This window comes from Brevibacterium sp. CCUG 69071 (assembly GCF_021023135.1).
Lineage (GTDB): Bacteria > Actinomycetota > Actinomycetes > Actinomycetales > Brevibacteriaceae > Brevibacterium.
On sequence record NZ_PGFV01000001.1, the window covers coordinates 172217 to 287559 of the forward strand.

Annotated in this window: 96 protein-coding genes, 1 pseudogene and 1 riboswitch (1 of these 98 cut by a window edge); of the genes and pseudogenes, 54 read left to right on the forward strand and 43 right to left on the reverse strand. The window is 66.0% G+C overall.

What is annotated here, in order from left to right:
* Positions 1-176 precede the first annotated feature (176 nt).
* On the forward strand, positions 177-833 hold the full coding sequence (locus CV023_RS00785; RefSeq protein WP_230743567.1) for a TetR/AcrR family transcriptional regulator: 657 nt from the start codon (positions 177-179) through the stop codon (positions 831-833).
* A gap of 67 nt (positions 834-900) precedes the next feature.
* On the opposite strand, the gene CV023_RS00790 is transcribed toward CV023_RS00785, so the two are convergent.
* Together CV023_RS00790 and CV023_RS00795 are read right to left on the reverse strand one after the other, a co-directional pair.
* Positions 901-1635, reverse strand: coding sequence for a DsbA family oxidoreductase (locus CV023_RS00790; protein ID WP_230743568.1), 735 nt, complete (start codon positions 1633-1635; stop codon positions 901-903).
* A gap of 70 nt (positions 1636-1705) precedes the next feature.
* Positions 1706-2737 carry an ABC transporter substrate-binding protein gene (locus CV023_RS00795; RefSeq protein WP_230743569.1) on the reverse strand — a complete coding sequence of 344 codons (1032 nt, stop codon included), beginning with the start codon at positions 2735-2737 and terminating at the stop codon, positions 1706-1708.
* A 199-nt stretch (positions 2738-2936) separates the two neighbouring features.
* On the opposite strand from CV023_RS00795, the gene CV023_RS00800 reads away from it, so the two are divergent.
* Positions 2937-3695 (forward strand): helix-turn-helix domain-containing protein, encoded by a 759-nt coding sequence (locus CV023_RS00800; RefSeq protein WP_230743570.1) that lies wholly within the window; start codon positions 2937-2939, stop codon positions 3693-3695.
* Positions 3696-3762: 67 nt separating this feature from the next.
* On the opposite strand, the gene CV023_RS00805 is transcribed toward CV023_RS00800, so the two are convergent.
* Together CV023_RS00805 and CV023_RS00810 are read right to left on the reverse strand one after the other, a co-directional pair.
* Positions 3763-4815 carry an Rv2578c family radical SAM protein gene (locus CV023_RS00805; protein WP_230743571.1) on the reverse strand — a complete coding sequence of 351 codons (1053 nt, stop codon included), beginning with the start codon at positions 4813-4815 and terminating at the stop codon, positions 3763-3765.
* An 84-nt stretch (positions 4816-4899) separates the two neighbouring features.
* On the reverse strand, positions 4900-5394 hold the full coding sequence (locus CV023_RS00810) for a flavin reductase family protein (protein WP_230743572.1): 495 nt from the start codon (positions 5392-5394) through the stop codon (positions 4900-4902).
* Positions 5395-5629: 235 nt separating this feature from the next.
* Between CV023_RS00810 and CV023_RS00815 the strand changes: the two genes are divergently transcribed.
* The 6 genes from CV023_RS00815 to CV023_RS00840 all read left to right on the forward strand — a co-directional run bounded on the left by CV023_RS00815 (position 5630) and on the right by CV023_RS00840 (position 13992).
* A complete protein-coding gene (locus CV023_RS00815; protein WP_230743573.1) occupies positions 5630-6970 on the forward strand; it encodes an MFS transporter in 1341 nt (446 codons plus the stop codon).
* A gap of 40 nt (positions 6971-7010) precedes the next feature.
* On the forward strand, positions 7011-8390 hold the full coding sequence (locus tag CV023_RS00820; RefSeq protein ID WP_230743574.1) for an LLM class flavin-dependent oxidoreductase: 1380 nt from the start codon (positions 7011-7013) through the stop codon (positions 8388-8390).
* A 58-nt stretch (positions 8391-8448) separates the two neighbouring features.
* Entirely contained in the window at positions 8449-9762 is a 1314-nt protein-coding gene (locus tag CV023_RS00825) for an MFS transporter (RefSeq protein ID WP_230743575.1), read from the forward strand.
* A gap of 100 nt (positions 9763-9862) precedes the next feature.
* A complete protein-coding gene (locus tag CV023_RS00830) occupies positions 9863-11314 on the forward strand; it encodes an MFS transporter (RefSeq protein ID WP_230743576.1) in 1452 nt (483 codons plus the stop codon).
* Positions 11315-11568: 254 nt separating this feature from the next.
* Positions 11569-13086, forward strand: a complete 1518-nt coding sequence (locus CV023_RS00835) for an NCS1 family nucleobase:cation symporter-1 (protein WP_230743577.1) — start codon at positions 11569-11571, stop codon at positions 13084-13086.
* Positions 13087-13239: 153 nt separating this feature from the next.
* Complete coding sequence (locus tag CV023_RS00840) at positions 13240-13992, forward strand: aspartate/glutamate racemase family protein (RefSeq protein WP_230743578.1); 753 nt, start codon at positions 13240-13242, stop codon at positions 13990-13992.
* A gap of 45 nt (positions 13993-14037) precedes the next feature.
* On the opposite strand, the gene CV023_RS00845 is transcribed toward CV023_RS00840, so the two are convergent.
* Positions 14038-14730: a GntR family transcriptional regulator gene (locus tag CV023_RS00845; protein WP_230743579.1), complete on the reverse strand. Its 693-nt coding sequence runs from the start codon at positions 14728-14730 to the stop codon at positions 14038-14040.
* A 116-nt stretch (positions 14731-14846) separates the two neighbouring features.
* Positions 14847-14943: riboswitch (TPP riboswitch) on the forward strand.
* Between the two features lie 87 nt (positions 14944-15030).
* On the opposite strand from CV023_RS00845, the gene CV023_RS00850 reads away from it, so the two are divergent.
* Together CV023_RS00850 and CV023_RS00855 are read left to right on the forward strand one after the other, a co-directional pair.
* Positions 15031-15825 (forward strand): 3-oxoacyl-ACP reductase, encoded by a 795-nt coding sequence (locus CV023_RS00850; RefSeq protein WP_230743580.1) that lies wholly within the window; start codon positions 15031-15033, stop codon positions 15823-15825.
* Positions 15825-17148 (forward strand): annotated as a pseudogene (locus CV023_RS00855) (LLM class flavin-dependent oxidoreductase). Before CV023_RS00850 ends, CV023_RS00855 begins: the two are co-directional and overlap by 1 nt.
* A 78-nt stretch (positions 17149-17226) precedes the next feature.
* On the opposite strand, the gene CV023_RS00860 reads toward CV023_RS00855, so the two are convergent.
* Positions 17227-18897, reverse strand: coding sequence for a DUF885 domain-containing protein (locus CV023_RS00860; RefSeq protein WP_230743581.1), 1671 nt, complete (start codon positions 18895-18897; stop codon positions 17227-17229).
* A gap of 118 nt (positions 18898-19015) precedes the next feature.
* On the opposite strand from CV023_RS00860, the gene CV023_RS00865 reads away from it, so the two are divergent.
* The 4 genes from CV023_RS00865 to CV023_RS00880 all read left to right on the forward strand — a co-directional run bounded on the left by CV023_RS00865 (position 19016) and on the right by CV023_RS00880 (position 23789).
* Entirely contained in the window at positions 19016-20212 is a 1197-nt protein-coding gene (locus tag CV023_RS00865; RefSeq protein ID WP_230743582.1) for an MFS transporter, read from the forward strand.
* A gap of 41 nt (positions 20213-20253) precedes the next feature.
* Positions 20254-21051, forward strand: coding sequence for a nitrilase-related carbon-nitrogen hydrolase (locus CV023_RS00870; RefSeq protein WP_230743583.1), 798 nt, complete (start codon positions 20254-20256; stop codon positions 21049-21051).
* A gap of 123 nt (positions 21052-21174) precedes the next feature.
* A complete protein-coding gene (locus CV023_RS00875) occupies positions 21175-21948 on the forward strand; it encodes a TetR/AcrR family transcriptional regulator (protein WP_230743584.1) in 774 nt (257 codons plus the stop codon).
* A complete protein-coding gene (locus CV023_RS00880) occupies positions 21945-23789 on the forward strand; it encodes an MDR family MFS transporter (RefSeq protein ID WP_230743585.1) in 1845 nt (614 codons plus the stop codon). Before CV023_RS00875 ends, CV023_RS00880 begins: the two co-directional genes overlap by 4 nt.
* A gap of 301 nt (positions 23790-24090) precedes the next feature.
* On the opposite strand, the gene CV023_RS00885 is transcribed toward CV023_RS00880, so the two are convergent.
* Entirely contained in the window at positions 24091-24498 is a 408-nt protein-coding gene (locus tag CV023_RS00885) for a hypothetical protein (protein WP_230743586.1), read from the reverse strand.
* Positions 24495-26075 carry an acyl-CoA carboxylase subunit beta gene (locus tag CV023_RS00890; RefSeq protein WP_230743587.1) on the reverse strand — a complete coding sequence of 527 codons (1581 nt, stop codon included), beginning with the start codon at positions 26073-26075 and terminating at the stop codon, positions 24495-24497. The genes CV023_RS00885 and CV023_RS00890 overlap by 4 nt, the downstream gene beginning before the upstream one ends.
* A 67-nt stretch (positions 26076-26142) precedes the next feature.
* Between CV023_RS00890 and CV023_RS00895 the strand changes: the two genes are divergently transcribed.
* A complete protein-coding gene (locus CV023_RS00895; RefSeq protein ID WP_230743588.1) occupies positions 26143-27030 on the forward strand; it encodes a biotin--[acetyl-CoA-carboxylase] ligase in 888 nt (295 codons plus the stop codon).
* The gene (locus CV023_RS00900) at positions 27027-28847 is read left to right on the forward strand and encodes an adenylate/guanylate cyclase domain-containing protein (protein ID WP_230743589.1); all 1821 of its coding nucleotides are present in this window, start codon (positions 27027-27029) and stop codon (positions 28845-28847) included. The genes CV023_RS00895 and CV023_RS00900 overlap by 4 nt, the downstream gene beginning before the upstream one ends.
* An 86-nt stretch (positions 28848-28933) precedes the next feature.
* On the opposite strand, the gene CV023_RS00905 is transcribed toward CV023_RS00900, so the two are convergent.
* The 3 genes from CV023_RS00905 to CV023_RS00915 all read right to left on the reverse strand — a co-directional run bounded on the left by CV023_RS00905 (position 28934) and on the right by CV023_RS00915 (position 35435).
* Positions 28934-31708 (reverse strand): DNA gyrase/topoisomerase IV subunit A, encoded by a 2775-nt coding sequence (locus CV023_RS00905; RefSeq protein ID WP_230743590.1) that lies wholly within the window; start codon positions 31706-31708, stop codon positions 28934-28936.
* Positions 31709-31879: 171 nt separating this feature from the next.
* Positions 31880-32434 (reverse strand): TetR/AcrR family transcriptional regulator, encoded by a 555-nt coding sequence (locus tag CV023_RS00910; protein WP_230743591.1) that lies wholly within the window; start codon positions 32432-32434, stop codon positions 31880-31882.
* A gap of 328 nt (positions 32435-32762) precedes the next feature.
* Positions 32763-35435, reverse strand: a complete 2673-nt coding sequence (locus CV023_RS00915) for a bifunctional acetate--CoA ligase family protein/GNAT family N-acetyltransferase (RefSeq protein WP_230743592.1) — start codon at positions 35433-35435, stop codon at positions 32763-32765.
* A 100-nt stretch (positions 35436-35535) separates the two neighbouring features.
* Here CV023_RS00915 and CV023_RS00920 point away from each other — a divergent pair, with 100 nt between their 5' ends.
* From CV023_RS00920 to manA, 8 genes are all read left to right on the forward strand, one after another.
* Entirely contained in the window at positions 35536-36123 is a 588-nt protein-coding gene (locus CV023_RS00920; protein WP_230743593.1) for a DUF5998 family protein, read from the forward strand.
* Entirely contained in the window at positions 36123-37310 is a 1188-nt protein-coding gene (locus tag CV023_RS00925) for an alkaline phosphatase family protein (RefSeq protein ID WP_230743594.1), read from the forward strand. The genes CV023_RS00920 and CV023_RS00925 overlap by 1 nt, the downstream gene beginning before the upstream one ends.
* A gap of 44 nt (positions 37311-37354) precedes the next feature.
* Positions 37355-38587, forward strand: a complete 1233-nt coding sequence (locus tag CV023_RS00930; RefSeq protein WP_442859905.1) for a 5-(carboxyamino)imidazole ribonucleotide synthase — start codon at positions 37355-37357, stop codon at positions 38585-38587.
* Between the two features lies 1 nt (position 38588).
* The gene (purE, locus tag CV023_RS00935; protein ID WP_230743596.1) at positions 38589-39116 is read left to right on the forward strand and encodes a 5-(carboxyamino)imidazole ribonucleotide mutase; all 528 of its coding nucleotides are present in this window, start codon (positions 38589-38591) and stop codon (positions 39114-39116) included.
* 37 nt (positions 39117-39153) lie between these two features.
* Entirely contained in the window at positions 39154-40302 is a 1149-nt protein-coding gene (locus tag CV023_RS00940; protein ID WP_284934790.1) for an acyl-CoA dehydrogenase family protein, read from the forward strand.
* Positions 40303-40665: 363 nt separating this feature from the next.
* Positions 40666-42186, forward strand: a complete 1521-nt coding sequence (locus tag CV023_RS18940; protein WP_230743598.1) for an LCP family protein — start codon at positions 40666-40668, stop codon at positions 42184-42186.
* Between the two features lie 263 nt (positions 42187-42449).
* Positions 42450-45266: an NlpC/P60 family protein gene (locus CV023_RS00950; RefSeq protein WP_230743599.1), complete on the forward strand. Its 2817-nt coding sequence runs from the start codon at positions 42450-42452 to the stop codon at positions 45264-45266.
* Positions 45267-45574: 308 nt separating this feature from the next.
* The gene (gene manA / locus CV023_RS00955) at positions 45575-46894 is read left to right on the forward strand and encodes a mannose-6-phosphate isomerase, class I (protein WP_230743600.1); all 1320 of its coding nucleotides are present in this window, start codon (positions 45575-45577) and stop codon (positions 46892-46894) included.
* Positions 46895-47118: 224 nt separating this feature from the next.
* Here the strand turns inward: manA and CV023_RS00960 are convergent, their stop codons facing one another.
* From CV023_RS00960 to CV023_RS00975, 4 genes are all read right to left on the reverse strand, one after another.
* Entirely contained in the window at positions 47119-47781 is a 663-nt protein-coding gene (locus CV023_RS00960; protein ID WP_230743601.1) for a CoA transferase subunit B, read from the reverse strand.
* A gap of 12 nt (positions 47782-47793) precedes the next feature.
* Positions 47794-48573, reverse strand: a complete 780-nt coding sequence (locus tag CV023_RS00965; RefSeq protein ID WP_230743602.1) for a CoA transferase subunit A — start codon at positions 48571-48573, stop codon at positions 47794-47796.
* Positions 48561-49259: a hypothetical protein gene (locus tag CV023_RS00970; RefSeq protein ID WP_230743603.1), complete on the reverse strand. Its 699-nt coding sequence runs from the start codon at positions 49257-49259 to the stop codon at positions 48561-48563. The genes CV023_RS00965 and CV023_RS00970 overlap by 13 nt, the downstream gene beginning before the upstream one ends.
* 95 nt (positions 49260-49354) lie before the next feature.
* On the reverse strand, positions 49355-50482 hold the full coding sequence (locus CV023_RS00975; protein WP_230743604.1) for a coenzyme F420-0:L-glutamate ligase: 1128 nt from the start codon (positions 50480-50482) through the stop codon (positions 49355-49357).
* Between the two features lie 404 nt (positions 50483-50886).
* On the opposite strand from CV023_RS00975, the gene CV023_RS19080 reads away from it, so the two are divergent.
* The 3 genes from CV023_RS19080 to CV023_RS00990 are packed head-to-tail and all read left to right on the forward strand — an operon-like array spanning position 50887 to position 55768.
* The gene (locus CV023_RS19080; RefSeq protein WP_284934678.1) at positions 50887-51270 is read left to right on the forward strand and encodes a WhiB family transcriptional regulator; all 384 of its coding nucleotides are present in this window, start codon (positions 50887-50889) and stop codon (positions 51268-51270) included.
* Complete coding sequence (locus tag CV023_RS00985; protein WP_230743605.1) at positions 51267-54314, forward strand: glycosyl transferase; 3048 nt, start codon at positions 51267-51269, stop codon at positions 54312-54314. Before CV023_RS19080 ends, CV023_RS00985 begins: the two co-directional genes overlap by 4 nt.
* Entirely contained in the window at positions 54311-55768 is a 1458-nt protein-coding gene (locus CV023_RS00990) for a DUF5719 family protein (RefSeq protein WP_230743606.1), read from the forward strand. Before CV023_RS00985 ends, CV023_RS00990 begins: the two co-directional genes overlap by 4 nt.
* Positions 55769-55784: 16 nt before the next feature.
* Here the strand turns inward: CV023_RS00990 and CV023_RS00995 are convergent, their stop codons facing one another.
* Positions 55785-56147 carry a metallopeptidase family protein gene (locus CV023_RS00995; protein ID WP_230743607.1) on the reverse strand — a complete coding sequence of 121 codons (363 nt, stop codon included), beginning with the start codon at positions 56145-56147 and terminating at the stop codon, positions 55785-55787.
* Between the two features lie 88 nt (positions 56148-56235).
* On the opposite strand from CV023_RS00995, the gene CV023_RS01000 reads away from it, so the two are divergent.
* From CV023_RS01000 to ahcY, 3 genes are read left to right on the forward strand one after another with little or no spacing between them, the layout of a single operon-like run.
* Entirely contained in the window at positions 56236-56625 is a 390-nt protein-coding gene (locus CV023_RS01000; RefSeq protein ID WP_269067011.1) for a DUF3499 domain-containing protein, read from the forward strand.
* The gene (gene manB / locus CV023_RS01005) at positions 56622-58082 is read left to right on the forward strand and encodes a phosphomannomutase/phosphoglucomutase (RefSeq protein WP_230743609.1); all 1461 of its coding nucleotides are present in this window, start codon (positions 56622-56624) and stop codon (positions 58080-58082) included. The genes CV023_RS01000 and manB overlap by 4 nt, the downstream gene beginning before the upstream one ends.
* 42 nt (positions 58083-58124) lie before the next feature.
* The gene (ahcY, locus tag CV023_RS01010; protein ID WP_230743610.1) at positions 58125-59585 is read left to right on the forward strand and encodes an adenosylhomocysteinase; all 1461 of its coding nucleotides are present in this window, start codon (positions 58125-58127) and stop codon (positions 59583-59585) included.
* Positions 59586-59611: 26 nt separating this feature from the next.
* Here the strand turns inward: ahcY and CV023_RS01015 are convergent, their stop codons facing one another.
* Positions 59612-60433 carry an RDD family protein gene (locus CV023_RS01015; protein WP_230743611.1) on the reverse strand — a complete coding sequence of 274 codons (822 nt, stop codon included), beginning with the start codon at positions 60431-60433 and terminating at the stop codon, positions 59612-59614.
* An 84-nt stretch (positions 60434-60517) separates the two neighbouring features.
* Between CV023_RS01015 and CV023_RS01020 the strand changes: the two genes are divergently transcribed.
* Positions 60518-61516: a stage II sporulation protein M gene (locus tag CV023_RS01020; protein WP_230743612.1), complete on the forward strand. Its 999-nt coding sequence runs from the start codon at positions 60518-60520 to the stop codon at positions 61514-61516.
* A 42-nt stretch (positions 61517-61558) separates the two neighbouring features.
* On the opposite strand, the gene CV023_RS01025 is transcribed toward CV023_RS01020, so the two are convergent.
* The 5 genes from CV023_RS01025 to CV023_RS01045 are packed head-to-tail and all read right to left on the reverse strand — an operon-like array spanning position 61559 to position 67000.
* Positions 61559-62845 (reverse strand): DUF58 domain-containing protein, encoded by a 1287-nt coding sequence (locus CV023_RS01025; RefSeq protein WP_230743613.1) that lies wholly within the window; start codon positions 62843-62845, stop codon positions 61559-61561.
* On the reverse strand, positions 62846-63943 hold the full coding sequence (locus CV023_RS01030; protein ID WP_230743614.1) for an AAA family ATPase: 1098 nt from the start codon (positions 63941-63943) through the stop codon (positions 62846-62848).
* Positions 63940-65193 (reverse strand): DUF4350 domain-containing protein, encoded by a 1254-nt coding sequence (locus CV023_RS01035; RefSeq protein WP_230743615.1) that lies wholly within the window; start codon positions 65191-65193, stop codon positions 63940-63942. Before CV023_RS01035 ends, CV023_RS01030 begins: the two co-directional genes overlap by 4 nt.
* Positions 65190-65951, reverse strand: coding sequence for a hypothetical protein (locus CV023_RS01040; RefSeq protein WP_230743616.1), 762 nt, complete (start codon positions 65949-65951; stop codon positions 65190-65192). Before CV023_RS01040 ends, CV023_RS01035 begins: the two co-directional genes overlap by 4 nt.
* Positions 65948-67000, reverse strand: a complete 1053-nt coding sequence (locus tag CV023_RS01045; RefSeq protein ID WP_230743617.1) for a hypothetical protein — start codon at positions 66998-67000, stop codon at positions 65948-65950. Before CV023_RS01045 ends, CV023_RS01040 begins: the two co-directional genes overlap by 4 nt.
* 135 nt (positions 67001-67135) lie before the next feature.
* Here CV023_RS01045 and mtrA point away from each other — a divergent pair, with 135 nt between their 5' ends.
* The 5 genes from mtrA (at position 67136) to hpf (ending at position 72885) form a co-directional block, all read left to right on the forward strand.
* Positions 67136-67816 (forward strand): MtrAB system response regulator MtrA, encoded by a 681-nt coding sequence (gene mtrA, locus CV023_RS01050; protein ID WP_230743618.1) that lies wholly within the window; start codon positions 67136-67138, stop codon positions 67814-67816.
* Entirely contained in the window at positions 67813-69681 is a 1869-nt protein-coding gene (gene mtrB, locus CV023_RS01055; RefSeq protein WP_230743619.1) for an MtrAB system histidine kinase MtrB, read from the forward strand. Before mtrA ends, mtrB begins: the two co-directional genes overlap by 4 nt.
* Positions 69678-71399: an LpqB family beta-propeller domain-containing protein gene (locus tag CV023_RS01060; protein ID WP_230743620.1), complete on the forward strand. Its 1722-nt coding sequence runs from the start codon at positions 69678-69680 to the stop codon at positions 71397-71399. Before mtrB ends, CV023_RS01060 begins: the two co-directional genes overlap by 4 nt.
* Before the next feature lie 40 nt (positions 71400-71439).
* Positions 71440-72162, forward strand: coding sequence for a ComF family protein (locus CV023_RS01065; RefSeq protein WP_230743621.1), 723 nt, complete (start codon positions 71440-71442; stop codon positions 72160-72162).
* A gap of 66 nt (positions 72163-72228) precedes the next feature.
* Positions 72229-72885 carry a ribosome hibernation-promoting factor, HPF/YfiA family gene (hpf, locus tag CV023_RS01070; protein ID WP_230743622.1) on the forward strand — a complete coding sequence of 219 codons (657 nt, stop codon included), beginning with the start codon at positions 72229-72231 and terminating at the stop codon, positions 72883-72885.
* Between the two features lie 183 nt (positions 72886-73068).
* Here the strand turns inward: hpf and CV023_RS01075 are convergent, their stop codons facing one another.
* The 4 genes from CV023_RS01075 to CV023_RS01090 form a co-directional block, all read right to left on the reverse strand.
* Positions 73069-74115, reverse strand: a complete 1047-nt coding sequence (locus tag CV023_RS01075; protein WP_230743623.1) for a DUF418 domain-containing protein — start codon at positions 74113-74115, stop codon at positions 73069-73071.
* Between the two features lie 68 nt (positions 74116-74183).
* The gene (locus CV023_RS01080) at positions 74184-74816 is read right to left on the reverse strand and encodes a response regulator (RefSeq protein ID WP_230744369.1); all 633 of its coding nucleotides are present in this window, start codon (positions 74814-74816) and stop codon (positions 74184-74186) included.
* A 56-nt stretch (positions 74817-74872) separates the two neighbouring features.
* Positions 74873-75997 (reverse strand): sensor histidine kinase, encoded by a 1125-nt coding sequence (locus CV023_RS01085; protein ID WP_230743624.1) that lies wholly within the window; start codon positions 75995-75997, stop codon positions 74873-74875.
* Between the two features lie 48 nt (positions 75998-76045).
* Entirely contained in the window at positions 76046-76639 is a 594-nt protein-coding gene (locus CV023_RS01090) for a hypothetical protein (RefSeq protein ID WP_230743625.1), read from the reverse strand.
* Between the two features lie 140 nt (positions 76640-76779).
* Between CV023_RS01090 and CV023_RS01095 the strand changes: the two genes are divergently transcribed.
* Positions 76780-78021, forward strand: a complete 1242-nt coding sequence (locus CV023_RS01095; protein WP_230743626.1) for a winged helix-turn-helix domain-containing protein — start codon at positions 76780-76782, stop codon at positions 78019-78021.
* Between the two features lie 54 nt (positions 78022-78075).
* Positions 78076-80775, forward strand: a complete 2700-nt coding sequence (secA, locus tag CV023_RS01100; RefSeq protein ID WP_230743627.1) for a preprotein translocase subunit SecA — start codon at positions 78076-78078, stop codon at positions 80773-80775.
* A gap of 55 nt (positions 80776-80830) precedes the next feature.
* Here secA and CV023_RS01105 read toward each other — a convergent pair whose 3' ends face one another.
* Both CV023_RS01105 and CV023_RS01110 read right to left on the reverse strand, forming a co-directional pair.
* The gene (locus CV023_RS01105; RefSeq protein WP_230743628.1) at positions 80831-81313 is read right to left on the reverse strand and encodes an Rv3235 family protein; all 483 of its coding nucleotides are present in this window, start codon (positions 81311-81313) and stop codon (positions 80831-80833) included.
* Entirely contained in the window at positions 81310-82200 is an 891-nt protein-coding gene (locus tag CV023_RS01110; RefSeq protein WP_230743629.1) for a LysM peptidoglycan-binding domain-containing protein, read from the reverse strand. Before CV023_RS01110 ends, CV023_RS01105 begins: the two co-directional genes overlap by 4 nt.
* Before the next feature lie 149 nt (positions 82201-82349).
* On the opposite strand from CV023_RS01110, the gene CV023_RS01115 reads away from it, so the two are divergent.
* The gene (locus CV023_RS01115; RefSeq protein WP_230743630.1) at positions 82350-82865 is read left to right on the forward strand and encodes a hypothetical protein; all 516 of its coding nucleotides are present in this window, start codon (positions 82350-82352) and stop codon (positions 82863-82865) included.
* A gap of 47 nt (positions 82866-82912) precedes the next feature.
* On the opposite strand, the gene CV023_RS01120 is transcribed toward CV023_RS01115, so the two are convergent.
* Complete coding sequence (locus tag CV023_RS01120; protein ID WP_230743631.1) at positions 82913-83134, reverse strand: helix-turn-helix domain-containing protein; 222 nt, start codon at positions 83132-83134, stop codon at positions 82913-82915.
* Between the two features lie 138 nt (positions 83135-83272).
* On the opposite strand from CV023_RS01120, the gene CV023_RS01125 reads away from it, so the two are divergent.
* The 3 genes from CV023_RS01125 (at position 83273) to CV023_RS01135 (ending at position 85695) form a co-directional block, all read left to right on the forward strand.
* Positions 83273-83923 carry an SAF domain-containing protein gene (locus CV023_RS01125; RefSeq protein ID WP_230743632.1) on the forward strand — a complete coding sequence of 217 codons (651 nt, stop codon included), beginning with the start codon at positions 83273-83275 and terminating at the stop codon, positions 83921-83923.
* Complete coding sequence (locus tag CV023_RS01130) at positions 83920-85140, forward strand: DNA-binding response regulator (protein ID WP_230743633.1); 1221 nt, start codon at positions 83920-83922, stop codon at positions 85138-85140. Before CV023_RS01125 ends, CV023_RS01130 begins: the two co-directional genes overlap by 4 nt.
* Positions 85141-85215: 75 nt before the next feature.
* Positions 85216-85695, forward strand: coding sequence for a DUF6912 family protein (locus CV023_RS01135; protein ID WP_230743634.1), 480 nt, complete (start codon positions 85216-85218; stop codon positions 85693-85695).
* Between the two features lie 108 nt (positions 85696-85803).
* Here CV023_RS01135 and CV023_RS01140 read toward each other — a convergent pair whose 3' ends face one another.
* Positions 85804-86268, reverse strand: coding sequence for a DUF2505 domain-containing protein (locus CV023_RS01140; RefSeq protein WP_230743635.1), 465 nt, complete (start codon positions 86266-86268; stop codon positions 85804-85806).
* Positions 86269-86406: 138 nt separating this feature from the next.
* On the opposite strand from CV023_RS01140, the gene CV023_RS01145 reads away from it, so the two are divergent.
* Positions 86407-91296: an NAD-glutamate dehydrogenase gene (locus CV023_RS01145; RefSeq protein ID WP_230743636.1), complete on the forward strand. Its 4890-nt coding sequence runs from the start codon at positions 86407-86409 to the stop codon at positions 91294-91296.
* Between the two features lie 103 nt (positions 91297-91399).
* On the forward strand, positions 91400-92914 hold the full coding sequence (locus CV023_RS01150) for a sensor histidine kinase (RefSeq protein ID WP_230743637.1): 1515 nt from the start codon (positions 91400-91402) through the stop codon (positions 92912-92914).
* Positions 92915-93038: 124 nt separating this feature from the next.
* Here the strand turns inward: CV023_RS01150 and CV023_RS01155 are convergent, their stop codons facing one another.
* Positions 93039-93287 carry a WhiB family transcriptional regulator gene (locus tag CV023_RS01155; protein WP_009374875.1) on the reverse strand — a complete coding sequence of 83 codons (249 nt, stop codon included), beginning with the start codon at positions 93285-93287 and terminating at the stop codon, positions 93039-93041.
* Between the two features lie 263 nt (positions 93288-93550).
* Here CV023_RS01155 and CV023_RS01160 point away from each other — a divergent pair, with 263 nt between their 5' ends.
* The 4 genes from CV023_RS01160 (at position 93551) to CV023_RS01175 (ending at position 97341) form a co-directional block, all read left to right on the forward strand.
* A complete protein-coding gene (locus tag CV023_RS01160; protein ID WP_230743638.1) occupies positions 93551-94117 on the forward strand; it encodes a gamma carbonic anhydrase family protein in 567 nt (188 codons plus the stop codon).
* 53 nt (positions 94118-94170) lie between these two features.
* Positions 94171-95589: an NAD(P)H-quinone dehydrogenase gene (locus CV023_RS01165; protein WP_230743639.1), complete on the forward strand. Its 1419-nt coding sequence runs from the start codon at positions 94171-94173 to the stop codon at positions 95587-95589.
* A 133-nt stretch (positions 95590-95722) separates the two neighbouring features.
* Positions 95723-96064 (forward strand): YciI family protein, encoded by a 342-nt coding sequence (locus CV023_RS01170; RefSeq protein WP_230743640.1) that lies wholly within the window; start codon positions 95723-95725, stop codon positions 96062-96064.
* Positions 96064-97341 carry an RNA polymerase sigma factor gene (locus CV023_RS01175; RefSeq protein WP_230744370.1) on the forward strand — a complete coding sequence of 426 codons (1278 nt, stop codon included), beginning with the start codon at positions 96064-96066 and terminating at the stop codon, positions 97339-97341. The genes CV023_RS01170 and CV023_RS01175 overlap by 1 nt, the downstream gene beginning before the upstream one ends.
* A 145-nt stretch (positions 97342-97486) precedes the next feature.
* Here the strand turns inward: CV023_RS01175 and CV023_RS01180 are convergent, their stop codons facing one another.
* From CV023_RS01180 to CV023_RS01190, 3 genes are all read right to left on the reverse strand, one after another.
* Positions 97487-99295 carry an acetyl/propionyl/methylcrotonyl-CoA carboxylase subunit alpha gene (locus CV023_RS01180; RefSeq protein WP_230743641.1) on the reverse strand — a complete coding sequence of 603 codons (1809 nt, stop codon included), beginning with the start codon at positions 99293-99295 and terminating at the stop codon, positions 97487-97489.
* Positions 99296-99418: 123 nt separating this feature from the next.
* Positions 99419-100102: a Maf family protein gene (locus tag CV023_RS01185; protein WP_230743642.1), complete on the reverse strand. Its 684-nt coding sequence runs from the start codon at positions 100100-100102 to the stop codon at positions 99419-99421.
* The gene (locus tag CV023_RS01190) at positions 100099-101184 is read right to left on the reverse strand and encodes an SGNH/GDSL hydrolase family protein (RefSeq protein ID WP_230743643.1); all 1086 of its coding nucleotides are present in this window, start codon (positions 101182-101184) and stop codon (positions 100099-100101) included. The genes CV023_RS01185 and CV023_RS01190 overlap by 4 nt, the downstream gene beginning before the upstream one ends.
* Before the next feature lie 64 nt (positions 101185-101248).
* Between CV023_RS01190 and CV023_RS01195 the strand changes: the two genes are divergently transcribed.
* Positions 101249-102748 (forward strand): AI-2E family transporter, encoded by a 1500-nt coding sequence (locus CV023_RS01195; RefSeq protein ID WP_230743644.1) that lies wholly within the window; start codon positions 101249-101251, stop codon positions 102746-102748.
* A 159-nt stretch (positions 102749-102907) separates the two neighbouring features.
* Here the strand turns inward: CV023_RS01195 and greA are convergent, their stop codons facing one another.
* Complete coding sequence (gene greA, locus CV023_RS01200; protein WP_230743645.1) at positions 102908-103402, reverse strand: transcription elongation factor GreA; 495 nt, start codon at positions 103400-103402, stop codon at positions 102908-102910.
* A gap of 193 nt (positions 103403-103595) precedes the next feature.
* Positions 103596-104021 (reverse strand): DUF4307 domain-containing protein, encoded by a 426-nt coding sequence (locus tag CV023_RS01205; protein ID WP_230743646.1) that lies wholly within the window; start codon positions 104019-104021, stop codon positions 103596-103598.
* A gap of 123 nt (positions 104022-104144) precedes the next feature.
* Here CV023_RS01205 and mca point away from each other — a divergent pair, with 123 nt between their 5' ends.
* Together mca and CV023_RS01215 are read left to right on the forward strand one after the other, a co-directional pair.
* Positions 104145-105188, forward strand: coding sequence for a mycothiol conjugate amidase Mca (gene mca, locus CV023_RS01210; protein ID WP_230743647.1), 1044 nt, complete (start codon positions 104145-104147; stop codon positions 105186-105188).
* Positions 105185-105526 carry a hypothetical protein gene (locus CV023_RS01215; protein ID WP_230743648.1) on the forward strand — a complete coding sequence of 114 codons (342 nt, stop codon included), beginning with the start codon at positions 105185-105187 and terminating at the stop codon, positions 105524-105526. The genes mca and CV023_RS01215 overlap by 4 nt, the downstream gene beginning before the upstream one ends.
* A gap of 33 nt (positions 105527-105559) precedes the next feature.
* Here the strand turns inward: CV023_RS01215 and trhA are convergent, their stop codons facing one another.
* The gene (gene trhA, locus CV023_RS01220) at positions 105560-106348 is read right to left on the reverse strand and encodes a PAQR family membrane homeostasis protein TrhA (RefSeq protein ID WP_230743649.1); all 789 of its coding nucleotides are present in this window, start codon (positions 106346-106348) and stop codon (positions 105560-105562) included.
* A gap of 59 nt (positions 106349-106407) precedes the next feature.
* Between trhA and CV023_RS01225 the strand changes: the two genes are divergently transcribed.
* Complete coding sequence (locus CV023_RS01225) at positions 106408-107214, forward strand: isoprenyl transferase (RefSeq protein ID WP_269067014.1); 807 nt, start codon at positions 106408-106410, stop codon at positions 107212-107214.
* A gap of 98 nt (positions 107215-107312) precedes the next feature.
* Here the strand turns inward: CV023_RS01225 and CV023_RS01230 are convergent, their stop codons facing one another.
* Entirely contained in the window at positions 107313-108065 is a 753-nt protein-coding gene (locus tag CV023_RS01230) for a class I SAM-dependent methyltransferase (protein WP_230743650.1), read from the reverse strand.
* Positions 108066-108249: 184 nt separating this feature from the next.
* On the opposite strand from CV023_RS01230, the gene CV023_RS01235 reads away from it, so the two are divergent.
* The gene (locus CV023_RS01235) at positions 108250-109557 is read left to right on the forward strand and encodes a PhoH family protein (RefSeq protein WP_230743651.1); all 1308 of its coding nucleotides are present in this window, start codon (positions 108250-108252) and stop codon (positions 109555-109557) included.
* Positions 109558-109770: 213 nt separating this feature from the next.
* Here CV023_RS01235 and CV023_RS01240 read toward each other — a convergent pair whose 3' ends face one another.
* The 3 genes from CV023_RS01240 to glpX all read right to left on the reverse strand — a co-directional run bounded on the left by CV023_RS01240 (position 109771) and on the right by glpX (position 113143).
* Positions 109771-111174, reverse strand: coding sequence for a class II fumarate hydratase (locus CV023_RS01240; protein WP_230743652.1), 1404 nt, complete (start codon positions 111172-111174; stop codon positions 109771-109773).
* 114 nt (positions 111175-111288) lie between these two features.
* Positions 111289-111915: a carbonic anhydrase gene (locus CV023_RS01245; protein ID WP_230743653.1), complete on the reverse strand. Its 627-nt coding sequence runs from the start codon at positions 111913-111915 to the stop codon at positions 111289-111291.
* A 103-nt stretch (positions 111916-112018) separates the two neighbouring features.
* On the reverse strand, positions 112019-113143 hold the full coding sequence (gene glpX, locus CV023_RS01250; protein WP_230743654.1) for a class II fructose-bisphosphatase: 1125 nt from the start codon (positions 113141-113143) through the stop codon (positions 112019-112021).
* A 118-nt stretch (positions 113144-113261) separates the two neighbouring features.
* Here glpX and CV023_RS01255 point away from each other — a divergent pair, with 118 nt between their 5' ends.
* Positions 113262-113912 (forward strand): DUF4245 family protein, encoded by a 651-nt coding sequence (locus CV023_RS01255; RefSeq protein ID WP_230743655.1) that lies wholly within the window; start codon positions 113262-113264, stop codon positions 113910-113912.
* A 49-nt stretch (positions 113913-113961) separates the two neighbouring features.
* Here CV023_RS01255 and CV023_RS01260 read toward each other — a convergent pair whose 3' ends face one another.
* Together CV023_RS01260 and xseA are read right to left on the reverse strand one after the other, a co-directional pair.
* Positions 113962-114201 (reverse strand): exodeoxyribonuclease VII small subunit, encoded by a 240-nt coding sequence (locus CV023_RS01260; RefSeq protein ID WP_230743656.1) that lies wholly within the window; start codon positions 114199-114201, stop codon positions 113962-113964.
* Positions 114202-114252: 51 nt separating this feature from the next.
* Positions 114253-115343, reverse strand: partial view of an exodeoxyribonuclease VII large subunit gene (gene xseA, locus CV023_RS01265; RefSeq protein WP_230743657.1) — the 3' portion only. Its footprint extends 199 nt past the window's final position; 1091 of the gene's 1290 nt are visible here — the last part of the coding sequence; its start codon lies beyond the right edge, outside the window; its stop codon occupies positions 114253-114255.

Genomic DNA, 115343 nt, shown 5'->3' on the forward strand with positions numbered 1-115343 from the left:
CTCGACCACTTTAAGACATGTGACTTAGAATTGTGAAATCGTCACGGATTTGCCATCGTGATGTCAGTACTCGCCGAGGCGGTCCATCCGAGGGCTCTTCGGGTGGTGAGGCCGGAGCGCCGAGGCCGTTCGACCGCCGTGTTCGCGGTGGTCCGGCGATGACGGAAGATGAGGATATGGGACTGCAGAGCGACCGGGCCCGGGAAACGCTGCTCAACGCCGCGGAGGAGCTGTTCGCCGTCCACGGCATCGACGCCGTCTCGAACCGCCGCATCGTCGAGCACGCCGGTGCGGCCAATCATTCGGCCGTGACCTACCATTTCGGCGGTCGTGACGGTCTTCTGCGTGCGCTTGTCGAGCGGCATGTCGCCGAGGTGGCCGTGCACAGGCAGGAGGTCATCGCCGGGCTGGGGAGCGCCCCGAGCATCCACGACTTCGTCCGTGCCCGGCTCGGTCCGCTGTTCGCCGTCTTCGCCGGGCTGCCGTCGCCGAGTTGGCGTGCTCAGTTCCTTTCGCAGGTGGGAACCGTGCCTTCGGCCGTTGAGATCATGAGGTCCGTGGTGGCGGAGTCCGGTCTGCCCGAGGATCTCCGATTCTTCGGCGGCGATGTCGAGGGTATCCCGACCAGTGTGCTTCGCGGCCGGGCCTATCTGCTCGCGCACATGGTCATCGGTGTCAGCGCCGACCAGGAGGCGAAGATGAACGACGGCGAACACAAAGGCACATGGGAGCAGGTCGGACGGTTCCTCATCGACGCCGCCGCGGGAATGCTCGCAGGCCCCGTGACCGCGCCCGATGGGGCGATCCGCTACCCGGCAGTGCCCTACCTCTGAGTCGCCCCGTACCCAGGCGCATCATGGTCAGTGTTCCCAGCTGCGCCGGACGGGCGAAGTCTCGGGGTCAGTTGCAGCCTTCGGGACCGCAGACCGCTCCATCGGGATACGTCTCGCCTGACGGGGAGTCCTTCTCCGAGCCGTTGCCGGTCAGCACGGTGAGCTTCTGACTCTCACCCCAGGCGGTCTCGAGCGCATGGGCGAAGGCATCCGGCGACTGAGCGCCGGAGATTCCGTATCTGCGGTCGATGACGAAGAAGGGGACTCCGTTCGCGCCGAGAGCCTGAGCCTCGGCGATATCGGCCTTCACCTCGGCGCTGTAATCGTCCCCGGACAAGGTGCGACGGGTCTCCTCGGCGTCGATGCCGAGGGATTGCCCCACCTCGGCGAGGTAGTCGACGTCCCCGATGTTCCGGCCCTGTTCGAAGTGACCCGACAGCAGCGTCTCTTTGGCCTCGGCCATCAGCCCGTGGGTCTTGGCGAGGTGGAGGAATCGGTGGGCGGTGAAGCTGTTTGCCACGACGATCGAGCCGAAATCGTAGTCGAGGCCTTCGCCGGCGGCCTCCTTCGCCACATGGGCGAACATCTGCTCGACCTGCTCGGCCGGCATGCCCTTGGACCGGCTGAGGTAGTCGGTCTCGGTGCCCTCATAGTGGGCGGGCAGCGTCGGGTCGAGCTGAAAGCTGCGCCACTCGACTTCGACGCCGTCCCTGTGCTCGAACCCGTTCAGAGCGGTCTCGAAACGACGTTTGCCGATGTAGCACCACGGACATGCGATGTCCGACCAGATCTCGATCTTCATGACACAGACAACCCCATCTGAGGCGAGGCTATTCCCGGCCCGCGCCCTGGGCCGCGAGAGGGCGCGGGGCCTACTTCAGCGTGCGGCTGATCTGCGGCACCATCTCGTCGAGTGCGTAGTCGAGGCTGAGAATCGTTCCCCAGCTGAACGCGCCGGAGACGACCTCGTCTTCGACCCAGAGGACGTCATCACCGCGCACCACCGGCAGATCCCGATAGAGTCCGAGATCCTCGACGGTCTTCTTCGCCTCGGGACTGAAGCCCGCGTTCCAGACCAGCAGGTCCTTCGAGAGCTCATCGATGCGCTCGTCGGGGACATAGACCTCCCCGGCATCGTTCGGCTTGAACTCCGCAATCGCCTCGGGCACGGTGAATCCGAGCTGAGAGAAGAACTGGGCGCGCACGTCATTGCCGGTCCGCACGACGGACTCGCCGGCTTCGAATCTCTCGGCCACGATCGCCTCCTTGCCGGCGAATTCGGGATGCTCCTTCGCGATATCGGCGAATGATCCCTCGAGTTCGTCGACGAGCTCGAGAGCCTCCTCCTCTCGCCCCAGGGCCTCTCCGGTTGCTCGGGTCGCCTCCTGCCAGGTGATCGAGAAGTTCGTGTACTCCTCGTCCGGGGCGACCACCGGAGCGATCTCGGAGAGCTGTTCGTACTGTTCCTTCGTAGTGCCGTTGTACAGGGAGATGATGAGGTCGGGTTCGAGTTCGGCGATCTCCTCGATCGGCGGATTGGAATCATCGCGGACGCCGCCGTTGAGAACCGTCGGCTGTGCATCGCCGAGTTCGTCCTGCGCCCATGGCCAGGTCGCGTACTCGTAGTCGCCCCACCAGGGCGCGACGGCCGTCGGTGCGACACCGAGTGCCAGCAGAGGATCCTGGTCGGAGAGGCCGAGTGTGACGATCGACTTCGGTTCGGCCTCGATCGTGGTCGAGCCATAGGCGTGGTCGACGGTCACAGGGAAGGATCCGCCCGCAGAGTCGGAAGCGCTCGGATCCGACTGGGGGTCCGATGGGGACGAGGAGCACGCCGTCACCAGCAGTGCGGTCGCGATGGCGACGAGCGGCGCGGCGGGTCTGATCCTGTGACGCAGGGACATGGAGGCTCTCTTCCGGGAATGCTGGTCGCTGGGAGTATCGGCCGGCCAGCGCGGTCCGATCTGCAGGTAAGGCTATCCTCAACCGCCACGGGACTCCACTCGGTCGATCGGACAGTGATGAAGGTGAGATGACACGGTACTGTCATCTGTGACGAAGAGAGGGGCTGAAATGTCAGCAGGAAACGGAGAAGACGGGAGCATGGCAGCCCAGGATGCCGCTGAAGTGACAGATGCGACTTTTTCCGGCGCCGAACATTCCGCCGAGTCATTCGCGCCGCACAGCCACGACCAGGATCAGCTCTATTGGTTTCCCGACGGCGGGATGGAAGTCGTCGTCGGGGGCCATCGGTGGCTCGTGCACAGCGACACCATGGTGTGGATTCCGGCCGGAACCCTCCATTCGAGCCGGCTGTTGGGCCCCGGAGCGACCGTGAGCATCTACCTCAACCCGAGGCTCCGCCCCACCGGAGAGAAATGGGCGCGGACCCGGGCGCTCCGCCGTGATCCGCTCATCGCAGAGATCATGCGGCATATTCCCGGCCGAGCGCTGAGTCCGACTCGGCGGGAGGCGTGCGCCCGTCTGCTCCTCGATCTGCTCGGCGATGCCGATGACAGGGAGACGACGCTGCCGCTGCCCGTTCACCCCGCGGCCCGCGCCGTCGCCGAGGCGATCGTTGCGGATCCGGGAGGGCAGAGATCGCTGAGCGATTGGGCCGCCCTCCAGGGAGTGAGCTCACGGACGCTGGCGCGAGCGTTCGAGTCCCAGACCGGACACGGATTCGCGCGCTGGCGGACACGGACGCGGCTGCTGTCCTCCCTGTCCTCGCTGATGGCCGGAACTCCCGTACATCTGGTCGGCTCCACGGTCGGATTCGCGACGGCCGGCGGCTACATCGAGGCGTTCGCCAAGGAATTCGGTGTCACTCCGGGCGAATACGTCCGCCTCCATCGCCACTGAGTCATCGTGCCGGTCTGTCCTGGACGCCGCGGCGAGCCGTCTGCGGTCGCGGGGCTCTGCTCGCCGATCAGAACAGTGCGTGCTGCAGGGGAGGCTGGAGTTCGACGGCGGGTGCCTGAACGTGGCCGGCCGAGTTCGGGCGCCGAGCGGTTCGTGCCGTCTTCGGATAGTCGTCATCGCCCGATCCGCGCAGGCCGTAGCGATCGATGAGCGGATTGATCCTCGCCGCCAGCCAGGACCGGTACTCCTTCGAAGCATAGGGAGATCGCGCATACATGCGGCGGTAGCGGGGGAGGAGCTCGGGATGTTCGCGCTCGAGCCACGAGAAGAACCACTCACGTGCTCCGGGCCGCAGATGCAGCGCGCCGTAGACGACGCGGGAAGCCCCGGCTTCCCTGATGGCCGACAATGCGGCATCGAGGTGTTCGAAGGAGTCGGTGAGCTTGGGCAGCACGGGCATGAGGAAGACCGTGACCTCGAAACCGAGGTCCGCCGCGGCGCGGACGGTCGCCAGCCTCGCCGAGGTGGTCGGGGTGCCCGGTTCGAGTGCCTGCTGCAGCTCGTCGTCATGGACGGCGATGGACATGCTGATCTCGACCGGCACGTCCTCGGCGGCCCGGGCGAGCTGCGGCAGATCGCGGCGAAGAAGGGTCCCCTTGGTCAGGATCGACATCGGAGTGCCGTGCTCGGCCAGCGCGGCGATGATGCCCGGCATCAGCCGATAACGACCTTCCGCTCGCTGATAGGGATCGGTGTTCGTCCCCAGGGCGACGAGCTCGCGCGTCCACTTCGGCTTGGTCACCTCGGCGGCGAGCACCTCCGGGGTGTTGATCTTGACGATGACCTGCCGATCGAAGTCCTCGCCGGAATCGAGGTCGAGGTATCGGTGGGTGCTGCGGGCGAAGCAGTACACGCAGGCATGCGAGCAGCCGCGGTAGGGATTCACCGTCCAGGTGAAGGGCATCGAGCTCGCCGGCGGAACCCGATTGAGGGCCGATTTCGCGAGCACCTCATGAAAGGCCATGCCCGCGAACTCCGGGGCGCGCACCGTGCGCAGCAGCCCGTTGACTCCGAAGAGTCCGGCCACCTGCTCGGTCTGATTCTGACGGTTCCACCGCATGCTCTCATTCGAACACGTGTTCGAGTGAGAGTCAATGGCAGGGGGCGATGCCGTCAGGGCACGCCGTCAGAGCGGGCGCTGTTGTCAGGACACGCGCAGTCCCTTGAACTCGCTGCGGTGGAACACGAGCGCCTCGGTGCCGGCGGCGTCATCGGCCTCGAGGACTTCGAGCAGCGCCACGGTGTGGTCGCCGGCTTCGAGCTCGCTGTGCAGGCGCGTCCACAGGCGGGCCGGGCTGCCGGGAATCGTCAGCGCCCCATCGGAGGCGATATCGGGGTCGATGCCGTCGAAGCGGTGGTCGCGGTCCTTCGATGCCAGCTGACGAGCCAAGGCAGACTGATGCATGCCGAGCAGCGAGATGCCCAAGGATGGGGCCGTGCGCAACGTGGGCCAGGTCGCCGAGCTGTTCTGGACGGCGACACTGACCAGGGGAGGGTCGAGGGAGACGCCCACGGTCAGCGTCGAGGCGACGAGCCCCAGCGGTGCACCGTCGATCTCCGCAGACAGCAGTGCCACACCCTGCGGAAAGTGCGAGAAGGTCTCACGCAGGTTCGTCGGCGTCACCGTGTGGGTAGTCATTCCTCTGCCTCCGCATTTCCGTTCACCATGAATTTCGCTCAGCGCATCTGTGTTCGTCTTTCTGATCATGGCAAAGTTTCGGGACAAAAGCACCGGCATTCCGTCATGGGAAATGACATGTGTCCCCGTATGACACTCAAAGTCTCGTGATGACGAAAATCGACCGCGCCTCGACTCGCAGTCCCTAGATTGCTCAACGACCTGTCGTGAACCCCGACCGCGAGGAGAACCCGTCGTGACATCATCGTCAGCCGCGACCATCACCGAAGACCCGCCTCGGCGGGTGTTCGACGGGAAGAAGCGGGTGCTGGCTTCGGCCTTCGCCGGAACCACGATCGAATGGTACGACTTCTACCTCTACGGCACCGCCGCCGCCCTGATCTTCAACGTCCAGTTCTTCCCCAGCGACAGCGAACTCGGCAGCCGCCTCGCCGCCTTCGCCAGCCTGGCCGTCGGATTCTTCGCCCGCCCTCTCGGGGGAATCATCGCCGGACATCTGGGAGACCGGGTGGGGCGCAAGGCCCTTCTCGTCGTCTCCCTGCTGTCCATGGGAATCGCCTCGACGTTCATCGGCCTGGTGCCGAACTTCGAGTCCATCGGTTGGTGGGCCGCCGTCGCCCTCGTCGTCCTGCGCATCGTGCAAGGCCTCTCCGCGGGCGCCGAATGGGGCGGATCGGCACTGCTCTCGGTCGAACACGCACCCGTGCGCAAACGCGGGTTCTTCGGCTCCTTCACCCAGATCGGCTCGGCTGCGGGCATGCTCCTGGCCACCAGCGCCTTCTTCCTCGTGCAGAATCTGCTCACCCCGGAGCAGTTCGCCTCCTTCGGCTGGCGCATCCCGTTCCTCGCCTCCGCCCTGCTCGTCGGGCTCGGACTCTGGATCCGTCTCGGCGTCGCCGATGCACCGGAGTTCCAGGAACTCAAGGACTCGGGCAAGGTCGCCAAGGCGCCCCTGCGCGATGTCATCACCCAGCACCCCCGCGTTCTGCTGGTGACGATCGGACTCCGCCTGGCCCAGAACAGCGTCTTCTACCTCATCACCGTCTACATGCTCAGCTATCTGGCAGAGAACCGAGACGATTCCACCTCGGGAGTGACCGCGGTGATGATCGCCTCCGCCATCGGACTCTTCACCGGGCCTCTGTGGGGTTGGGTCTCCGACCGGGTCGGACGCCGACAGGTGACGATCGGCGGCATCATCGGCGTGGCCGTGTTCGGGTGGATCTTCTTCGCCTTCCTCGACGCGGGTCCGCTGGCCTTCCTGCCCATCGTCGTCATCCTCGGCATGAACCTCGCCCACGACGCCATCTACGGCCCCCAGGCGGCCTGGTTCGCCGAGCAGTTCCCCATCGAGGTCCGCTATTCCGGAGTGAACATGGGCTACCAGCTCGGCACTGTCATCGGCGGCGGAATCATGCCGATGGTCGCAGCCCTGCTCTACGTCGCCGGCGGGAAGTCACCCTGGCTGATCTGCGGCTACCTCACCCTGCTGTGTCTGCTCTCACTCATCGCCGCCCTCGGCGCCAAAGACCCGGCACGCGACCAGGCCCGGAACCGGGCCCCCGCCGAGGCGTGACACCCCGGACCGTCCTGACTCACCACGAAAGAGGAATACGATGACGAAACCGATCACTCTCAACGCCTTCGACATGATGACCCCCGTCCACCAGTCGCCGGGACTGTGGCGGCACCCGGAGTCCCGCGTCGAAGACTTCACCCAGCTGTCCTTCTGGACCGACCTGGCCGCAACCCTCGAAGAGGGCGGCTTCTCCTCGCTCTTCCTCGCCGACATCCTCGGCGTCTACGACGTCTACGGCGGCAACGCAGATGTCACCAACCGCGGGGGAGTGCAGTTCCCGCTGCTCGACCCGCTCGTCGCCGTGCCCGCCATGGCAGCGGCGACCAAGACGCTGGGCTTCGGGGTCACCGCCTCGGTGACCTATGAGCAGCCCTACCTGCTGGCGCGGACCCTGACGACCCTCGACCACTTCACCGGCGGTCGCGTGGCCTGGAACATCGTCACCAGCTACGTCGACTCCGCGGCCCGCAACCTCGGGCTCGAGGGGCAGATCCCGCATGACGAGCGCTATGACCGGGCCGATGAGTACATGGACATCATGTACAAGCTCTTCGAGGGTTCGATCGCCCCCGACGCCCTCCGCGCCGACGCCGAGGCGAACGTCTTCGTCGACCCCGAGAACGTCCACGACATCAACCACGACGGCACGTTCTTCTCCGTCCCCGGTCAGGCGCTCGCCCTCCCCGGACCGCAGGTCACGCCGCTGCTGTTCCAGGCTGGAGCGTCGAAGCGCGGTCAGGAGTTCGCCCTCGACCACGCCGAGGCGATCTTCTTCTCCGGACCGACACCGCAGATCCTGCGCACTTGGGTCGACAAGGTCCGCGACGGCCTCGAGGAGCGCGGCCGTGACCGTGACAGCGTGAAGATCTTCGCGCTCGCCACCGTCATCGTCGACGACACCGATGAGGCCGCCGAGGCGCGACTGGCCGACTACACGCGCTACGTCGACACCGAATCCGCGCTCTCCCTCTTCGGCGGCTGGACCGGTGTGGACCTGTCCGGAGCCGCACCCGAGGATCCGCTCGAATACGTCACCACCGATGCGAACCAGTCGGCGCTCGCCTCCTTTACCACGATGGCCGGAGACAAGACCTGGACGATTCGCGACCTCGCCGAATTCGTCGCCATCGGCGGCCGCGGACCCGTCATCACCGGATCCCCGGCGACGATCGTCGACGAATTCGAACGGTGGATGACCGAGGCCGACATCGACGGGTTCAACATCGCGGCGGCAGTCCGGCCCGCCGACGCCGAGCGGTTCACGAAGTACGTCTCACCCGAACTGCGCCGTCGCGGACTGCTGCCCGAACCGGTCGCCGGAGCCACGGTGCGCGAGCAGCTCACCGGGCAGGGACCACGGCTGCCCGAGGACCACAAGGGCGCCGGATTCCGACTGGGACAGGGCGCCGCGGTCTAGGCACCACACTGTCGCGACCGGCCGGTGACAGCGCGAGTTCACCGGCCGGTCGTGTCTGGTGGATAATGGTCTGCGGCCATTTTCCGATCCGCCGAACCTCACAAGGATCCCGCATGCGCGCAGCGACGTCCCAGCCCAACTCGTGACCACCTCGGCGCCGAGGTACCAGCGCAAGGCCCTCTTCGCAGCGGCCATCGGCTACGGACTCGACGGCTTCGACCTCCTCATCCTCAGCTTCGCCCTCTCGGGAATCATCGCCTCCTTCGGACTCAGCGACGTCCGGGCAGGCTCCCTGTCGACGATCACCCTCCTCGGAGCGGTCCTCGGCGGCATCGTCTTCGGCGCCCTCGCCGACCGCCTCGGACGCGTCAAGGTCCTCACTTGGACCGTCATCATCTTCGCCGTGTTCACGGGACTCTCCTCCCTTGCCCAGGGGTACTGGGACCTCGCCGTCTACCGGTTCATCGCCGGAATCGGCATCGGAGGCGAGTTCGGCATCGGCATGGCACTGGCCGCCGAGGCGGTCAAGGCCGACCAGCGTGCGCGGGCCACCTCATGGGTGGGCGTGGGCTTCCAACTCGGAGTCTTCGCCGCCGCCGTGGTCTCGGGCCCGGTCATCGCCGCCTGGGGGTGGCGGGCGCTCTTCGTCATCGGGCTCTTCCGCGCACTCTTCGCCTTCGTCATCCGCCGCGGAGTCGAAGAGCCCGAGACGTTCGTGCGCTCACAGCAGGACGAGGGCGGCGGAGCTGAGGCGAAAGATCATGAGTCCTTCGCCGCCAAACTTCGCGCACTCGTCAAGGACCGTGCGACGGTCAAGATCACGGTGGCGCTGACGATCCTCACCACGGTGCAGAACTTCGGATACTTCGGCATCATCACCTGGCTGCCGAACTACCTCTCGGAGCAGATGGACCTCGGCGTGACCAAGGGGTCGCTGTGGACCGCGGTCACCGTGATCGGCATGCTCGCCGGCATCCTCATCTTCGGCCAGGTCGCCGACCGACTCGGCAGACGACCCGCCTTCAGGATCTTCCAGGGCGGGGCCATCGTCTCGATCCTCGTCTACAGCCAGCTGCGCGACCCGAGCGCACTTCTCGCCGGCGGCTTCTTCATGGGAGCCTTCGCCAACGGCATGCTCGGCGGCCACGGCGCACTGCTGGCGGAGATGTACCCGACCGCGATCCGCGCCACCGCGCAGAACGTCATCTTCAACATCGGACGCGCCCTCGGCGGACTCGCCCCGATGGTCATCGCGCTGCTGGCCGGATCCCTGGGCTTCGGCTTCGCTCTCGCGCTGCTGCCGCTGATCTACGTCATCCAGTTCCTCGCGATGTTCCTGCTCCCGGAGAAGCGCGGAGCCGAACTGGAGTGAGCGGCGCGTGTGAATCGCACCTGTGAGGCTGCGCACATGAGTGACGCCGTGTGACGCATGACTGCGGCGGCGTCGACTCGAAGCGTCATAATCGTCGCTTGTGAGCAATCCAGACATCGCCGCCGGTGCGGTGAACACCCGCACCGTCCGCAGCGCCTCCGACATCCATGCGATCCTCGCCGAGTTCGGCTCCCAAGGCACGAAGACGAAGGCCGTGATCATCCTCGCCCTCGGCGGGATCTTCATGGACGCCTACGACTTCTCCTCGCTGGCCTTCGGCATCACCGCGATCCAAGAGCAGTTCGGCCTCTCCGGGTTCATGACCGGGCTGGTCAACGCCTCGATCATGATCGGGGCCGTCATCGGCGCCCTCTTCGGCGGGTACCTCGTGGACCGCTTCGGACGCTACAAGCTGTTCATGGCCGATATGGTCTTCTTCGTCGTCGCCGCCATCGGCTGCGCACTCGCACCGAACGAATGGGTGCTCATCGCCTTCCGATTCGTCATGGGCATCGGGGTCGGCCTCGACCTGCCGGTGGCCATGGCCTTCCTCGCCGAGTTCTCCAAACTCAAGGGCAAGGGCAACCGCTCACAGCGCGTCAACGCCTGGTCACCGGCCTGGTACACAGCCACCGGCATCGGCTACCTCGTCGTGCTCATCATCTTCATCAGCCTGCCCTACGAACAGCACGCCATCCTCTGGCGCATCGTCGTCGGATTCGGAGCCGTCCCCGCGCTCATCGTGCTCCTGGTGCGCCGCCGCTACCTCGCGGAATCACCGGAATGGCTGGCGAACCAGGGTGATCTGCGTGCGGCCGTCGACGTCATGCGCACCCATCACAACCTCGAAGTCGAACTCGCCCCCGACGCCCTCGGCGGCTCATCCGCGACCGGAGGAGCTCAGACCAAGCCTGCGGGAGGACAGTGGAGCGGCTTCGCCGAACTCTTCGCTCCCCGCTACCGGGTGCGCACGATCGTCGCACTCTGCGTCTCCGTGTTCTCGACCTTCGGCTACAACGCCGTCGCCTACGGCACCCCGCTCATCATCACCACCCTGTTCCACCAGACCCCGCTGATCACGATCGTGTCCTCGCTCATCATCAACCTCGGCTTCGGCGCGATCGGCGGACTGCTGGGCATGACCATCGTCAACCGCTTCGGCACCCGCCGAATCACGCTGGTCGGCTTCGTGATCCAGGCGATCGCCCTGGCCCTGCTCGCCGTCGTCGGCATCCCCAGCGGGGCGCTCGTCCTCGTCTCGGTGGCGATGCTCGCCGCCTTCGTCTTCGCCCAGGCGGGCGGACCCGGCGCGAACCTGATGAACTACGCCACGCTGTCCTACCCGACACGGCTGCGCGGCATCGGCATCGGATTCAACCAGTCCGTGCTGCGGGCCTTCTCGATCGTCTCGCTCATCATGTTCCCGATCCTCGCGGCCTCACTGGGCACCGGAGTGTTCTGGATCGTCGCCTGCGCGCCGCTGGCCGGAGCCATCGCCGTGGGAATCGTGAAATGGGATCCGACCGCCAAGGACGTCGAAGACGAAGCATAGACTGGAACGATTCAAATAATGGTATGCCAAATGAGGGATGCCGTCATGAGGCGGTGATACGGGCCCTATTCGATCTGCGTGATCTGCTCGAGCCGTCCTGAGGCGGTGCGGCCCGTGGGATGCGGAGAAACTCGCTCTTGCGAACCCGATGTGAGCCAGGTTACGCTGACTCGGACAGCAATCAGCGTCGCAGAGCCGCGAGCGATAATTTGGTATCCCAGCGGTCTGCCCTTCGGATGTGAGCAGTGAGCCGTATGAGGAAAGCCGAAATCACGAACGAGTCCGTGCCGCAGCGCCTGGGACCGAGCCAAGAGCAGCTGGCTGCTCATCGCATCAGCCCCCGGTTCTACAATTCCGACCTCGCCCCGAGTCAGAAGGAAGGACGCAGCTGGACCGCCTACAGCGTCTTCACCCTGTGGGCCAACGACGTCCATTCGCTGGGCAACTACGGGTTCGCACTCGGACTCTTCGCACTCGGGCTCGGTGCGTGGCAGATTCTCGTCGCACTCCTCGTCGGTGCGGCACTCCTCTTCTTCCTGCTCACCCTCTCCGGGTTCATGGGGCACAAGACCGGCGTGCCCTATCCGGTGATGAGCCGGATCGCCTTCGGCATCCACGGTGCCCAGCTGGCCGCCTCGGTGAGGGGAATCGTCGCCATCGCCTGGTTCGGCATCCAGACATACCTCGCCTCGAGCGTGCTCAACGTTCTGCTCATCTCACTGGTGCCCGGCCTGCAGACCTGGGCCGACACCGAATTCCTCGGACTCTCCGGCCTCGGCTGGTTCTCCTTCACCCTGCTCTGGATCGTCCAGGTCATCATCGTCAGCTACGGCATGGAGATGATCCGCAAGTACGAGGCCATCGCCGGGCCCATCATTCTCGTCACCTTCCTCGCCCTGGCGATCTGGATGCTCGCCCGCGTGGACTTCTCCATCGCCTGGTCGAGAGACGATGCACTGAGCGGATGGCCGATGTGGATGCACATCCTCGGCGGCGGCTCCCTGTGGGTGGCGATCTACGGCACCTTCGTGCTCAACTTCTCCGACTTCACCCGCGCTGCGAAGAAGAAGGGCTCGATCGTCGTCGGAAACTTCTGGGGAATCCCCATCAACATGCTCGTCTTCGGCCTCGTCGTCATCTCCCTGGCCGGGGCCCAGTACGAGATCGACGGCACCGTCATCTCCTCGCCGGCCGACATCGTCCAGGCCATCGGCAATCCGATCCTGCTGGCACTGGCGTCCCTGGCCCTGCTCGTGCTCACCGTCGCGGTCAACCTCATGGCGAACTTCGTCGCTCCCACCTATGCCCTGACGAACCTGTTCCCGCGGCACCTCAACTTCCGTTCGGCGGCGATCATCTCGGCCGTCATCGGCTTCGTCATCCTGCCGTGGAACCTCTATGACTCACCCGTCGTCATCGTCTACTTCCTCGGCGGACTCGGCGCCCTGCTCGGCCCCCTGTTCGGCATCATCATGGTCGACTACTGGGTGATCCGGAAGACGAAGGTCAACGTCCCGCAGCTCTACACCGAGGCGAACGACGGCGAGTACTTCTATCACCACGGTGTCAACTGGCGGGCGATCGGGGCCTTCGTTCCCGCCTCGGCGATCTCGCTGGTCTTCGCCCTGGTGCCGGCCTTCGCAGGCCTGTCCGAGTTCTCCTGGTTCAGCGGGGCTGCCCTGGCGGCGCTCATCTACTTCTTCATCGCCCGCCGCGACTTCACCTTCCGTGAGGTCGACGGCGAAGAGATCGCGGTGCCGACGACCCACTGAGCCGTGCGCACCGCCCGCCCACAATGCGGCGCAGCGCTGCGCCGCGCGACGTGCCACACCGGCCACCCACAATGCAGCTCTGCGCCACGCGCCGTGCCGCGCCGGCCACACAACGCCCTGCATCTCAATCGATCCGCACCCCAGGAGACCTCAGTGAAGATCCTCGTCGTCAACGTCAACACCACCGAATCGATGACCGAAGGCATCGCCGCAGCGGCCCGGTCGGCCGCCTCGGCGGGCACAGAGATCATCGGGGTGACCCCGACGTTCGGAGCCGAGTCCTGTGAGGGCAACGTCGAGAGCCATCTCGCCGCGCTCGGGGTGATGGATGCCGTGCTCAAGCACCAAGGCGACTTCGATGCCGTGATCCAAGCCGGCTACGGCGAGCACGGCAGGGAAGGCCTGCAGGAACTCCTCGACGTTCCGGTCATCGACATCACCGAGGCGGGAGCGGGCCTGGCGATGTTCCTCGGCCGTCGCTTCTCGGTCGTGACCACCCTCGATCGCACCGTGCCGCTGATCGAGGATCGGCTGCTCCTGGCCGGACTGCACACGCACTGCGCCTCGGTGCGGGCCTCCGGGATGGCCGTGCTCGAGTTGGAGAACGAGCCCGAACGTGCCGTCGCCGCGATCACGGAGCAGGCCGCCGAGGCGGTCGAGCGTGATCGTGCAGAGGTCATCGTTCTCGGCTGCGGGGGAATGGCAGAGCTCGCGAACTCGATCGTCGACCGGTGCCAGGTCCCGGTCGTCGACGGAGTCACGGCCGCAGTCAGACTCGCCGAATCACTTGTCGGCCTCGGCCTGTCGACCTCGAAGGTGCGCACCTATGCGCCGGCCAGGCCGAAGCAGATGCGCGGCTGGCCTCTGGGTGAGAACGCAGCCGTCTCCGCGCATGAAGCGGACTGAAGTACCCGCAGCGCAAGAGCTCTGAGTTTGCCGCGGCCCCGGAACTCAGTTCGAGCCGGGTGATTCCTCAGCCTCGTCGCCGCCAGGCGAATTCGCCAGACGCTCCTTGTGCTTGTCGTGCTGCTCCTGGCTGGTGCCCAGGTGCCGAATCGCCAACTCGCGGGCCCTGCTCTGGTCCCGGCGGGCGATGGCTTCGTAGAGTTCGGCGTGCTCGGTGGCGACGAAATCGAGGTCGTCATGCTGACTCAGCTGCCAGCGCATGCGGGAATCGAGCAGCTCGCCGATTTCGACGAGGAGCTGATTGCCCGAGAGCTCGGTGACGATCGCATGGAACTCGGCGGCACAGCGGTGAGCGCCGACGGCGTCCCCGGCCCGAGACAGCTCCTGCCCCTTCTGCATCGTCGACTCCAGGCGGGCGAGTCCGTCGCGGGTGTGGCGCTGCGCGGCGAGTTCGAAGGACAGTGTGTCGAAGACCGTGCGCACCTCGTTGAGATCGGCGATGTCGCTGGGGGAGAAGTCGCGGACCGTCGACCAGGTGTTGGGTCTGTTCGTCACCAGCCCCTCGGCGGCCAGCTGTTTGAGCGCTTCGCGCACCGGGACGCGGGAGACTCCGAGATCGGCCGCGAGGTTCCTCTCGACGAGTCGGTCTCCGGGATTCCTGACTCCGTCGATGATCTCATTGCGCAGGGCATCGGTGACCCGCACTGTCTCTGAGCGAGGAGTGTCATTGTTCTTCACCTGGTCATTCTCTCATTGTCGGCCCTGCTTGGACGGGAACCGAAGGCGGCTGATTCGGACAGGATCCGACCGCGAGATTGCGGTGCGCGGTGGTGCAGGCTCGTGCTAGGGTCGCAGGCAGTGACACGGGGTGCCCCCAAGCGAGGGCTGAGAGAACACCCGTCGAACCTGATCCGGTTAGTACCGGCGAAGGGATTGTCCGCAGGATCGACTGCGCACCGTCACCGAGGTGACCCCTCGGCGGCTGTCCGAGGCTCGACCCGTTCGGTGTTCCTTCGCCATGGGCAGAAGGAGACGCACATGAGCGAGACCACCGACCAGACCACGAGCAACCCGCCGATTGCTGAGCAGATCGTCCTCATCACCGGGGGCGCCCGCGGGCTCGGACTCAGCCTTACAAGGGCTTTCCTCCGCGAGGGCGCCAAGGTCGTCATCAACTATCTCACCAGCGAAGATTCCGCCAGACAGCTCGCCGCCGCACATCCCGACCGGGCCGTCGCAATCCGTGCCGATGTCCGTGACCGGTCGCAGGTCGAGGCCCTCTTCGCCGAGGCGGCCCAGCATTTCGGGGCCCCGATCACCACCGTGGTCAACAACGCCCTCATCGACTTCTCCTTCAATGGTGATGCCAGACCCCATGCCGAGGAAATCACCGTCGAAGCGCTGACGGCACAGTTTCAGGGAGCCGTCGGTGCGGCGACGAATACCTCCCAGATCGCATTGGCCGGGTTCGCGCAAGCCGGGTCGGGGCGGATCATCAACATCGGCACCAATCTGTTCCAGAACCCGGTCGTGCCCTACCACGACTACACTGCGGCGAAGGCGGCGCTGCTGTCGCTGACGAGAACCTTCGCCGCCGATCTCGGACCCCGCCAGGTGCGGGTGAACATGCTCAGCGGCGGACTGCTGCGAACCACGGACGCCAGCGCCGCGACACCCGCAGAGGTCTTCGACGGCATCGCCGCCGGCACCCCGCTGCAGCGGGTGACCACCCCGGAGGAATTCGCCGACTCCGCACTCATCTTCGCCTCACCCTGGTCGCGGGGGATCACCGGTCAGAATCTCGTCGTCGACGGAGGACTGGTGAAGAACTGATGTCTCACGACCAGACGCCCCACGACCCGACGCCGCATCGTCCGGTCCATCTCAATCTTTTCGCCCACGGCTGCGGACACCATTCGGCGGCCTGGCGGGCCGAGGATTCGACGGTCGAGCGCCTCGGCGACATCACCTACTGGGAGGAACTGGCTCGGATCGCCGAACGCGGACGGTTCGACGCCTTCTTCCTCGCCGACGGACAGTCGGCCGGAGTCCCGGGCCTGGCGAACGGCCCGCGGTGGCTTCTCGAACCGCTGACCACCCTGACCGCACTGTCCCGAGCGACGGCGCATATCGGACTGGTGAGCACGATCTCGGCGAGCTTCTGGGATTCGTTCCACGCGGCGCGGATCCTCGCCGGCCTCGACCACATCTCCGGTGGCCGGGCCGGGGTCAACATCGTGACCTCGACGACCGACGCCGAGGCACGCAACCACGGCATGGACGGACTGCCCGCGCATGCGCAGCGCTACGCTCGGGCCGAGGAATTCACCTCGGTGATGCTCAGGCTCTGGGACTCGTGGCCGGCCGAGGCGATCCTCGCCGATCGCGACGGTGACTATGTCGACGAATCTCGACTGCAGTCGATCGACCACTCAGGCGATCACTTCTGCGTGGCAGGTCCCGCTCAACATCCCCTCGACCCCGCAGGGCCGACCGGTGATCTTCCAAGCCGGCGCCTCCGCGCCGGGCCGGGACCTGGCGGCCCGGTTCGCCGACGGCATCTACGCGGTCGCCTGGGACTTCGAACAGGCACTCGAATACAGGCAGGACGTCCTCGCCCGTGCCGCGACCGCCGGACGCGACCCCGACTCGGTCACGGTCATGCCCGGGCTCGTCACCTATGTGGCACCGAGCGAGGCAGGGGCCAGGGAGCTCCAGGCCGAACTCAACGACCTGCTGCCCGTCGCGGACTCGTTGCGCCAGCTGGCCTACTTCACCGGGCAGGACACCTCCGACTGGGACCTCGACGGTCCCGTCCCGGAACTGCCCCCACTCGAGGAGTTCACCGGTCCGCAGGGACGCTACGCCACGGTGCTGCGGATCATCGAGACCACCCGGCCGACGGTGCGCGAACTTCTCGGCTACCTCGCCACCGGTGGGGGACACGCCACCTTCATCGGCACTCCGGAGCACATCGCCGATGAGATTCTGCGGTGGATCGACCGGGGAGCGGCCGACGGCTTCAACCTCATGCCGCCGGCACTGCCGGGCAGCCTCGAGGACTTGGTCGATCTCGTCGTCCCGATCCTCCAGGACCGTGGCCGCTTCCGGCGCGACTACACCGGGTCGACGCTACGCGACCACCTCGGCGAGTGACCCGGCACCGACTGTGCCGGGCCCCGGGGTCACCTCGGTAATTGCCGGGCTCGGCGGTGACTGCCAGGCTCCTCGGGCTCAGCGCCTGATCGCCCGACCGAGCGTGTCGAGGCCGACCGAGCCGAGGTTAAGGGCCTTCGTGTGGAAGGCCTTGAGATCGAAGTCGGCACCGGCTTCGGCCTTCGCCTCATCGCGGAACTGCTCCCACAGGCGCTGACCGATCTTGTAGCTCGGGGCCTGGCCCGGCCACCCGAGGTAGCGGTCGAGTTCGAAGGCGAGGAAGGAACGGTCCATGGCGACGTTGTCGGTGAGGAACTGCCAGGCCTTCTCCCGGTTCCAGATCCCACCGCCGAGGCTGGCCGGAGCCTCGAGGCCGAGGTGGAAGCCGATGTCGAGGACGACCCTGGCCGCCCGCAGCCGCTGCGAGTCGAGCATGCCGAGGTAGTCGCCGGGTTCGTCCATGAATCCGAGATCGGCCATGAGCTTCTCCGCATACAGCGCCCAGCCCTCGCCGTGCCCGGACACCCAGCACATCAGCCGCCGCCAACGATTGAGGGTGTCGGAGACATAGGTGGCCTGACCGACCTGCAGGTGATGGCCGGGCACCCCCTCGTGGTAGACCGTCGTCTTCTCCTGCCAGGTGGCGAACTCGGTGACGCCCTCGGGCACCGACCACCACATCCGGCCCGGACGGGAGAAGTCATCGGTCGGGCCCGTGTAGTAGATGCCGCCGGTCGCCGACGGGGCGATCATGCATTCGATCGTGCGCACCGGTTCGGGGATGTCGAAGTGGGACTTGCCGAGCTCGGTGATCGCCTCGTCGGCGACCGTCTGCATCCAGTCCCGCAGCGCTTCCGAACCGTGCAGGGTCCGTTCCGGGTCCTTATTGAGAAGGGCCATGACCTCGAACAGGTCCTTGCCCGGAGCGATCTTCTCGGCCACCTGGCGCTGCTGCGCATCGATGCGGGCGAGCTCCTCGAGTCCCCAGGCATAGGTCTCGTCGAAATCCACCTCGGCGCCGAGGAAGTCCCGCGAATACAGGGCATAGGCCTCACGACCGCAGGCTTCGTTCTCCGGAGCGGCCGGGAGCAGCTCGCTTGCGAGGAAGTCGGCGAGTTCGGCGAAGGAGGCGCGGGCCGCTTCGGCGTGGCCGCCCAGCTGGTCGCGCAGAGACGCGGGCACCTCGGCGGCACCGGCGATCAGGGTGTCGAAGTTGCTGCCCGCTTCGGCCAGCGCACGGGCCTGTTCGATGACCTTCTCGACCTGGATCCGGGCGGAGACCCGGCCGCGTTCCTTGGCCAGGCTCAGCGACTCCCGGTACCCGGAGACCGAGTTCGGAACCGCGGCGAGCGTCGTGTCGATGGACTCCCAATGCTCCGTGGTCTCTGTGGGCATGAGGTCGAAGGCATCGCGGATGTCCTGCAGCGGTGAGGCGATGACGTTGAGGCTGGCATGTTTGATTCCGGCCTCGAAGTAGTCGCGGTCGACGCCGAGGCGGTCGCGCATCGCGTCGACGGTGACGCGATCGATGTCGTCGAGCTCGGCAGTCTTCTCCGCCTCGGCGAGCTTTTCGAGGGTGTCGACGGTCAGCTCGTTGATCGCGGCGAGTCCGGCGGGGGAGTAGTCGTCGAAGCCCTTCGCACCGTCGAGGCCGAGGTAGAGGGCCAGGGACGGGGAGAGGGCGAGTGAGCGGTCGACGTAGTCTTCGGCGACGGCGTCGATGGCTGAGGGAGTTCTCTTCTGAGTCATGGAACCCATCTTATCGCGAGCTGAGTCACATCGATCGTGGACAGGAGATCGTCGTCTCCGCGGAGCCGATAGCATGAGTGGGTTCCTCGGAGTCAACGGAGAGAGAGTCTGATCGTCGGTGTCACGCGCACAGCTGTGGACGAAGGATTTCATCGTCGGAATCTGCCTGAATCTGGCCATGTCGATGGTGTTTTACCTGCTCATGACGTCCATGGCCGGTTACGCCGTGGCACGCTTCTCCGCCGGCGAGGCGGCAGCCGGCTTCGCCTCCTCGGCGTTCGTCGTCGGTGCGGTCGCCGCCCGTGTGCTCACCGGGAAGTACCTCGACTTCATCGGCCGTCGGAAGCTGCTCGTCATCACCATGGCGGTCTCGATTCTCGCTTCGCTGGCCTACCTCGCCGCCGACAGCCTCGTCCTGCTCCTCGTCGTCCGCATCGTCCACGGCATCGCCTTCGGTGCGGGCAACACGGCGATCATGACCGCGATCCAGAGCGTCATCCCGGCCTCCCGGCGAGGTGAGGGCACCGGCTACTTCGGCACCGCCACGACCCTGTCCACGGCATTGGGCCCCTACCTCGGCGTGGTCATTCCCCGTCATTACGACTATCCGATGCTCTTCGTCGCCTCGGCGATCATGTCGCTCATCGCCTTCGTCCTCTGCATCATCATCAGCCTGCCCAAGCAGGAGCTCAGCGACTACCAGCGGCGCACGAAATGGCACCTCAAACCCTCGACGCTCGTCGACCGCGACGGACTGCGCATCGGCTTCATCATGCTCATCGCCGGCATCGCCTATGCCGCCGCGCTCGTGTTCCTCGCCGGTTATGCCGCCGACAACGGGGTCGCTGCGGCCGCCTCCCTGTTCTTCGTCGCCTTCGCCGTGGCCTCCCTCTTCGCCAGGCTCTTCGTCGGCCGACTGCAGGACACCCTCGGGGACAATTTCGTCGTCTACCCGGTCTTCGTCTTCAACGTCATCGGCAATCTCCTCCTCGCGCTGTGGCCGACGACCCCGGGGATCGTCCTCGCCGGCGTCTTCGTCGGACTCGGCTTCGGTTCGCTCATGCCGTGCATGCAGGCGATCACCGTGAAGTCGGTGACCATGGCCCGGGTGCCCGTGGCCACCTCGTCGTTCTTCCTCCTCCTCGACGCGGGATCCGGGGTCGGGCCGATCGTCCTCGGCGCGCTCATGCCCCTGACCGGAGGCAGCGGAATGTTCCTGCTCTGCGCCGGACTGGTCGTCCTGGCCATGGTCGTCTACTTCATCACCCACGGCCGGCGCCGAGGTGGTCGCCCCGGAACCGAGTACCTCGGCTGAGCAGGGTTCCGCCTGGATCACCGGGACGATAGCCTGAAGCCATGAAGTTCGCACTCGCGCAGATCAATTCGACGACCACCGTTTCGGACAACCTCGCCAAGCTGCGGTCCTATACCCGCAGGGCCGCCGAGGCGGGTGCTCGCTTCGTCGTCTTCCCCGAGGCCACGATGTCGGCCTTCGGCTCCGGGCTGCGCGGCATCGCCGCCGAGCACACCGAAGACTGGCAGGCGGCGGTATCCAAAACGGCCGCGGCCGCGGACATCACCGTCATCGTCGGGGAGTTCGCGGTCGTCGGGGACAAGGTGGTCAACCTTCTCGCCGTCTACTCGCCCGAGGGCACTCGGACCGAGTACGCGAAGATCCACCTCTACGACGCCTTCGGGTTCAAGGAATCCGACACCGTCGAACCGGGCGACGAACCCGCGGTCATCGACGTCGACGGGGAACCGATCGGCCTGGCGATCTGCTACGACATCCGATTCCCCAAGCTCTTCGCCGAGCTGAGTCGCCGCGGCGCCCGACTTGCTGTGGTCTCGGCGTCCTGGGGAGCCGGAGCCGGGAAGGTCGAACAGTGGCAGATCCTGGCCCGGGCACGGGCTCTGGACTCGAATATGTTTCTTGCCGCCCTCGGTCAGGCCGATCCGGAGGTCTCCGGGGTGGAGGTGCCGAAGAACGGACCGACAGGAGTCGGCCACAGCCTCGTCTCCGACCCCTTCGGGCGCGTGCTCGCGCAGCTCGAAGGCGACGAGACGCTCGAGGTCGTCGACCTCGACCTCGCCGGAGCCGACAAGGCCGCCGAGGCGATTCCGGTCCTCGCGAACGCGAAACTCGGGTACTGAGCTCGGGTACTGGCCCGGGGGCTGAGTCCGGGCGCTGAGCAAGGCCGACTTCCGGGTTGAGTGTGCCTGAGAACACAATTATTGCACTTGAGGCAAAAATGCACCGAGTGCAATAATGATGGCATGTCGTCCACACCAGAAGAGCAGCCCGCCGAAGGCCTGCGGGAGCGGAAGAAGCGCGAGCGCAAGCAGGCGCTGCGCACCGCCGCGATCGAACTCGCACTCGAAAAGGGCTTCGACAACGTCACGATCGAAGACATCTGCGATCGCTGCGGGGTCTCTCGCCGTACCTTCTTCAACTACTACTCGACGAAGGAGGAGGCGCTCCTCGGCCGAGCCGACACCGTCTTCGACGACGAGGATCAGCCCGCCATCGCCGAGTTCGAAGCCGGCGGACCCGAGGGTCGACTCATCGCCGACCTCGCTCACCTGCTCACCTCCGTGGTGCGCACGCGGCTGAACAAGCGCGAGGAGATGCATCAGTATCACCGGATCCTCCAACAGGACCCCTCACTCATGCAGGTGCAGATGTCGCGGATGGGCAACAACGAGCGTCTGTTCCGCGAAATGATCCAACGTCGCCTCGACGGGCGCCCGGCAGGCACGGATACGCTCGGTGCTCCGGCCGAGGACACGCTCGGTGCTCCGGCCGACGGCACGGTCGGTGCTCCGGCCGAGCGCGACCCGGGAGCCGCCTCGGCGCTGAAATCCGCGTCCGAGTGCCACGCCGACGAGGGAGAGCCTGTGTCCACGCGGGCCGAGACGCTTGCGGCGCTGGCGATGATGGCGATCAGAGCCACCTTCATCCGCCTCCGCCGCGTCGAGGGCGACCCGGGCGTCGTCATCGACGAACTCTTCACCGAACTCAGATCCATCTTCAAGGAGGAATCCGCATGAGCGCAGCACCTGCGGTCGCCGAAAAGGCACCCCTGGTCCTGACCAAGAGGACCATCATTCTCATCTTCTCCGCGCTCATGGCCGCCATGTTCCTGGCGACCCTGGACCAGACGATCGTGTCGACGGCCATGCCGACGATCGTCGGCGAGCTCGACGGGGTCGAACATCAGGCATGGCTGGTCACGATCTATCTGCTGGCGATGACGATCGTCATGCCTCTCTACGGCAAATTCGGCGACATGTGGGGTCGGAAGGGAATCTTCCTCGTCGCGATCGCCATCTTCGTCGTCGGTTCCTTCGGCTCCGGCATGGCGCAGAACTTCTGGGAGCTCATCGCCTGGCGCGGCTTCCAGGGACTCGGCGGCGGCGGTCTGATGATCCTCTCCCAGGCCATCATCGCCGATATCATCCCTGCCAGTGAGCGCGGAAAGTACATGGGACCGCTCGGCGGACTGTTCGCGATCTCGAGCGTGCTCGGGCCCGTGCTCGGCGGATTCTTCACCCAGCACATGGACTGGCGCTGGTGCTTCTGGATCAACGTGCCGATCGGCATCGTCGCCTTCCTTATCGCACTCTTCGCCCTCAAACTCCCGAGCAAGAGGTCGGATCAGAAGATCGACATCCTCGGCATCGTCCTCATGGTGGCCGCCACCTCGCAGCTGATCCTCGTCACCAGCTGGGGAGGCCACGACTACGACTGGAACTCGCCGACGATCATCGGTCTCATCATCGGCACCGTCGTCGCGGCCCTTCTCTTCGTCTTCGTCGAGTCGAGGGTCAGCAACCCCATCATCCCGGTCCACCTGTTCAAGAACCCGACCTTCGTGCTCTCGACGTCGATCGGCCTGCTGCTGGGACTGGGCATGTTCTCCGCAATGGCGTTCCTGCCGACCTTCATGCAGATGGCCGCCGGCACCGATGTGACCGGTTCCGGGCTGCTCATGCTGCCGATGATGGCCGGAGTCATGCTGACCTCGATCGTCTCGGGCATCATCGTGTCGAAGACCGGCAAGTACAAGATCTACCCCCTTATCGGCACCTTGGTCGCGGGGATCGCTTTGGCCTGGATGACGACGCTGACGGCCGATACCTCGATGGTCCTCATCGGAGCCATGATCTTCACGATGGGCTTCGGTCTGGGACTGGTCATGCAGATCATCGTCCTCGTCATCCAGAACTCGGTGCCGCCCGAACTGGTCGGCACGGCCACCTCGACGAACAACTACTTCCGCGAGATCGGCGCATCCGTGGGCACCGCCCTGTTCGGATCGATCTTCACCTCGCGACTCGCGGACAAGGTCGCCGAGGCGATGCAGTCCATGCCTGCCGACGCTGCCGGAGCCGCAGCCGGGGGAGGCGGCGTGTCGACCGATTCGCTCACCCCCGAGTCCGTGTCGAGCCTGCCCGGACCGATCCACGACCTCGTGGTCAACGCCTACGCCGATGCTCTGGCGCCCTCGTTCTGGTACATGGTGCCGGTCTTCGCGATCGCCTTCGTCCTCGCCTGGTTCCTCCCGCAGCTCAAGCTCTCGGATGTGGCCGGAATGGTCGCCCGCGGAGAGGCCGTCTACGGCGATGACATGGGTCGCGGGACCGGTGGAGCCGACGGCGATGCCGGTGTCGACGGCGGTGCGCATTCCTACGGTGAGGTCGACCGCGCCGGCGCCGAGGACGGTGAGGGCGGTGTGCACGGTGCGGCCGCCTCGGCGGGTCGGCAGCGCATGAGCACGCTCACGGTGGACGACGGCGAACGGCCGCTGTCCGATGTCGACACGGCGACGATCCACTCGAATCCCGACCCGGGTTCGGGACCGGACAAGGATCAGTACCGACTGAAGTAGGCCGTCGGAATGCGAGGCGGGTGCTGGTTCGAACACAGGACCGGCGCCCGCTTCTGAGCGTCGGCGTCGCCTCGATCATCGCGACGGCCGGTCCGCCTCATCTCGATCATCGCGGCGGCCGAAAATCGACGGTCCGATGGGCCACCTGCCTGTCAGTCCACGCGAAGCTCGAAAAAGTCGTCGCACGAGACGACTTTTTCGAGCTTCGCGTGGACTGAGGCGTCCTGGCCTGTGCAGAGTGGGGCAGGTGCCCGTGGCTCGAGGCATCCGGACGCGCACAGGAGTGCGGCGAATCGGACACCTACCTGCCCAGGGGCTGATCCCAGGTCTGCGGAAGTTTCCTGCGGACGTTGCGCCGAGGGGCGTTGAAGCCGGCGCGACCGTGCTTATTCGTCTCCATCTGGTCGAGCGCGGCTGCCTGATTGGCGGCGTAGGCGCGGGCCACCTGGCGGATCGCGACCACGGCGGCCACAGCAGCAGCACTTGCCATGTCGTCGCTGACGGGTTCGCCGTCGTGAGCGAGGACCTGCGAACGGCTGCTCACCGTCTCGCCGACCGAGGCGGCGCCGGCTTCGTCCCCGTCCACCGAGGTGGTGCCGAGGTCGGCATCGTCCCTACCCGCCGAGGCGGCACCGAGGTCGACATCGCCGGCCTCGGATGTGCCGCCGTCGGGCTCGGGCTCGTGGACGTTCTGCTGTGCCTGACTCATAGTGGGATGTTACCGTGCTTGCGCGCGGGAGCGTCCACATGCTTGTTCTTCAGTGCCCGCAGCGCCCGCACGATCCGGTTCCGCGATTCGCTGGGCTTGATCACCGCGTCGATGTAGCCCTCCTCAGCGGCGAGATACGGGTTGAGCAGAGCATCCTCGTAATCCTGGATGAGCTCGTCGCGGAGAGCATCGACGTCCTCACCGGCTTCATCGGCGGCCTTGAGCTTGCGCCGGTAGACGATGTTCGCCGCACCCTGGGCGCCCATGACGGCGATCTGCGCGCTCGGCCAGGCGAGGTTGATGTCGGCGCCGAGCTGCTTCGAACCCATCACGCAGTAGGCACCACCGTAGGCCTTGCGGGTGATCAGCGTGATGAGCGGGACGGTGGCCTCGCCGTAGGCGTAGATGAGCTTCGCGCCGCGGCGGATGATGCCTCCGTACTCCTGGTCGGTGCCGGGCAGGAAGCCGGGCACGTCGACGAAGGTGAGGATGGGGATGTTGAAGGCATCGCAGAGGCGGACGAACCGGGCGGCCTTCTCCGAGGCATCGATGTCGAGGGTGCCTGCCAGCTGCATCGGCTGATTCGCGATGACTCCGACGGTGACTCCCTCGACCCGTCCGAAGCCGGTGACGACGTTCGGGGCGAAGAGTTCGGAGACCTGCAGGAACTCGGCATCGTCGAGGATCGTGGTGACCACGTCGAGGATGTCATAGGGCTGTGAGGGCGAATCCGGCATGAGCGCATCGAGCGCCTCGTCCTCGGGAGACACGCTGAGATCCGACTCGAACTCATCGGCATCGGCCGGGTCGAGATTGTTCTGCGGCAGGAAGGAGAGCAGGTCGCGCGTGTAGTTGAGAGCGTCCTCCTCGTCGCTGGCCAGGTAATGGGCGTTGCCGGAGACGGTGTTGTTCGTCCGTCCGCCGCCGAGGTCCTCATGACCGACGTTCTCCCCGGTCACGGTCTTGATGACGTCGGGTCCCGTGATGTACATGTGGCTGATCTGATCGACCATGATCGTCACATCGGTCAGGGCAGGGGAGTAGACGGCGCCACCGGCCGAGGGCCCCATGATCAGCGAGATCTGCGGGATCACTCCGGAGGACGCGACGTTGAGTCGGAAGATCTCTGCGAACAGCGCGATCGATCCGACGCCTTCCTGGATGCGGGCGCCGCCCGAGTCGTTGATCCCGATGATCGGGCACCCGAGCTTGAGCGCGAGCTTCTGGACCTTGACAATCTTGCGTCCGTTCGCCTCGGCGAGGGATCCGCCGAGCACCGTGAAATCGTGAGCGAACACGGCCACGGTGCGACCCTCGATCGTGCCGAGACCGCACACCACGCCGTCGCCGTCGGGGCGGTTGTTCTCCATGCCGAACTGGTGGTTGTGGTGACGGGCGAACTCGTCGATCTCCTGGAAGGAATCGTCGTCGAGGAGCTGATCGATGCGTTCGCGGGCGGTCTGCTTGCCGCGCTTGTGCTGGTTCTCCACCAGGCGCTCGTTGCCGGTGTGGGCCGCGTCCCGGCGCTGGATGAGAGCGTCGATGCGCTCGGCTGTTGTCCGTGGGGTTTCCGTCATACCTCCACAATAACGACGCGACGGTCCATCATTGTGCACTCTCGCCAAAAGAATCTAGAGTGGACTGGTGAACAGCCAACACAATTCTCTGCTCGTCGACGCCGCCTCCGTTCGCGTGGCCGCGGCCGAACGCGGAATCGATCTCCCACCCCTGATCTGGGACGATGCCTGCACGTCGACGAATGACGAATTGGCCGGGCTGGTCCGAGAGTCATCTGACGGCGACGAGCCCATCGCCGAGTTCACCATCCGCGGCACCGACTTCCAGAACGCCGGACACGGTCGTCTGGGCCGGACCTGGACCGTTCCGCCCCGCCGATCGCTGACCTTCTCGATCCTGCTGAAACCGAGTGCGGTCTTCGACGCCTGGGGATGGATCCCGCTGTTGGCGGGGGAGGCCGTGCGCTCCGCCCTCGCCGAGGTGGGGGTGCCCGCCGTGATCAAGTGGCCCAACGATGTGCTCACAGCAGACGGCAAGAAGCTGTGCGGAATCCTCGCCCGCGTCGAGGCGCTGCCGAGCGGCCCGCACATCGTGCTGGGGATGGGCATCAACACTCGCCTGCAGTCTGCCGATCTGCCCCGTGAAGACGCGAGTTCGATCGCGCTGGAAACTGGGATGGACGTTTCAGAAATTGATCATGAACGCTTGTTAATCTCGATCCTGAGCACACTGATTCCTGCTTATGGGGAGCTTGTCGAGAATGACGCTGACGACTTCAGCACCAGTGCCGCGGCCGAGAAGGTGCGTGCGAACATGGTGACACTCGGAACCCGAGTGAGGGTCGAGCTGCCCGACGGTTCCGACCTCCTCGGCCTCGCCACCGGACTCAACCCCGGAGGCGACCTGATCATCGATGACAAGACCGCCGTCAGCGCCGGCGACGTCCACCACCTGCGCCCGGCGGCCCCGGCCGACCGTAGTGTCGCCGGCGACCGCAGCGGGGGGCGTCGATGACGAGGGTCTCCGACTTCACCTCCGGGTTCGACACCGTGCCCGACGAAGCACTCGGCACCGCCGAGGTGGGCTCGTATGGAGAGCACGCGCGCAGCGGCCACAGCGCCGAACCTCCGGAGACTGCGACCCGAGCGATGCCCGTCATCACCCACCAGCTCGCGGCCGACCATGCGTCCGGTGCCCCCGAACCGAGTCCGGATGAGCCGAGTCCCGGCGAGCCGACGTCGACCCCGAGCTCACCGGAACCGACCCCGACGGCGGTGAGCACAACTGCCCCGGAGCCGAGCCCGACTTCTTCGGCGGATGTCTCGCCCCCGACCAACGCGGGGCCGCCCCCGACCAACGCGGGGCCGCCCCCGACACCTACTGATCCGCCCCCGACCAACGCGGGGCCGCCCCCGACACCTACTGATCCGTCCCCGACCAACCCGGAGCCGTCCTCGGCCACCACTGAGCCGAACCAGACTCGCTCTGAACCGGCCCCGACGAACTCTGCCTCGACCCCACCGACTTCTGCTCCCGCACCGACGGCCACCTCGTCGAGTTCCTCGATCGCCGGGATCGAACACGGCGATGACGATCTGGCTCGAGTGCTCGAAGACTCGGATGGGAACACCGATGCCGAGTCGCCCGCCGAGCCCGACCTGGAGGAGCCCCAGGACCTGGCCTTCTCCGCAGGGCTGCGAGAAGACCCGCGGACCGCGGCACTCCAGATGGTCGACGATGCCGACGAGGACACCGACGACGAGGACGAGACGATCTACGAGACTCGCACCGCGGCCGAACGACTCGAGGAGATCCTGCTCGACGGCAAGCGCGTCCTCGACCGTCGTGAGGCGGCGAAACTCGGCGGAATCTCCACCGTCTCGGCGCGGAAGATGTGGCGGGCGCTGGGCATGTCCCAGACCGACGGCAAGGAGAAGGCCTACACCGTCAGCGATGCCCACGCGTTGCGGATGTGGGCCAAACCGGTCGCCGACGGTCTCATCGATCAGGACACTGCGCTCTCACTGGCCCGGGCGATCGGGCAGACGACCGACCGCCTCGTCGTGTGGCAGATGGAGACCCTCGTCGAATTCCTCACCGAGGAGAAGGGCCTGACCGATCCGGAGGCCCGGCGGGACGCCCTGCAGGTCGTCGAGGACATGGTCGACCCGCTGCAGAAGATGCTCACCTATTCGTGGCGCCGCAACCTCGCCGAGGTGATGGGCCGCCTCAACGTCAACGTCTCCGACGGTCTGGCCATGGACAACCGGCAAGGCTGGTACGACTCCTCGATGCCCCTGGCCCGAGCGGTCGGATTCATCGACCTGGTCTCCTACACCCGCCTGTCGCAGAAGATGGAGCCGCGACAGCTGGCGAACATGGTCCAAGAATTCCAAGGCATGGCCTACAACATCGTCGCCACCGGCGGCGGCCGCGTTATCAAGACGGTCGGCGATGAGGTGTTCTTCGCCGCGTCGACCCCGATGGCCGGCGCCGAAATCGCCATGACGCTGATGGAGCGGGTCAGCGCGGCTGAGGATCTGCCGCAGGCCCGCGTCGGATTCGTCTGGGGCCGAGTCCTCTCCCGCCTCGGAGACATCTTCGGATCGAGCGTCAACCTCGCCGCACGTCTGACCGCGGTCGCCGATCCGGGCACGATCTTCACCGACGAGGACACGGCGCGAGTGCTCTCGGCCTCCGACGCCTATGTCTTCGAGCGGCGCGAATCGCTGTCGCTGCAGGGCCTCGGTGAGACCGGGATCGGAGAGATGAAGCGCGGAACCGCCGCGAAGATGCAGCTCGATCTCGACGACGACGACAGCGACGGCTGAGACAGGCACTCAGCACAGCGAAGCGCTCCTGCAAGCACCCGCCCGGTCCTGGGCGGGTACCCGCCCGCCCTCAAGCGCCCGCCCGATCAGAACAGCGCGGAGTCGTCGTCCTCATCATCGTCATCGCGGGAGACGATGACCGCATCATCGGTATCGAACTTCGCGCGTGCGATCTCGTCCTTGGCCTCCTGGAGATCTTGAGAATCATCGAGACCGAGCTCGAGTTCATCGAAGCTCGTCGCCAGACCCTGAGTCGAGCCACCGGACTGCCGCGGCTTCGACGCTGACGCGCGAGCGCCCTTGCGAGCCGATCCGTTCCCCGGTGATCCCTCGGCCGAGCCATCGGCCTCGGCGCTCTCACCGTCGGACTCAGCCGCCTCGGCGAACTGCTCGGACTTCGCACCGCCGAGGCGGGGGAGAGTCCCGATGACGTCGATCTTCGACTCCAGGGGCGAACCGGAGCCGTCGCGCCGGGACATCTCGGTCGGCAGGGACCTCGCCCCACCGGCGGCCGCGGCGGCCTGCGGAGAATCGCCGACCCAGGCCAGGGACAGCTCGGTCTCGCCCTTGAGGAATTTGTGGGCGCGCACCCCCGAGGTGGCTCGACCTTTGGTCGGGAACTCGGAGAAGTCGCTGACCTTGATCGAGGACGACGGGGCACCGTAGAAGTTCTCACCGCTGGCGATTGTGACCACTGCGAAGTTGCCGAGCTCGGCATCGGCATCGCCGTCCTCATCGGTCTTCGCAGCCTTCGGCGTCATTCCGAAGAAGATCGCCGTCGCCTCTGCGGAGAGCTTGATGCCGGCGACGCCCGAGGCGTTCCATCCCTGCGCCCGCAGCCCGGAGGCGTCGAAGGCCAGGAGCTGGGCGGTGGAGGTGACGAACACGGCGAGGGAATCGTCGATGTCCTCCGGCTGAGCGAGACCGACCACGGAGTCCTTGCCCTTGAGGGTGATCGCCTCCCACTCGTTCTTGTTCGGTCGTGCCGACACCGACACGCGTTTGACGACGCCGCCGGCGGTGCCGAGGACGAACTCGCGGTCGAGATCGATGAGACCGAGGATCTTCTCGTTCTTCTCCAGTGCCGCGTACTCGGCGATCTTGACCCCGCCGGCGACGTTCGGACGCACCGCGGCTGGCGGCAGCGCCGGCAGGTCGACGACATCGACCATGTGGACCCGGCCGGTCGAGGTCACGGCTCCGACCTTGCCCTGGGTGGTGGTGACGATCTCCGATCGCAGGGCATCGTGGCTGGCCCGCTTCCCGCCGCGCTGCTGCACGGAGGCATCCGAGGTCCGAGCGACCCGACCGGAGGTCGAGAGCAGCACCCGGCACGGAGAATCGGCGATCTTGAGATCGGTCTGGGCCTTCTTGCCCTTCGCGCTCAGCTCCTTCATCGAGCCCTCGATGAGCACGGTCCGACGCGGGGTGCCGATGATCTCGGCGGTGGCCTCGAGCTCGGCGGCGACGAGTTCGCGCAGCTTCGCCTCGTCAGCGAGGAGCGACTCGAGGTACTCGATGCGCTTGCGGAGCTCATCGCGTTCGGCCTCGAGCTCGAGGCGGGAGAACTTCGTGAGCCGGCGCAGCTGCAGATCGAGGATGTAGGTCGCCTGCACCTCGGAGAGCTCGAAGACATCCATCAGCCGGGTCCGCGCGGTGGCGGCATCATCGGAGGAGCGGATGAGCTGGATGACCTCGTCGATGTCGAGGATCGCGATGAGCAGTCCCTCGACGAGGTGGAGCCTGTCCTTGGCCTTGCGCAGCTGGAAGACTGTGCGGCGACGGACCACATCGATGCGGTGGGAGAGGTAGACGGTGAGCAGCTCGCGCAGACCGAGGGTCCGCGGCTGGCCCTTGACGAGGCAGACGTTGTTGATGCCGAAGGACTCCTCGAGAGGAGTCTGCCGATAGAGCTCGGCGAGCACCGCTTCCGGGTTGAACCCGTTCTTGACGCCGATGACCAGGCGCATGCCGTTCTTGCGGTCGGAGTAGTCGTCGATCGAGGCGATGCCCGTCAGCTTCTTCGCGCCGACGGCATCCTTGACCTTGGAGACGACCTTCTCCGGTCCCACGAGGTAGGGCAGCTCGGTGACGACGATGCCCTTGCGGCGGGCGTTGATATTCTCGATCGAGACCGTCGCCCTGGTGCGGAAGGTGCCGCGGCCGGTCTCATAGGCCTCGCGGACCCCGTCGAGGCCGATGATGCGCCCGCCGGTGGGCAGGTCGGGGCCGGGGATGAAGCGCATGAGCTCGGCCAGGCCGGCCTCGGGATTGCGGATGAGGTGCGCGCAGGCGGCGATGACCTCACCCGGATTGTGCGGGGCCATATTCGTGGCCATGCCCACGGCGATGCCGGAGGCGCCGTTGATGAGCAGATTCGGGAAGGCGCTGGGCAGCACCTCCGGCTGGGTCAGGGTGTTGTCGTAATTGCCGATGAAGTCGACGACATCCTCGTCGAGGCCCGCGATCATCTGCATCGATGCCGTGGTCAGCCTGGCCTCGGTGTAACGCGGAGCCGCCGGGCCGTCGTCGAGGGAACCGAAGTTGCCGTGGCCGTCGACGAGGGGGACCCGCATGATGAAGTCCTGGCTCAGGCGCACCAGTGCGTCGTAGATCGCCGAATCGCCGTGCGGGTGCAGCTTGCCCATGACATCGCCGACGATGCGCGAGGACTTGACATGCCCGCGGTCGGGCCGCAGACCCATATCGCCCATCTGATAGACGATCCGGCGCTGCACGGGCTTGAGGCCGTCGCGGGCATCGGGCAGGGCGCGGGAGTAGATGACCGAATACGCATACTCGAGGTACGAACTCTCCATCTCTGAGGAGACGTCGACATCGATGACTCTGCCTTCGGGCATGGAACTCCTTTGACGCACGAATTGTTCGATTCGGTTGTCGTCCGGCGCCGAGGCGGTCTGCCGCGGCGACGGATGACACCTGACGATTCTAGCGTTCGATTTGAGTTCTACGGTTTAACCGAGCCCGAGCCGGTATTCGTGTCGTGCCGAGAATGCCCGGCACGAAAGGGATCAGGGGGTGTAGGGAGTTCCGTTCTTCCAGGTCAGGAACTCTGCCATGTACGTGGCGACGTGGTCGCGATCGGCGGTGCCGGCGATCAGCTCGGTGACCATCATGCCCAGCATCGAGCTGTTGATGCGACGGGCGAGATCGGCGTCGACCTCCGCGAAGCGCATGACGAAGTCCTGGATCCCGTGGATGTTCTTCTCTTTGGCCTCGACGGCCTCGGAGGGGAGGGCAGGATCGAGGCTGAGCATGACCATGGTGTAGAACCGGTTGCGGTCCGTGGTCAGCCAATTCATGCAGAAGTCAACAGCGATCTCCTGCGAGGTCTTGCCCGAGGTACGGAGGAGATCGGGCATGCGCTCGAGCTGCTGACTGTTGAGCTCACCGATGCGCTCCATGATTCCGGTGATCAGGGCGTCGCGGGTGCGATAGACGTTGGAGGTCGAACCCACTGGGAGTTCGGCCAGGGCGTCGACGGCCCTGTGGGTGAGACCACGGACGCCCTGCTCGGCGACCACGGCGATCGCGGAATCCGTGACGACATCTCTTCGCGAAATCATGACTTTGAGGCCTCGCTCTCATGGGACACCTGCGGTCGAGGTGCCTTCGGACTGTGGATGGCCAGAAGCTGGCCACAGACGATGGCCGCTGCGCGACCATACACTGGAGCACGAATTCATAACGTTTCGTGCTGAACGGATACAGACACTACCTGGATTGGGGAGGAATTGGTATAAGACTCGCCAAACTGCCAGTCGGTTCCCACTGAATGGGTTGCACCTTCGTCCCCCGAACACTCTTCTCCTTCACCTTCTCATGGTCAGACGACGATTGCCGTCGGACACGCTCCGGATTCCACGCTTCGGCGAAACCTCCGCAACCCGCGCTTCAGCTGAGCAGTCGACGCGTCGAATCGATCCGGGTGGTGTGGGCGAGCAGGTCGATCCGCGCGCTGAGCACATGCCCTTCGTCCTCCGTGGCGACCATCGGGTGGATGACGAGTTCGAGGATCTGCGGGTGCCGCTCGACGAGGATCGACAGTCGCTCGAGCACCCTGGCCAGAGGGGCGATGTTCATCTGCGGCAGACCGCGATAGCCGAAGAGCCGGGGGGAGGCCTTGATGGATCTGATCATCTCCCCGGCGTCCCGGTCGGTCAGCGGGGCCACCCGATGGGCCACATCCCCGAGCAGCTCGGTCGTGTCGCCGGCCAATGAGAAGGACAGGAGCGGTCCCAACAGGGTGTCCTCGCCGGCGCGAATCACGCAGGGCACCCCGTGGGGCGCCATCGCCTGCACGTCGACGAGCGCCTCGGATTCGCCGATCACCTGTGTGATGATCCGCTGGACCGCGGTGAAGTCCTCGATCAGCTCCTCGGGAGTGTCGATGTTCAGGCGCACTCCGCCGAGCTCCATGCGGTGGCGAAGCACATTCGTCACAGCCTTGAGCGCCACGGGATAGCCGATCTCCTCCGCCGCGTCCAGTCCCTCGTCGACCGTGGAGGCCGTGATGTAGGGCAGGACCTCGATCCCATAGCACGAGAGCAGCGCACGCGTATCGGAGCGATCGAGGCGCAGCGGCACACCCGGACGAGCCTCGGCGAGGGCCGAGTCGATGATCGCCCGCACGCCTTTGTCATCGAGGTCGTCGAGTTCGAGGTAGTTGCCGTGATCGGCGGCCCGCCAGCGGGCATAGTCGGTGGTCCTGGCCAGCGCCCACACCGCGTCCTCCGGGCCCACATAGCTGGGCACGGTGTGGGAGACCCGGGAGCCGCCGTCGTCGGTGAGGTGGGTCGTCAGTTCGTCCTTGACACCCTGGATGCCGAGGAAGCAGGCGACCGTGGTCTTCTTCGACTGCGCCGCCGTCTCGGCGAGGTGGGCGGCGATCTCCGACTCCTCGGCGCCGGCGGAAGGAGTGAAGGTGACGACGACGGAGTCGATGTCGTATCTGGCATACATCGCGGTCAGCTCCGTCCGGAAGGTCTCCGCATCGACCTCCGGGTGCAGGGACACCGGTTCGGATTCGACGTGCAGGCCTTCCGAGCGCGAACGCTGGATGACCAGAGTCGCCAGCGCCGCCGAGTTCCCGATCACCCCGACTCGGCGGCCCGCGGGAAGCGGCTGGGTGGAGAAGACCTGAGCGAGGTCGAAGAGCTGATGGATGGTGTCGGCGCGGATGACTCCCGCCTGCTCGAGGACCTGATCGAGCGTATTCGGGGCCAAGGAGGAGGTGCGCACGATGTGTCCAGGCGGCAGCTCCCGACCGGTGAGATCGGACTTGATGACGATGACCGGTTTGACCCGGGAGACGCGGCGGGCGATGCGGGAGAACTTGCGGGGATTGCCGATCGATTCGAGGTAGAGCCCGATCGTCTCCGTGTCCGGATCCTCCTCCCAGTACTGGAGGACGTCATTGCCCGAGAGATCGGCACGGTTGCCCGCCGAGACGAAGGTCGAGATCCCCAGCCCCCGGCTCTTCGCCGCCGCCAGCAGCGCGGTTCCCAGGGCCCCGGACTGGCTGAACAGACCGAGGGTCCCCGAGGCCGGCAGGAAGGGGGCGAGGGAGGCGTTGAGAGAGACGTCGGCCGAGTCGTTGACGAGGCCGAAGGAGTTCGGGCCGACCACCCGCATGCCGTAGGCGCGGGCCGTGGACACCATCTGCCGTTGCAGCTCGGCACCCTCGGCGCCGGTCTCGGCGAATCCCGAGGAGATGACGAGGACGGCCTTGACCCCGTGCGCGGCGCACTCCTGGACCACCTCGGTGGCCGATTCTGCGGGCACCGCGATGACGGCGAGATCGGCCTTCCCTGGCAGATCACCGAGCGTCCGATAGGCCCTGACTCCGGCGATCTGGTCCGCCTCGGGGTGGACCACCCACAGATCCCCGGTGAATTTCGCGCCGGTGATGTTGCGGATGAGGAGGTTGCCCGTGGAGTTGCGTTTGCGGCTGGCGCCGATGACCACCACCGAGGTGGGGTGGAGGACCGTGCGCACACTCAGGGCCTCGGCCCTGTGCTCCCGTGAGGCCTGGACCGCGATCGAGCGCGCGGTGGGATCGATGTCGAAGTTCACGGCCACCACGCCGTCGTCGAAGCCGCGGTCCACCTCGTAGCCGGCGGCCTGGAAGACCTGGAGCATCGAACGATTCTGGGGGAGCACCTCGGCGGTGAATCTGCGGATGCCCGCCTCACGGGCCGCCGCGGCGAGATGCTCGAGGAGGATGGAGCCGATGCCGCGCCCCTGGTGGGCATCGGCGATGTTGAAGGCCACCTCGGCGGACGTGGCCGAGATCTTGTCGAAGCGACCGACGCCGATGATGTCGTCGCCGATGAGCATGATCAGGGCGACCCGATCATGGTGATCGACGTTGACGAAGCGGTCGAGGTCGCGCTTGGGCAGCCGAGGCAGGGGAGCGAAGAAGCGCAGGTAGACGGACTCCGGGGACTGCGCCTCATGCATCCGGGCCAGGGCCTCGGCGTCGGCGGGAACGATCGGGCGAAGATGGGCGGTGCCGCCGTCGCGAAGGACGACATCGGCTTCCCACTCGGCAGGATAGTCTTCCATGTCACCAGCATAGGCGGACGAGCCCGGATGTGTCCGGCCGGAGCCCCTGAGTCACGGGCCGCAGTGGGAAGACGCGGAGGAGTACGGCACAATGGTGGGCATGGCATTACCCGAAGTACTCGTTCACGATCTGCAGTCCGCCGGCTACTACCCGCAGCTCACGCAGGGGATTCTGGCCGACTCCCTCTTCGACGAACCGGTGCTCGCCCATTTCGTCCACATCGACACGCACGTCGACATCGAATCGATCCACCGACACGTCACGGCCTTCGTCCTTACGGAGACCAGGCTGCTGCTGGCCCACGTCGACGACGACCCGAACGCAGCTCCCGGCTCGAAGCCGCGGGCGGTCACGAGCAGCGAGGACATCGAGCTCGAGCGCCTCGGCACCGTGATGGTCGGGCGCACCTTCGCCGACCCTGCCGCCTACCGGCCCGGCGACAAGCCCGTCGAGGTCTCCCTCACCCTCTCCTGGGGAGCTTCGCGGAGGGTCGAGGCCTTCCCGGAGACCTGCGGGGATCCCGACTGCATGGGCGATCACGGCTACGGCGGCTCGATCTTCGCCGAAGACGTCATGCTCCGCGTCTCGGCTGAGGCCGAGGGCCAGCCGGCGGTCGACAGGATGGCCGAATTCGCCGGCCGGCTCCGCTCCGCGGTGTTCCAGGCCCGGCTGCGGTCGCGACGCTGATGGGGGATTCGGGCCCCTCGTCCGCTCCGCGTCCGTCGACATCGAGTCTGCTCGGTCCGCCGGACTATGCGGGACCGATCCTCTCCGATGTGGTGCCGGCGGCGGCAGTCGGCCTCGGAGCCGGAGCCATCTTCGACGACACTGCCCGGGCCAGAGCCGAGAGCCTCGGTCTTGACCGGGAGACGCGGACGGCGATCGTCGTCCTCATCGACGGACTCGGCGAGCAGCAGCTGCGTCAGTACAGCGGCTACACGCCCTTCTTCCGGTCGCTGGCCGCGACCCGTCGGACCCTGTCGACAGGGTTTCCCTCGACGACGGCGAACTCTCTGTCCTCCCTGGCCACCGGTCGCCTGCCCGGCGCCCACGGCGTCGTCGGCTATCGGGTCCTCGACCCGTCCAAGGACGCCGTGTTCAACCAGCTGACCTGGGATCTCGATGTGGATCCGGTGGCGTGGGTGCCCGATGCGACCCTGTTCGAACGTCTGTCCGAGACCGGCGTGGACGTCGTCAGTCTGGGGGAGTCGAAGTTCGCCGGGAGGGGACTGAACCGGGCCTCGCTGCGCGGCGGTCGCTTCCGGGCCTCGAAGACGCTCGAGGAGCGCTGTGCCCAGGCCGTCGCCGAGGCGAAGTCTCCGGGCCGCAGACTCGTCTACCTCTACTGGGGCAATCTCGACAAGACCGGTCACGTGCACGGCTCGAACTCGGCGGCCTGGACCGAGGAGCTCGAACACGTCGACCTCGCACTCTCACGTCTGGCCGGTGACCTGCCGTCCGATGCGACGATGATCGTCACCGCCGACCACGGAATGGTCGACATCGATCACGAGCTGCGCCTCGACGTCGCCGAGGAGCCGAGACTTCGCGCGGGCGTGCGGCACATCGGCGGGGAGCCCCGCGCACTCCATGTCTATGCCGAATCCGGGGCCGCCGCCGATGTCGGCGCCGCCTGGTCCGAGATCATCGGCCGAAGGGCACTCGTGCTCTCCCGCGCCGAGGCGATCGGCCGCGGCTACTTCGGCCCGGTGGCCGAGCACGTGCGCGAGCGCATCGGTGACTTCCTCGTCATCTGCCAGGACGAATTCGCGATCGTCGACTCGCAGAACGAATCGGCCTCGGCGCTCGCGCTCATCGGCCACCACGGCTCGACGACGGCCCGCGAACTGGAGATCCCTCTCCTCGCGGTCTGACACTCTGCGGACGCTGTCAGGCCGTGTCCGCAGTGGCGGATAGTATGGTGGGCGTGACTTTTCCACGTATCGGTGTCATTGGCGGAGGTCAATTGGCACGCATGCTCGCCCCCGCCGCAGAGGCCCTGGGCGTTCGGTTCTCTGTCCTCGCCGAAACCGCGGACGCTCCGGCCACTCAGGTCATCAGCGAGGTGACGGTCGGTGACTACACCGACTATCCGACGCTCAAGGCGTTCGCCGAGACCGTCGACGTCATCACCTTCGACCATGAGCACGTCCCGCCGGAGCACCTCGAGGCGCTCGCCGCGGCGGGTCACGCCGTGCGTCCTGGACCGCAGGCGCTGATCTTCGCTCAGGACAAGATCCGCATGCGCGCCAAGATGGACGAGCTGGGACTGCCGAACCCGGCCTGGGCCGAGATCACGTCGGCCGCCGATGCCGAGGCCTTCGGCCGTCGCGTCGGCTACCCCTACATCCTCAAGACCCCGCGCGGCGGCTACGACGGCAAGGGCGTGCGCGTGATCGAGAGCCTCGAGCAGGCGACCACCTGGCTCGACGAGGTCGGCCAGCTCCTCGCCGAGGAGAAGGTCGACTTCACCCGTGAGCTCGCCGTCATGGTCGGGCGGTCCCCGATGGGCCAGACCGCCGTCTGGCCGGTCGTCGAGACCTGGCAGCAGAACGGCGTCTGCAAGGAGGCTGTCGCCCCGGCCCCCGGACTCGCCGACGAGAAGGCACAGGAGATCACCGAGGCGATCCTCAAGGTCGCCGGCGCCCTCGAGGTGACCGGGGTGATGGCGATGGAGATGTTCGAGACCGCCGAGGGCTTCCTCATCAACGAATTCGCCATGCGTCCTCACAACACCGGGCACTGGACCCAGGACGGGTCGGTGACCAGTCAGTTCGAACAGCACCTGCGTGCCGTCCTCGACCTGCCGCTCGGCAGCCCCGCGGCCCGGGACAAGGTGTCCGTGATGGTCAACATCCTCGGCGCCGACCATAAGGACCTCTACCAGCCCTACCTGCACGTGATGGCCCACGATCCGGCGATCAAGGTCCACCTCTACGGCAAGGGCGTGCGCCCCGGCCGGAAGGTCGGTCACGTCAACGCCTACGGCCGGGATCGGGACCTCGTCCTTGCCCGGGCCCGTCACGCCGCTGACTTCATTGCCGGGGTCGATCCGGATCCGCACCCGCAGATGCCGCGTCCGGGCGACCTCGATGCCGAGGGCGGCGAGCGACACGATCCCGACACCGACGTTTCCGAGGAAAGGGCCTGAGATGACCGCTGCAGAAGAGACTGCCACCACCGCCTCGGCGCCGGTCGGCATCGTCATGGGATCGGACTCGGACTGGCCGACCATGCAGGCCGCCGCCGAGGCGCTCACGGACCTAGGCATCGACTCCACCGCGGAGGTCGTCTCCGCTCACCGGATGCCAGAGGACATGGTCGAGTGGGCGAAGACCGCGGCCGACCGCGGACTGCGCGTGATCATCGCCGGAGCCGGGGGAGCGGCGCACCTGCCGGGAATGATCGCCTCGATGACCTCGCTGCCCGTCATCGGTGTGCCGGTTGCGCTCAAGCACCTCGAGGGAATGGACTCGCTGCTCTCGATCGTGCAGATGCCCGGCGGCGTTCCCGTCGCCACGGTCTCGATCGGCGGGGCGAAGAACGCCGGTCTGCTCGCGGCTCGGATCCTCGGGGCCGGGACGGACGCCGAGGCGGCCGGAATCCGAGGACGTCTCGACGAGTATCGGAGCGAGCTTCGGCAAGTCGCTCTCGACAAAGGGCGCGCCTTGCGGCGATAATAGAGCAACTTATCGATCGATCAGTTATAGGAGAATGATGTTCGACCTCTACCAGCCCAGCGAAGAGCACGAAGAGATCCGCGCCGCCGTGCGCAACGTCGTCGAGAAGAAGATCACCCCCTTCGCCGCTGAGGTCGACGCCGACGCCCGCTATCCGCAGGAGGCCCACGACGCTCTGATCGAGACGGACTTCTTCGCCGCGCACATCCCCGAGGAGCACGGCGGCATGGGAGCCGACGCCCTGGCGGTGGCCATCATCATCGAAGAGGTCGCACGCGGATGCGCCTCGTCCTCGCTCATCCCCGCTGTCAACAAGCTCGGCAGTCTGCCGGTCCAGCTCGGCGGCAGCGAAGAGATCAAGGCCAAATACTTCCCGCAGGTGGCCCGCGGTGAGGCTGCGTTCTCCTACGGCCTCTCCGAGCGCGAGGCCGGATCCGATACCGCGTCGATGAAGACCCGAGCGGTCCGCGACGGAGACGATTGGATCCTCAACGGGGTCAAGACCTGGATCACGAACGCCGGCGTCTCCGAGTACTACACGGTCATGGCCGTCACCGACCCCGAGGGCGCACGCGGGCGCAACATCTCGGCCTTCGTCGTCGAGAAGTCCGATGAGGGCTTCACCTTCGGAGAGAAGGAGCGCAAGCTCGGAATCAAGGGCTCGCCCACCCGCGAACTCCTCTTCGACAATGTCCGGCTGCCCGGGGACCGGATCGTGGGAGACCCCGGAGAGGGGCTCAAGATCGCCCTGCGGACGCTTGACCACACGCGTGTGACCATCGCCGCCCAGGCCGTCGGCATCGCCCAGGGCGCACTCGACTACGCGCTCGGCTATGTCAAGGAACGTCAGCAGTTCGGCAAGTCCATCGCCGAGAACCAGGCGATCCAGTTCATGCTCGCCGACATGGGAATGAAGCTCGAGGCCGCCCGCCAGCTGACCTACACCGCTGCGGCCAAGAGCGAACGCGGAGACGACGACCTGACCTACTTCGGCGCCGCGGCGAAGGCCTTCGCCTCCGATGCAGCCATGGAGATCACCACCGACGCGGTGCAGCTGCTCGGCGGTGCCGGCTACGTCTCCGACCACCCGGTCGAGCGGATGATGCGCGATGCCAAGATCACCCAGATCTACGAGGGCACGAACCAGATCCAGCGCATGGTGATGGGCCGCAAGCTCATCGCCTGAATCGCACAGGCGCAGACTACGGCGGCCCGGACGCTTCTCTCGAAGCGGCCGGGCCGCCGCTCTGCGCTGCGTCTGCGGCCGGTGCCGGTCGACTCCGGCGCCGACTCACTCCGCTTCGGCGCGGTCGCGGCGGCGGACTCAGGCTCGGCGCGACTGCAGATTCTGTCTCGGTCGGGTGTGGGAAGGAACACAGGCACTCATGCGACATGCGCGGTGCGGATGTGCCGCAATCGGGGACTCGCACGCGACACAATGGATGAACACAGTGGACTCTGACGAAGATTTGGCACAGTGGTCTCTGTGACCGTGGTTCCGGGAGTCCCGCGTGACCGGATCAGCAGTGAGAGAGACAGAGGAGAGTCGGTGGCCGAAACGAGATATGTCGACCCCATTCGGCATCCGTCGTACGCGTCACAGCCGACTCGCGATGTGCGAGCCTGGCTGCTCCTCGTCGTCACCGTCCTCATCCCCGGCGGAGTGCAGCTGCTGTTCCGCCGGCGGCGCTGGGCGCAGATCTCACTGTCGATCACCGCGATCAGCTGGGCCCTTGCGATCATCGCCATCGTCGCGGTTCTCATCAACCGCAGCTTCGCCTTCACGATCGGCACGAATCCCTTCATCCTCACATTCCTCACGATCTGGATCCCGGTCGTCGCGATCAACTGGGTCGTGTGCCTCTTCGATTCGCTGCGCCGAATCAGGCTCGTCACCATCTCGCAGAAGGTCCGCAGACGCTTCGTCGCCGCCTTCTGCGCCCTGCTGCTCATCGTCGTCGGCCCCCTCGCATGGGGAACGACGATGCTCAATTCCCAGCGCGGTCTGATGAGCGACCTCTTCGCCTCCGGAAAGGCGGCGAAACCCGTCGACGGTCGCTACAACATCCTGCTGCTCGGCTCCGACGCCGGCAAGGGACGCACGGGCATCCGGCCGGACTCGATGTCCCTGGTCTCGATCGATGCGAAGACCGGCAAGTCGGTGATCGTCGGCCTCCCACGCAATATGCAGAACGTGCCCTTCCCCGAGGACTCGCCGCTGCACAAGCACTACCCACAGGGCTACAACTGCGGCAACGAGTGCCTGCTCAACGCCGTGTTCCAGCAGGGCGAACAGCACAAGGACGAATTCGAGGACCCGAAGACCGCGGGGGAGCAGGCGACGATGGATGCCGCCTCGGCGATCACCGGCCTCGAGGTCCAGTACTACGCGATGGTCAACCTCAAAGGCTTCGAGAAGCTCATCGACGCCCTCGGCGGGATCAACCTGGTCTCGGGCAAGCGAGTGCCGATCTCATCGAAGGTCGACCCCACCACCGGCCAGCACGGCCCGGTCAAGGGCTGGATCGAACCGGGTGAGCAGAAGCTCGACGGGTTCCATGCCCTGTGGTTCGCCCGCTCGCGCGAGTTCTCCAGCGACTACGAGCGGATGGTCCGGCAGCGCTGTGTGCAGACGGCGATGGTCAAACAGCTCGACCCCGCCACCGTGCTGACGAAGTACCAGGCGATCGCCAAGGCGACCCCGGGTGCCGTGTCGACGGACATTCCCTCGTCCGAGGTCGACTCGTTCGTCGATCTGGCACTCAAGACCAAATCACAGAAGATCGAGTCACTCGATCTGACTCCGCCGGAGGTGACCCCGTCGAACCCCGACTTCGATGTGGCACATCAGCTGGTTGCGGATAAGATCGAAGAAGCATCCCAGGACTCTGAGAAGGACAAGGATGCTCTGTCGGCTCCCGGCGGAACGCTTTCGGTTTCTGCCGGAGTCGATGCGGGGATCGGTTCGGCCTCCGAATCCGAGCCGCAGCTGTTGGCGCAGGGCGCCGGCGACGGCGGTGCTGACAAGGGCGAAGACTCCGATGACAAGTCGATCTGCTACGTCCCCTGAGGCGTGAGCCACACGCCCTGACGGGCGCGATTATGTCCCTCGATGGGCGGATGAGCGGAACCGAAGAAAAACTTTCGTTCGGTGTGTCCCCTGCCATTGCTGGGAACCACACCGGTGTAATTAGATTCTTTTGTTATTTGGCTAGTCTGACACGCCGAAAATGTGTAACAATTTTGAGATGTTGGGGTTGCCCACCGTTCTGCCAACGGTGAAGCCGACCTCGAGGCCTGAACTTCCCTGTCTTCCTCGAAAAGGCTGTAACGATGAAACACATATTGCCCACTGTCGCGGGCTGCGCAGCTGTCGCACTCGTCGGCACCTTAGCGGTCACGACGCCGACTGCCTTCGCGGCATCCTCGACGCCTGATGTGTCCAAAGAGGCGCTGAGCGTCAGCAAGGAGGGACTCAACGTCCCCGGCGCACGCGATTCCAGTGATTCCACTGCCACCGCCGCCAACCAGAGCGCGACGAGCAACCTGCCGAACATCTTCAAGTCGCAGACCGCTCTCGCCTCGACCCAAGTGCCCTCCACCGTCAATGTCAGCGCGGACGCTTCGGCCGCAGCCGGCACGGTCAATCCCGTGTCTGCGAGCCTGTCCGGCACCGACGACGAGGACGAAGCGGTTCCCTCCGAAGGCTCCGCGCCTGCCGAATCTCCGGCCGGCGAGAGCGAGAAGAAGGACACCGAATCCAAGGATTCCGAGGACTCGAAGTCGGATGACTCCGAATCCGGTGATGACGAGTCGAAGGATGAGAAGTCCGACGACTCCGATGACATCTCCGGCTCCGTGCGTCAGAAGACCGAAGACGGCGTAAATATCGCGCTGATCTCCGATGTGCTCGACGTCCCTTCGAAGAACCCGAGCCTGATCGGCTTCACCTTCTCCGAGTCGAAGTCCAACATCCGCATCCAGGTCCGTATCAAGCAGGACTCCGGATGGGGAAGCTGGGACACCCTCGACGAGGAGCAGCAGGAGGAAGCCACCAACGAGGGCTCCGAGCCGATGACGGTCAACAACGCCACCAGCGTCCAGATGCGCATCCTCGGTGACAAGGCGCCCAGCGACGCCGAGCTCGTGCTCGTCGATCCGAAGCGCGATGCCGGCGATGCTCAAGCCGTGGCCGAGAACGCCCCCGTCGACCTCAGTCAGCAGACCGCAGGCGACGGCGCTGAGACCGGTGAGACCGAAGAGCAGTCGACCGGCACCGAGGCGGCAACCGCGGAGAACGTGGATGCCACCGGTGCGGCGACCGTGAGCAGCCAGAACTACGTCCCCGGCTCGGCAGATGTGTCGACCGTGGCGAAGAGCAAGAAGGTGCCGAAGCCGAAGATCGGTTCGCGCAAGTCCTGGGGTGCGAAGTCCTACAAGGGCAGCCCCGACTACGCGAGCGGAATCAAGCAGGCCGTCGTCCACCACACCTCGGGCTCCAACAGCTACTCCGCCGAAGACGTGCCCTCGATCATCCGCGGCATCCAGTCCTACCACCAGTCCGGTCGCGGCTGGTCGGACATCGGATACAACGTCGTCGCCGACAAGTACGGCCGCCTCTGGCAGGCCCGTGCCGGCGACCTCGAGAAGGCCGTGATCGGTGCACACGTGCAGGGACACAACACCGGCACCTTCGGCATCTCGGTGCTGGGAACCTACAACAGCTCCGCACCGCCGAAGAAGACCCGCGACGCTGTGGCAGCAGCCATAGCCTGGAAGTTCTCGCTCAACGGCATCAGCTCGGCCACGAAGTCGACCCTGGTCGGCCACCGCGACCTGGGCAACACAGACTGCCCCGGCGACGCATTCTATGCGAAGCTCGGCGAGGTCCGTTCGACCGTCAACTCGATCCTGAAGTCGGGCAACCTGCCCGATGACAAGTCGGATGACGGCAAGGGTGCTGAGAAGCCCAAGCCGAAGACCGCCATCGAGAAGTACGCCGAGAAGAACAAGCTCGGCAAGGCGACCGGCAAGGAATTCGATGTCAAAGGCATCTCGGGCGCCAAAGGTCAGAAGTTCGAAAAGGGTGTCGTGTACTGGTCCAAGAAGACCGGTGCCTACCACCTGGCCGGAGCCATCGGCTCCTCGTACAAGGGTGACGTCGTCACCCAGTTGGGGCTGCCCACCTCTCAGGAGAAGGGCGGCCTCAAGGGAGGTGGCGCGTACCAGAAGTTCGCCAAGGGAGAGATCCACTGGTCGAAGGCGACGGGCGCGCACCTCACCACGGGGACGCTGAAGAAGTACTGGTCCGACAAGGGCAAGGAGAAGGGCCACCTCGGCTATCCCAAGTCCAACCCCGTCTACAAGGACGGTCGAGGCGAGCAGCTCTTCCAGGGCGCTCGACTCGTCTGGGCCGAAGGCTACGGAACCACCGAGTTCTCGCCCACGGGCAAGATCACCGGCGGAGTCGTCGACAACAACCCGGGTGGCTCGGACGATTCCGTGACTCCGCCAGGAGACAGCGCCTCGGATGGCGGATCGGCTGCAGACTCCGGGGAAGGTGCTGCAGACGACAAGAACTCCGATGGTGATGACAAGTCGAAAGACGAAGACAAGTCCAAGGACGACGATAAGTCTAAGGACGACGACAAGTCGAAGGACGAGGACAAGTCCAAGGACGAGGACAAGTCCAAGGACGAGGACAAGAAGGACGACAAGTCCAAAGACGATAAGTCCAAGGACGATAAGTCCAAAGACGACAAGAAGGACAAGCCGAGCAAGGAAGAGAAGATCCAGGCTCAGCGCAACGCCATCGTCAAGGAGGCGAAGTCCCACCTCGGCGTGAAGTACGTCTGGGGCGGCACCTCTCCGACGAAGGGCTGGGACTGCTCGGGCTACACGCAGTACGTCTACGGCAATAACGGCATCAAGCTGCCCCGCACGACCAGCCAGCAGCGTTATGCGGGCAAGGAGATCTCGATCAAGGATGCCAAGCCCGGCGACATGATCTGGATCCCCGGTCACATCGGAATCATCTCCGAGACCAAGGGCCAGATGTACGATGCGGGTTCGACCCGGACGAACACGTCGAAGCGCAGCTACAGCTGGATGCTCAGCCGCGGCGCCAAGGTCATCCGCGTCGTCGGCTGACACGACAGTCGGCTGAGACCAGCCGAACGAGATCAGCAGCACCGGTCTCACTGAGGAAGTCACGCAGTGCCCCGAGGGCGGTCCCGCAGCAGGGACTCACCTCGGGGCATTGTCGTGTTTCCCCTCGACCTTTCCTCCGGACAACCTCAAGGTCTGCATATCTGTCCAGGTGACAAGCGGTGAACACTCTGTGACTTGGTCTGAACAGTTGGTGAAGACGGCACCAGCGGCGCTGCAGACGCGCTACCGTTGAACAGCACACGAAATCGTGTGCCGATCCGTCAAGTCCAACCGAGGGGGTCTGCCCAGTGCGCCGATTGCAGAACACGGTCAAGAACTTCGACTGGGGCAGCCCGGACGCCATTCCTGCGATTCTGGGAACTGTGCCCGACGGCACTCCCTGCGCGGAACTGTGGTTGGGCGCGCACCCTCTCAGCCCCTCACGTCTTGATCTCGGTGAGGCACAGGCTCAGTCGGAGAACCGAGCGTACGGCCACGCCGAGGGATCCTCCGGTGCCGTGAAGACGAAATCCGAGACCGGCAGCCGCCGCGGCCCCAACCTCATCGAATTCCTCGCCGGCGACCCTGAGGGTCTCCTCGGCCACGACTCCGTGCGCGCCTTCGGTGCGCGCCTGCCGTTCCTGCTCAAGGTGCTTTCGGCGCAGAAGGCCCTGTCGATCCAGGTGCACCCGAATTCCGAACAGGCCGCCGCCGGATTCGCCCGTGAAGAGTCTGCGGGCCCCGACCTCGATGCGCCGAACCGCAACTACAAGGACCCCTCGGCCAAACCGGAGCTCATCTACGCGCTCACCGACTTCCACGCACTCACCGGCTTCCGCCCCCGCAAGGCGGTGCGAGCGACCTTCGAGCGGATGCTGTCCCAGCCGCTGACGCCCGGTTCGCTCGATTTCCTCGGAGAGTTGATCGCGGCGCTGAAGTCGCTGAGCGAGACCAAGGCGCTCTCCCGTGTGGTCGAACTCGTCCTCGGCGATCCCCGTGCGATCGGACTCCTCGACGAGGTCGCCGAACACGGCATCGATGAGCTGCCCGAAGGCCACATCAGCCGTCTCGGCTCGACGGTCGACCCGGCCCAGACCTTCTGCGAACTCCACGAGGACTATCCGGGGGATCCCGGCGTGCTGGTCGGCCTCATGCTCAATCGCGTCCATCTGCAGCCGGGGGAGGCCCTGGCGATGGAGGCGGGCGTGATGCACGCCTACCTCTTCGGCACCGGCATCGAGGTCATGGCCTCGAGCGACAACGTCCTCCGCGGCGGGCTGACCGGCAAGCACGTCGACATCCCCGAACTCCGCCGGATCGCGAAGTTCACCTCGAGCTCACCGCGGATGGTCGAACCCGACCGTGACGGCGTTTTGGTCGGTTCCACCGAGGACTTCGCCCTGCAGGCACTGCGGTGCCCGCGTCTGAAGACACTCGAGCGCCGAGGGGCGAGCATCGTGCTGTGCACCTCGGGGACCATCACCCTGACCTCGCTCGGCTCCTCGGTCACGCTCGAGCGCGGTGAGAGCGTGTTCATCGCCGCCAACGAGCCGACGGTGACCGCCGACGGTCACGGCGACCTGTTCCTGGCCACGACCGGACTGGACCAGGCCCTGGCCTTCGCCTGAAGAGAGTCGTCACCGAGGTCGTCGTCACCTCTCCGGCCGGTCCGCCCACCGCGGAGCGATCAGCTCATTTCGTCCGCCCATGTCTCGTGCGCGGGCCACACCCAGGTACCGTATTGAAGCCGCGGGCCGCACACGGGTTCGCGCGTCCCGTGATGGCCTCGACGGCATGAGAAGACCCGCGGGGCGCCGCGCAGTGATGCGCAGCGCCCCGCGGGCGTGTGAACTCAGGCGGCGACGTCGATGGTCGGCACTTCGGAGGGGACGACCACCTCGGCGCCGGTCTTCTCCTTGACCTCGTCGACGGTGACGCCGGGGGCGAGCTCCACGAGGGTGAAGGAGTCTCCGGTGACGTCGAGGACCGCGATGTCGGTGATGATGCGGCTGACCACGCGCTCTCCGGTCAGGGGCAGGTCGCAGCTGTTCAGCAGCTTGTGCGAGCCGTCCTTGGCGACGTGGTCCATGATGACGATGACGCGCTTGGCGCCGTGGACGAGATCCATCGCCCCGCCCATGCCCTTGACCATCTTGCCGGGGATCATCCAGTTCGCGATGTCGCCGTTCGTGGCGACCTGCATCGCGCCGAGGATCGCTGCATCGACCTTGCCGCCGCGGATCATGCCGAAGCTCGCGGCCGAATCGAAGTAGGAGGCACCGGGGAGCATCGTGACGATCTCCTTGCCAGCGTTGATGAGATCGGGGTCGATCTCGTCCTCGGTCGGGTAGGGTCCGACTCCGAGCAGGCCGTTCTCGGACTGGAGCACGAGGTCGACACCTTCGGGCAGGAAGTTCGGCACCAGGGTGGGCATGCCGATGCCGAGGTTGACGTAGCTGCCGTCTTCGAGCTCCTGGGCAGCGCGAGCGGCCATCTGATTTCTTGTCAATGACATAACTGGCTCTCCTCAGGCGTTCGTGGATTCGCGGACGGTGCGCTTCTCGATGGGCTTGTCGGCCACCTGCTCCGCCGTCAGCGGGACGACACGGTGGACGAAGATGCCCGGGACGTGGACGTCGTCGGGATCGATCTCACCGGGTTCGACGAGCTTCTCGACCTCAGCGATGGTGATCCGCGCCGACTGCGCCGCGGGAGGGTTGAAGTTCCTGGCCGAGGAATGGAACACGAGGTTGCCGTGGCGGTCGCCGACGGCGGCGCGGACCAGCGCATAGTCGGGAGCCAGGGACTTCTCGAGGACGTATTCCCTCTCTTCACCGAAGGTGTCGAAGACCTTCGTCTCCTTCGCCGGGGATTCCTTGACGACATTGCCGTTTGAGTCGTACTTCCACGGCATGCCGCCCTCGGCGACCTGGGTGCCCGCACCGGTGATCGTGTAGAAGGCCGGGATTCCGGCGCCGCCGGCCCGCAGCTTCTCCGCCAGCGTTCCCTGCGGGGTCAGCTCGACCTCGAGCTCACCGGAGAGGTACTGGCGGGCGAATTCCTTGTTCTCACCGACATAGGAGGCGATGATGCGGCGCAGCCGATGATCGGCGAGCAGGATCCCGAGGCCGCGTCCGTCGACGCCGGCATTGTTCGAGATGACCTCGAGCTCCTTGGCTCCCTGGTCCTGGATCGCTCTGATCAGGAACTCGGGAACTCCGACCACACCGAATCCGCCCACGGCGATCGATGAACCATCTGCAATATCGGCGACCGCCTCGGCGGGGGTTTCAACTACTTTGTCCATGCGCCCAGTCTGCCATGGACGTCTCCGAGCTGATCGGAGAGGTCCGCTATTCGGCCCTCGTCGATGCCTGTGGCCAGGAGGATCTCACCCCCGCCGAGGAGGTGGCGCAGGAATCGCGGCCACTCGTCCGCACGTGGGGTCGAGTTCGACACCAGCAGGCCCTCCGGCCTGCCCGAGCCGGTGCCGGGATCGGTGGGGTCCCCGGCCCAGTCGATCGTCCTGCCGTCGACGATGAGGCTGCCGGTGGCCGCCAGGCGACGCGGAGTCTGATCGGGATAGGCGCGGATGGCCGAGTTGACGTCGATGTAGTCGTCGTCGACGGGCGTGCTCAGGGACAGTGCCGGAGGGTTGTAGACGAAGATCTCCTCGGCATCGGACAGAGACTCATCAGACTCGGTGCCGAAGGGAACGAGGGCGTGATGGTCCTCCTCGGGCCGATCGCCGAGAACGACGCGGCCCTCGGCGAGGAGAACGCTGAGTATGCCGACGACCTCGCGCCAATGCAGCCCGTTCGGCGTCGGTACCCAGAGGGTGAAGTCGGGGCCGAGGTCGTAGTCGCCGAAGAGGCCCACGCCCTTGTTCACCCAGTTCGCGACCACCGGGCCGGTGAGGTCGAGGCTGTCATAGTCGGGTCCGCGCCACAGCAGGACGGGTCCGCCGGTGCGGGAGATGGTGCTCAGGTCCAAGGTGGGTCTTCTTCCGTGGTGGTCGGGTCACCGGTCAGCGAAGTTCTCCGGTGCCGGTCAGCGAGAGGTGGTCAGGATGACGGTCGGAGTGCCGGTCAGGGAACGATGAGGGTGATATCGAGGGTGACTCCTCGGGGGAAGGCTCCGAGCTCGCCGTCGACCCACTGGTAGTTCGTCGTGGCGCTGAGGTCTTCGGCGAAGAGTGCTGTGTGGAGGCGTTCGACGAGCGAACCGAGTCCGACCATCGCCTCCAGCAGCGGGGGACCGCCGGACTGCGCAGTGGCGGGGGAGTCCGACGGGCTCATCGTGATCCGTGAACCCGAGCCTTCGATGCGCATCCGCCAGGCGGCATGGCCGGGAGTGCGGGACTGGCCGGCCCGGACGACGCGGATCGCCCGCGACACCTTCTCGAGGATGTCGTCGCCGTTGTCACCGGCGGCGGCCCGACCGGGCAGCTCGGGAACCCCGAGCCCGCGATGGATGGCCTCGACATGGCCGTAGCGGAACCAATCCTCGCCGAGCTCACGGGAGAGCGCCTTCGCCCCGTCCCCGCCGTTGTCGAGATATCCGCCGGCACCGCGGACCAGGGCCATCGGCAGACCGCGGGAGGAGCCCTTGACGATGTCGGCGGCCGAGGCGATCTCATCGGCGATCGCGCGAACGGTCACCGACTGCACCCGGCCGTCGTCATCGGGTCTGCCACGCTGATCGTCGAGCCCGGAGAATCCGGACAGGCCGAGAGCGATGTCGGAGACCCCGATCCGCCAGGGGCGGGAGCTGGTGTCGGAGATGATGAGGCCGATGCGCACCGAGAACGAGGCCTCGACGCGCTGGCGCAGCACGGCGGCCGAATGATCGCAGTCATGGGGGTGGAGGACGACGGCGCCGCCCGAATTCGACTGATCGAGGCCGGCCGCGGCCTGGACCGTGCCGGCCTGGGTCCGCACGATCTGGACCGTGGTGCCCGAGCCGTAGGTCCGCTCTGCGACGAGATGCGTCGACGAGTTCGCCACGAGCTCCTCGAACTCGGCACGATCGTCGACGGTGCGCAGCCGACCGTCGGCCTTGGACACGACCTTCGAGGCGATGACGAGGATGTCGCCGTCCTTGAGGTCGATGCGATTGCGTCGCAGTGAGTTGATGAGGATCGCCGCGAGGTCGCTGCCGGGTTCGATGTCTTCGTCGACCGGGGGAGCGTAGACGGTGAGCAGGCGGTCATTCATGGGCGGCCCGCGGTGATTCGACTCTCATGTCTCCATAATCCCATCGACGGGGAATCTTTTCGAAATTCTTCGGATCTGGTCAGGGAAACACCATAGGTTGTGGCGGCACTCCAGGGCGGTCGCTATATATGGGGTTACCGGCGCGTGTGTATGTGAAAGTGTGTTCTATTAGCCTGTCCGGCGGTCCTCCAATACTCCATCAGGGCTTGACGGAGCGGTAATGACACACGTGTAATTTATACCTAAAGGGGAACGCGCCGGGCACGAATCCTCGGATTCGACCGTACACCACGCCGATCTCGTCGGCAGGGCGTCGGAGCCGCTCAAGCGTGAGAAAGGGGAACACCGTGCAAAGCGCACAGAGAAAATGGCAGGAGCGAGACGATCTCTCCTCCGCGCCGGGAGTGACAGCCCGTAGCGCCGAAGACTGGTTCATCGAACCAGGTGCTCGCACACCGGACACACTGCCCGATCCATTGGCGGTCGATCCGAACGATCTGACCCCGCTGCCCACGGACAACTCCGCGGTCTCGCCGCTCTCGCTTCTGCTGGGAGCCTCCGAGGACGGAGAGCTGTCGTGGCAGGACCAGGCGCTCTGCGCACAGACCGACCCGGAGGCGTTCTTCCCCGAGAAGGGCGGATCGACCCGCGAGGCCAAGCGTGTCTGCGCCTCCTGCGATGTGCGCTCGGAATGCCTCGAATACGCACTCGCCAATGACGAGCGCTTCGGCATCTGGGGTGGGATGTCCGAACGCGAACGTCGACGACTCAAGAAAAGGGTCGTGTGAGACCTGCCGTCACCGCCGTCGTCATCTCAGGTGACGACAGCAGCACGACAGAGCTGGAAGCGGCTCTGAGCGCAACATACCCCGAGATCCCCGTCGTGGATCTCGGGGGTCTTGCCGTCAGGGACGCGCTCGAGCTCTCGGCCGTCTCCGAATCCGAGTTCCTCTGGTTCCTCACTCCCGATTCGGATCCGGCAGCGGACTGCCTCGACGAACTCCTCGACGCCATCGGCTCCACCGCCTCAGTTGCCGCGGTCGGCCCGAAGATCATGCACGCCTCACGCATCGTCTCGGCCGGGGTCACCACCACCTCGGCGGGAGCCAGGGTCAACCCCGTCGGACGCGGAGAGATCGACCAGGGCCAGCGTGACGGACAGACGGAGACGCTCGGCCTCGACATGCCCGGCATGCTCATCGCCACCGCCGAACTCGAGCGGATCGGGGCCCCGTCCCGAGTCCTCGGCCCCGCCTACCGTGGGATCGAATTCTCGCGGCGCCTGCGCGACCTCGGCAAACGAGTCGTCCTGGCCCCGCGAGCCGAACTCAGCGTCTCCGAGTCCACAGCCGCCCAGCTGGGATCGTCTCCGCTGCCCCCGATCTCGAAATTCCAGATCCGCACCGAACAGCGCTACCGGCTCAGCCTCGCCCGGCCCGGATTCCTCGGACTGTTCTGCCTCCTCGCCCTCACCCAGCTGAAGAACACGCTGGCCGGCCTGCTGGGCAACAACGTCCGCTCCGCCGGTTGGTACCTCTCGGCCTTCTTCGGCCTGGCCGCAGATGCTTCCACGACCGCGCCGCTGCGCCGCGCGAACTCCCGGCGCAATCGCCTGGCCAAACGCAGCAGCACCTCCCATGTGGCCGCCCTCTACGCGGACCCTGACGAACTCGCCGTGCAGCGGCGAAGCATGAACGCCGACGAATCGGCCGCAGCCGCCGAGGTGCCCACCGGCGGACCGAACGACGAAGCCGAACTCAACCCCGTCGGCGACACCGAGGAGGCGATCGACTCCTTCTCCCGGCTCGAGGTCACCGGCGGTGCGAGCCTCGTCCGCCACCCCCTGACCTACCTCGTGATCCTGGCCGCGGCACTGAGCGGATTCGTCTCCTTCCGCCTCTTCGGCCCCGGCCACCTCACCGGCGGCGGGCTCGGCTCCACCGATGTCGGTCTCGGCGAACTCTTCGCCCGACTGCTCGGCCAGCACCTCGACATCTCCACGGGCGCGGCGGTACCGGCCGACCCCTACCAGCTCGTCCTCGGGATCCTCGCCCTGCCGTTCTTCGGCCATGTCGACATCATGGCCAGATGCCTCATCCTCCTCGCCCCGCTCCTCGCGGTCATCGCCGCCTATCTCGCGGCCGGCGCAATCGCCCGGCGCCGATGGGTGCGCGGCTTCGCCGCCCTGCTGTGGATCGCGGCACCCACCTTCATCACCGCGCTCAGTGGCGGCCGCCTCGGCGTGGTCTTCGTCTGGATCGGCGCACCACTGCTGGTCATCGCCCTGCGCAGGAGCCTGCGCACCGGCTCGATCGCCGCCTCCGCCGCCGCAGGGCTGCTGCTGTTCCTGCTCATCGCCGGTGTGCCGATGATGCTCGTCATCGCGGTCCTCGGCACCGCGGCCCTGCTCATCACGGCTCGGGGGCTTCGCCACCTGTGGCTGCTCGCACCCACGCTGTTCCTGTCCTGGCCATGGCTGTGGGCGCTGCTCTTCCACCCGGGTGCCCTGTTCACGATGCCCGGGCAGACTCTCGCACCGGCCCAGGCCCCGAGTTATCTGCTCGCCGTCGGATTCCCCGAACCGCTCGATCTGACGTGGTTGGCGAAGCTGCTGGCGGCGCTCGGCGTCGACGGAGTCGCCCCCGGCGTCCTCGGCCTCTGGGCCCCGCTCATCGTCCTGCCGATGCTCATCCTCGCGTTCTTCACCCTCATCGAGGCGCGCCTGGATCTCACCCGGCTGATGTGGGCCGTGGGACTCTACCTCGGCGGTCTGATCCTCGCCGTCGTCCAGGTCCACGTCCCCGCCCAGACCGGACCCTTCCAGCTCATCGGCTCCTATCCTGCGGCGGGCCTGACCCTGGTCAGCCTCGGCTCGATCATGCTGCTGACCCTCGGCGCCGAGCGCACCGCCGCGAGCACCTCGACCGCCGGCAGGCTGCCGATGCGCGGCCTCGCCGGACTCGTCGCCCTCGCCGCGATCGGACTCATCGTCCTCGGCGCGGGACGGAGCACCACCTCGGCGGACATCGTCGAACCGCAGGAGCACGGCATCGTCCCCGCCCTCGCCGCCGACCGGGCCGCCGGAGACACGCAGGCACGCACCCTGCGCCTGGACAACGTCGACGGCGAGGTGCTGGCCACGCTCATCTCCTCCGCCGACGGCACGGTCATCGGCAATTCGACGATCGACTCCGCCGAGGCGGTCGGAGGCTGGCCGTGGGAGCGGCGTCCGCTGCCGATCGGACCGGACCAGACCCTCGTCGCACAGGCCGCCTCGGCGCTGTCGGCCGACGATGCCGGGGACGTGCGCGAGCTCCTCGGCCGCCTCGGGGTCGACTTCGTCCTCGTTGATTCTTCCGCCGGTGATCTGCAGAATTCCGTCTCCGCCGCCGAAGGCCTCGTCCAGGTGGGACCCACCGAGTCCGGCGGCCTGTGGCAGGTCGACACCGACTACAGCGGACGGTTCCTCGTCCGCGAACCCGACGGCACGCTGAGCACCGCACCGAAGCACGGCAGCACCGTCGAGGTGGCGCCCGGCGAAGACGGTCGCACCCTCATCGTCGCCGACGCCTCGGACGCGATCACCGCACGCATCGGCGGAGCCGAACTGCCGTCACCCTCGGAGCCCAGCGAAGAGTGGACCTCCGAGTTCACCCTGCCGAGTTCCGGTGGCGAGGTCGAACTGACCTCCGGTTCGCCCCTGTACGCACCCGGGGTGATCCTCGGCTGGATGCTCGGACTGCTCACCGTGATCGTGGCCATCCCGTTCGGCTCCCAACGCCGAAGCGTCAGGAAGCCGACGGCGAAACTCTCCGCGGAGGCGAAAGCATGAGACATCTGCGCAGCATCGTGACCTTCGCGGCGATCGCCGTCCCCGGCGTGCTCGTGGCCACCACCTCGTTCCTCACCCCGCTCACGCCCGGCACACTCGACCGCAGCCCGGAACAGGTGCGGATGCCCACGGCCGACACCCGGGTGATCTGCCCCGGCCCCCTGCTCACCGACGAGGAGGCCGAAGGCACCGACGCGGAGTTCGTCGACGACTCGAACGTGTCGACCCGAGTGGTCTCGGCCTCGGCCCCGATCAGCGCCGCCGACGGTTCCTTCTCCGCCGCGCGACTGCAGGTCGCCGACCTCGGCGGAGACGCGAACTTCGACAACCCCAGTTCTCCGGGCTTCGTCTCCGGCGACGACACGATCGATGCGACGAAGCTGATCACCGGCTTCGCCCGGCCCGGCGCCCCGGCGCTGACCACGGGACTCGAGACCGTCGAGGGCACCTCCGGAGACCTCACGGGACTGGCGACGCTGACCTGCGCCGAGGCGGCGAGCAGCTTCCGGATCCTGGCCGGATCCGGGGCGACGGGTTCGAACTCCCAGCTGCTGCTGAGCAACCCGGGCGACGCGCCCGTGCAGGCCGAGGTGGCCGTGATGACCCCGCGGGGTCAGGAATCCGAGCCGACCGAGCTGAGCATCAAACCCGGTGCGCAGCGCGCTGTGCGTTTGGCCGGTCTGGCCGCCGGTGCCGAAGCCCTGGCCGTCGACGTCACCGTCGATGGGGGAGTCGTTGCAGGGTCGGTGCAGGAGAGCGTCCTCGACGGACTGACTCCGCAGGGCATCGACCTCGCCGCCGCCGGAGCCGATGCGAATCGTCAGCAGGTCGTCACCGGACTCGACGGCAAGGACGCGAAGCTGCGCGTGGCCAATCCCGGCGACGACCTCGCCGAGGTGTCGCTCAAGGCCTATGGTCCCGACGGTGAGATCGACATCCCCCGCTCCTCCATGACCGTCGTTGCCCGCGGTGTCGCCGAGGCCGACCTCGGCGATCTCGACGCGACCAGCGTCGTCCTCGACTCCCCGAGCCCGATCCAGGCCAGTGCCACGGTCGGCAAGGACGGACAGAAGGGTGCGGGCGACTTCGGCCGCATCTCCGCCACCGACACACTCGCCGAGTCCCAGATCATGGCGCTGCCGAGAACCGGCACGGGAACGCTCTACCTCTCACCGGGTCAGGGGCAGGTGCAGATCCAGGGAATGCTCGACGACGGTTCGCTGACGGACCCGCAGTCATTCGATCTCAACCCGACCGGCACCACCGAACTCAGCCCCGCAGAGATCTCTCCCGAGGCAGTGCGGGCACTGGTCATCAAGGGCCAGAACGCCTCGGGCTCGCAGGCCGACGGCGTCCACGCGAGCCTGCTCGTGACCACCGAGGACGGCATCTCCGCCGTCGAACCCGCTCCGGCACCGGCCGGTGTGGCCTACCGGGACGTCCGACTGGGCTGAGCGTCCTCGGGTCGGGTCAGGTCCGACGGAGGATGTCGACCTGGTCGGAGACCACCTCGGCGATGAGCGAATCCCGCTGATCGGGGGTGCTGTGAGACTCGATCACGCGCCGATAGAGGACGATATGGGTCTGCCGCCCGGCGGTCGCCGGGAACACCCGACCGAAGGCCGGTTCCACGGAACTCGGCGGTGGGACGGCATCGATGGCCAGCACCACCTCGGCGAGGAGGGAGGGTTCTCGAGAGCGGAGAGCGGCGAATTCCTCCGCCGCGACCTTGGCGAAGCTGTCGGATCGCCGCATCCGTGCGGGCACATCGGCCATGAACAGCGGGGAGCGCAGACCACGGCCGTGCCGGTCCCGATGGCGCCTGGTTCTCATGGGACATCATTCTAGACTCAGACCGGCCGGGGCTGGCCGGATCGAGCGGGTTCGGCGTGTAGAGTATTGGACTGTGTCAGCCGTGAGAATGTGTTCGAAAGTAAGCTGCTCGCGCAGTGCCGCCGCCACCATGACGTACGTGCACGCTGATGCGACCGTCGTCATCGGGCCACTGGCCAGGCGAGCCGAGCCCGGGGCCCATGATCTATGTGCCGAGCATGCGACGAAGCTCACCCCTCCCGTCGACTGGCAGCTGATCCGCATCGACTCGGGCCAGGCTCCGCCGGAGCGCACCCGCGATGATCTGCTGGCCATCGCCGACGCCGTCAGGGAAGCCGCAGGTCGCGGCACAGGGGGCGCCGACGACAATGCCCCCTCCCGGTCCTCAGGCACCTCAGGCGAACGCGGCCCCACCAGCGGTGACGGATCCGTGCCCGGACGCAAGCACGGCCACCTGCGCATCATCGGCGACTCATGAGCGCATCCGAGGCGGCGACGCCGAGCCGGGACCTGCGAGCCCGGCGGACGGAGGCACTGGAGGCCGCCGTGGGCGCCTACGACATCCGCGGGCGGATCCCCGACCAGCTCGATGAGGACATTCTGTTCTGCCTCGGCTGGGCGAGTGCGCAGGCGATGTCGGAGATCCATTCGAACACCGAGGTGGTCATCGGCCACGATATGCGCCCGAGCTCGGCCGCCTTCGCCGATTCCTTCGCCCGCGGGGTCGAAGCAGCCGGATCCCAGGCGATCGCCCTCGGACTGTGCTCGACCGACCAGCTCTACTTCGCCTCCGGCATCTTCGAGATCCCCGGCGCGATGATCACCGCTAGCCACAACCCCGCCGACTACAACGGCATCAAGATCTGCGGGCCGCGCGCCGGGGGAGTCAGCCTCGCTTCGGGGCTCGGGCGGATCCGGGACCTGGCGCCCGAGGCTCCCGAATCCTCGGGCGACCCGGTCGCGAACGACGACGAAGCCGCCGCTCAGATGCGTCGGCGCTATGTCGAACGGATCCGCGAGCTCACCCATGTCGACACCGTGCGCGAGCTGAAGATCGTCGTCGACTGCGGCAACGGGATGGCCGGCAGACTCCTCGGCGAGGTCTTCGGCACCGATGCCGGCTTCGCCGCGGTGCCCTTCGAAGTCATCGGCCTGTTCACCGAACTCGACGGCACCTTCCCCAATCATGAGGCGAACCCGCTCAAGCCCGAGAACCTCCTCGACGTCTCCCGCGCCGTCGTCGACCACGGCGCCGACCTGGGGTTGGCCTTCGACGGAGATGCCGATCGCTGCTTCTTCATCGACGAGACCGGGGCGACCATGTCCGCCTCGGCGGTCGGAGCACTCGTGGCAGAGCGCGAGATCGCCCGGGCGAAGCGGGCCGGTGACGAATCGCCCGCGGTCATCCACAACCTCATCACCTCACGCAGTGTGGCCGCCACGATCGCTGCGGCGGGCGGCCGTGCCCTGCGCTCGAAGGTCGGGCACTCGGGAATCAAGACGATGATGGTCGAAACGGGTGCGGTCTTCGCCTGTGAGCACTCCGCGCACTTCTACTTCGACGAGTTCTACTGTGCGGATTCGGGAATGCTCGCCGCCTGCCACCTCATCGCTGCACTCTCGGGAACCGGATCTCCGGCCTCGCGCCTCGTCGCCGACTACGACCTCTACGTCCAATCCGGAGAGATCAACTTCACCGTGGCCGACCCCGACCGCGTGCTGGCCGAATTCGCCGCTCATGCCGGTGACTTTCCGGAGAACACCGTCGAGGATCTCGACGGCATCGGACTCCAAGGCGCGGACTGGTGGATCAACCTGCGCAAGTCGAACACCGAACCCCTGGTGCGGCTGAATATCGAGGCCGCCGATGCCGAACAGGTGAAGTCGATGACGGCGCAGGTCAGCGAGTTCGTCCAGTCCCGGGCGAACAAATAGACTCGAATCAGTTCCGACGATTTCCGTTCTCATGGAGGTACCGTGCCAGTTTTCACCGATTTCAAGGTCGCCGATCTGAGCCTGGCCGAAGCCGGACGACATCAGATCCGATTGGCCGAGCGGGAGATGCCCGGCCTCATGGCCCTGCGTGAGGAATATGCGGGCCTGCGTCCTCTGGCCGGTGCCAGGATCGCCGGCAGCCTGCACATGACGGTGCAGACGGCGGTGCTCATCGAAACGCTCACTGCGCTTGGCGCCGAGGTCCGCTGGGCCAGCTGCAACATCTTCTCGACCCAGGATGAAGCCGCGGCCGCCGTCGTCGTCGGTTCCGGCACTCCCGATGCTCCCGCCGGAGTTCCCGTCTTCGCTTGGAAGGGCGAGACGCTCGAGGAGTACTGGTGGGCCGCGGACAAGATCTTCGACTTCGCCGAGGGCGCCAACCTCATCCTCGATGACGGCGGCGACGCCACGATGTACGTGCTCGAAGGAGCGCGGGCCGAGGCCGCCGGGGGAGCACCGGTAGCGGGGGAGGACGATCCCGAGGAGTACAAGGTCTTCCTCACCCAGGTGCAGAAGGCGATCGATTCCTCACCCGGTCGCTTCGCCCGGCTGGCCGAGAGCATCAGGGGAGTCAGCGAGGAGACGACGACCGGAGTCAACCGGCTCTACCGTCTCGCCGCCGAGGGCAATTTGCCCTTCCCCGCCATCAACGTCAACGATTCGGTGACGAAGTCGAAGTTCGACAACCGCTACGGCATCCGCCATTCCCTGCCCGACGGACTCAACCGCGCCACCGATGTGCTCATCGGCGGCAAGATCGCCGTGGTGATCGGCTACGGCGACGTGGGCAAGGGTGCGGCCGAGGCGCTGCGCGGACAGGGCGCACGCGTCATCGTCACCGAGATCGACCCGATCTGCGCGCTGCAGGCGACGATGGACGGCTACCAGGTCGAGCTCCTCGAGACCGTCGCCCCGCAGGCCGACATCATCATCACCACGACCGGGAACACCCGAGTCGTCGGCGTCGACGTGCTCACCAGCCTCAAACCCGGAGCGATCATCGGCAACGTCGGACACTTCGACGATGAGATCGACCTCGCCGGTCTGGCGAAGCTGCCCGGTGTGGATAAGATCGAGATCAAGCCGCAGGTCCACGAATGGTCAGTGCCCGTTCCCGCCGAGCGCGGACTCGGCCGGGAGACCACGGACTTCCTCGTCCTCTCCGAGGGGCGCCTGCTCAACCTCGGCAATGCGACGGGCCATCCCTCGTTCGTGATGAGTGCGTCGTTCAGCAACCAGGTGCTTGCGCAGATCGAACTCTGGACCCACCACGACGACTACGACAACGGTGTGCACCGCCTGGCCAAGGAACTCGACGAGAAGGTCGCCCGGCTCCATCTGCCCGCCCTCGGCGCGAAGCTCTCGGAGCTGTCGAAGGACCAGGCCGAGTACATCGGCGTCGACGTGGCCGGACCGTACAAGCCCGAGCACTACCGGTACTGATCGCCGGATGGCGCTCAGCACTGACCTCAGCGGCTGAGGCTGAGTCCGTGGGGGAGGGCGTCGACTCCCTCACGGAAGGCCCGTGACTGGGCGCTGCGACGCTGCTGCTTGTCGAATTCCGCGGCACGCAGACGGTGGATGATCGCAGACAGGAACTGCTCGGGCAGGGTGCCCTCCGGGGGTGCAGGCGCCACATAGGGGTTGAGTTCGGTCGCCAGCTCTTTGGCTCGGTCCCAGCGTGACTCGGGCCCGAGGTTCTCCGACATGGCGAGGAACTGGACGATGCGACGGTGCAGGCCCGCGGGGAGACCGGCCACGTCGGTCTGGGCCAGCCAGTTCTGCAGCTGCGGCGCCACATGCGTGCGCACCGGCAGCGGTGGGGCGCTGCGTTCGCTCACGGCCATGGTTCCGGCCAGATAGTCGCCGAGGCGCTTCGACTGTGCCGAGACGAGCCCGGAGAGAGCGGCGATGCCGCCGCCGGTGCTCAGTATCTCGAAGGGCCACAGGATCGCCCGGATGAACGAATGACGGATCCGCACGGCGCCTCCGTCGTCGCGGACCACGCGCAGTCCGAGGATGAGCTTGCCGAGCGAACGCCCGTGGGTGAGGACCTCGATGATCATCGGCAGAAATACGAACACCGAGAGGCTCATGATCGTCATCACCGAGCCCAGGAGCAGCTCATTGAGTTCGAGGACCCGCAGCAGGAGCCAGAACATGGCGATGAGCAGACCGACATTGACGATCGTATACACGATGTAGTCGATCAGACAGCTCAGCGCCCGGGCTGCCAGGGCTGCGGGCTGGATGCTCAGTTCGACGGCTTCGCCTGTCACCAATGTGCTCACCCATCCATCCTGTCACACCACCCGATTCTCGTCTCGAGCCCGCACGTCTCCGATAGGGTTCCGGTCTCCGATAGGGTTGGGGGCATGGACCCGAACCTTCTGGCCGAACTGCATGGTGACGACTGGCGAGAGCTGTCCATGCTGGCGAAGAAGAACACGCTCAGTCCCTCCCAGACCCAGCGCTTCCTCGACCTCTACCGCAGCGCCTCGAAGGATCTCTCCCGGATCATGACGACGGCCCCCGACTCTCTTGAGGCCGCCCGCCTGTCCGCGATCGTCCACCGCTCCCGCAACCATCTCTCCGCGGTTCCCTCCGGCGGCCTGTCGGGCCTGTCGCGGTTCTTCGTCGTCAGCCTGCCGCTGTCGATCTACCGGCTGCGCTGGGACTTCGCCATCGTCGCCGCGAGCTTTCTCGCTCTCGCCGTACTGTCGGGACTCTGGGCGGGAATGCACCCAGAGGTGCTCGAGACCTTCGGCGACCGGGCCTACCGTCAGCAGTTCGCCGAACACGATTTCGTCAACTACTACAAGGAGAACCCGAACGGATTCTTCGCCGTGGGGGTGTGGACGAACAACGCCTGGATCGCCGTGCAGTTCGTGCTGCTCGGCATCACCGGAGTCTTCGTCGTGCAGGGCATCTTCGTCAATGCGGTCAATGTCGGCTTCTCGGCGGCCATGATGTTCGAGTTCGACAAGGGCGCCGACTTCTTCCTCTACATCCTGCCCCACGGCATCCCGGAGATCAGCTGCATCATCCTGGCGGCCGCGGCGGGCCTGCGCCTGTTCTTCGCCTGGGTCATCCCCGGCCCGCAGCTGCGCCGGAACAAGCTGGCCTCCGAGGCCAGGTCCCTGCTCACCGTGGCCGGCGGTCTGGTCCTTCTGCTCTTCGGCTCGGGACTGATCGAGGGCTTCGTCACCCCGAACCCGATCCCGCCCGTGCTCAAGATCGTCATCGGCGTGCTCTACACGGCGGCCGTCATCGTCTACGCCCGGCACTTCGGCCGGCGTGCGGCGCGGGCCGGACTCACCGCCGATCTCGATGAGCACCAGGCCGGGTACTCCATCCTGGCCACCGACCGCTGACCCACTGACCGCTGACCCGCTGACCGCTGACCCTTCGTCCGCTCAGAGCCTGCCGGTGGCCTTGAGGTTGATGTAGAGATCCGCGAGAGCCCCCGGCAGATCCTCGGGGGAGTCGGTGACCGACTGGACGCCGATGCCGCGCAGTCGGGTCTGCAGCGACCTGCTCCTCAGCAGCTCGGCCTCTGCGGCGGCCGCGGTGAAGATCTCCTCGGCGTCCTCGCGGTGTCCGGCGAGCTCGTGCAGATCCGGATCGTCGACGGCGGCGAGGACCAGCCGATGCCGCGCGAGCAGTGTCGGCAGCACCGGCAGGATCTCCTCGGAGACGCTGCCTTCGTCGAGGGCGGTGACGAGGACGACGAGGGCGTGCTGGCGTGAGGTCGACACCACCGCCGAGGCGATCTGCTCCCAGTCGGCATCGTAGAGTTCGGGATGGACCGGGGTCAGCGCCACGGAGAGATCGTGGACCGGGTCCTTTGACCGATGGCTCGAGGCGATCGCCCGGACCCGTGCATCGGCGACGATCACGTCGACCCTGTCGCCGGCACCTGCGGCCAGTGCGGTCAGGAGCAGCGAGGCCTCCAAGGCGGCATCGAAGACCGTCCCGTCCCCGCAGCGGCGAGCCGAGAGCCGCGAGGAGTCGACGACGATGACGACGCGGCGGTCACGCTCGGGCCGCCAGGTCTTGACCACCAGATCCTGGGAGCGTGCACTGGCCCGCCAGTCGATGGAGCGCACATCATCGCCGTCGACATAGTCGCGTAGGGAGTCGAATTCCGTGCCCATGCCGCGGATCATCACCGCCGACCTGCCGTCGAGTTCGCGCAGCTTCTGCGTCTTCGAGGGCAGTTCGCGGCGGGACACGAACGGCGGCAGCACGCGCACGATCGCCGGCACATCGAAGCTCTTCTGCCTCTCGACGAGACCGAGCAGGCTGCGGGAGCGGATCGTCACCTTGTCCGCGTGCAGGGCACCGCGTCGGGTGGGACGCAGGACGGTGCGCACCTGCACCTGCTCGCCGGGGGCAAGATCATGGCGTGAGCGCGTGTCCACCGCGCCGGCGCTCGGCGCCCAGGCATCGCGGACGCGCACGCGCAGGCGTCGCGGCGAATCGTTGACCAGCGAGAGAATGCAGTGGGTGGAGTCGCCGAGCCTGACCATCGGTCCCGGGGTGCGCTGGAGTCCGGGCAGCCTCGGCGGGGGAACCAAGAAGAAGTCGACCACGGCGGCGATGACGATGACCGCGGCCACGACGACCGCGGAAACCCACCCCGGCATGAGCATGACGGGGATCAGCCCGATGAGGGCGAGCAGGAGCAGGCGGGTCGTCATTCAGCGGGGGACTTCGGTCGTCGCGACGATCGAATCGAGCACCTGGCCGACGCTGAGACCGTCCATCTGCGCCTCGGGCCGCAGAATCACGCGATGCCCCAATGTCATGTGGATCAGGGCCTTGACGTCATCGGGGGTGACGTAGCTGCGGCCGGCCAACCAAGCGTAGGCGCGGGCGGCGCTGAGCATGCGGGTGGCGCCGCGCGGTGAGACTCCCAGCGCCAGGGACGGGGCCTGTCGGGTGGCTCGCGCGAGATCGACGATGTAGGTGATCACCTGCGGTGCGATGTAGATCCCGGCGATGCGCTCCCGGGCCTGGTGGACCATCGCCGCATCCGCGACCGGGGACAGGCCCGCCTCGGCGAGGTGGGAGGCGTCGAAGCCGCGGGCGTGTCGGTCGAGGATCTCGAGCTCACGTTCGCGTTCGGGCAGACCGAGGACGAGTTTGAACAGGAAGCGGTCGAGCTGAGCCTCGGGCAGGGGATAGGTGCCTTCGTACTCGAGCGGGTTCTGCGTGGCCGCGACCATGAAGGGCTCCGGCAGGCTGCGGGGGCTGCCGCCGACGGAAACCTGGTGTTCCTCCATCGCCTCGAGCAGAGCGGACTGGGTCTTCGGCGGGGTGCGGTTGATCTCATCGGCGATGAGGATGTTCGTGAACACGGGACCCGAGCGGAACTTGAAGTCCGAGGCCGAGGCATCGTAGACCAGGGAGCCGGTGACATCGCTGGGCATGAGGTCGGGGGTGAACTGGATGCGGGAGCTGTCGAGGCTGACCGAGGTGGCGAAGCTGCGCACGAGCAGGGTCTTCGCCACACCGGGCACGCCCTCGAGGAGGACGTGGCCCTGGCACAGCAGCGCGATGAGCATGCCGGTCACGGCCTCGTCCTGACCGACCACGGCCTTCGCAATCTGGGTGCGCACCCCGGCGAACGCCTCCCGCAGCGGGTCCGCCTCCTGCACCTGCTGCGTCTCCTGCACCTGCTGCGGCTGCTGCACCTGCTGAGAGGGCTGGGGTTCTGCGGTCGGAGACCGGACAGCGTCGGCTCGGACGTCCTGTGGCTGCGCGGGGGTGGGGTTCTCGTTGGGCGTCTGGGTCATGGGATCTCACTTTCGATGCGGGTGAGCAGGTGGACGAGGTCGGTCAGTTCGGCGTCCGTTCTCGGCGCCGCCGAGACGAAGACCGATTCGATCTGGGCCGGGTCCCGGCCGGTCTTGTACGCGATCTGCGACAGGATGTCCGGCGCCCGGGTCTCGGGGCCCAGGGCCAGCCGCTTGGCGATCCGGAGCAGGGCCGCCGTGCGCAGAGTGTGGAGAGCGCCGAGGCGGTCATGGCTGCGTGCCGACAGGGCGGCCCGACCGTGCACGGTCTCGACCGCGGGAACGACGGCGGGCAGACGTTCGAGCGCCAGCGGTCCGAATCTGCGCCCGAGGACGAGCAGCACGATGAGCACGCAGGGCAGAAGCCAGACGGCACCGGCGATGAACCAGCTGGGCACATAGTCCAGCGTCGACGGCGGCGTGTCCTCGGCCCCGCTCTGCTGCGGATAGTAGACGACGAGGTGGGAGCTGCCGGACAGCTCGGAGAGCACCAGCGAGGCGTTGCCCTCCTCGTCGATGGTCTGGTTCATCGCCCATTCCGGGTTGCCGATGACGGTCAGGGGAACGTCCCCGCCCTCATCGACGATGAGCTGTCCGCGAGCTGAGCCGGGTGCCACCTCGGTGCCGTCGACCTCTTCGACTCCAGGACCGGTCAGCGGATAGCAGGCGCTCAGCCCCGAGGTGCCCTTCTCTGCCTCGGCATATTCGACCTCTCCGGTGCTCACCGCTCCGGCGGCCTGGGCGCTGGGCACCGGGCAGTTCGGCTGAGAGACGGCATCGGGGCTGCCCAGGGGGCGGAGGTTGTCGTTGACGGTGATCCGGTCGGTGAAGCTCTCGACCGTCGAACCGGGGTCGATGAGCACGAGGCCGTTGCCGTTCTCGGCCAGCGTCGATTCGAGGCCGGCGATGTCGCCGGGAGAGAGGACCTCGGAGTTCGCGGGAATCAGCAGCGTGGTGTCGGAGCGGCCGGCGGACTGCTTCGCCTCCTCGCCGTCCTCGGTGGTGGTCACCTCGACGCCGTGTTCGCGCAGGGTCTCGACCATGGCCTTGCCGCCGCCGCGGGACGTCGAATCGTAGTGCAGCGGATCGTCCTCCCCCCGGTCGGAGGTCATGAGCATCGTCACGATGACGGTGATGAGGATGACGACCGCGGCGGCGATCCAGACCCCGGCTGAACGCAGCCGAGCGCTCAGCGGCACCGCTGCCGTGGTCCGTGCGCCGCGGAGCGCGACGTCGAGTCCGGCGCTCATGAGACGCTCGCCTCGCGGTGGCGGGAGCTCGGATCGTCGGCGTGACGGTGCGCCGCGGGCAGAGCGCTCAGTGACCGGTCGAGGTCGAGGAGCCGCGAATAGCTTGTGTTGCTCGCCGGGTCAGGGCGGTGCTGCGTCGTGGTCGCGTCTCCGGAGCCGGCGTCGTCGGAGGCCTCGCCGAAGAGGAGCTCATTGAACACCTCGGCGACCCACCGCAGTTCGGACGCGTGCTCGGGCAGGTCCGCCCCCGCCGTGCGGGAGAGTTCGCTGGCGGTCGAGGAGGAGTCGAGAGACACGATCTGTTTGAGGGACAGGAGAGCGAAGATCGCCCGCGCCTGATCGACAACCGCGGTGCGGAAGTCTCCGGCCGCTGCCGCGGCTGCGGCGCTGCGCCTCCACGGCTCGGGTTCGGGCACCGCCACCACCGGGTCGAAGGCGGCGAGGGGAAAGCGGGTGCGGCGCAGGCCGACGCGGCGGACCCGCCACACGATGAGAGCGATGATCCCGGCCACGACGATGACGACGAGGAGCAGCAGCCAGGGGGAGTTCCCGCGCAGGGCCGCGCCGAGCAGCGACTCCCATACCCCTTCGAGCCAGCGTCCGATCTGCTCGAGCGGGGTGAGGTCGTTCTCGGAATACTCGCTTTTCGAGAGTTCCCGTTCGACCCATTCGCGCCCCGTGTCACGGTCGATCACGGCTCCCTGGTCAGGCAGTGCGGACAGGGCGGCGCCGAGGTGGCTGAGCGTGGGCAGGCTCATGCGCGGGATCCCTCCTCGGCACGGATGAGTTCGAGGTCGTAGCCTTCCGTGCGCATCCTCTGATCGAAGGTGCAGACGCAGACGAGGCAGGCGAAGTAGGCGAAGAGGACGGCCGAGGAGATCAGCGTCAGTCCCAGGACCACGGCACTGATGCCGATCCCGACCGCCAGGATCGTGGTGGAATCGCTGAGCAGCGCCGTGGCCCCTCCCAGCACCGCCATGAGGATGAAGACGAAGGGTCCGATGATCAGCTGCACGAGCTGATTGGACAGGAAGTAGCCGAGTGCGAGCTGGCCGAAGGTCCGCCAGAAGCCGCGTCCCGTCAGACGCCAGGAGCGGGAGAGCGCGGCACGGATGCCGAGGCGTTCGACCGCGATCGTCGTCCCGAGGAACGCGGAGCGCAGATTGAGCCAGATGAGCGCGCACAGCCACAGCAGCACCGCGATGACCGCGCAGACGACGGCGAGGATCGGATTGTCGAAGATCGCCAGCAGCATCGCGGGCAGGCTCAGCAGAATGAGCAGGCCGAGGTTGATGCCGCTCATCAGCAGCGTCGCAAGGATCAGCGACCAGCGTCTTCCGCGCAGCCCTGCCCAGGCCTGTGTCAGCGTCGTCTTACGGGCGCCGAAGGAATTCTGCGCCCCGGCCGCACTCAGCCCGGCAAGCAGATGGACGATGCCGAGGCTGAGCAGGCTGATCGCGAAGGATCCCAACTGCGCGAGCATGAGGAATCCTGACATGGCCTCGTCATTGCCCATGACATCCGTAAGGAAGGGCAGGAACCTGAGCGCGGCGAATGTGCCGACGGCCGTGAGCAGGAGAGTCCAGAGCGTGAACACGATGAGGGCGGCGCCGATGGTCAGCCCGGGAATGAAGCGCAGCAGCCGGAACCCGGAATCGAGGACTTCGAAGAACGTCAGCGGTCGCTTGGCGAGGACTCCGCGCGGGGCGGGCGGTCGCCACTCGTGATGCCCTGCCTCCTGCTGACGCTCCTGCCACCGGCCGGTCTGCCAGTTCACCTCGGAGGTCCATGCGTTCGCTCGTCCCATCACCTGTCAATCCTGCCATGATTTCGAGGTTCGTGCCGAGCGCGGATGACGCCGTCGCGTCCTCGACGACGTCTGCCATATAGGGTAGGAGTGTCGAGAACGGAAGAACAGACGAGTGTAAGGGACAATGGGAGCATGAACGCTCGTATCCTGGTAGTTGATGATGACACGGCTTTGGCCGAAATGATCGGAATTGTGCTCAAAAGCGAGGGCTTCGAACCTTTCTTCTGCGCCACCGGCGATCAGGCCTTCGACGAATTCCAGAAGGTCGGCCCGGACCTCGTGCTCCTCGATCTCATGCTGCCCGGCAAGGACGGTCTCGAGGTGTGCCGCGAGATCCGCGAGGTGTCCTCGGTCCCGATCATCATGCTCACCGCGAAGTCGGACACCGTCGATGTCGTCCTCGGCCTCGAGTCCGGGGCCGACGACTATGTGCCCAAGCCGTTCAAACCCAAGGAGCTCATCGCCCGGGTGCGGGCCCGTCTGCGTATCTCCGAACCGCAGGCCCCTGAGCTGCTCACCGTCGGCGACGTCGTCGTCGATGTGGCCGGTCACACCGTGACCAAGGGCGGATCGCCGATCTCCCTGACCCCGCTCGAATTCGACCTGCTCGTGGCCCTGGCCCGCAAACCCTGGCAGGTGTTCTCCCGGGAGACCCTCCTCGAAGAGGTCTGGGGCTACCGGCACGCGGCCGACACCCGACTCGTCAACGTCCACGTGCAGCGGCTGCGCTCGAAGATCGAACGCGACCCCGAGAAGCCCGACATCATCGTCACGGTCCGTGGAGTCGGATATAAGGCAGGCAGAGCCGCGTGAGCCGCGGGTCGGCTGCCGGCGGCGCCGTCCGCACCGCAGCCTCGGCGATCCGGACGTTCTGGAACTTCCTTCTCAGATCGTTCAGCCATTCTCTGCAGATCCGGATCGTCGTCCTCACCATCGTCCTCACCTCGGTGGCCATCTTCGGGGTGGGGACGTACATGTCCCAGCAGATCTCCCGCGGACTCTTCGACACGCGACTGAAGTCGCTGTCGTCCCAAGCCGATTCGATCGTGTCCGAGCTGCGGTCGCTGGCGCCCGTCGACGGCCAGGCGGTGACCCAGGAGACCCTGAGCTCGCAGCTGTCCTCGATCTACAACCGCTCGACCGGCTCCGTCTACTCGCTCACGCTCGAACCCAGCGATCCGAATTCCTCGTTCTCGACCATCAGCGCCGGACGCTCGAACTCGGAGGGGGCGAATGCGGACGTCCCGGTCAGCGACGAGCTCGAGGATGCGATCCGTCAAGCCCCCACTGACGACATGCTCTACCAGTCGGTGAATCTGCCCGACGGCACCGGCCCGGGACTGCTCATCTCCCAGGAGGTGCAGATTCCCAATGCCGGACAGTTCCAGCTCTACTATCTCGGCGATCTGACCGAACAGCAGAACACATTGGACTTCGTCCAGAAGTCGATGCTCGTGGCCGCCCTCGTCCTCGTCGTCCTCGTCGGCGCCGTGGCGTGGATCGTCACCCGTCTCGTCGTGACCCCGGTGAGAACCGGCGCCGAGGTGGCCCGGCTGATCGCCGACGGCGATCTCGATGAGAGGATGCCCGTCCACGGCAACGACGAAATCGCGGTGCTCGGCGAGAGCTTCAACGACATGGCCGATACGCTCCAGCACCAGATCCAGCAGATGGAGCGGCTCTCCGTGCTGCAGCGGCAGTTCGTCTCCGACGTCTCCCACGAGCTGCGCACGCCGCTGACGACGATCCGTGCCGCCGCCGACCTCATCTACGACTCGAGGGACGAGCTCGACCCGGTCACCGCCCGCAGCGCCGAGCTGCTCAACTCCCAGGCCGAGCGCTTCGACTCCCTGCTCTCCGACCTGCTGGAGATCTCCCGCTACGACGCCGGCGCCGCCGCCCTCGTCGCCAAGCCCGTCGACGTCGGGGCGATCGTCACCGCCGTCATCGAAACCGTGTCCATGGTCGCCGACCAGATGTCGACGAACATCGTCGTCCATGCCCCCTCCTCACCGGTGATGGCCGAGGTCGATCGGGTGCGGATCACGCGGATCGTGCGCAACCTCGTGGTCAATGCGATCGAGCACGGAGAGGGCAACCCGATCGACATCTACGTCGCCTCCAACGCCGAGGCGGTAGCGGTCAGCGTCCGCGACCACGGTGTGGGGATGAACGAAGAGCAGGTCGAGCACGTCTTCGACCGGTTCTGGCGCGCGGATCCGGCCCGCAAGCGCACCCTGGGCGGTTCCGGCCTGGGATTGGCGATCTCGCTCGAGGACGCCCACCTGCACAACGGCTGGCTCCAGGTCTGGGGCAAGATCGGGGAGGGTTCGTGCTTCCGGCTGACGATCCCGCGACGACCCGACCAGGAGATCACCTCCTCCCCGCTGCCGCTGCCTCCACGTGATGCGCAGATCCAGGGGGCCGCGCTCGTGGCCGGACCTCTGTCCTCCGACGGATCCGTGCGCATCCAGACCGGGTCGATCCCGATCGTCGTCGAAGCCGATCAGGTGACTCCCACCGAGGGCGGGTACATTGACGAACCCGACACTCCCGCGGCCGCTAGGTCCCTGCCGATGGTTCCCGAAGCCTCGGAGGCGAGCCCCTCGGAATCCACGTCGAACGACAACAACGGGGACGAGCACGGTGAGAAGACCGACGAAGGAGGAACACGATGAGTGCGAATCGCAGGCGCAGACGCCTGAGCCTGCTCGTCCTCGCCCTCTGCTCCTCCGTTCTGCTCGCCGCCTGCTCCTCGATTCCCACGTCGTCGCCGGTCGGCCACATCGAAGCCGACTCCGGCGATGACGGAGCCAGCAACGCCAGGATCCCCGATGGTCCCGCGCCCGGTGACAGCATCGGCGAGATCGTCCGCGGGTTCCTCGCGGCAGGATCCGGGACCGGCAACAACTTCTCGGTCGCGAAGTCCTTCCTCACCGACGCCGAGGCGCAGGAATGGAACCCGCAGGAGTCGGTGTCCCTGCTGTCGAACGACACAGACCTCGACTCCCTCAACATCGGGGTCACCTCGGATCAGAAGACGCTGACGATCTCACCGCCGGTCGTCGGACTCGTCGACTCCTCGGGGGTGTACACCTCCACCAAGCCTGGAACTCAGTCGACCCTCGAGTTCTCCCTGCGGCAGGAGAACGGGGAGTGGAGAATCTCCTCGGCGCCCGACGGCCTGCTCATCTCCCAGGCGGAGTTCCAGACGATCTTCCTCAACTACTCTCTGGAGTTCTTCACCTCCGACTATTCCTATCTCGTGCCCGATTCCCGGTGGTTCCTGCGCTCGTCATCGACTCCGACGGCCATCATCAACGAACTGCTCAGCGGCCCGGCCTCCTATCTCTCCGGGGCGGTCATCACCGCGATTCCGGATGGGGCCAAACTCAGCGACTCCAATGTCGTGAGGATCGAGAACGGCATCGCCCACATCTCCCTGGAGGCCCAGGACCCGGCTCCGACCGATCGGGAGAAGGGGCTCATCCGACAGCAGATCGCCTCGACGCTCAAGGTCATTCCCTCGATCTCCGACGTCGAACTCACGATCGGCGGTCAGGTCGTCTCGGCGAGTCTGCAGCCGAAGACCGATTCCTCCGTGCAGGTCGACGGACCCCCGGTGGTGCTCGCGAACAACAGTCTTTCGCGCGTCTCCGGCACGACGGTGGCGAAGGTCGAGAACAGCCCGGATCTCAAGGGTGCCGGAGCCAGCGACCCGGCCGTATCCTTCGACGACTCCCTCTACGTCTATCTCCAGGACGACGGCAAGAAGCTCATGCGCTTCAAGACGGACACCGGGGCCGCCACCGCGATCTACGAAGGCAAGAGGCTCGTGCGGCCCAGTCTCGACAGGTTCAACACGGCCTGGACGGGTGAGAAGGAGAACAAGGGCGCACTGACGGCCATCGGCAGAGACGGACAGGACTACACCGTGGCCGCTGACTTCCTCTCCGGTCGCGAGCTCGTCGATCTCGATGTCTCCCGAGACGGCACACGTATCGCCGTGCTGAGCAGCCAGAAGAGCGAACCCGACCGCATCGATGTCGTCGGTGTGCCACGGGACAAGGCGGGAAATCCCTCCAGCGGAGTCTCGGATGCCCCGATCGAAGTCGGCTCGAACTTCGACGAGATCAAGGACATCTCCTGGGCGGGGTCGACTTCCCTCGTGGCTCTGGCGGCGATGGAGGGCGATGGGACCCAGCCGTTCCGCATCGGCGTCACCGGACCGTCCGAGCAGCTCGGCGAGGTCCCCGACGGAGATCGCATCGCCGCGGGCGAGGACGGTCGGTCGATTCTCGTCACGAACTCCTCGGGCGGGCTCTACTCCTACAATTCGAATGCGTGGCAGAAGCTCGTCGACGTCGCGGCCAAGGATCCCTCCTACCCTGGCTGAGGCTGATCGGAGACCGCGCGGGACGGAGTAGATTTCTCCCATGGGACTGTTCGGCGAATTCAGTGAGCTCTTCCTGCCGCGGCGCTGCGCCGGCTGCGGCCGGGAGGGCGTCTCACTGTGCACGGCCTGCCTGCAGCTGCTCGGCGGCATCCCGCGGGCGATGGAGCCGCGCTACGGCCAGCTGCCGGTCGTCGGCATCGCAGAATACAATGCTCGGCTGTCCCATATGGTCGTCGATTTCAAGGACAACGGCCGCCGCGACATCCTCGACCCTTTGGCCTTGGCGCTGGTGCGCTCGGTCACTGCCGCCCTCGACCTTGCAGGCTACCTCGGCGGGCCGATTCGCCTGTTCCCCGCACCCAGCGCTCCGCGGGCTCGACGGCGCCGCGGAGGTTCGCACACCGCGGCACTGGCCAGGCGTGCCGCCGAACTGGCGCCCGAACTGTCCCTGCAGGTCGTCGATGTCCTGCTGACGAGTCGTCACCGCGACCAGGTCGGACTCGGCGCCCACGCTCGGCAGGCCAACGTCACCGGAACCCAGCACCTCGATCCTGCGCAGCTGTCGGCGATCGCACCGAGCAGGTCCGGGGCGGCGGGTGGGAAAGTCGGTGCCGATCTGCTCATCGACGATTTCGCAACTACCGGAGCGACCCTGGCAGAAAGCGCACGTTTATTGACATCGGTGCAGATCAGACCCGCTGCAGGAGCCGTTCTCGGTCTCGGCCGCGGGGGCACTCGATTTGTCTCTCCCTTTACTGTATAACGGTGTTTACCCATCCAAGGGAATGGGATCGGATCAATCCGAAGAACGAGTCGCTAAGGAAGCATCATGGACATCGTTGTCAACGGACGTCAACTGACCATCTCAGACAGCTTTCGAGCTCATATCGAGGACAAGATCGCCAAGGTCGAGCAGCTTGCTCCCCGCGCCCAGCGGGTTGAGGTGCACGTCGCTCATGAGAAGAACTCCCGCCAACCGGAGACGAGCGAACGCGTCGAGCTGACAGTGGTGGCGAAGGGTCCCGCGATTCGCGCGGAAGCCATGGCCAGTGACAAGTATGCGGCCCTCGACCTCGCATGGGCGAAACTCGTCGAACGATTACGCCGCGCCCGGGATCGCCACAAGGTTCCGCGTTCCGGCCACCACCGCAAGGAATCCACCGCCGAGGTGCTCGCGAAGATGCCGGTCGACGATCCGATCATCCCCGCTGAGGACTCGGCAGGCACCGATCACGACGCCGCGGCCGATCAGACCAACGGCCGGATCAAGGCCGAAGGAGACTCGCCGGTGGTGCTGCGCGAGAAGAGCTTCGCCGCCGCCCCGATCGGCATCGAAGAGGCGCTCAATCGGATGGAGCTCGTCGGTCACGACTTCTATCTGTTCATCGACGAGGAGTCGAGCAAACCCTCCGTCGTCTACCGCCGGAAGGGCTGGAGCTACGGCGTCATCGCCCTCGACCACGAACTTCAGGAAGCTGCCGACTGAGCGGCGACTCCGAGGCGGAGCACGAACCGAGCGTGCCCGCAGCCGACTGAGCCGAACGACTGAGTAAAACAACTGAGCAGATCGCCGAGGTGGGACTCCCACCTCGGCGATCTGCGTATGTCGGCCCGGCGCCGACGACGCGCGGCCCCGGTTCCGCCGTCCCGACGAGCCGGGTGCGGAGTGTCAGCTGCGCTGACCCGTGCGGCCCCAGGTGACCAGGCGCCAGAGCCGTTCCAGCGGCCCCTGCCCGAAGAAGCGCAGCCAGAGTGCAGAGATGATGACCTGGATGACGATGATGCCGGCGCAGATGACTAGGCCCGCGAGATAGCCGCCGTGGTCGTCGAACTGACCCAGATCGGGTTCGATGGCCTTGGCCGCGACGATGAGCAGCGTGGCTCCGAGGTAGTTGCTCAGCGCCATCCGTCCCAGGGGAGCGAAGACGGCCTGCAGGAGGACTCTGACCGGGGTGAGCATGAGCAGCATGACGATGGTGACCAAGCACAGGGCCATGGTGATGCCGAGGCCCGCGCTGAGCTCCATGTGCAGCTGCCGAGCATTGAAGTCGGTGAGGGCGAAGCCGAGCACCGAGATGCCGGCGCTGACGACGGCGGTGAGTGCCAACCAGACGGGATGACGGAGTGCACGGGGGACGAAGTCGGTGTGGCCGATCGCGAACCCGAGGAGGAAGAGGCCCGGGATGACGGCGATTCCTCCTCCCTGCCAGACGCCGGCCGCCAACAGCAGGGCACCGAGACCAGATGTCGTCGCCGCCAGGGCCCGAGCGGGGATCCACGTCGAGGGCAGGAGGACGACGATAGCCACGATGGCGTAGGGCAGCAATGCCTCCCCGGGCTGGAGGAAGCTGTGCAGGACGCCGAGCACACCGAGGAAGGCAAAGCGACGCAGCAGCGCCAGACGGGGTCGGGCGCTGTGTGCCGCCGCGGAATTCCACATGATGCCGAAGCCGATGCCGAAGAGGAGGGAGAAGATGGGGAAGAAGCGGTTCTGGACGAAGTCCTGCTCGAAGGCATAGAAGGGCTCGACGGCCCCGCTCGCGTCGAGCGAGGAGAGCGAGAAGAGCGGTGGCAGGTTGACGATCATGATGCCACACAGGGCGATGCCGCGGATGACGTCGAGGGTGGCGATGCGCTTGCGGGTTCGGCGGGGAGGCCGCCTCGATGTTTCGGTCGATGCGGACGTGTCTGCTGGGTCGTCGGTCTCTGTTCTCATGGCATCCAGTCTGGTCGAGACCCTACGGTGGCACATCGGCACAATGGCCGGAGCTCACAAGCAGGGGGTCAGCCGTTCGGCCGATTCATCACTCCCGACTCCCACATCCGGGCCGCGATCTCGACCCGGTTGCGGGCCCCGAGTCGGGTCTGGATATTGCCCAGATGGGTCTTCACGGTGCCGAGCGAGATGTAGAGCTCGGAGCAGATCTCCTGGTTGGTCCGTCCCCGCGCCACGAGGCGTGCGACGTCGTTCTCCCGTTCGCTCAGGCCGGAAACGCGATCGCTGCCCGGCGGGGTGGTCCGGGAGCGGCGACTGAGCAGATCGAGTGTGAGCGAGGGGGAGATGAGAGCGTCGCCGTCGTCCGCGGCCCGCACCGCCGCAATGAGCAGCTCGGGTCCCGCATCTTTGAGGAGGAACCCGCTCGCGCCGCCGTCGAGGGCCGCGTCGACGTAGTCGTGATCGTCGAAGGTGGTGACCATGATGACCTGGGAGATCGCGGTCAGTCGGGGCAGGGCCGCGAGTCCGTCGAGCTTGGGCATGCGAATGTCGAGGAGGATGACATCGGGTGCTTCGCGCTTGGCCAGTTCGATGGCTTCGACTCCGTCGGCGGCCTGTCCGACCACCTCGATGGACTCCTCCGCATCGAGGATGAGGGAGAAGCCCATCCGCACCATCTCCTGGTCGTCGACCAGTGCCACTCGAATCACGTTCGTCCTCCATCGACCATCGTCGGGCTTGCTCATCGTGCCTGGGTTCAGTCTGCTGCCGGGTCCCACGGTATCCGAGACTCAAGCACCCAGCCGCCCTCCGGAGGGGGGCCGGCCTGCAGAGTCCCGCCGAGGGGGCCGAGCCGTTCGCGCAGACCGCTCAGACCCGTGCCCCCTCCGCTGCCGATCCCGCCAGGGCCCGGCGCGTTGGCCACCGTGAGGACGAGTTGCTGCGAATCGGCCGAACCCATCGGGGCGGTCGAAGACAGCCGGACCGCGACAGGGACCAGCGCTCCCGCATGTCTGCGGACGTTCGTCAGCGCCTCCGCCAGCACGCGGTCGAGGACGGGCCAGACCGGAGCGGGCACCGCCTCGGCGAGGGCCGGATCGAGGTCGAGGTCGAGGGAGGCGTGTCCGCCGAACTCGGAGACGCGGTCGCTCAGCGACTGCGGACCGGAGGCCAAAGGGGCCCTGGCACCGGGACCCTTCGCCGTGCTCGAGACCAGGGAGCGGATCTCGTCGAGGGCCCGGGTCCCGGACTCCTCGATCTTGCCGAGTGCGGAGCGGAGGATCTGCGCATCGTCGCTGCGAGCGGCCGCCTGGGAGAGGACGACGATTCCGGTCACCTCGTGGGCGACCAGGTCGTGGAGTTCGGTGGCCATCCGTCGACGCTCCGCCTCGGCGGCGGTGGCCTGACGCTCGCTCAGCGACCGGTCGATCATGCGCAGCAGCAGTCCCAGGGACAGACCAGCCACGATGACGGTGGAGACGGCGAAGGCGAAGGTGAGTCCGTCCCCGGGCATCAGCAGGGGGACGGCGATGTTGCTCACGCACAGCAGAATGAGCAGCAGCAGGTGCCAGGGTGCGTCGAACGATCGGGCGAGCATCACCACGGCCACCAGGCTCAGCCACAGCACTGTCAGGCTCAGGGTCGTCGACAGCGCGACCGGGATGAGCGCGAGAAGCAATGCGAGAGCGGCCAGCGACAGCAGACCGAGCGGTCGGACCTGGCCGCGGGCGATCGTGGTCTGGGTGCGCAGGAGGATCGGGAGTGCGGTGCCCAGGGCGAACAGGTCGGCGACGACGAGCAGCCACCCCGACCCGGCCAGCACCTCGAAGGCGAAGGTCAGAGGCAGGGGGAGGAGCCACAGCCACGTGATCACGGTCTTCATCGCCTCTCAGTGTAGACGGGGAGGTGCGTCGCTCCGCTGTCGACGGGCTCAGGACTTCTCGGTCCGGCTTTCGGTCCGGCTTTCATCGCCGAAATCGGGGGAGTCATAGCCGAGCTCGACGACCACGCTGGTGTCCGTCACGGCCGCCCCCTCGGCCGTCACTCCCGGACCGACATCGATCGTGCCCGCCTCGGCGCCGTCGGCGAAGAGTTCGAGGCGGTCGTCGGTGACCTTCGCCGTAAAGGTGACCTTCGAACCGTCGACCATCGCGGAGTCGGTGAACGAGCCGTCGGCTCGCTCGATCGGGTCGACCTCACCCGAGGGGTGGTCGAAGGTGACGAACCGAGTGAGCCGTTCGGGTCTGCCGTTGCTGAGTCGGTGGAGGAGGAGCTGGTCCTTGTTCGTCCCGTCCTGGAGCGCGAGATCGACATAGGTGAGGTCGACGGAGTCCTGGAGCGCGAAGATGATGTAGGGGCGACCGTGGACATCGATTCCGGTGGCGTCGATTCCGACGTCGTCGAGGTAGTCCTCCACCTCGGCTTCGAGTGAGATCTTCGACCGGTGCTCCCAGATGGCCAGGCCGCCGACCACGGCGCCGATGATGCAGACGATCGAGGTGAGAGCGATGAGTACCTTCTTCATGGTGTGTCCTTGGATTCCTTTGCCGGTTCGGTCATTGCCACTGACGATCCTTCCGCTTCTCCGCCCCTGTCACTTCGGCCGAACGGCTGATCCGGGTCGGCCGAAAGGGCAGAGTCAGTGGGGTGATCTAGTGTGGGAGCATGCAGAAGATGACACTGTCGGCGGCGCGCAGGACGGCGATCGCTGCGACGGGGCTGGACAGACCGCGACCGGCACAGGTGACGGCACGGCATCTGAAATCCACGTTCGCCCGCATGGGGCTGACCCAGATCGACTCGGTCTCCCGGGTGGTGCGTTCGCACTACCTGCCCTTCTACTCGCGACTGGGCCCCTACCCGCGGGAGACCCTCGACCGGCTCTTCTACCGCCACCCGAGGATGGGCGTAGAATACTGGGCCCATGCGGCTGCGTTCGTCCCACCGGAGACCTGGGGTCACTTCGGGCGGATGCAGGCCGAATGGTGGCGCAATGACTACGGACAGCGCCACGCCGAGACCGGCGCGGAGTTCCGTGCCCTGCAGAACGAAGTGCTGGAGGCGCTCGCGGCAGGCCCGATGACGGCGCGGGCGGTGTCCGAACTCGTCGACCATGAGATCCCCGAACGCCACCGAGGCCATTGGGGCTGGAATCCGAGCCAGGTCAAGATGGCTCTCGAGGCCCTGTTCGCCGGCGGCGTCGTCAGCGCGTCCGGACGCAATGAGCACTTCGAACGGATCTACGCCCTGCCGCAGGATGTCAGCGCGACCCTGCCCCAGCGGACTCTGGCCTACGGTCCGGGCGATCGCCCCGAGCTCGGCCTCGATCCGGAGGCCGAGCGACCACGGGGAGTGTCGGGGCAGACCGACAACGTCCTCGAACTCACCCGCATTGCGGCCCGGGCACTGGGCATCGGTCGACCCGACTGTCTGGCCGACTACTTCCGCCAGCAGCGGGCACCCACCGACGCGGCGATCGCGACGCTGCTTGAGACCGGCGAGCTCAGCGAGGTCGACGTCGAGGGGCAGGCGGCGCTGAAGTGGCATGCTGCCCGCACACCGCGTCGCGTCGAGGCCAGGGCCCTGCTTGCGCCCTTCGACCCGCTGGTCTTCTACCGGCCGCGGATCGAGTGGCTCTTCGACTTCCACTATCGGATCGAGATCTACACCCCGGCCGCGAAACGGGTGCACGGCTACTATGTCACCCCCTTCCTCCTCGGCGATCGCCTGGTCGGGCGGGTCGATCTCCACCGGGACACCAAGGAGAACATCCTGCGGGCACACAAGGTGACATGGGAACCGGGGGAGGAGCACCCTCAGGAGCTGCTGGCCGAACTGCGGGAGATGGCCGGGTGGCTCGGTTTGGGCGCCGTGGACTTCGGCGGTACTCACCTGCCATTAAACTAGGGACTATAGAGTCGTTCGAGTTGTTGTCTGGCATTCATGCCGAATAGGAGAAAAGTGGCTAATTTCCTCGAGAAGATTCTGCGCACGGGTGAAGGCAGAACTCTGAAGAAGCTGCGTCGTTACACGGAGGCCATCAACGCGCTGTCCGACGAGTTCGGCGAGATGTCCGATGCCGAGCTGCGTGAGGAAACCGACCGCTTCAAGAAGCGCTATCAGGACGGGGAGACGCTCGATTCCCTGCTTCCCGAGGCGTTCGCCGCGGTCCGTGAGGCCTCGAGCCGCACCCTGGGCATGCGTCACTTCGACGTCCAGCTGATGGGCGGAGCAGCTCTTCACCTAGGCAATATCGCTGAGATGAAGACCGGTGAGGGCAAGACCCTCGTCGCCACGGCACCGGCTTATCTCAACGCCCTGACCGGTGACCCCGTGCACATCATCACGGTCAACGACTACCTCGCCACGTATCAGTCGGAGCTCATGGGACGCGTGTTCCGGTTCCTCGGCATGGAGACCGGCTGCATCCAGGCGAACATGTCCTCGGACAATCGCCGCAAGCAGTACGCCGCCGATGTCACCTACGGAACGAACAACGAATTCGGCTTCGACTATCTGCGCGACAACATGGCCTGGTCGGCCGAAGAGCTCGTGCAGCGCGGCCACGCATTCGCCATCGTAGACGAGGTCGACTCGATCCTCATCGACGAGGCCCGCACCCCGCTCATCATCTCCGGCCCGGCCGAAGGCGATGCCAACCGCTGGTACGACGAGTTCGCAAAGGTCGTCAAGCGGTTGAAGACCGACCGCGACTACGAGGTCGATGAGAAGAAGCGCACCGTCGGCGTGCTCGAGCCCGGCATCGAACGCGTCGAGGACTACCTCGGCATCGGCAACCTCTACGATGCGGAGAACACCCCGCTGATCAGCTTCCTCAACAACGCCATTCGGGCCAAGGAGCTGTTCAAGAAGGACAAGGACTACGTCGTCCTCGACGGCGAGGTCCTCATCGTCGACGAACACACCGGTCGTGTGCTCAAGGGACGTCGCTACAACGAGGGACTCCACCAGGCCATCGAGGCCAAGGAAGGCGTCAAGGTCCAGGCCGAGAACCAGACCCTGGCGACGATCACCCTGCAGAACTTCTTCCGCCTCTACGACAAGCTCTCGGGCATGACCGGCACCGCCGAGACCGAAGCTGCGGAGTTCATGTCGACCTATAAGCTCGGTGTCGTCCCGATCCCGACGAACAAGCCGATGCAGCGTGTCGACCAGTCGGACTTCGTGTACAAGAACGAAGTCGCGAAGTTCGATGCCGTCGTCGATGACATCGCCGAGCGCCACGAAACCGGACAGCCGGTCCTCGTCGGCACCACCAGCGTGGAGAAGAGCGAGTACCTGTCGAAGCATCTGAGCAAGCGCGGCGTCCGCCACGAGGTCCTCAATGCCAAGAACCACGCGCGTGAGGCCTCGATCATCGCCCTCGCCGGCCGCAAGTCCGCGGTCACCGTGGCCACGAATATGGCCGGACGCGGTACGGACATCATGCTCGGCGGCAACGCCGAATTCATCGCCGTGACCGAAATGGAGAATCGCGGACTCGATCCCGTCGAGGACGAGGAGCAGTACGAAGCCGAATGGCAGGACGTCCTCAAGGCCGCGGAGAAGAAGGTCAAGGAGGAGGCCAAGGAGGTCGTCGAACTCGGCGGTCTCTACGTCCTGGGCACCGAGCGTCACGAATCGCGACGCATCGACAACCAGCTGCGCGGACGTTCCGGACGTCAGGGTGACCCCGGCGAGTCCCGGTTCTACCTCTCACTGACCGATGATCTGATGCGCCTGTTCGGGTCCGGTGCCGCGGAGCGGATCATGGCCACGGCCAATGTTCCCGATGACGTTCCGCTCGAATCGAAGATGGTCACCCGCGCCATCCTCTCGGCCCAGTCGCAGATCGAACAGCGCAATGCCGAACAGCGCAAGAACGTCCTCAAATACGATGACGTCCTCAACCGTCAGCGCACCGTCATCTACGACGAGCGTCGTCGTGTCCTCGACGGTGCGGACCTCGAGGAGCAGGTGTCGAAGTTCCGTGAGGAGGTCATCGACGCCTATGTCGCCGAGGCGACCACGGGGCCCGTCGAGGACTGGAAGGTCGACGAGCTCTTCGAAGCCCTCGGCAAGATCTATGAACCCTCGATCACCTCGGAGGACCTCGCCGAGGAGGTCGGCGGGTTGGGCAACCTGACGAAGAACCGCCTCAATCAGGAGATCCAGTCCGATATCGCCGTCTTCTACGCGCAGCGTGAGGAGGAGCTCGGCACCGAAGCCACCCGTGAGCTCGAGCGCCGGGTCGTCCTCTCCGTCATCGACAAGCGCTGGCGCGAGCATCTCTACGAGATGGACTATCTGAAGAACGGAATCGGCCTGCGCGCGATGGCTCAGCGCGATCCGCTGGTGGAGTACCAGCGCGAAGGCTTCGAGATGTTCACTACCATGCAGGACGGAATCAAGGAGGACGTGGTCCGCCTCACCGATACCCTGCAGGTGACCGTGAGTCGGTCCGCCGACGACGCTGCGGACGATGACTCCGAGGTCGAGGTCGACGCGGCGGAGCTGCGACACACGACGCCGAAGATGCAGCTCTCGGCCCCATCGGAGGACGGGTCATCTTCGATCGCCGAGTCCGAGGACGAGGACGAGTCGGAGGAGCAGCCTGCCAACCGTGCACAGCGCCGGGCGAAGAAGAAGGCCAAGCGCTGAGCATCGACCGACCGGGAGTCTGAGTCCGCAGACTCGACTCATATCGTCTGCAGACTCACATCGTCTGCAGCGCCGTCATCGTCCACCGGGTGGTGAGCAGTTCCAAGCGAACTGCCACCGCCCGGAAGCGGTTCTGCGTCCGCACGATCACCGTCACCTCGGCGACGACATCGTTGACGCGGCAGACTCGGGCATTTCCCGCCTGCAGGGTGCGCATGGTGCCGAGGTCTCGCACAGGTCGGCTTGGTGCCAGCTCCGCCCGCAGCTGCGCTCGATGGTCGATCTTCTCCAGCAGCTCCCGGTCCACCCACCGCGCGATCGAATCGCTGCGTCTGATTCCGGAAAAGATCTCGAGGCAGGCCACGGCCAGAGAGGTCGCTGTGGCTGCGATCCTCTCTCGATCGGCGGAGTCCTCCGGCGGCATGCCGCTGACGCGAGAGCGGATCTGTTCGCGTGCCGGATGGCCGTGGGGCCGGTGTTCCTTCTCGACGTCGGTGGCGGCGGCCTGAGGCCGGGTCAAAGTCAACGGGGCGATCACGGTGCAATCTCCAATCTCTGTCCGGGCATGATGAGATTCGGGTTCGGCCCGATCCTGTCCCGGTTGTCGGCATAGATCTCTGCGACGAGCTCGTCGGTGTCCTCATTCGGTGCGGCGCGATCTTGGGCGATCGACCACAGGCTCTCGCCGTCGCTTACGACGTGGACCTCCGGGGCCCGGGTGTCGGAGTCAGAGGACTCGTCTGCATCATCGTCGCCGTCCGGGGGAGTTCTCGGAGAGTCTTCGGAGGGCGGGGTCGCCACCGGGGAGTCACCCGCTGCCGGGGCGTCGGTGGGCCACCCTGGATCGCGCGGTGGCGAGTCATCGCTGGGCCTCGTCGGCCATCCCGGATCGGGGACCGGCGCGCCAGTGTCCGCGCCCGCGTCGCTGAGCGCATCGCCAGTGTCCGCGCCCGTGTCGCCGACCACGTCCGTGTCAGTGGCCGAGTCGTCAGCTGCTGTGTCCGGGTCGGCGGCGGGGGCGCCGACTGCTGTGTCCGTGTCGGTGGCCGAGTCGTCGACCGCAACCGGTGCGGTGACGCTGAGGTCGGTGTGCGGTGGGGATTCGTGCACCGGGGCGCCGTGGGCGGACTGGATGGCCAAGGTCGCCGAGGCGGCGGCAAGTGCGGTCGAGCGCAGCATGATGGGCATGATCCGGAGCATGGCGGTGATCACGACCGAGCGCAGGCGGCCGGCGGGCAGCAGCCGCACCGCCAGAGCAAGCACTGCCCCGAGGCCGAGGCGGCTGAAGACCAGCGCGGCGGCGCCGATGACGACGATGACGACCGTGTCGGTGGCCGAGCGTGGTGCGGGCAGACCGATCAAGGCGGCGGCGAATGCGCCGAGCAGGGCCAGCCAGGAACCAGCACAGGCGATCAAGAGATGCATAGTAGACGTCCTTTGTCTAAAACGTATCTACATAGTGCTGTTAGATGTCATTTGATGTCAATAGAGTGAATCTAACTACAGTGCTGTAATTCGAGTTCGAGGTGGTGCTGCTCTTGATTGTCGACTACATCTGGGGCAGGCTTCTCCCTATGGATGATCGCATCGATGCGCTGCTCTCGGATATCGAGGCCTCGGAGGCTGCACGGCAGGCGCATCTGCGACGGGGTGAGTTCGGCGATGAGTTCGTTGCCCATGCGGCCGAGAGGACGATGCTCGAGCGCCTCCGGGGCTCTCTCGGCATTTCGGTCCGGGTCCGTGCGGACTCTCGAGAGGTCACCGGCACTGCGGCATTCCTCGGCGCCGGCATCCTCGTGATCACCGCCGCGGAGACATCGATCGTCGCCATCGAGCACCTCAGCGAGGTACGGACGCATGCCCGGCATCATCGATTCGAGCCGGACCCGCTCGAGCGGCTGGGTCTCGGTTCGGCCCTGCGCAGACTGGCCGCGGCATACGAGGAGATCACAGTGGCCATCGGGGGCCGGTCAAGTGTGATTCGCGGGCGCAGCACGATGGTCGCTGCGGACTATGTCGAGATCGCCGGCAGGGTCATTCCGTTCTCAGCGATCGTGATGGTGCAGGCTCGTGTCAATCCGTTCGCCTGATCCACCGCCGACCCGGGCCGTGGGCAGCCGAGCCGGGGGAGACGGAGTCAGTCGTCGATCGACCCGGTCTTTATCTCGTGTTCGGTGCGTTCGTACATCCGCTGGATGTACGCCTCGATCTCGGTCTTCTCGACCCGCCATTGGCCGCGGCCGCCGACCTTGATCGCGCGGAGGTCGCCGGTGCGGACCAGGGCGCGAGCCTGAGCGATCGAGACGTTGAGCAGATCGGCCACGTCGGTGAGCGGCAGGAAGCGGTTTTCTACGACCATGAGGGCCCTTTCTCGTGCGGACGACTGGCTGATTGTTGGCTGATTTTGCCAGAACCGTTGCTTTGACCTCGTTTGATGTTCAATACTACACCTAAGAAACTGTTCCTGACAGAGGCAATTTTCCCGGTTGGAGACGCAATGGAGCTCTCGAAACGAATTCGCCGCCCGAAGTGGACTGACGTCCGACTGCTGGTCGGAGCGGTGCTCGTGGTGGTCGCCGTGTTGGCGACCTACCTGCTGATCAACGCCGCGAATTCCACCACCCGCGTGTGGGCGAGTGCTCAGGCGCTCGTCCCCGGACAGGTGCTCAGCGCCGCCGACCTGACGGTGGCAGAGGTGAATCTCGCCGATATCGGCGACAAATACCTCGCGGCGGATTCCGAACTGCCGGCCGGCTCGAGCGTGCGCACCGTGGTCGCCGAGGGCGAGCTGCTGCCGGCTTCGGCCGTGACTCCGCTGTCGGACCTCGAAGGGCGCGTAGTCGCCATCGACGTCTCCGGCTCCGTGCCGACGATCGTCGATGCGGGCAGCCTCGTCGACGTCTGGGCGCAGCCGGAGTCGAACGGACTCGACGACTCGGAGGTCGACCCCGAACAGATCGTGACTTCTGCGCCGGTGTCGAACATCACCCGAGAAGTCGGCAGCTTCGGTGTCGGCGACGGCGCCAGGATCGAAGTCTTCGTCGCCGCCGATGAGCTCTCGGATGTGCTCGGCGCCCTCGACGGGCGCAGCGTCCTCTCGGTCGTCGGGGCACCGTCGACGAGCGCTGCCGAGGATGACGGACGATGACCCAGGTACTCTTGGCCGTCGACTTCGAATTCGACCTCATCCTCTTCGAGCTGCTCAGCGAGATCGACGACGTCTCGATCGTCGCCCGTCCGGCCGATGATGTCGAACTCCTTGCGCTGTGCCGCACAGGGGATGCCGACGTCGCGATCGTCGGCGAGTACTTCCCGGGCCTTGACGCCGAGGTGATCGCCGCGGTGAGTGCCGCGGGCGTCAAGGTGCTCGGCTTCGGCGGCGACGCCGCGAACCTGACCGCACTCGGGATGTCTGCGAGCGTGAGTTCGACGGCCGATGCCGCCACGATTGCGCAGGCGATCGACGATGTCCGTGACTCCACTGTCGTCCCACCGCGGCCGAGTGTCCCTCCCGGGGCGCGGGAAGGAGTGGGCACGATCGTCACGGTGTGGGGGACCGGCTCGGCCCCGGGCAGGACGCTGACGGCGGTCAACCTCGGCGATCATGGGGCTCGGCAGGGACATCGCAGCGTCGTCGTCGATGCGGATACGGTCTCGGCCATGGTCGCGACGACGCTCGGGCTCACCGAGGAATCCGCTCATCTCGCCAGCCTGTGCCGACTCGAGGCGGAGAAGTCCCCGGTCTTGGATCTGAGTTCCCTTCCGCACGCCGCGATCCGTGAGGACTTCCATGCGATCACGGGTCTGACCAGGCCCGAGCGGTGGCCCGAGATCAGGGGATCGGTGCTCGCCGCGGTGCTGGCTCGGCTGGTGAAGATGTTCGACCTCGTCGTCGTCGACGTCTCCGATCGGGTGGATCCCGATGACGATCTCGCCGATCCCTTCTACGATCGGCACTGCGCGACCCGCGCCGCTCTCGACGCGGCCGATGTCGTCGTAGTCCTGGCGGCGGGCAATCCCATCGGTCTGCAGCGCCTGGTCAAGCTGCTCGGCACCGAACGCGCCGAGGCGATGCGGGAGAAGACGAGGATCGGCATCACGAAGGTCCGGTCCGGGGCCGTCGGGCACCCCGCCGAGGCGCGGATCCGGGAGGTCCTGCACCGGTTCGTCAAGGTGGAACCGGACTTCCTGTTCAGTGATGACCGCGCCACCGCGGATGCTGCGATGCTCGCCGGGCACACACTCCATGAGGAGAATCCGAAATCGGTGCTCAGCCAGGAGATCGCCGAGGCGGTCGGGCAGCTGCTGCCGGGCAGGAAACGGGCGCGGTCGGGTCCGGGGCGTCGCCGGTCGAGGCTGGGCTGACGCACGGTCAGGACCGGGCTGACTCGCGTTCGAGGCTGGGCTGACGCACGGTCGGGCCTGTCCTAGGATGGAATCATGAGCATCCGCTGCTATATCCCGACCACTCTGTCCGCACTCGGCTCCGGGCTGGGAACGGTGACCGCCGTGACTCCGGACGCACAGGGGAGAGCGCTGAGCGGCGACGAACTCGAAGCCCTGGAATTCGACGCCATGTGCATCGCGGCGGCCCTTGCCGCGAGCATGTCCTTCGAGTCAGGAGACGCGGACCGGGCCGATTCGGGCGCCGAATTCTCTCCCCGGGCGGTCGTCGCCTACGACGCACCCGAGGCCGGGGCCGGCCGGGAGCTGAGCGCCGGTTTCGAGCTGCTCACCCTCTCCGCCGTCGAGATGACCCGGATCGCCAGCATTCACCTCGACGAGGCTGAAGTCTGGAATGAGGCGGCGCGACTCGCCCGGGAAACAGGGAGCGCGGAGGCGGAGGACCTCCTCGGCGAATCCGACCTGCTCTGGTACGACGCGACGGAGCTGCCCGAGCTGCTGCGCGAACGCGGCTGAGTCCGCAGTCTCAGACGGACGGTCAGAGAGTTGCCCGCGTGTCGAGAGCCTCGGCGACTGCAGGCACCGAGACGCCCGGCCGCTTGAGACGCTCAGGCATCGCTCCGCTCAGGACGATTCGAGCTTGACGAGGCGGTCTTTGAGTCGCTTCTCGAGAATCGGAACCACGGCCTGTTCGATCATCGAACCGAACATCGGAATCGACGAGCTGACCTCCGCATGAACCGACAGGCTCGTCGTGGAGTCCTGCTCTCGGAGCGTGATCAGGGCATCGATCTCGACCGGCACTCCTGCGGCGTGGGCGCTCATGCGCACCTCGGCGCTGTCGCCGAGGACGTCTCCGGGGATCATGTAGACCTCGACGAGCTCGGCCTGATCGGGCAGCCGCGAGGCCAGAGCCGAGGGCAGTTCCGTCGCCGGCATCGGCGTGCGGACCGTCATCTCGGTGTCGGGGTCGATGCGTTCGGCGCTGGCCTGGGAACCGAGACGCTGCCAGGTCGTGACATCGGCGAGTCGGGACAGAAATGACGACAGCTCGGTCGCATATTTATGATTGAGTGTCAGAGTGCGCATGGGTCCAGTCTGCCAGCAGATGTACTGCTCATGACGGCAGGGTGATCGGCGTGCCTTTCTCGATATTTGGGCATAGTGTTGGGGGTGGCGTCTCGAAGCGGAGACGCAAGTGGATAACTCGATGATCATAGAGGTGACATGGTGTCTCAGGTCTCAAATTCGGAGATTGCAGAAGAGTGGAGGAAGCTGAGGGGACAGGGTGCCCCGGAGAATTTCATCGACGCGTACTATCCGAGGTTTGAGCCCGGAAGCGCAGATGCCGGTGCCGAGGCACTGGCCGCGGCGGCAGCCTCACATTACGCCCTAGGCACCGAATACGACGGCAGTTCTCCGGTGCTGACCATCTACAACCCCTCCATCGACTCTCCGGAGTTCCTCGACAATCACACCGTGATCGCGATGGTGCTCGCCGATATGCCGCACCTCGTGTCCTCGATCGTCAGCGACCTCGCCTCCGCCGGCCGGGCGATCCGCCTCGTCCACCACCCCATCATCGCCGTCGAGGGCGCGGGATCGAATCTCTCCGTGCTCTCACCCTCCGAAGCCCCCGCGCTCTCGGCCGACACCGCGAGCATCCCCCTCGTCGACGAACCCGCCGAGGCGCCCGCCGCCGGACTGCCGCAGCAGCAGTCCTGGATCCGCCTGGAGATCGACCGGATCCCCGAAGAGGACTTCGCAGCGCTCGAGGAGCGCCTGCGCGGCGTCCTCGACTATGTCGCCGCCGCCGCCGACGACTCCGCGGCCATGGCCCTGCGGGCCAAGGAGATCGCGCAGGAGCTCGGCAGTCGCCCTCCCCGGCCCGAACTCGCCTCCGAGGCCGAGGCCGCGGCCGAGCTGCTCGACTGGCTCGACGGACACTTCACCTTCCTCGGGTACCGCGAATACGATTACACCCACGATGCCGAGAACAGCAGTCTCGAACCCATCGAGCACACGTCGCTCGGCATCTCCGCCCTGCGCCCGCTGGCGAAGTCTCCGCTGAGTCGGGCCGTGGCGGAGAAGGCACTGGAACCGCATGTGCTCGTGCTGACGAAGGCGAACTCACGGTCGCGGGTGATCCGCCGGTCCTTCATGGACTACATCGGCGTGAAGACCTTCGACGCCTCCGGTGAGATCGTCGGTGAACGCCGCTTCGTCGGTGTGTTCAAGCCCGAGTTCTACAACGACAGCGTCCTCAACATCCCGGTGATCAACCGCAAGGTGCGTAAGATCCTCTCGGCCAGCGGATTCCCCACCGGATCCCATTCGGCCAATGAGCTCCTCGGCATCCTCGAGACCTACCCGCGCGATGACCTGCTCCACGACGAGACCTCGGAGATCTTCGATGTCGTCATGCAGATCGTGGACATGCAGGAGAGGCGCGAGTCCCGCGTCTTCGTCCGCACCGACCCCTACCAGCGCTTCGCCTCGGTGATCCTCTACCTGCCCCGCGATCTGTACAACACCGATGCGCGTGTCCGGGTCCAGGACGTGCTGCGGGAGTTCTACAACGCCGAAAGTGTTGACTTCGACGTTCTGCTGACCGAATCCGCGCTGGCCCGCGTCCACTTCGTGGCCCGGATCGCCCGCGACTGCGAGCTGCCGCAGATCGACCCCGAAGCGGTGCAGAAGCGCATCGTGTCCGCAGTCCGGTCCTGGTCCGAAGACGTCCACGCCTTCCTGGCCCCGACGGAACGCGGCGACAGCGGTCACTCGCTGGCCCGCGCCGACCTGTGGTCGAAGGCCTTCCCTCCCAGCTACGGCGAACACCATCGGCCCAGCGACGCGGTCGCCGATGTGGCCAGATTCGAAGCGCTCGATCCCGAGGTCGGAGCTGCGGTTCGTCTCTACTGCCCGGATGACCCGGAGGACGCCCCGGTGCGTCTGTCGCTCTACCGGCAGGAACGGGTCGGCCTCTCCGCAGTGCTGCCCTTCCTCACCGCCTTCGGAGCCACCGTCCTCGACGAGCGGCCACATGAGCTCGACCTCGCCGACGGCAGCCACCGGTTCCTCTACGACTTCGGACTCAGCTTCGATACGGAGCTCGACGATGCCGCCCAGCAGCGCATCTCCGACGCGTTCATGGCCGGCTGGCAGGGCAAGAAGGAAGCCGGAGTCTTCGACCGGCTCGTAGTCAGCGGTCTGGACTGGCAGCATGTGACGATCATCCGAGCGCTCGGGAAGTATCTCCGGCAGGCCGGATTCACCTACTCCGACGCCTATGTCGGGGAGGTCTACAGCGACAATCCGGAGATCTCCCGACTGCTCGTCGACTACTTCATCGCGAAATTCGACCCGGAGGTCGAAGAATCCCGACGCGAGACCGCGATGTCGGAGATCAACGAGTCCATCGAGACCGCGCTCGGCGATGTCGCGAGCCTCGACGCCGATCGTGTGCTCCGCTCGTCTCTCGAACTGCTGCGGGCCACCCTGCGGACGAACTACTTCATCGATCCCTCGGGCGAGCTGCCCACGGCCCTCGTGCTCAAGATCCGTCCCACCGAACTCAGCTTCGTTCCGAAGCCGAAGCCGGCTCTCGAGATGTGGGTGTACTCCCCGCAGGTCGAAGGCGTGCACCTGCGCTTCGGCACGGTCGCCCGCGGCGGCCTGCGATGGTCGGATCGTCGCGATGACTTCCGCACCGAGGTCCTCGGACTCGTCAAGGCCCAGATGGTCAAGAACGCCCTCATCGTTCCGACCGGTGCGAAGGGCGGGTTCTTCCCCAAGCAGCTGCCCCCGATGAGCGACCGCGACGCGTGGATGGCCGCCGGCCAGGCCGCCTACGAGGTGTTCATCGAGAGTCTGCTCGAAGTCTCCGACAACCTCGTCTACGGCACTGACGGCGCGCAGGAGGTTATCCATCCCGAACGCGTCGTCCGCCACGACGGCGATGACTACTACCTCGTCGTGGCCGCCGACAAGGGAACCGCCAGGTTCTCCGACATCGCCAACGCGATCGCCGAACGTCGCGGCTTCTGGCTGGGCGATGCCTTCGCCTCGGGCGGGTCCGTCGGCTACGACCACAAGAAGATGGCGATCACTTCGCGCGGAGCGTGGAAGTCGGTCGAACGACACTTCCGCGAGCTCGGCGTCAACACCGCCGCCGATGACTTCACGGTCGTGGGCATCGGCGATATGAGCGGTGACGTCTTCGGCAACGGAATGCTGCGCAGCGAGCACATCCGCCTCGTCGCGGCCTTCGACCACCGCGACATCTTCATCGATCCGAGCCCGGACGCCGCCCGCAGCTTCATCGAACGCAAACGGCTCTTCGACCTGCCGCGCTCGAGCTGGCAGGACTACGACCGGGAACTCATCTCCGCGGGCGGCGGAGTCTTCCCGCGTTCATCGAAGTCGATCGAGCTGAGCCCCGAGGCCGCCGCGGCCCTGGGCGTCGAGCCGGGTCGCCGCAGCCCTGCTGATCTCATGACCGAGATCCTCAATGCACCGGTCGACCTCCTCTACAACGGCGGAATCGGCACCTACATCAAGTCCTCGGCTGAGAGCCACGCGGATGTCGGAGACAAGGCCAACGACGCCATCCGCGTCGACGGCAACGATGTCCGCTGCCGAGTCATCGGTGAGGGCGGCAACCTCGGCGTGACACAGCTCGGCCGAGTCGAGGCCGCGCTCGGCGGCGTCGCGATCAACACCGATGCCGTCGACAACTCGGCCGGCGTGGACAGCTCTGACCACGAGGTCAACATCAAGCTGCTGCTGCGCACCCTGCTCAACCAGGGGGCCTTCGCCGCCGAGGATCGGGAGAGTGTGCTGCTCTCGTTCACCGATGACGTCGCGGACAGAGTGCTGAGCAACAACTACGCCCAGAACGTCGTCCTCGGCGAAGCTCGCGAGCAGACCGAGTCGATGTCGGGAACCTACTCGCGGATGCTCACCTACCTTGAGAGGAACGCCGACCTCGACCGGAAGGTCGAGTTCCTGCCCGACGCGTTCGAACTGACCAAGCGCGAGTTCAGCGCCTATGTGTCTCCGGAGCTGGCGGTCCTCCTGGCCTATGCCAAGATGCATGCTGCTGACGAGATCCTTGCCAGCGTCGTGCCCGATGAGGAGTGGATGAAGCGGGAGCTGGTGTCCTACTTCCCCGACGCCCTGCAGGAGAAGTACGGCCAGCTCATCCCCGAACACCCTCTGCACAGGGAGATCGCCACGGCGAAGCTCGTCAACCGGATTATCGATCGGGGCGGACTCACCTACGTCTACCGGATGCTCGAGGAGACGCCGGCCTCGGTGGCGCAGATCGCCCGCGTCTTCGTCGTGGTCTCCGAGATCTTCGGTCTCGACGACTACTTCGATGCGGTGTGCGCCCTCGACAACGTGGTGCCCACCCAGGTGCAGGTCAGGCTTCAGCACGACTATGTGCGCCTGCTCGATCGTTCGTCCCGGTGGTTGGTGCAGCAGGCTCCGGACACCCTCGACGTCGACTCCGGAATCGAGATGTACGGGAAGGTCGTCGAGGCGCTCCGGTCGCGGGTGCCCGATCTCGTCGACGGCTTCGATGCTCAGAGCATGCGGGAGAAGGCAGAGGGTTACATCGCCGAGGGTGTGCCCAGCGAACTCGCCTGGCGGGCCGCGGCCCTGCTCGATGAGTTCGTGCTCCTCGACATCGCTCAGCTGGCGGCCCGTGCCAACGAGTCCGCCGAGGACGTCGCCGAGGTCTACTACGCGGTCAACGAGCAGTTCTCCGGTTCGCAGGTGCTCGAGCTCATCGGCGCCCTCGACCGCAGCGACCGGTGGTCGGCATTGGCCCGCGGTTCCCTGCGTGACGACTTCTACTCGTCGATCCTCTCGGTCGCAGGCTCTGTCCTCTCGGCCACCGATTCGCCGATCTCCGGGACTCCGGACGAGCGGGCCGGCCAGCGCATGCGCGAATGGCTCGAACGCAATGAGACGGCGGCCGGGCGGGTTCTCGAGACCACGGAGACGATCCTCGGTCTCGAGACGGTGACCCAGGCTCCGCTGTCGGTGCTGCTGCGCATGATGCGCGGAGTTGTGAGGTCTTCGGCCTGGGAGAGCGAGCACGGCGTGTGATGTCCGACCCGCCGTGATCGGTGATAGCGTCTGATCATCACCACATCAGCAGACCTGAGCTTGCCTCGGGTCTGCTGATTTCACCTCTGAGGAAGTGTGCACAGTGCTCAACGAACTTCTGGCCGCCGAAGGCATCACCGACGAGACCGACGTCGAATACCTCCACCTGCTCGTCGGTGACTGGCAGCTCATCGCGGACCTGTCCTTCGCCGATGTGGTGCTGTGGGTTCCCTCCTCCTCGGGAGGCTACACGGTCGTCGCGCATGCTAGACCGACCACCGGTGCGACGCTGTTCAACCGGGATCTGCTCGGAGCTCGGGCAACCGGCTTCGAACGGGACCTGGTCGACCGCGCGGTGAGAGTCAAGGATCTCGTCGGTCAGGTGGCCGAAGCGAAGTCCCTGGGGGTGAATGCGGGCACCGATGACACGGAGATCTCCGCCGAGGCGGTCCCGGTGGTTCGCCACGGCGATGCGATCGCGATCATGGTCCGGTACTCCGAGGAGGTGCGTCGCCGCGGATCCTCACGGTTGGAGCGGAATTACCGGCACTCGGCTATGGCGCTGCTGCGGATGGTCGTGCAGGGAACCTTCCCGGACCGCGACGCCCCCAGCGGGGCCCGCCACGGCGAGCCCCGCGTCGGCGACGGGATCTTCATCCTCGATCACGATTCCCGGGTCGACTATGCCTCGCCGAACGCCGTGTCACTGATGCATCGCTTGGGGCATGCGGGAGAGATCGAGAGCTCCTACCTCGCCGAGGTGGTCTCGAGTCTGAGCACCGAGCTCAGACAGGTCGACGAAACCCTTCCGCTCGTGCTCACCGGGCGTGCCCCGTGGCGGACCGAGCTCGAGGTCGGACGCACGAGCGTGTCCCTGCGCGCGATTCCGCTCACCGATGCGGGTTCGCGTGTCGGCGCCATCGTCCTGGCCAGGGACGTCTCCGAGATCCGACGCCGCAAACGTGAGCTGCTCTCCCGGGATGCGATGATCAAGGAGATGCACCACCGGGTGAAGAACAACCTGCAGACCGTCTCGGCTCTGCTGCGCCTGCAGACGCGGCGCATCGACAGCCCCGAGGCCAAGAGCGCGCTGACGGAGGCGATGCGACGGGTCTCGATCATCGCCGTCGTCCACGATGTGCTCAGCCAGGGAGTGGAATCGGAGGTCGACTTCGATGAGGTTGTCGACAAAGGCCTGCGCCTGACTCCCGAGCTGACGAGCCCTCTCGTGCAGGTGAGCCTGCAGCGCAACGGCAGCTTCGGGGCGATCTCCTCGGCCGATGCGACCTCTCTGGCGCTGGCGATCACAGAGCTGATCACCAACGCCATCGAGCACGGCTTCCCGGTCGAACAGCAGGAGGGCCTGGCCCCGGGGGAGACGCTCAACGGACACGTGTGGGTGACTCCCGAACGCGACGGCGACCACCTGCGGGTGACGATCGCCGATGACGGCGTCGGCTTGGGCGATACGCAGAGTCCCGGCAACGGTCTGGGCACGCAGATCGTGAGGACCCTGGTCTCTGCCGATCTGGCAGGCTCGATCGAGTGGCAGGCACGTGAGGGCGGAGGCACCGTGGCGATCCTCGACGTGCCGCTGCGTCCCGATTCCTACGACTGAGCCGGAGAAGCTGAAGAGGACCGGACAGACTTGAGTCCCGTGGTCGGGAGACGAATGCTCATCTCCCGACCACGGGACTCAACTGGTGGTGCTTCGCTGTCGGCTCTGTGCCGTGACGGTGTTGTCAGCCGGCGCGACGGGCGCGAGCGGCACGGCGCTTGAGTGCGCGGCGCTCATCTTCGCTCAGACCGCCCCAGACTCCGGCATCCTGACCGGACTCGAGTGCCCACTGGAGGCAGGTCTCGGCTACTTCACAGCGGCGACATACGGTCTTCGCTTCCTCAATCTGGAGCAGAGCCGGTCCGGTGTTTCCGATCGGGAAGAACAGTTCCGGATCCTCATTGAGGCATGCTGCACGGTGTCGCCAATCCATGGTGACCTTTCGACGAATTCAGTGAACGCGGTTGACCGCGCCGGAATTCCAGGCGCGCAACTCTCTCAGTCAAGGTTCACATAACCCATTTGGGCACACAAGGGTCCGGCAGTGTGAAATTTCTGACAAATATTTTCCCTATTGTCCTGGTATGGGGCGCGTGACGCAAATTCGTCCACCATGCGACTCTGAGTCCTGCCGAAGACTGCCGGGCTCTAGACTGACAGCCGAGAGGAAAGATCTCGTGAACCAATGGAGGACTCATGACGAACGACAGCCTGAATCACGCCCGCATCATCTCCGTGAATGGGCACACCCCGCAGATCGACCCGGGTGCCTTCATCGCCGCCGGAGCCACACTCGTCGGCGATGTCCATGTGAAGAAGGGCGCCAGCGTCTTTTACGGCTGCGTGCTGCGCGCCGAGGCCGCACCGATCACCATCGGTGAGGACTCCAACGTGCAGGACAACACCGTCATGCACACCGATGCCGGCAAACCCGTGGTCATCGGAGCTCGCGTCTCAATCGGTCACCAGGCACTCGTCCATGGTGCGAGCGTCGATGACGATGTCCTCATCGGGATGCACTCCACCGTGCTCAACGATGCTCACATCGGAACTGAATCCCTCGTCGCCGCGGGCGCAATCGTCCTCGAAGGCACCGAGGTCCCACCGCGGTCGCTGGTCGCAGGAGTTCCGGCGAAGGTCCGCCGGGAGATGACGGAGGAAGGGGTCGAGAAGGTGCGTCAGAACGCGCAGTCGTACCTGCAGCTCTCGGCGCTGCATCGGGACACCGCCGAGATCGTGGAGAACTCGGTGGAGAACTCCTGAGCGCAGCGTTCGGCTCATTCGCTCTGCCCCGCTGGATTTGAGAGAATCACTTTGTGAACACTGAATTTGAATCCACTGCAGATCGAGTCGTCATCATCGGAGGCGGCCCCGGCGGCTACGAAGCCGCCTTGGTCGCGGCACAGCTGGGCGCCGACGTCATGCTCATCGAGCGCTACCGCTGCGGCGGATCCGCGGTCGTGACGGATGTGGTGCCGTCGAAGTCGCTCATCGCCACAGCCGAGATGATGGATGAGATCAACCGGTCGGGCGGTCTGGGCATCCGCATCACCGACCACGAAGACGATGTCGCCGACAATATCACGGCCGACCTCAAGGCCGTGAACGAGCGCATCCTCTCACTGGCCGATGCCCAGGCCAACGACATCTACGAAGGCCTCGTCCGCTCCGGGGTCAAGGTGATCCAGGGAACGGGAACTCTGGTCGACCGTGATCACGTCAAGGTCGTCGAGACCGGTGGGACCGAATACACGCTGGAGGCCTCGACGATCCTCCTGTCCGTCGGCGCACACCCGCGCGAGCTGCCTTCGGCGAAGCCGGACGGGGAGAGGATCCTCTCCTGGACTCAGCTCTACCACCTCGACCAGCTTCCCGAACACCTCATCGTCGTCGGCTCCGGTGTCACCGGCGCCGAGTTCGCCTCCGCCTACCGGGCCCTCGGCACCGAGGTCACCCTCGTGTCCTCGCGAGAGAAGGTCCTGCCGGGACAGGATGAGGACGCCGCGGACGTGCTCGAGTTCGTCTTCCGCAACAAGGGGATGAATGTCCTCTCCCGCTCCCGCGCCGACTCGGTCACCCGCACCGAGAACGGAGTGGAGGTGACCCTGGCCGATGGCCGTCGGGTCGAAGGGTCGCACTGCCTCATGGCGGTCGGTTCGATTCCGAATACGGAGGACCTCGGTCTCAAATCGGCCGGCGTCAAGGTCAACGAGGCCGGGCACATCGTCGTCGACGGCGTCTCCCGCACCTCCCGCTCCGGTGTCTATGCCGCCGGTGACTGCACCGGGGTGCTGCCCTTGGCCTCGGTCGCCGCGATGCAGGGACGGATCGCGATGTTCCACGCCCTCGGCGACGCCGTGCAGCCGCTCAAGCTGCGCCATGTGGCCTCGAACGTCTTCACTGCCCCGGAGATCGCCACGGTCGGCTTCACTCAGCAGAACTACCGGGAGAATCCGACCGACATCGACACGGTGATGCTGCCCCTGGACACGAACCCGCGGGCCAAGATGCTAGGCATCAAGGACGGGTTCGTCAAGCTCTTCGCCCGCCGAGGCTCGGGTTCGATCCTCGGGGGAGTCGTCGTCGGTCCCCGTGCCAGTGAGCTGATCCTGCCGATCACCATGGCCGTGGAGAACCGTCTCACCGTCGACCAGCTCTCCGCGTCCTTCGTCGTCTATCCCTCCGTGAGCGGATCCCTGACCGAGGCCTCGCGGAAGCTTCACCGACACCTGTAGAGCGCGGTTTCCACCGGGACTTTCGTCCCGCGCCGAAGATTTTTCTCCCGCAGCTGTCGATATCGGCATGCTCTCTGCGTCATCCTTGTGTCAAGCCACCCGGCCTGACGACACTGAAGGTGAGGAGAGAGAAATGAAGTACGCACTGCTGCTCATGGGAAACGCCGCCGATGCCGACTGCGGCGATGACGGGGGACCGGATCCGAGCGATTTCATGGCCTTCGACCAAGAGATCAATGAGGCCGGAGTCGTCGTCGGCGGATTCGCTCTCGAAGGCCCCGAGCACGGGGTCCGAGTCAGCGAGACCGGTGGAGAGTCGATCGTCACCTCGGGACCTTTCGCCGAGTCCGGCGAGTTCGTGGGCGGAAGCTACGTCATCGAGGTGCCGAGCATCGACGAGGCGATCGCCTGGGCGAAGAAGAGCCCCGGCTCCCGGCTCGGCCATATCGAGATCCGGCCCGTCGCCGACTACTGATAGATTCGGAATCCGCGGCGACCGCCCGTGCTCTCACCGTCTTCGGTGAAGAGGACCACGGGCGGCTGCTCGCGGCCCTGGCGGCGAGGTTCCACGACCTCGATCTCGCAGAAGAGGCCCTGCAGGAAGCTCTGCTGCGGGCGGTCGAGACCTGGCCGGACTCGGGAATCCCGCGGCAGCCCGCCGCCTGGCTGATGAGCGCGGCGAAGAATCGAGCGATCGACCTCATCCGCCTCGATGCCACGCGAACGCGGAATCTGGCCCGACTGCGGATCGAGGACGAACTCCGACCGGGGGACCACCAGGATCATGCGACGCAGCTCGATGAGGACATCGGCATCGCGGAGATCCCGGATGAGCGTCTCGGTCTCTTCTTCACCTGCTCGCATCCGACACTGAAGGAGGAGGAGCAGACCGCTCTCATCCTGCGTTTCCTCGCCGGGCTGAGCACGGTCGAGGTCGCGGCGGCCTTTCTCACAGAGACCACGACCATGCAGCAGCGGATCGTGCGAGCGAAGAAGCGGATCGCCGTCACGGGTATCCCCTTCGGCAGGCCCGGCAATGAGCAGGTGCGCGAGAGGATGCCGGGAGTCCTCCGGGCCGTCTACCTGATCTTCGCCCAGGGCTTCACACCGGCGACCGGAGCATCCCGCCACCGCGTGGATCTTCAGGACGAAGCCGTACGACTCGCGCGTCTGCTCGTGACCTTGGCACCGCGGGACACCGAGGCGCGCGGCTTGCTGGCGCTGCTTCTGCTGACGCGATCGCGCGCGGAGGCTCGCACCAGCGCCGCGGGGAAGCCGATCCCTCTCGCCGAGCAGGACAGACGCGTCTGGGACTCGAGGGACATCGCCGAGGGATTGGCGCTGACGCGGGCCGCGGCAGGAGAAGACGGTGCCGGCATCTACACGGTGCAGGCGGCGATCGCCGCCCTGCACGCGGAGGCCTCGGCCTTCGCCGACACCGATTGGGTGCAGATCCTCGTCCTCTACCGGATGCTCTACGATCTCGACCCCACCCCTGTCGTGGCTCTCAACCAGGCGGTGGTCATCGGGAAGGTGAGCGACCCGGAGGCCGGACTCGCCGCTCTCGAGGCCTTGGCCGAGGACAGGTGGCTGCTGCGCCACCGGCCGTTCCACATCGCCCGTGCCATCACCCTGGAGGAGTGCGGACGGCCCGGTGAGGCAGAGGAGGCGTATCGTGCGGCGCTGGCGTGTCCCGGCAATGACGCCGAATCGGAGTACCTCGAATCCCAGCTGAACGATCTGGGCTCGTAAGCTCGGCCGGTGCCGGTGCCGGTGCCGGTGCCGGTGCCGGCACCGATGCCGATGCCGATGTCTATGCCGATGCCGACGCACGGCGAAGCCCCTGCCATCCACAGGATGACAGGGGCTTGACCGAGCGCGAGGCGCCGGTGGTCGATCAGGCGGCGAAGCGGATGATCGCCTCGCCCGACTTGACCGCACTGCCGGTGTCGACGAGCACCTCGGAGACGGTGCCGGAATGGCCGGCCTTGAGCGGCTGCTCCATCTTCATCGCCTCGATCACGGCCAGGGTGTCTCCGGCCTCGACCGTGTCTCCGGCGGAGACAGCCACGGAGACGATCGTGCCCTGCATCGGGGCGTTGAGCGCATTCGAGTCATCGGCCAGCTGTGCACCCTTGCGGCTGAGGCTGCGTTTGCGCCGGGGCACGCTCGGGCTGGGGACATGTCCGAGGTCGGAGATGACGTCCTTGGGCACCGAAACGGTCATCCGGCGACCGTCGACCTCGACCACAACGCTGAAGCTGTCGGTTGCTGTGCTCATGTGATCTCCTGTTTGCGGATTGGCGAGCGGGTTGACGAAGGCAGTTTCGAGCCAATTGGTCCAGACCCCGAAATCGGCGGCGAAGGCAGGCTCGTCCACCAGCACGCGGTGGAGCGGCAGCAGTGTCGAGACGCCGTCGATCCGGTATTCGGCGAGGGCGCGACGGGCACGCGCCAGAGCCTGCTCTCGGGTGGCCCCGGTGATGACGAGTTTGGCGAGCATCGGGTCGAAGTCCGTCCCGACGACGCTGCCCTCACCGATTCCCGAATCGAGGCGGACACCCGGCCCGGAGGGTGCGCGATAGTTCTTGACCGCCCCGGTGGCCGGGAAGTAGGTGGTCGGGTCTTCGGCATTGATGCGGAACTGGACGGAGTGCCCGCGAACGGCAGGGAACTCGGCGGGCAGCTCCTCGCCCGAGGCGATGCGCAGCTGCCATCCGACGAGATCGACACCGGTGACCTCCTCGGTCACGGTGTGCTCGACCTGGATGCGGGCATTGGCCTCCATGAAGATGATGGTGCCGTCGGTGCCGAGCAGGAATTCGCACGTCGCAGCGCCGACATAGCCGACATGGGCGAGCACCCGGGCCGAGGCCTCGGAGACGATGCGCTCCTGTTCCTCGGACAGGAACGGCGCCGGAGCCTCTTCCACGATCTTCTGGTTCCGTCGCTGCAGGGTGCAGTCGCGGGTGGAGATCACGCGGACGTTGCCATGAGCATCGGCCAGACACTGCGTCTCGATGTGGCGCGGGCGCACGATCTGCTTCTCGATGAGGCATTCCCCGCGACCGAAGGCGCTGAGGGCCTCACGCGTCGCAGCCGTGTAGGCGCCTTCGAGGTCATCGACGGCGGCACAGGCACGGAATCCGCGCCCGCCGCCGCCGTGGACGGCCTTGATGACGACGGGATAGCCGATGCGTTCGGCCACCTCGGCGGCTTCGGCAAGATCGGCTACCGCACCATCCGATCCGGGAGCGACCGGGGCGGACACGTCCTCGGCGACCTCCCGGGCTCCGGATTTGTCGCCGAGCAGCTCGATGGCTGCCGGGGGAGGGCCGATCCAGGTCAGACCGGCATCGATGACGGCCTGGGCGAAGAGTGCATTCTCCGCGAGGTAGCCGTATCCGGGGTGGATGGCGTCGGCGCCCGAACGCTTGGCCAGGGCCAGGATCTTGTCGATGTCGAGGTAGGTCTCCCCGGGACCGGAGCCGTCGAGCAGCCAGGCATCATCGGCGAGCTGGACGAAGTCTGCGTCCGAATCCGCACGGGTGTAGACGGCGACGGCCTTGACACCCAGGTCATGGGCGGCGCGGATGACGCGCAGGGCGATCTCACCGCGATTGGCGATGAGCACTCGATGCACGGCCGCGGTCGGCACATGAGTGTGCAACGGTGCGGTCGAGGCTTCGGGGAGGACTGTGGTCATTGCGCTCCTTTGTATGATCTCAGATCAATTTAGAGGGCAAAACCAAACGTTTGTAGATCAGCGATAAAAACTGAGAGTGAAAACTTCAAAGCTCTCGGGCGTGTCAGCGCGACAGAGTCGATTCTAGCTCGGGCCCGACCAGAAATCCGGCCAGAACAGGCCCATGTCGCCGGCAAGGCCCCTGACCACGGGCAAGCTGAGCCCGAGCACCGTGAGATGGTCGCCGTCGAGCCGTTCGACGAAGGCTCCGCCGTAGCCGTCGATGGTCAGGGCTCCCGCCACGTGGAAGGGCTCCTCGGTGGCGATATAGGCGTCGAGCTCCTCCGGGGTCGGGGTGCCGATGAGCACCGAGGTGGCCGATCGCTGCGAGCGGATGTCGACGAGTTCGAGGGGAGATTCTTCTGCGTCCGGCCCAGCGGTGTCGCGGCGGGAGAGGACACCGAGGGTGTGGCCGGTGTGGAGCACGGTCCACGTCCCGGCGATGTCCGCCCAGATCTCGCGTGTGCGTTCCGCGGTGCTCGGTTTGCCGATGGCGCGACCTGCGGCCTCGAGAATGGAGTCACCGGCGATGACGACGACCGTGTCGGCGTCAGAGATCTGCGGGGCGTCCGCGGTGGTGATCCGCTCGATGACGGCGCGGGCCTTCGCCTCGGAGAGCGCTGTGGTGAGATCTCCGACGGATCCGGTGAAGGAGGCTTCGAGGGCTCGTTCGTCGACCTCGGAGACGATGATGATCGGGTCGATGCCGGAGGAGGTGAGGATCTGGCGACGGGCGGGTGACTGTGAGGCCAGCACGACGCGGATCACCGGGCCGACTCCGGCACGTCGGTATCAGGCATGCGTTCGTCCTCGTACGAGGAGGTCTCGGACGACGAGTTCTCGGACGATGAGTCATCGATGGGGTCCGCGGTGTCGTCGGACGGGATGTCCGGATTGTCGAGGAGGCCCTCGGCGCTCTCGGGCGAAGCCTCGGTGGCCTCGGACGGAGCCTGCGTGACCTCGGAAGGATCGACGGTGTCCTCGGACGGATCGGCGGTGTCCTCGGGAACGTCCTGACTGCGATCGACGAGGATGGGGGCGTCGATGCGTTCGGCGATCGCGGCCAGCACCGTCGAGGACAGCTGGGCATAGCCGAGCTCGCTGGGAAATCTCCCCGATTCGTTGAGCAGAGATTTCCGAGTTGTGCCGCTCAGAGAGCCTGTGGCCCGCAAGGGGACCGCGCGAGCGGAGAGTGCGGCAAGCCACTGGGAGCCGGCGAGGACCCGCGAGGTCCTGCGCAGTGACATCTTGAGCGGATCCCGCAGCCCCGGCAGGCCGCCTAGGTTGGGGCAGACGAGAACGAAGACTGTGTACCGTCCCTCGCGCTGCAGTCGATTGATCGCCTGGTTGAGCACGGGTATGCCGATGGTGCCGTGAATGGGATGGATGATGTCGCCGCTGCCGATGGAGATGATCGCGAAGCGTCGGTTCGCGGTCCATGATTCCGAGAGCTGGCGAGAGAGCCAAGCCGAGCACAGAATCTCGTCGACCTGGCGCGGCAGATCCTCGGACAGGGCGGAGGGGCGTGCGGTGGTCTGCACGCGCACGCTGGTGCCCAGAATTCTGGCGAGACCGCGTCCGATGAGGCTCGGCGGTGCCTGTGCGTCATCGACGTCGATTCCGCACAGCCAGGAATCGCCGATGATCGCCAGGGCCGCAGAATCGTCATTATCGTGATTGTGCGGGGGAGGCACCGCCTCGGCGAAGACAGAGTACTGACGCGAGGCGTCTTCGTCGAATGCCCGGCGCAGCGCTCCGGCCTGATGGCGGAGGAGACCAACGGCCGATGCACCGACGCCCACGGCCGTGCCGGTCATGGTGGCCAGGGCATAGAACATGCGACTTCCCATTAAATTCCCTCCTCCCGCGACATCATTGCACTGAAGAGAGCTCTACAACAACTATTCTTGAGTCATGTCTGAAAACGAGAACAAGCAGTCTGCGAACCGTTTTCGCGGTGCCTGGGAGGCATTCCGCCAAGGTCGCGATGATGCCCGCTCCCAGCAGACCGAGAGCGCTGTCTCTCCGGACGATGTGAGTCCTGAGGAGATCGCGCACAGTCGCATCGAGGCCGAGGCGGTGCCCTATGTGTCCCCGGGGCTCAAGCTGGCCGCCGCCTGGTCGTGGCGTTCGATCGTGGTGCTGGTGGCGATCGGTGTGGCCTTCTGGCTGCTCGCGCAGATCTCGAGCGTGGTGCTGCCGGTGCTCATCGCGCTCCTGCTCACCGCGCTCCTGGCCCCGTTCACCAACTGGATGGTGAAGAAGGGGCTGCCGCGGGTCGCTGCGGCGATCATTGCCTTCCTCGGCTTCATCATCGTCGTCTCGGGGCTCTTCACACTGGTCGGACAGCAGATCTATTCCGGCATGCCGGACCTCGTCGATCAGGTGATAAAGGGAATCTCCGGAATCAGCGACTGGCTGGCGACCAGGCCCTTCGGGTTGGATTCCACGACGATCTCCGGATACATCGATGACTCCATCGATGCGGCAACGAACTTCTTCCAGAGCAACAGCTCCCAACTCCTCGGCGGCGCCTGGCAGGCGACCTCCTCGGTGGGCACATTCCTCACCGGAGCCGCCGTCTGCCTGTTCACGACCTTCTTCTTCCTCTACGACGGGGAGAAGATCTTCCGCTGGGTGATGCGCCTGCTGCCCCTGCCCGCTCAGCCCATCGCCATCGGCGCCTCGCTGCGCGGCTGGACCTCCCTGGTCCAGTACGTGCGAGTGCAGGTGCTCGTGGCCGCTGTCGATGCGATCGGCATCGGCATCGGCGCGGCCATCCTCGGCATCCCGCTGGTGATTCCGATGACCGTGCTGGTGTTCCTGGCCTCCTTCGTTCCGGTCGTGGGTGCGATCGCCTCGGGCGTCATCGCCGTGCTCGTCGCCCTCGTCTCGAACGGCTTGGTCAGCGCCATCATCATGCTCGCAGTGGTCCTCGCAGTGCAGCAGATCGAGAGTCAGGTGCTGCAGCCCTTCCTCATGGGCAAGGCCGTGTCCGTCCACCCGCTGGCAGTGATCCTCGCGGTGACCGCGGGCGGCTTCCTGTTCGGCATCGTCGGTGCGCTGTTCGCGGTGCCGGCGGTCGCCGTGGCCAACACGGTCATCAGCTACATCGCGCGAGCGAAGAATCCACCTGATCCGGACGATCCTGCCGACGGAGTCGATGACGAGGCATCGGCCGTGCTCGAGACCGCGAAGGACAAGCTCGACTCCGCCATCCACGACTCCGCGGTCGAACGCTCCGACGGCGAGACCTCGGAGACGAGCCGGAGCGCGGAGGCTGCTGATGACTCTGTCGAAGGCGACGCCTCGACTGCGACCGGCCGTTCTCGTAAGGGCCGGGCCTCGGGCTCTCGCAAGAGTCGGTCCGCGGACTCGGAGGAGACTCCGGGCAAGGACGATCAGCTGGACTGACCGTCGTCGTCCTGGTCGGGGCGTGCTCGGGCGCAGTCGCGGGCGAACGTGCCGACCAGGACGGTGAGCCGCCGGGAAGGTGATGAATGACCCGTGGGCGGGTGATCGATGATCACCCGCCCACAGGTCTTCGGTCTCATCCCCGTCGGGGAAGCGGCATCAGCCGGAGAAGGGCTCGATGCCCGTGACCTCGACCTTGATCTCTTTGCCGTTGGGAGCTTCGTAGGTGGTCTTTCCGCCGACGGAGACTCCGAGCACTGCGGCGCCCAAGGGGGACTTCTCCGAGAAGACGTCGATATCGGAGTCGCCGGCGATCTCACGGCTGCCCAGAAGGAATCGCATATCGGTTCCGGCGACCTTCGCGGTCACGACGGAACCGGGAGACACCGTCTTCCCGTCACTGTCGGTGGAACCGACCTTCGCGGAACGCAGCAGCAGTTCGAGCTGGCGGATGCGAGCCTCCTGCTTGCCCTGCTCCTCACGCGCTGCGTGGTAGCCGCCGTTCTCCTTCAAGTCACCCTCGTCGCGGGCGGCTTCGATCTTCTCAGCAATCTCTGCCCGTCCCGGTCCGGAGAGGTGTTCAAGCTCCTGCGACAGGCGGTCGTAGGCTTCCTGGGTCAACCAGGTCTCTTCCTGAGTGACTTCCTCGGTCATGACATCTCCTTCTTCGGTTCGGTGCACTGACGGGCGCGTCAGGCAACGAAAAACCGGGCGTATGGTCACGCCCGGAAGTTGAATGAACTTATAGTGTAACGCATCAGAGAAGGAAAACGATGGCGTGTGTCACGCCGGGCACGTCTTCTGTTGTGGAAAGGTCAGGCTGTGGTCTATTCGAGCCGGCTGTGGTCTATTCGAACCAGCAGGAATCCACGTGGCCCGAGGCCGCGAGCTGCGTGGTCGCGAGATCGACGTCGAGCTGCCTCGGCGAGTTGGGATCCGCCTGCGCGTCGGCCGAAACCCGCACTTCGGTGAAGCCGACGATCGCCTCGTAATCGTTCGTGGCCTGGACGATGCAGTGCACATCGCGGTCCCGATCAGGAAATATTGCCACGGTGACCTGTGTTGAAGAAGAGTCGACAACCGAATAGTCGAGGGTTCGCGGTGTCGTCGGAGTCGTCTGCGGGCGGAAAGCCACGAAGGCGATTGCGAGGATGACGAGAGCGACGACGATGACGGCGATGATTCGGGCACTGTGTCCGAGTCGGCGTTTCGGCTCACGGACGCGTCCGTAGCGGTCATCGTGCAGTGGTTCGGCCACTGTTACCTCAGTCATTGAATTCCTCTTTAAGAACATCGCGCACTACCCTAGAGTAGTCGATCCGTCTCCTGCGATCATGTCAGTCGCCATGCAGGACGCGGACCGCCTCCAGGCTGAATCGAAAGGGACACTACCGACATGACTTCGCTTCCGTACCATGGGCTGCGTCTGCTCGCCGTCCACGCCCACCCCGACGACGAATCCTCCAAGGGCGCCGGCACGAGTGCGAAGTATGCGTCATTGGGCGCGCGGGTCCTCATTGCGACGATGACCGGGGGAGAAGCCGGCGACATCCTCAATCCTGCGCTCCTGCAGAGTCCGAAGGCCAGCCGTGACATCGCTGGTCTGCGCCGCGAGGAGATGGCCGCTGCGGCCTCCGCGCTCGGTGCCGAGCACGTGTGGGTCGGCCACGTCGATTCGGGGCTGCCCGACGGGGATTTCGAGAACCAGACTCCGCCCGGCTGCTTCTACCGCGTCCCCGACGAGGTCGCCATGCTGCCTCTCGTGCACATCATCCGCACGTTCCGTCCCCAGGTGGTCACGACCTATGACGAGCTCGGCGGGTACCCCCATCCCGATCACATCAAGAACCACGCCGTGACGATGGCCGCTGTCGCAGCGGCCGCGGATGGTCAGAGCTATCCCGAATTGGGCGAACCCTGGCAGGTCCAGAAGGTCTACTACAACCAGGACCTGTCGGCGAAGAAGTGGATGACCATCCACGAGAAGATGACCGCGGCGGGTCTCGAGTCCCCGTTCGCCGATCACATCGAGGACTTCAAGAAGCGCGATGCCGAACGCACCAACTGGCTGAGCACGCGGATCGCCTGCCACGAGTTCTTCCCCTCCCGCGACCGGGCACTGCTCTCCCACGCCACGCAGATCGATCCCGAGGGCGGATTCTTCTCCGCCTCCCGCAAGGCCGCCCGCACCTACTGGCCGACCGAGGAGTTCGAGTTGGCCGTCGACAACACCGGACGGGCGCCGCTGACTCCCGGAGTCGACTTCCAGGAGAGCGACCTCTTCGCGTCCGTGACCTTGGATGACGGCAGGAAGGTCCCCGCCGAGGGGATGCTGCCGGACTCTCCGCCGATCGAGGACGAGGACGCCGCGGCCGTCGAGGCCGCGAGCGAAGGACAGATGGCCGCCGAGGCGGTCCGGGAGCAGGGTGAGAGCGCATGATCGTGGTCGCGCAGAGCCCCAACCCCAGTCAGGCGCCCGACCCCGACCTTGTGACGCCGGGGACCATCGGCTTCCTCGCCACCCTGGCGATCGTCATCGTCGTCATCTTCCTCATCCGGGATGCGCTGCGCCGGGTGCGTCGCGTGCGAGCCCGTGCAGAGGCCAGCGACGCCTACCCGATCCCGCTGCGCAAGCACGCCGTGCCGAATCAGTCGAAGCTCTCGGGGCCCGAGCCGCGAGAACAGGATGCTGATTCCACCGACATTGACGCCGAACGCGACGGCGACCCGGAATCTGATCTTCCGCGGTCAGACATCGATCCGACCGAGACGAAGTAGCTGAGCAAACAGCCGCGGTCTGTCTCGTTGCGCCTAGTTGTAGGCGGCGACGGCGGCGACGAGCAGTGCCGCGAGATGGCAGCCGTAGCCGCAGATCGTGAGGATGTGGAAGATCTCGTGGAATCCGACCCACTTCGGTGAGGGATTCGGCCGCTTGATCCCATAGATCACGGCGCCGATGATGTAGCACAGACCACCGGCGACGACGAGGATGCCGACCGTCGGGATCGACATCCACATCTGCGGAATATAACCGACTCCGGCGACTCCGAAGCCCACATAGATGGGAACGAAGAGCCACCTCGGCGCGGTGGTGAAGATCGTGCGGAAGGCGACGCCGAGCGCGGCCGCTCCCCACAGCACGGACAGCAGCAGGATGGCCTGATCGGTTCTGAGCATGAGCACGGCCAGCGGCGTATAGGTGCCGGCGGTGATGAGGAATATGTTCGCATGGTCCAGGCGTCGCAGGATCAGGCGTGCACGTGTGCGCCAGCGTCCGCGGTGATAGATCGCCGAGGTGCCGAACAGGAGCATTCCGGTGATCGCGAACACCGAGGCGGCCAGGCGCGATTCGATCGTGGGGGAGATGATGACGAGGGCGAAGCCGCCGATCATCGCCAGCGGAAACGCCCCGGCATGGAACCATCCGCGTAGTTTCGGCTTCACCTGTCCGGCGAGCTTGGCGAGCTCACGGCGCAGGGCCGAACGACGGCGGGCGATGCGCAGGGGATATGAGGTCCTGGAGCCGGTCTCGGCGGACGTGCCATCGGCTGCTTTGCCCTCAGGGTCTGTTGGTGGGGGCTGTGTCACCGGTGCGTTCATGGGACAAGTTTATCGGCTCGACCTGTGGCTTCATTCAGCGTCCTGGGATAGTACTCTGGATGGTGTTCGAACCCGGCGGCGATGTGATTGGGAAAGAGGTCAGTGTGGCGCGACCAGTGAGCCTGCTCTACCGGCTCTATGAGCGGAGGCTCCTGCGCGAGCTCGACAAGTCCGTTCCCGTCCCGCGCCACGTCGGTGTCATCACCGACGGCAACCGCCGCTGGGCGAAGGAGTTCGGAGCGACCACGGCCGATGGACACCGGGCCGGGGCTGACAAGATCGTGGAGTTCCTCGGGTGGTGCTTCGAAGTCGATGTCGAGATCGTCACCCTCTACGTCCTGTCCAAGGAGAATCTGGCCAGGTCCGCCGAGGAGGTCGCCGTCCTCATCGAGATCATCTCCGACATGGTCGAGAAGATCGCTGCGCTCGACGATGTGCGCGTCCAGCTCGTCGGTGACCTCGACATCCTGCCCGACGATCTGCGGGCCCGCCTCGAAGCCGTCACCTCGGTGGGCGAATGCAGGATGCGGGTCAACGTGGCCGTCGGATACGGCGGACGGCAGGAGATCGTCAATGCGGTGAAGTCGCTGCTGCGGTCTCGCACCGACGAAGGCACCGACCTCGAGTCGATCATCTCCGAACTCTCCCCGCAGCAGATCGGCGAACACCTCTACACCAAGGGACAGCCGGACCCGGATCTCATCATCCGCTCCTCCGGGGAGCAGCGGCTGTCCGGATTCCTCATGTGGCAGAGCGCCTATTCGGAGTTCTATTTCTGCGAAGCCTATTGGCCGGATTTCCGCCGTACTGACTTCCTCCGTGCCGTCCGCGACTACGGTCTGCGGCAGAGGCGATTCGGCAAGTAGGGATTGCGCTTCGGAGCTGCGAGGCTGCGAGGGATCGCGCTTTGACGCTTCGAGGGTTCGTCCGCCTCGGGTCTGCGGGTGCTGAAGTCGGCCTTCAGTCAGCGCCTGCGGGCGATGAAGACCCATTCTCGTCCGGGTCTGTCGGGGACATCTCTGACCTCGTCGACCTCGAATCCGGCGGTCTCCAGCGCCGAGGTGATCTCCCCGTATGAGTGGAACCGCAGACGAGATCGTGATCCGATCGAATCCCCTGTTTCGTGGAACCGGTAGAGATGGGTGAATGACACGAACGGCAGGTCGACCTGACCGAGCATGAAGGTCTGGGTGACCTTGCCGATGCCGTCGATGTCGAGTGTGCGTGCCGGTGTCTGCGCCCAGGCCTGCCAGGCCCGTGCTGCGGGGTCGCGGGTCTCGAAGATCAGTCGGCCTCCGGTGCGCAGCCCGCGGGCACAGTCGGCGAACACCGACTCGAGTTCGGCGACGCCGAGGAACACTTGGGCGACGTTGCCGGTCATGGTGACCAGATCGGCATCGCTTGCCGGGATCTGCGCCGAGGTGCCGTGGCGCCATTCGACTGTGGGGGAATCGCTGGGAGTGGCCGTGAGTGATTCGCTCGTTTCAGCCGCCTCGGCGATATCGAGTGAGGCGCGAGCTGGGTCGATGCCGATGACCGTGCAACCGGCGGCGGCGAGAGCACGAGCGAGGACGCCGGTTCCGCATCCGAGGTCGATGACCTGTTCCGCTCCGTACTCCCGCGCCAGGGCCAGATAGTGCTCGAGATCCTCCCGAGGAGCCTCGAAGGCATCGTAGATCGCGGCGAGTCGAGGGTTGTCGAAGATCGCATCCGCCATAGCGCGAAACTAGCACACACACCCCATTCATTCGAAGTTCATTGCGACGACTTTCCCGAACGCGCGTGCCGGTACCGGCCCGGGAGTCAAACGGGTTTAGGTTGGCAGTAGTTGGTCGACACCAACCCGAGATCGGGGGATGTCAGAACCGGGTCTCGGCGGTACTCACGCCACAGGGGTCCCCATGGCTGAAAATGTCCATACTTACGTTCTCGACACCTCGGTCCTGCTCTCCGATCCGGGAGCACTGCTGCGCTTTGCAGAGCATCACGTCGTCATTCCGCTCGTCGTGGTCTCCGAGCTCGAGGGCAAACGCAACCATCCCGAACTCGGCTTCACCGCCCGCAAGGCACTGCATATCCTCGATGACTTCCGCTCCGACTACGACCGTCTCGATGAGCCGATTCCCGTCGGGGAGGCCGGGGGAACCCTGCATGTCGAACTCAACCACATCGACTCCTCGACGATGCCCGTCGGGTTCGACCGCACCGAGAACGACACCCGCATCCTCGCCGTCGCCCGCAATCTCGCGGCAGAAGGCCACGATGTCGTTGTCGTGACGAAGGATGTGCCGATGCGAGTCAAGGCATCGGCGCTGGGCCTGCATGCCGAAGAGTATCTGGCCGAACTCGCCGTGGACTCCGGCTTCACCGGGATGAGTGAACTGTCATTCGACGACGAGCAGATGTCCCAGTTCTACGACGAGGGATCGGTGACGTCCGAGGATGCTGCGGGGGAGGTCGTCAACACCGGGGTGGTCATCACCTCACCGCGCGGTTCGGCGCTCGGCCGGGTCCATCATGGCGGCAAGGTGTCCCTGGTCCGCGGGGATCGGGATGTGTTCGGAGTCCACGGACGCTCGGCGGAACAGCGAGTCGCCATCGACATGCTCCTCGACGATGCCCTCGGAATCGTGTCGTTGGGAGGGCGAGCCGGAACGGGGAAGTCCGCACTCGCCCTGATGGCAGGCCTGCAGAAGGTGCTCGAGGAGAACAAGCACTCGAAGATCATGGTCTTCCGGCCCATCTATGCCGTCGGCGGTCAGAATCTCGGTTACCTGCCGGGCAGCGAGGGGGAGAAGATGAACCCCTGGGCCGAGGCGGTGTTCGACACTCTCAGTGCGCTGGTCAGCAAGAACGTCATCGACGAGGTGGTCAATCGGGGCCTGCTCGAGGTCCTGCCGCTCACGCACATCCGCGGTCGGTCCCTCCACGATGCCTTCGTCATCGTCGACGAGGCGCAGTCGCTGGAGCGCAACGTCCTGCTGACGGTGCTCTCGCGCATAGGGATGAACTCGAAGGTGGTGCTCACCCACGATGTCGCTCAGCGCGACAATCTGCGCGTCGGTCGCCATGACGGCATCGCGGCGGTGATCGAGAGGCTCAAAGGCCACGACCTGTTCGCCCATGTGACGCTCACCCGGTCCGAACGCTCGGAGATCGCCGCGCTGGTCACCGACGTGCTCGAGGAGTTCGACCCCTTCCGGTCGTGAGCAGCGTGCGCCGCAGCGTCGAGCGCAGACCGCAGCGTCGAGCGCAGACTGTGTGCGGTCTGCGCTCGACGCTCAGGTCTGCGCTCGACGTGCGAGCGGGGGATAGAAGAGGGGCGGCCCACCGGAGTCCGGTGGGCCGCCCCTCGCGTGTCTGGCAATCAGCTCAACGCAGCCGGGCTCACGGCGGCCCGGCCACTGCCTGTGAAGCTGGGCCTACTTGTAGCTGCCGATCATCGTGGTGACGTCGAGGGCCTTGTCCAGGTCCGCCTCGGTGATGGAGCCGTCGGAGACGAAGCCGAGGTCGATCGTGGCTTCCTTGACGGTCATCTTGTTGGCCACGGCGTGCTTGGCGATCTTCGCCGCCGCCTCGTAGCCGATGACCTTGTTCAGCGGGGTCACGATGGAGGGGCTCGCCTCGGCGAGGAAGCGGGCGCGTTCCTCATTGGCGGTGAGCCCGTCGATCATCTTCTCCGCCATGACGGTCGAAGCGTTGGCGAGCAGACGGATGGATTCGAGCAGATTCGAGGCCATGACGGGGATGCCGACATTGAGCTCGAAGGCGCCGTTCGTCGAAGACAGGGACACGGAGGTGTCATTGCCGATGACCTGGGCGGCCACCTGGATGGTGGCCTCGCAGATGACGGGATTGACCTTGCCCGGCATGATCGACGATCCCGGCTGCAGGTCGGGGATGGCGATCTCGCCGAGGCCGGTGTTCGGGCCTGATCCCATCCACCGCAGGTCGTTGCAGATCTTCATGTAGCCGTAGGCGATGGTCCGCAGCTGACCGGAGGCCTCGACGAGTCCGTCGCGGTTGGCCTGGGCCTCGAAGTGGTTGCGGGCCTCGGTGATCGGCAAGCCCGTCTCCTCGGCGAGGATCGCGACGACCCGGGGGGAGAATCCGTCCGGGGTGTTGATGCCGGTGCCCACGGCGGTGCCGCCCTGGGGGACCTCAGCGACGCGGGGCAGGGAGGCCTCGATGCGCTCGATGCCGTAACGGACCTGGGCGGCGTATCCGCCGAATTCCTGACCGAGGGTCACCGGGGTGGCGTCCATGAGGTGGGTGCGGCCGGACTTGACGATGGAGGAGAACTCCTCGGCCTTCTTCTCCAGCGAGGTCGCCAAAGTCTCCATGGCCGGGATGAGCGTGCCGACGAGGGCCTTCGTCACGGCCAGGTGCACGGAGGTGGGGAAGACGTCGTTGGAGGACTGCGAGGCGTTGACGTGGTCATTCGGGTGCACGCTGATGCCCTCGGACTCGAGCGCCTTCGTGGCCAAGGAGGCGAGGACCTCGTTGGTGTTCATGTTCGATGAGGTGCCCGAGCCGGTCTGGAACACATCGATGGGGAAATGTGCGTCGTATTCGCCGGAGATCACAGCGTCGGCGGCGTTCTGGATGGCTGTGGAGCGGGCCTCGTCGAGGACACCGAGCTCGAGATTGGCCTTGGCCGCGGCCTTCTTCACCTGCGCGAGCGCCGCGATGTGTGCGGACTCGAGGGTCTTGCCGGAGATCGGGAAGTTCTCGACGGCGCGCTGGGTCTGAGCGCTGTAGAGGGCATCCTTGGGAACCTTCACTTCACCCATGGTGTCGTGTTCGATGCGAAATTCTTCGCTCATAGCTGTCCTTTCCGAGTTGCTGGATGGGTTGCGGATGACCACCGAGGCGGTCTGGTTCGGGGAGGTCACCCGGTGCGGACTGCGGCAGTCCGTCTCGGGCGGTGACCGGCCGGTTCAGGAGGAATGGGTGGAGATGGCCGATTCGTCGCCGCCGTGCTGAGCGACGACCGTCGTCCGGCCGTCGTGGAGCTGATAGGTGAGGCCGACGATGATGAGGCGCCCCTCCTCGACCGCGCGGGCGATGATGGCGGAGAGCTGCATGATCTTCTCCACGGTGTCCATCGTGTTCTGGACGACGGTCTCATTGACGCTCGTCCGGTTGTTCTTCCTCGCCCGGGCCACGGTGGGCAGAATGCGGGCGACGACCTCGGAGATGAATCCCGGAGGAGTCTCACCGGAGTCGTAGGCATTGTAGGCGGCCGTGACGGCACCGCAGCTGTCATGGCCGAGGACGACGAGGAGAGGCGTGCCGAGGACCTCGACGCCGTATTCGAGTGAGCCGAGAGTCACCGGATCGACGACCTGGCCGGCATTGCGGACGACGAACATGTCGCCGAGGCCGACATCGAAGATCATCTCCGCGGCCACCCGGGAGTCGGAGCACCCGAAGAGCGTGACGAAGGGCGTCTGATCGTTCGACAGCGCCTCGCGTCGGGCCGTGTCCTGATTGGGGTGCTGCGGGACGTCGTCGACGAAACGCCGGTTACCCTCCAGCAGACGATTCCATGCTTGATTGGGCATCTCTTACGAACCTACTTCCGGGTGCGAGTCGAACTCCGTGCTCGAATCGGGTGACTCGGACCCACTCGCGGGCCCGACGGTTGATGGGGCTGTTCCCTCGTTCTCAGACGAGTCCGCGTCGGGCGGCCTCTTCGGCGGCCTCCACATAGGAATGGGTCTTCGCGGCCTGATGCTCGGCGAAGACCTGACGCACGGTGCCCGACTTCGACCGCATGACCAGCGAATGGGTGGTCACACGACCGCCCTGGAACTTCACACCGTCGAGGAGGTCGCCGTTGGTGATGCCGGTGGCCACGAAGTAGCTGTTGTCGCCGGTGACGAGGTCATCGGTGTTGAGCACCTGGTTGACGTCGAGGCCGGCAGCGGACGCTGCTTCGCGTTCGGAGTCGTCCTGCGGCCACAGGCGTCCCTGGATGACTCCGCCCAGGGCCTTGATGGCGCAGGCAGTGATGATGCCCTCGGGGGTGCCGCCGATGCCCATGAGCATGTCGACTCCGGTACCCGGGCGGCAGGCGGCGATGGCGCCGGCGACGTCACCGTCGGAGATGAGCTGGATGCGAGCACCGGCGGCCCGGATCTCGTCGATCATCTGCTGGTGGCGGGGACGGTCGAGGATCATCACGGTCACGGAGGCGGGATCGTTGGTGCCTTTGCTCTTGGCGACCCGGCGGATGTTCTCGGACACGGGCAGTCGCATATCGACGGCGTCGGCGGCATCGGGTCCGGTGACGAGCTTCTCCATGTAGAAGACGGCGGAAGGATCGTACATTGCCCCGTCCTCGGTGACGGCCATGACCGAGATCGCATTGGGCATTCCCAGGGCGGTCAGGCGAGTTCCGTCGATCGGATCCACTGCGACGTCGCAGTGGGCCCCTCCGCCGTCACCGACCTGCTCGCCGTTGAAGAGCATCGGCGCTTCGTCCTTCTCGCCTTCGCCGATGACGACGGTGCCGGCCATGCGGACGGTGGAGATGACGTTGCGCATCGCAGCCACTGCGGCGCCGTCGGCCTTGTTCTTGTCGCCGCGGCCCACCCAGGGGGCAGCAGCGATGGCGGCCGCCTCGGTGACCCTGACGAGTTCGAGTGCGAGGTTGCGGTCAGGCGCATCGGCTCCGACCTGTGCTTGCTGGGACCACGCATCGGTCACCGCCACCGGCGGCGCTTCGGCATCGACTCGGCCCCGGTCATGATGAGATTTCACGTCAGCAGATTCTAAGGAGTCACTCATGCCTCCAATTGTGCCACCCTCTCAGTTTGGGCGCGGACACCGGGACGAGTCTGTGTCCTTGACCACCTTCTCTGCCCCGAGATTGGCCCTTGATGCCGGACCCGAGGACAATGGCGTTGTGAATGTCCGAACCGATACCGACGAGGCGGGATCGCAGGCGACCGTGACCAGCACGGGCGCCGGTCCCAAGGGAGTCCCCATGGCTGACGAATCCGGAGTGATGCTCCCGGGTTCCCGCGAAGAGATGCGCTTCCTGCGGAAGAACTCGAACTGGGTCAATATGATCATCGCGATCCTCGCCTGCATGGCGGTGGTCGTCGTGCTCCTGCTCATCGCTCCGCAGCCCGAGGTCGACTCCGAACGCGTCGTCGACTATCAGGAGATCGCCGAGCAGTCCCAGGAGAATGCGGACTTCGATCTCATCGTCCCGCAGATTCCCGGCGGCTGGAACTCGAACGAGGCGAGTCTCGAGCGACTCAACGACTCCGAATACACCTCGTGGTACATGTCTTTCGTCGGTACCGAACGCCAGTGGGTGAGCATCGAACAGGCTGAAGCCACGGAGCAGTGGGCGGAGAGGCACACCGGTGAGGCTGTCGCCGCCGAAACCGTCGACGTCGATGGTGCCGAGTTTCAGATCTACCGGACGAACGAAGCCAAGGAATACTGGGTCACCGGCAAGGGCGACATGTACGTCGTCATCACTGCCATTGCGACCCCCGAGACCATCGACTCCTTTGCCCAGCAGGTCGCCGAGCAGCTGAAGTAGCCGAGCGGCTGCAAAAGCGGCGGCCCGGTCAGAACAGCTCGGGGTGCCGCTATTCGCTGTCGTCCGCGGTGTCTTCGCGTGCCTTGTCGAGGCGTTCGCGGGCACCGTCGAGCCAGGCTTGGCAGCGGTCGGCGAGGGATTCGCCTCGCTCCCACAGTCGCAGGGACTCCTCGAGCGGCAGGTTTCCTGCCTCGAGGCGTTTGACGATGGTCACGAGTTCTTCTCGTGCCTGTTCGTAGCTGAGTGTTTGGACGTCGGTCTCGGTCTGCTGTGCTGTCGGTTCCGTCATGGTTTCGTCCTTCGTGTGGGTTCTCTGTCTGGGGCCGTGGTGTCCGGTGATTCAGGAAGATTCGTCGCCGACTTCGGTGACTTCGGCGTCGAAGCGTCCTCTGGCCACGCGCACGTGAACGGAATCTCCGGCAGCCACCTGCTCGGCGTCCCTGATGGCTTGACCGGTCTCAGCCTGGACCACCGCGTAACCGCGTTCGAGCGTTCGCAGTGGTGACAAAGATCGTGCCTGGGAGCGCAGGTGATTGATCTCGTTCTGCCCCTGCAGAACCAAGCCGTTCGTGGCCTGCAGGCTGCGTCGCCGGATCATCTTCAGTTCGTCGGCGTGGGCGTTGATGAGTGTCTGGGGTTCGGCGAGAACGGGACGTGATCGCACTGCGGTGAGCATCTCCTGCTCACGATCGATGATCCGATTGACCGCCGCGTCGAGTTCCGCCCTGGCCCGCAGCAGGTTCATGTTCTCCTCGGCCACATCGGGAACGATTCGCTTCGCGGCATCTGTCGGCGTCGATGCTCGCATGTCGGCGACCTCATCGAGGATCGGCCGGTCGGCCTCGTGCCCGATGGCGGAGACGACGGGGGTGTGCGCATTCGACACCGCTCGGACGAGAGCCTCGTTCGAGAAGGGGAGCAGGTCTTCCATACTGCCGCCGCCGCGGGCGATGACGATGAGATCGATGCCGTCGTCAGCGTCGAGTTCGGCGAGGTTCTTCATCACACCCGGTACGGCGTCTGGTCCCTGCACGGCACAGTTGCGGATCTCGAACTCGGCGGCGGGCCAGCGCAGGTGCACGTTGCGCACGACGTCTTTCTGCGCATCGGAGTCACGGCCGGTGATCAGCCCGATCCGGTTGGGCAGGAAAGGCAGACGTATCTTTCTCGCAGGGTCGAAGAGTCCCTCCGCCGCGAGCTGTCGTTTCAGACGCTCCAGGCGGGCGAGGAGTTCGCCGAGTCCGACCGCGCGGATGTCATTGGCGCGCATGGTCAGGCGGCCGGTCTTGGTCCAGAAGTCGGCTTTGAGGTTGGCCACGACGTGGCTGCCCTCAGCCAGCGGTGCACCCGTGCGATCGAGCACGTTCTTCCAGATCTGGACGGGCAGAGACATCTCGACGTCGGTATCGCGGAGGGTGAGGTAGCTGGCCT

Excerpts from the sequence above, each read along its gene's own strand:
- CV023_RS00785 (WP_230743567.1), top strand. The coding sequence starts at position 177 with ATGGGACTGCAGAGCGACCGGGCCCGGGAAACGCTGCTCAACGCCGCG.
- CV023_RS00790 (WP_230743568.1), bottom strand. The coding sequence starts at position 1,635 with ATGAAGATCGAGATCTGGTCGGACATCGCATGTCCGTGGTGCTACATC.
- CV023_RS00795 (WP_230743569.1), bottom strand. The coding sequence starts at position 2,737 with ATGTCCCTGCGTCACAGGATCAGACCCGCCGCGCCGCTCGTCGCCATC.
- CV023_RS00800 (WP_230743570.1), top strand. The coding sequence starts at position 2,937 with ATGGCAGCCCAGGATGCCGCTGAAGTGACAGATGCGACTTTTTCCGGC.
- CV023_RS00805 (WP_230743571.1), bottom strand. The coding sequence starts at position 4,815 with ATGCGGTGGAACCGTCAGAATCAGACCGAGCAGGTGGCCGGACTCTTC.
- CV023_RS00810 (WP_230743572.1), bottom strand. The coding sequence starts at position 5,394 with ATGACTACCCACACGGTGACGCCGACGAACCTGCGTGAGACCTTCTCG.
- CV023_RS00820 (WP_230743574.1), top strand. The coding sequence starts at position 7,011 with ATGACGAAACCGATCACTCTCAACGCCTTCGACATGATGACCCCCGTC.
- CV023_RS00835 (WP_230743577.1), top strand. The coding sequence starts at position 11,569 with ATGAGGAAAGCCGAAATCACGAACGAGTCCGTGCCGCAGCGCCTGGGA.
- CV023_RS00850 (WP_230743580.1), top strand. The coding sequence starts at position 15,031 with ATGAGCGAGACCACCGACCAGACCACGAGCAACCCGCCGATTGCTGAG.
- CV023_RS00860 (WP_230743581.1), bottom strand. The coding sequence starts at position 18,897 with ATGACTCAGAAGAGAACTCCCTCAGCCATCGACGCCGTCGCCGAAGAC.
- CV023_RS00870 (WP_230743583.1), top strand. The coding sequence starts at position 20,254 with ATGAAGTTCGCACTCGCGCAGATCAATTCGACGACCACCGTTTCGGAC.
- CV023_RS00875 (WP_230743584.1), top strand. The coding sequence starts at position 21,175 with ATGTCGTCCACACCAGAAGAGCAGCCCGCCGAAGGCCTGCGGGAGCGG.
- CV023_RS00880 (WP_230743585.1), top strand. The coding sequence starts at position 21,945 with ATGAGCGCAGCACCTGCGGTCGCCGAAAAGGCACCCCTGGTCCTGACC.
- CV023_RS00885 (WP_230743586.1), bottom strand. The coding sequence starts at position 24,498 with ATGAGTCAGGCACAGCAGAACGTCCACGAGCCCGAGCCCGACGGCGGC.
- CV023_RS00890 (WP_230743587.1), bottom strand. The coding sequence starts at position 26,075 with ATGACGGAAACCCCACGGACAACAGCCGAGCGCATCGACGCTCTCATC.
- CV023_RS00900 (WP_230743589.1), top strand. The coding sequence starts at position 27,027 with ATGACGAGGGTCTCCGACTTCACCTCCGGGTTCGACACCGTGCCCGAC.
- CV023_RS00905 (WP_230743590.1), bottom strand. The coding sequence starts at position 31,708 with ATGCCCGAAGGCAGAGTCATCGATGTCGACGTCTCCTCAGAGATGGAG.
- CV023_RS00910 (WP_230743591.1), bottom strand. The coding sequence starts at position 32,434 with ATGATTTCGCGAAGAGATGTCGTCACGGATTCCGCGATCGCCGTGGTC.
- CV023_RS00915 (WP_230743592.1), bottom strand. The coding sequence starts at position 35,435 with ATGGAAGACTATCCTGCCGAGTGGGAAGCCGATGTCGTCCTTCGCGAC.
- CV023_RS00920 (WP_230743593.1), top strand. The coding sequence starts at position 35,536 with ATGGCATTACCCGAAGTACTCGTTCACGATCTGCAGTCCGCCGGCTAC.
- CV023_RS00925 (WP_230743594.1), top strand. The coding sequence starts at position 36,123 with ATGGGGGATTCGGGCCCCTCGTCCGCTCCGCGTCCGTCGACATCGAGT.
- CV023_RS00930 (WP_442859905.1), top strand. The coding sequence starts at position 37,355 with ATGGTGGGCGTGACTTTTCCACGTATCGGTGTCATTGGCGGAGGTCAA.
- purE (WP_230743596.1), top strand. The coding sequence starts at position 38,589 with ATGACCGCTGCAGAAGAGACTGCCACCACCGCCTCGGCGCCGGTCGGC.
- CV023_RS00940 (WP_284934790.1), top strand. The coding sequence starts at position 39,154 with ATGTTCGACCTCTACCAGCCCAGCGAAGAGCACGAAGAGATCCGCGCC.
- CV023_RS00950 (WP_230743599.1), top strand. The coding sequence starts at position 42,450 with ATGAAACACATATTGCCCACTGTCGCGGGCTGCGCAGCTGTCGCACTC.
- CV023_RS00960 (WP_230743601.1), bottom strand. The coding sequence starts at position 47,781 with ATGTCATTGACAAGAAATCAGATGGCCGCTCGCGCTGCCCAGGAGCTC.
- CV023_RS00965 (WP_230743602.1), bottom strand. The coding sequence starts at position 48,573 with ATGGACAAAGTAGTTGAAACCCCCGCCGAGGCGGTCGCCGATATTGCA.
- CV023_RS00975 (WP_230743604.1), bottom strand. The coding sequence starts at position 50,482 with ATGAATGACCGCCTGCTCACCGTCTACGCTCCCCCGGTCGACGAAGAC.
- CV023_RS00990 (WP_230743606.1), top strand. The coding sequence starts at position 54,311 with ATGAGACATCTGCGCAGCATCGTGACCTTCGCGGCGATCGCCGTCCCC.
- CV023_RS00995 (WP_230743607.1), bottom strand. The coding sequence starts at position 56,147 with ATGAGAACCAGGCGCCATCGGGACCGGCACGGCCGTGGTCTGCGCTCC.
- CV023_RS01000 (WP_269067011.1), top strand. The coding sequence starts at position 56,236 with ATGTGTTCGAAAGTAAGCTGCTCGCGCAGTGCCGCCGCCACCATGACG.
- manB (WP_230743609.1), top strand. The coding sequence starts at position 56,622 with ATGAGCGCATCCGAGGCGGCGACGCCGAGCCGGGACCTGCGAGCCCGG.
- CV023_RS01020 (WP_230743612.1), top strand. The coding sequence starts at position 60,518 with ATGGACCCGAACCTTCTGGCCGAACTGCATGGTGACGACTGGCGAGAG.
- CV023_RS01025 (WP_230743613.1), bottom strand. The coding sequence starts at position 62,845 with ATGACGACCCGCCTGCTCCTGCTCGCCCTCATCGGGCTGATCCCCGTC.
- CV023_RS01030 (WP_230743614.1), bottom strand. The coding sequence starts at position 63,943 with ATGACCCAGACGCCCAACGAGAACCCCACCCCCGCGCAGCCACAGGAC.
- CV023_RS01035 (WP_230743615.1), bottom strand. The coding sequence starts at position 65,193 with ATGAGCGCCGGACTCGACGTCGCGCTCCGCGGCGCACGGACCACGGCA.
- CV023_RS01040 (WP_230743616.1), bottom strand. The coding sequence starts at position 65,951 with ATGAGCCTGCCCACGCTCAGCCACCTCGGCGCCGCCCTGTCCGCACTG.
- CV023_RS01045 (WP_230743617.1), bottom strand. The coding sequence starts at position 67,000 with ATGGGACGAGCGAACGCATGGACCTCCGAGGTGAACTGGCAGACCGGC.
- mtrA (WP_230743618.1), top strand. The coding sequence starts at position 67,136 with ATGAACGCTCGTATCCTGGTAGTTGATGATGACACGGCTTTGGCCGAA.
- CV023_RS01060 (WP_230743620.1), top strand. The coding sequence starts at position 69,678 with ATGAGTGCGAATCGCAGGCGCAGACGCCTGAGCCTGCTCGTCCTCGCC.
- CV023_RS01065 (WP_230743621.1), top strand. The coding sequence starts at position 71,440 with ATGGGACTGTTCGGCGAATTCAGTGAGCTCTTCCTGCCGCGGCGCTGC.
- hpf (WP_230743622.1), top strand. The coding sequence starts at position 72,229 with ATGGACATCGTTGTCAACGGACGTCAACTGACCATCTCAGACAGCTTT.
- CV023_RS01075 (WP_230743623.1), bottom strand. The coding sequence starts at position 74,115 with ATGAGAACAGAGACCGACGACCCAGCAGACACGTCCGCATCGACCGAA.
- CV023_RS01085 (WP_230743624.1), bottom strand. The coding sequence starts at position 75,997 with ATGAAGACCGTGATCACGTGGCTGTGGCTCCTCCCCCTGCCTCTGACC.
- CV023_RS01090 (WP_230743625.1), bottom strand. The coding sequence starts at position 76,639 with ATGAAGAAGGTACTCATCGCTCTCACCTCGATCGTCTGCATCATCGGC.
- CV023_RS01095 (WP_230743626.1), top strand. The coding sequence starts at position 76,780 with ATGCAGAAGATGACACTGTCGGCGGCGCGCAGGACGGCGATCGCTGCG.
- CV023_RS01110 (WP_230743629.1), bottom strand. The coding sequence starts at position 82,200 with ATGCATCTCTTGATCGCCTGTGCTGGTTCCTGGCTGGCCCTGCTCGGC.
- CV023_RS01115 (WP_230743630.1), top strand. The coding sequence starts at position 82,350 with ATGGATGATCGCATCGATGCGCTGCTCTCGGATATCGAGGCCTCGGAG.
- CV023_RS01120 (WP_230743631.1), bottom strand. The coding sequence starts at position 83,134 with ATGGTCGTAGAAAACCGCTTCCTGCCGCTCACCGACGTGGCCGATCTG.
- CV023_RS01125 (WP_230743632.1), top strand. The coding sequence starts at position 83,273 with ATGGAGCTCTCGAAACGAATTCGCCGCCCGAAGTGGACTGACGTCCGA.
- CV023_RS01130 (WP_230743633.1), top strand. The coding sequence starts at position 83,920 with ATGACCCAGGTACTCTTGGCCGTCGACTTCGAATTCGACCTCATCCTC.
- CV023_RS01135 (WP_230743634.1), top strand. The coding sequence starts at position 85,216 with ATGAGCATCCGCTGCTATATCCCGACCACTCTGTCCGCACTCGGCTCC.
- CV023_RS01140 (WP_230743635.1), bottom strand. The coding sequence starts at position 86,268 with ATGCGCACTCTGACACTCAATCATAAATATGCGACCGAGCTGTCGTCA.
- CV023_RS01145 (WP_230743636.1), top strand. The coding sequence starts at position 86,407 with ATGGTGTCTCAGGTCTCAAATTCGGAGATTGCAGAAGAGTGGAGGAAG.
- CV023_RS01155 (WP_009374875.1), bottom strand. The coding sequence starts at position 93,287 with ATGGATTGGCGACACCGTGCAGCATGCCTCAATGAGGATCCGGAACTG.
- CV023_RS01160 (WP_230743638.1), top strand. The coding sequence starts at position 93,551 with ATGACGAACGACAGCCTGAATCACGCCCGCATCATCTCCGTGAATGGG.
- CV023_RS01170 (WP_230743640.1), top strand. The coding sequence starts at position 95,723 with ATGAAGTACGCACTGCTGCTCATGGGAAACGCCGCCGATGCCGACTGC.
- CV023_RS01180 (WP_230743641.1), bottom strand. The coding sequence starts at position 99,295 with ATGACCACAGTCCTCCCCGAAGCCTCGACCGCACCGTTGCACACTCAT.
- CV023_RS01190 (WP_230743643.1), bottom strand. The coding sequence starts at position 101,184 with ATGGGAAGTCGCATGTTCTATGCCCTGGCCACCATGACCGGCACGGCC.
- CV023_RS01195 (WP_230743644.1), top strand. The coding sequence starts at position 101,249 with ATGTCTGAAAACGAGAACAAGCAGTCTGCGAACCGTTTTCGCGGTGCC.
- greA (WP_230743645.1), bottom strand. The coding sequence starts at position 103,402 with ATGACCGAGGAAGTCACTCAGGAAGAGACCTGGTTGACCCAGGAAGCC.
- CV023_RS01205 (WP_230743646.1), bottom strand. The coding sequence starts at position 104,021 with ATGACTGAGGTAACAGTGGCCGAACCACTGCACGATGACCGCTACGGA.
- mca (WP_230743647.1), top strand. The coding sequence starts at position 104,145 with ATGACTTCGCTTCCGTACCATGGGCTGCGTCTGCTCGCCGTCCACGCC.
- CV023_RS01215 (WP_230743648.1), top strand. The coding sequence starts at position 105,185 with ATGATCGTGGTCGCGCAGAGCCCCAACCCCAGTCAGGCGCCCGACCCC.
- trhA (WP_230743649.1), bottom strand. The coding sequence starts at position 106,348 with ATGAACGCACCGGTGACACAGCCCCCACCAACAGACCCTGAGGGCAAA.
- CV023_RS01225 (WP_269067014.1), top strand. The coding sequence starts at position 106,408 with ATGGTGTTCGAACCCGGCGGCGATGTGATTGGGAAAGAGGTCAGTGTG.
- CV023_RS01230 (WP_230743650.1), bottom strand. The coding sequence starts at position 108,065 with ATGGCGGATGCGATCTTCGACAACCCTCGACTCGCCGCGATCTACGAT.
- CV023_RS01235 (WP_230743651.1), top strand. The coding sequence starts at position 108,250 with ATGGCTGAAAATGTCCATACTTACGTTCTCGACACCTCGGTCCTGCTC.
- CV023_RS01240 (WP_230743652.1), bottom strand. The coding sequence starts at position 111,174 with ATGAGCGAAGAATTTCGCATCGAACACGACACCATGGGTGAAGTGAAG.
- CV023_RS01245 (WP_230743653.1), bottom strand. The coding sequence starts at position 111,915 with ATGCCCAATCAAGCATGGAATCGTCTGCTGGAGGGTAACCGGCGTTTC.
- glpX (WP_230743654.1), bottom strand. The coding sequence starts at position 113,143 with ATGAGTGACTCCTTAGAATCTGCTGACGTGAAATCTCATCATGACCGG.
- CV023_RS01260 (WP_230743656.1), bottom strand. The coding sequence starts at position 114,201 with ATGACGGAACCGACAGCACAGCAGACCGAGACCGACGTCCAAACACTC.